The sequence below is a fragment of the Streptomyces sp. NPDC043870 genome (assembly GCF_056435785.1).
In genome coordinates, this window is the sequence record NZ_JBWKDT010000001.1 from 122,230 (window position 1) to 234,052 (window position 111,823).

Consider the following 111,823-nt stretch of genomic DNA (forward strand, 5'->3'; position numbering starts at 1 on the left):
CCACCCACACGAGCTCGTACGCGCCGAGCCTCAGGATGTTGCGGTCGACGACCGGCATCCGGTCGAGCGTCCAGCCGACCGCGTAGGTGGCGATGAGTTCGTCGATACGGTCCGCGTGCTCCGCGTACCCCTCGACCAGCTCCATGGTGTACTCACCGACCGGCGGCTGACGGTCGTCGGACCGCGAGTGCCGGATCCAGTCCGCGAGGACTTCCCGCACGGAGGTACCGCGCTGGTCGGCCTCGAAGAGGATCTGGAAGGCACGCTTGCGGGCCTTGTTGCGGGCAGCCACGGTTAGCTGTTCACCCGGCCGAGGTAGTCGCCGGAACGGGTGTCGACCTTGATCTTCTCACCGGTGGTGATGAAGAGCGGGACCTGGATGGTGTAGCCGGTCTCCAGGGTGGCGGGCTTGGTGCCACCGGTGGAGCGGTCGCCCTGCACGCCCGGCTCGGTCTCCTTGATGACCAGCTCGACGGCGGCCGGGAGCTCGACGTAGAGCACCTCGCCCTCGTGCGTGGCGACGGTCGCGGTGAAGCCCTCGATGAGGAAGTTCGCGGCGTCACCGACGGCGGGGCGGGAGACGTGCAGCTGGTCGTAGGTCTGCATGTCCATGAAGACGAAGTAGTCGCCGTCCATGTACGAGAACTGCATGTCGCGGCGGTCGACGGTGGCCGTCTCGACCTTGACGCCGGCGTTGAACGTCTTGTCGACGATCTTGCCGGACAGCACGTTCTTGAGCTTGGTGCGCACGAAGGCCGGGCCCTTGCCGGGCTTGACGTGCTGGAACTCGACGACGGACCAGAGCTGGTCGTTGTCGAGCTTGAGCACCATGCCGTTCTTGAGGTCGTTCGTGGTGGCCACGGTTGCGGAATCTCCTGGACTGACGCTGGTGGACGACCGAGGAAGGCGAAGGTGCGCGCTGCCGCCGCGCGCTCTAGAGCGCGAGCAGCTCCTTGGTCGTGATGGTGAGTAGCTCGGGTCCGCCGTCCGCCTCCTGGCGCACGACGAGCGTGTCATCGATCCGGACCCCGCCCCGGCCCGGGAGGTGGACCCCCGGTTCGACGGTGACCGGCACACAAGCGTCCAGTTTACCCATGGCGGCAGGTGCCAGCTGCGGGTCCTCGTCGATTTCCAGTCCTACACCGTGCCCGGTCCAGGGCGCCAGGCCCTCCCCGTAGCCCGCGGCGGCGAGTACGTGCCGGGCCGCCCGGTCGACATCGCGGTACTCGGCGCCGGGCATGAGGGCCTCGCGGCCGGCCCGCTGAGCGGCGAAGACCAGGTCGTACAGCTCGATCTGCCAGTCCGCGGGGGTCGTGCCGATGACGAAGGTACGGCCGATCTCGCAGCGGTAGCCGCGGTAGTTGGCGCCCAGGCACACGGAGAGAAAATCGCCCTCTTCGACGCGTCGGTCCGAGGGGCGGTGGCCGCCGCGTCCGGCGTTCGGGCCGGTGGCGACGGACGTCGGGAAGCCGGGTCCGTCGGCGCCGTGGTCGACGAGGCGCCGCTCCAGCTCCAGGGCGAGATGCCGCTCGGTGCGGCCGACGAGGATCGACTCGAGCAGCTCGCCGAGGGCCTGGTCGGTGATCTCCGCGGCGATCCGCAGGCACGCGATCTCGTCCTCGTCCTTCACCATCCGCTGCTGCTCGACGGCTCCACCGAGGTCGGCGAGGAGCAGCCGGGGTGCTACCGAGCCGATGGCACGGTGGCGGGCGACGGTGAGGTGGTGTTCCTCGACGCCGAGGGAGTCCGCCCCGGCGGTCCCGGCGACCTGCGCGGCGGCGACCGCGGGGTCTCCCCCGTGCGTGGGCAGCACGGTCAGCCGCAGCTTCTCGTCCAGCCGCCCGTCGGTGGGGTCACCACTGGGCACGGTCGGGCACAGCAGGACATCGTCGGCGGCGCCGGCGGGGCTCAGCAGCAGCACGGCGCCGGGCGGGGCTCCGCCCGCGAGATAACGGACATTGGCAGGCCGGGACACCAGCGCCGCGGCAGTTCCGGCTGCGGCACACCGGTCGCGCAGCCGGCCTCGGCGGGCAGCGAACACCTCGGACATGCCACGAGCCTAAGAGCGACGGCGCGATCCGGCCGGTTGAGGGCGTCCGACCGGGCCACCGGCGAGGCGGTGACCGGGTGCTCCGCCGCGCGCCTCGGTCTCCCCCCGGGCCCTCGGCCCGGAAGGACCCCGGCGGGCGAATCGGGGGCTACCAGGCAGGCGGGCTCATCAGGGCGCGGGCCAGGACGTCGTCGAGGATGCGCGCCGTCGTTTCGACGTCGCACTGGGAGTTGTCGATGATCGGGAGCCCCGAGCCGTACCAGCCGGCCATACGGCCGTGGATGCTGGCGACCTCTTCGTCCGAGAGCCGGCGGTTTCCGCTGCGCTCCGCGTTGCGCTCCAGGACGATCTCCAGCCCAGGGAGCAGTACGACGGGCAGCAGGCCGGGGCCGACGTGCCGCTTCCAGCCGCCGAGGCCGACGACCGGGCGGTCGGGGAAGACGGCGTCGTCGAGGATGCACGAAATGCCGTTGGCCAGGAAGTTGCGGGCGGCGAAGCCGCAGGTGCGGCGGGCGAGGCGGTACTGGGCCTCGGACTGGTCGTTCCAGCCGGACTGGGGGTCGGCGAAGCCGGAGCATACCCATTCGCGGACGTCGTCCAGGCTGATGTGCGCGGTGGGCACGCGGCGGTGCTTGGCCCAGTGCCGGGCGACGGTCGTCTTGCCCGCGCCCGCCGGGCCGATCAGGAGGACCGCGAGAGTGGCCGGACCGGTGCCGCTGTCGGCAGGGGGCGTGGGGGTCCCCCCGGGCGAGGCTGCGGGGGGCGAGGGTATGGGGACCGGTCCGCCGGGGGGCAGCTGAACGTGGCCCGTGGTGTCACGGGACGGAGGCAACGGGGCGTGCTGCGGGGCGGGGCCGCTCCAGCCGGGAGAGGGCATGCCCTGCGGCGGCGGAGGGCCGGGGTGCTGCGCCTGGTGCTCCCATCCCGCCACCGGGCCGTGTCCCGGCACGGGCCCCGGCCCGGACGCCGTGACCGGTCCGGGAACGGGGCCGGACCCGGGAACCGGGATGGGGCCGGAACCGGGGACGGGGCCGGGAACCGGGATGGGGCCGGAACTGGGGACGGGGCCGGGTCCGGGAACGGGGACGTGTCCCGGAAAGCGCCCCGGCCCGTTGGACGGCAGCGGAGCTCCCACTGCGTGCTGCATCCGGTGCCACTCCGTCTCGTACGACTTCACGCTGGTCGGGCGGCAGTTGACCGGCCCGCACCGAACGGTACCCTCCCCGGCCGCCACTGTGGCAACGACCGGGGCCGGTCCAGAGTGCCCCGTCAGCCGGTGAGTTCGTCGGCCAGCGCGCGCAGGGCCAGCCGGTACGAGCCGATCCCGAAGCCCGCGACCGTGCCGGAGGCGACCGCAGCGACGACCGAAGTGTGGCGGAATTCCTCCCGTGCGTACGGATTCGAGATGTGCACCTCGATGAGCGGGGCGGTCCGCTGGGCGGCCGCGTCGCGCATCCCGTACGAGTAGTGCGTGAACGCGCCGGGGTTCAGAACGACGGGGACGGCACCGTCGGCCGCCTCGTGCAGCCAGCGGATCATCTCCCCCTCGTCGTTCGTCTCGCGTACGTCGACGTCGAAGCCGAGCTCCTTGCCCAGCGACTGGCAGGCGTCGACCAGCCCCGTGTACGACGTGGCGCCGTACACATCGGGCTCGCGCGAGCCGAGCCGGCCGAGGTTCGGCCCGTTGAGGACGAGGACCTTGCGGCTCATGCGGACACCTCGCCGAACGCCGCCAGCAGCACCGCCGGGTCCGGGCCCTCCAGCACCGTCGGCTTGGCCAGGCCGTCGAGCACGATGAAGCGCAGCAGATCACCGCGGGACTTCTTGTCGACCTTCATGGTCTCCAGCAGCTTGGGCCACTGGTCGCCACGGTACGTGAGGGGCAGTCCGACCGACTCCAGGACGGTGCGGTGCCGGTCGGCGGTCGCGTCGTCCAACCGCCCGGCGAGACGCCCGAGTTCGGCGGCGAAGACCATACCGACGGATACGGCGGCGCCGTGCCGCCACTTGTAGCGCTCGTTCTTCTCGATGGCGTGCGCCAGCGTGTGGCCGTAGTTGAGGATCTCGCGCAGGCCCGACTCCTTGAGGTCGCTGGAGACGACCTCGGCCTTGACCCGGATGGAGCGCTCGATCAGCTCGGCCGTGTGCGGCCCGGACGGGGTGCGGGCGCCCTCCGGGTCCGCCTCGATCAGGTCGAGGATCACCGGGTCGGCGATGAAGCCGGCCTTGATGATCTCGGCCAGGCCGCTGACGTAGTCGTGGACGGGCAGCGAGTCCAGCGCGCCGAGGTCGCAGAGCACACCGGCCGGCGGGTGGAAGGCGCCGACGAGGTTCTTGCCCTCGGCGGTGTTGATGCCGGTCTTGCCGCCGACGGCCGCGTCGACCATGGCGAGGACCGTGGTCGGGATCGCGATCCAGCGCACCCCGCGCAGCCACGACGCCGCGACGAAGCCGGCCAGGTCGGTCGTCGCCCCGCCGCCGACGCCGACGATGACGTCGGTACGGGTGAAACCCGTCTGGCCGAGTGCCTTCCAGCAGTACGCCGCGACCTCGACGGTCTTGGCCTCCTCGGCGTTCGGCACCTGGATGGCGACGGCCTCGTACCCCTGGTCGGCGAGGTCCTGGCGGACCGCGTCGCCGGTCTCGGCGAGCGCCTCGGGGTGGATCACGGCGACACGCTTGGCCCTCGGGCCGATCAGCCCGGGGAGTTCGCCCAGCAGCTGCCGGCCGACGAGCACCTCGTAAGGATCGGTGCCCGCGGTGCCGCCGACCTGGACACGGGTCACTGCCTGCTCGGTCATACGGTCTTCTCCTGGCCGGGGGTCCGGGGGTCGTCCCCCGGGAGATGCAGCAATTCGAGTGCGTCGAGGACCGCCTGCGCGACCTCTTCGGGGGTGCGGTCGTCCGTGGCGACGACGACACGCGCGACTTCGGTGTACAGATGCCGACGGGCCTCCATCAGCTCGCGCCACTGGCGGCGCGGGTTGACGGCGAGCAGCGGGCGGGCGGTGTTGAGCCCGACGCGGCGTACGGCCTCCTCGACGTCCATCGACAGATAGACGACGGGCAGACCGGACAGCAGCTCGCGGGTGCCCTCGTCGAGGATGGCACCGCCGCCGAGAGCCAGGACGCCCTCGTGCTCCGCGACGGCCGTCCGCACCGCGGCACGCTCCAGTTCGCGGAAGTGCGGCTCGCCGTCCTCGATGAAGATGTCCGAGATCTCCCGGCCCTGGGCGGCCACGATGTCGGCGTCGGTGTCCCGGTAGCCGGTGCCGAGGCGCTCGGCGACGAGGGCGCCGACGGTGGTCTTGCCGACACCCATCGGCCCGATCAGAACGACCTGCGGCCCGGCGGCCCCACGTTCGTCGCGTTCGTCGCGTTCGTCGCGTTCGTCGCGTTCGTCACTCACCGGATGGCCAGGTGGTCGAGGTACGACTGCACATTGCGGCGGGTCTCGGTGACGCTGTCGCCGCCGAACTTCTCGGCGACCGCGTCGGCCAGGACCAGCGCCACCATGGCCTCCGCGACGATACCGGCGGCCGGCACGGCGCAGACGTCGGAACGCTGGTGGTGGGCGGCGGCCGCCTCGCCGGTGCTGACGTCGATGGTCTTCAGCGCCCGGGGCACGGTCGCGATCGGCTTCATCGCCGCCCGTACGCGCAGCAGCTCGCCCGTCGTGAGACCGCCCTCGGTGCCGCCGGAACGGCCGGAGGTGCGCTTGATGCCATCCTCGGTGGCGACGATCTCGTCGTGCGCCTTGGAGCCGGGGACGCGGGCCAGTTCGAAGCCGTCGCCGACCTCGACGCCCTTGATGGCCTGGATGCCCATGAGGGCGGAGGCGAGGCGGGCGTCGAGGCGCCGGTCCCAGTGGACGTGCGAGCCGAGGCCGACGGGCACGCCGTACGCGAGCACCTCCACCACACCGCCGAGCGTGTCGCCGTCCTTGTGGGCCTGGTCGATCTCGGCGACCATCGCCTTCGACGCGTCCGCGTCGAGGCAGCGGACCGGGTCGGCGTCCAGCTTCTCGACATCGGCGGGCGTCGGGTAGAAGCCGTACGGGGCCTTCGCGGCGGCCAGCTCCACGACATGCGAGACGATCTCGATGCCCGCGGTCTCCTTCAGGTAGGAGCGGGCGACCGCGCCGAGGGCGACGCGCGCGGCGGTCTCCCGGGCGCTGGCGCGCTCCAGGATGGGCCGGGCCTCGTCGAAGCCGTACTTCTGCATACCGGCGAGGTCGGCATGGCCGGGCCGGGGGCGGGTCAGCGGGGCGTTGCGGGCCAGTTCGGCGAGCTCGGCCGGGTCGACCGGGTCGGCCGCCATGACCTTCTCCCACTTCGGCCACTCGGTGTTGCCGACCATCACGGCGACGGGCGAGCCCATGGTGAGGCCGTGGCGTACACCGCCCAGGAAGGTGACCTCGTCACGCTCGAACTTCATCCGCGCACCGCGTCCATAGCCGAGGCGCCGCCGGGCAAGGTGGTCCGCCACCATCTCCGTGGTGATCGGGACACCGGCGGGAAGACCCTCCAGCGTCGCCACCAGTGCGGGGCCGTGCGACTCCCCCGCGGTCAGCCAGCGCAACCTGCTCAACGGTGCTCCTCATGCTCGCGCCTGGAACTGCGACGGCGCGACCGGGTGCGCGGCCCTGGCCCGCCTCCCCTGATCCTCCCACGTCCGGCCCCCGGACCAGGCCGGTGGTCCAGCAGGCGGACGTGTTTGCGACGGGCGATGGCGCGAAATCAGCGTGCGGCGAGCGCTTCCTCGCCCGCCGCGCGCATGGCGGCGAGCGGCGCCGGGGAGCGGCCGGTCATCTGCTCGACCTGGAGTACGGCCTGGTGCACCAGCAGGTCGAGGCCGCCGACGACGGAGCCGTCCTGCTCGGCCCAGGCCGCCGCGAGCGGGGTCGGCCACGGGTCGTAGAGGACGTCGAAGAGGGTGCCGGGGCGGTCGGGAACGTACGGGACGAGGGCGTCCGTCGCTCCGGCGGGGGTGGTCGCGACGACGAGCGGGGCGTCGAAGGCGTGACCCGCCTCCGCCCAGTCGGCCGTGTGCACCTCGACGCCCAGCCGCTCGCCCCAGCCGCGCATCTCCTCGGCCCGGACATGGCTGCGTACGTAGGCGGTGACCGGGCCGGTACAGATCCGGGCGAGTGCGGCGAGCGCGGAGGACGCGGTGGCGCCGGCGCCGAGGACGGCGGCGTACTCCACCTTCTCGACGCCGCGCTCGCGCAGCGCGGCGACCATGCCGGGGATGTCCGTGTTGTCGCCGGTGCGGCGGCCGTCCTCGGTGAAGACGACGGTGTTGACGGCCTCGACGGCGGCCGCGGTGTCGCTGACCTCGTCCAGCAGCGGAATGATCGCCCGCTTGAGCGGCATGGTCAGGGACAGCCCTGCCCAGGAGCTGTCGAGCCCCGCCACGAAGCCCTCGAGATCCGCCTCGCTCACCTCGAAGCGGTCGTACGACCAGTCGTTGAGGCCGAGTGCCGCATAGGCGGCGCGGTGCAGCACCGGCGACAGCGAGTGGGCGATGGGCGACCCGAGGACCGCGGCCCTGCGGGCCTCAGCCGTTACCCGACTGTTCATTGAACTTGTCCTTCAGCCTCTGGAACTCGGCGATCGTCTTGGCGAATTCCGTCTTGTGCTTGCCGTCGGTCGCCACGAAGTACATCCAGCCGTCCTTCGTGGGGCTCAGGGTTGCCTCCAGCGCCAGCAGGCCCGGGTTGCCGATGGGCCCGGGGGTCAGCCCCTTCCGCGTGTACGTGTTGTACGGGTCCTTGTTGCTGTTGATCTCGGCTTCGCCGATCTTGATGTCGCTCCGGCCCTTCAGATAGTTGAAGGTGGAGTCGAACTGGAGCAGCTGGTTCGTCTCGGTGTTGGTCGGCTTCAGGCGGTTGTAGACGACCTCGGACATCTTCCGGTAGTCGTCCTTCGTCTTGCCTTCGGCCTGCACCAGGCTGGCGACGGTGATCAGTTCCCAGGGCCCTGCGAGACCGAGCTGCTTCGCCTTGGTCTCGACGCCGACCTTGGTGTACTCGGCCTTGGCGCGGGCGACCATCTTCTCGAGGATGTCCTCCGGCTTGCTGCCCTTGGCGACCGGATAGGTGGCGGGGAAGAGGAAACCCTCCAGGGGGTCCTTGAGGTCGGGGTGGCCCTGCGCCCAGTCGGGCAGTCCGAGATTCTTCGCCTGGGCCGCGGCCACCTTTTTCGTGGTGCCGGGTTCGAGATCGAGCCGTTTGTCGATCTGTGCGTAGATCTGGGCGTTCCGCTGCCCCTCGGGAATCGACATGGCGTTGCGGCTGCTGGGATCGAGCATCGCCTTGACCGCATTCGCGGCGGACATCTCCTTTTTCAGGATATATACGCCGGGCTGGATGCTCGTACCTTTAGGATTCTCGTTCTGGGCCGAGACGAAGGCATCGACGCTCTTCACGACGCCGGCCTTCTTGAGGACGTTTCCGATCTCGGTGCCGCTCGCACCCAGAGGGATCTCGACCTCGGCGGTGCCGGTGCCCGCGCCCTCGTAGTCCGGCGCGGCGCCGAACTGGCCCTGCCAGAACTGGTATCCGACGTAGCCGGCACCGCCGGCCCCACCGACCAGGACCATCGCGACGAACAGGCACGCGAAACCGTTGCGGCCCTTTTTCTTCTTCTTGGCGGGGCCGCGGCCGTCACGGCCGCCGCGGCGACCGTCCCCTGCCGGGTCGTCGTCCCCACCGTCGTCGTGACCGTCGTCACCCGTGAAGAAGGGATGGTCCTCTTCCTGCTGCGGGTCCGGCTGCCAGTCGGGTTCCGGCTCGGGCGCCCGGTGCGGCTGCGCTGCCGGGGCGGTGCGGCGGCCGGGAGGCTGCGGCGGCGGGTAGGCCTCGGGCGTCCCGTAGTAGTCCGCGCCGCCGTACGGGACTGCTCCCGTGTTCGGGTCGTACGGCATCGCGGGCTGCTGGCCGGTGTCCCAGGCCTGCTGCTGACCGGTGTCCCAGGCCGGCTGCTGGCCGGTGTCCCAGGTCCCGCCGTACTGCTGGGGCTGATGGAGCTGCTGGGGCGGGTACTGCTGCCCGTCGTACCCCTGGGGCGGGTACTGCTGCTGATAGCCCGTCGAGTACTGAGAATCGTTTCCGCTTCCGTAGTACGACTGCGCCTGCGGCTGCTGCGGGTACTGCTGCTGCGGCTGGCCGCCGTAGGACGCAGGACCGGGTTCGGCCTGCTGTCCTCTCCATCCCTGGTCTCCGTACAGCGGATCCTCGGGATGCCACGGTTCGGAGCCGGGGCCCCGGCCATACTCAGTCATCGATCCCCTAGTGCCGCGAGGCAGGCACCGGACGGTCCGCCTCTACGTTGTGCGGCAGCTGTTCGAACGCCGCCGCATCGCGCGGAACGTTACCGTATCGCGATCAGATGACCACTTCGACGCCCTCGCCGGGCGGATTACCTGATACCCGTTCGGACTCAAGAGCGTTCTGAAGGATGATCACAGCGGCCGCCTGATCGATGACAGACCGGCCCTTTTTGGACTTCACGCCCGAGGCCCGCAGGCCCTGACTGGCCGTCACTGTGGTCATCCTCTCGTCCACGAGCCGCACGGGTACGGGGGCGATGCCGCGGGCCAGCTCCTGGGCGAACGCGCGGACCTTGGTCGCCGCCGGGCCCTCACCGCCGCTCAGCGAACGGGGCAGACCGACGACGACCTCGATCGGCTCGTACTCCTCGACGATCTGCCGCAGGCGCCGGTGGGCGGCCGGGATGTCACGACCCGGCACGGTCTCCACCGGCGTGGCGAGGACCCCGTCGGGGTCGCACGAGGCGACCCCGATCCGGGCGTCCCCGACGTCGATCGAGAGACGACGTCCTCTGCGCATGAGGATCAGGCCCCTTCCGAATCGTTCTCCCCCAGAGCTGACGCCTGGGAGGGGCCCCCATCTCCGCCCGCGCAGCGCAGAGGTGCGGCCATCGTCGTCGACCGCGGCTCGGCGGCTGCGCGGACGTCGCTCACGAGACTTCGGCCACGAGACGCTCGACAGCCTCGATGGCGTCGCCGATCGCGTCCGGGTTCTGGCCGCCGCCCTGGGCGACGTCCGGCTTGCCGCCGCCGCCGCCGCCGAGGGTCTTGGCGGCGGTACGGACCAGCTCGCCGGCCTTGAGGCCACGCTCACGGGCGGCCTCGTTGGTGGCGATGACGGTCAGCGGGCGGCCGCTCGCGGTGGTGAACAGGGCCACCACGGCCGGGCGGTCACCGGGGATGCGGCCACGGACATCGAGGACCAGCTTGCGCAGGTCGTCGGCCGAGGTGCCGTCCGGGACCTGGCCGGTGACCAGCGCGGTGCCGCGGACGTCCTTGGCGGACTCGACGAGCCCCGCGGCGGCCTGGAGCACCTTCTCCGCGCGGAACTTCTCGATCTCCTTCTCGGCGTCCTTCAGCTTGCCGAGCATGGCGGCGATCTTCTCCGGCAGCTCCTCGGAACGGCCCTTGACCAGCTCCTGGAGCTGGGCGACGACCGTGTGCTCCTTGGCCAGGAAGTTGTAGGCGTCGACGCCGACGAGGGCCTCGATGCGCCGCACGCCGGAACCGATGGACGACTCGCCGAGCAGCTTCACCAGACCCAGCTGGGCGGTGTTGTGCACGTGCGTGCCGCCGCAGAGCTCCTTGGAGAAGTCGCCGATGGTGACGACGCGGACCCGCTCGCCGTACTTCTCACCGAACTCGGCGATGGCCCCCTGCTTCTTGGCCTCGTCGATGCTCATGACCTCGGCCTGGACGTCGAGCTCGCGGGCGAGGACCTCGTTGATCTTCTGCTCGACGTCGGTCAGGACCGTGCCGGGGACGGCGGCGGGCGAGCCGAAGTCGAAGCGGAAGCGGCCCGGCGAGTTCTCGGAGCCGGCCTGGGCGGCCGTCGGGCCGAGGGCGTCGCGCAGCGCCTGGTGGGTGAGGTGGGTGGCGCTGTGGGCGCGGGCGATGGCGCGGCGGCGCTTGACGTCGATGGCGGCGTAGGCGGAGGCGCCCACGGTCACCTCGCCGACCTGCACCGAGCCCTTGTGCACGGAGACGCCGGGGACGGGCTGCTGTACGTCGCGGATCTCGATGACGGCGCCGGTGTCGAGCTTGATCCGGCCCTGGTCGGCGAGCTGGCCGCCGCCCTCGGCGTAGAAGGGGGTGCGGTCGAGGACGACCTCGACCTCGTCGCCCTCGGAGGCGGCCGGCGACGGGACACCGTCGACGAGCAGACCGACGATGGTCGACTCACCCTCGGTCGAGCCGTAGCCCGTGAACTCCGTCGAGCCGGAGGTGTCGGCGACCTCGCGGTAGGCGGACAGATCGGCGTGGCCGGTCTTCTTGGCCTTGGCGTCGGCCTTGGCGCGCTCCCGCTGCTCCTTCATCAGACGGCGGAAGCCGTCCTCGTCCACGGAAAGGCCCTGCTCGGCGGCCATCTCCAGGGTGAGGTCGATCGGGAAGCCCCAGGTGTCGTGGAGCAGGAAGGCCTTGTCGCCGGAGAGCACCTGGCCACCGGTGGCCTTGGTCTCGGTGACGGCGGTGTCGAGGATGTTGGTGCCGGCCTTGAGCGTCTTGAGGAAGGCGGCCTCCTCGGCGAGGGCGACCGTCTCGATGCGCTTGCGGTCGGTCTCCAGCTCCGGATACTGCTGGCCCATGGTCTTGATGACCACGTCGACGAGGGCGGCGACGACCGGCTCGGTGGCGCCGAGCATGCGCATGTTGCGGATGGCCCGGCGCATGATGCGGCGCAGGACGTAGCCACGGCCCTCGTTGCCGGGGGTGACGCCGTCGCCGATGAGCATCACGGACGTACGGAGGTGGTCGGCGACCACGCGCATCGAGACGTCCGAGCCGTGGTTCTCGCCGTAGCGGACGCCGGTGAGCTCGGTGGCCTTGTCCATGACGACGCGCAGGGTGTCGGTCTCGTACATGTTCTGCACGCCCTGCAGGATCATGGCGAGGCGCTCGAGGCCGAGACCGGTGTCGATGTTCCTGCTGGGCAGGTCGCCGACGATCTCGAAGTCCTCCTTGCCGGAGCCCTCGCCACGCTCGTACTGCATGAAGACCAGGTTCCAGATCTCCACGTAGCGCTCGTCGTTGACGGCGGGGCCGCCCTCGACGCCGAAATCGGGGCCGCGGTCGTAGTTGATCTCCGAGCAGGGGCCGCAGGGTCCGGGGACGCCCATGGACCAGAAGTTGTCCTTCTTGCCGAGGCGCTGGATGCGCTCGGCGGGCACGCCGACGACCTCGCGCCAGATGCGCTCGGCCTCGTCGTCGTCGAGGTAGACCGTGATCCAGAGCTTCTCCGGCTCCAGGCCGTAGCCGCCGTCCGCCACGGAGCTGGTGAGCAGCTCCCAGGCGTACTTGATGGCGCCTTCCTTGAAGTAGTCGCCGAAGGAGAAGTTGCCGCACATCTGGAAGAAGGTGCCGTGGCGGGTGGTCTTGCCGACCTCTTCGATGTCCGGCGTGCGCACGCACTTCTGCACGCTGGTGGCGCGCGGGGCGGGCGGCTTGGTCTCGCCCAGGAAGTACGGCTTGAAGGGGACCATGCCCGCGTTGACCAGCAGCAGAGTCGGGTCGTCCGCGATGAGCGACGCCGAAGGCACGACGGTGTGCCCGCGCTCCTCGAAGAAGCTCAGCCAGCGGCGGCGGATTTCAGCCGACTCCATCAGTGGTCCTCATTCCGGTTGTACGAGCGCTTCTCGTAAAGCATCTCGTAGTGCTTCTTGTCCTGCTTCTGGTTTTCGGGAGCGCCGAGGCTCCGCTGCGCGGGGAGCCCTCGGTCGACGGGTGCCTCGATGCCCAGTGCCTCGCCGAGCTCGGTCTCGCGCTGGACCATTCCGGCCCGGACGTCGAGAGCGAAGTCCCTGAGCCGGTGTCCGGTCTCGATCGCCTTGTTGGCGGCCTGCGCGGCCAGGCTCTCGGGGGTCAGCTGCTTGAGTTTGCGATTGACCTTGGTCGTGGCCCACACACCGGCGGCGGCGCCCGCGGTGAACCAGAACGCACGACGGAACATCGCGGCTCAGCCCTTCTGCTTGCGGCGCCTGGCGGCCGGCACGGTGCGGCCGACGATGACCGTGCGCCGGGACTGCGCGGGCGGCGCATCGGTCTTGTTGCGGCTCATCGCCCGGCGTACGCCGTAGCCGAACGCGGCGACCTTGACGAGCGGGCCGCCGAAGGTCGAGGCGACGGTCGTGGAGAGCGCCGAGGCGTTGGAGGTGACCTCCTGGACGTCGGAGGCGATGGCGTCGACCCGGTCGAGCTGGGTCTGCGCGGAGCGTACGGTCGCCGAGGCGTCGGCCAGCAGCGGCACGGCCTGCTCCGTCACGTCCGCCACCAGCTTGGTGGTCGCCCTGAGCGTCTGCGCCAGCCTCACCAGCACCACGGCGAGGAAGGAGACCAGGATCGCCCAGAACACGGCCACCAGGATCCCGGCAACCTCTCCACCGGTCACGCTGCACCGCTCTCTGCTCGTCGATGGGCACTTCGAAAGTTGTCCTCCGACCCTATCGCGCCGGAGGTCACCCCCCGTACCGGATCGGCGGCCGCGCGAGCCGAAGGGGCGCGGCGGTGTCGAAAGGGAGAACGCGCGGAGGTCCCGAGGAACGAGGGACCGAGCACGATCGACCGGTCGGCGCCGACTTGGGCGCCCCGGAGGTGAAGCCAATACCGCGCACGGGAGTTGCACAGGACGATTGTACGGACTGCTTACATGTGGGTACGCTCCGTGTCCCATGCGACGGAGCAATCTCCCGGCGGAGCTCAACCGGTTCGTGGGACGCGACGACGAACTGTCCGAACTGGAACGCCTGCTGGCGGACTCCCGGCTGGTCACGGTGGCCGGGGCGGGCGGCGTCGGCAAGACCCGGCTCGTTCTCCGCGCGGCGGCCGACCTGGAGAAACGCTACTGCGACGGGGTGCGGATCGCGGAGCTGTCGGCGCTGCGCGACCCGGGGCTGCTGGAGCACACTATCGCCGAGGCGCTCGGTCTCATCGACCACACCAGCCGGTCCCCGCGCACGGTGCTCCTGGACCATCTCGCGGAACGCGAACTCCTCCTCGTCCTCGACGGGTTCGAGCAGCTCCTCGAGGACTGCGCCGCGCTCGTACGTGAGCTGCTGCGCCGCGCGCCCGGGCTGCGGGTGCTCGCCGCGGGCCGCCGGCCCCTGCGGATCGCCGGCGAGACCGTCCTGCCGCTGGCGCCTCTGACCGGGGACGACGCGGTACGGCTGTTCGCGGACCGGGCTGCCGCGGCGACGCCGGACTTCCGGCTGACCGACGGCAACCGTGCGGCGGTGCGGGAGTTGTGCAGGCGCCTCGACGGCATTCCGCTGGCCCTGGAGCTGGCGGCCGGCCGGCTTCCGGTGCTCGCCGTCGACGAGGCGCTGCACCGGCTCGACGACCGCTTCCGGCTGCTGACCGGCGGCGCCAGGGGCGAGCTCGCGCGCCACCGGACCCTGCGGACGGCGATCGGCTGGAGTCATGAACTGTGCACTCCGCAGGAGCGGCTGCTGTGGGCGCGGCTGTCGGTCTTCGCCGGGCATTTCGATCTGGAGGCGGTGGAGTACGTCTGCGGCGGGCCCGAGCTCCTGCCGGAGAACATCCTGGACGTGCTCGCCGAGCTGCTGGCCCAGTCCGTGGTGTGCCGGGAGGAGACCCCCGCGGGGGTGCGGTACCGGATGCTCGACACGCTGCGCGCGTACGGCGCGGAGTGGCTGGACGCGCTGGGCGACACCGCGCGGATGCGGCGGCGCCACCGGGACTGGTACATGGGTCTGGCGACCTGGTGCGAGCTCGACTGGTTCAGCCCGCGCCAGGCGGAGGTCGCGGCGTGCACGGACGCCGCGCTGCCGGACCTGAGGGCGGCGCTCGAGCTGTGCCTGGAGAACCCGGAGGAGGCACATCTGGCGCAGTATCTGGCCGGCACGCTCTGGTTCTACTGGGTCGGCTGCGGGCGGCTCGCCGAGGGACGGCACTGGCTGGAACGGGCGGTGGCGCCGGCGCCCGGCGACGAGGGGCACCACGACACGAGGCTGAAGGCGCTGTGGGTGCTCGGTTATGTGGCGATCCTGCAGGGGGACAGCACGGCCGCGGTGGGCGCACTGCACGAGTGCGGTGAGACCGCCGCCGCGACCGGGAACCGGCCGGCTGCCGCGTACTCCTCGCACCGCATGGGCTGTCTCGCGCTGCTCGACGACGACCTGCCGCGCGCCGAGGAGCTGCTGCGGGCGTCGCTCGCCGCCTATCAGGAGCTGGGCGAGCTGAACAGCAATGTGCTGATGGCGCAGGTCGAGCTGGGCATGACGCTGGTCTTCCAGGGCGAGCCGGCGGCGGCCGTCGAGCTGTGCGAGGAGGTCCGGGAGATCTGCGCGGAGCGCGGCGAGCGCTGGACGCGTGCCTACGCGCTGTATGTGCTCGCATATGCCCGCTGGACGCGTGGTGACCACCCGCAGGCGAGGGAGCTGCTGGGCGAGTGCATCGCCATCGACCACACCTTCCGGGATCTGGTGGGCCTTGTGCTGGCGATCGAGCTGCTGGCGCTGGTGACCGCGAGCGAGGGGGACCCGGCGGAGGCGGCGGTGCTGCAGGGGGCGGCTGCGCCGGTGTGGGACGCGGTCGGGCTGCCGCTGTTCAGCTCGGGCTACTTCAGCGCGCCGCGCGCGTTGTGCGAACAGCAGGCGGGGGAGGTACTGGGGACCGAGAGATACGGCGCCTGCCTGCGGGAGGGGCGGGCGCTGACGCTGGACGAGGCCGTGGAGCGTGCGCTGGCCCGGCGCCGGGAGCCGGCGCCCGGGGCGTCCCGCGAGCGTGCGGTGCGTACGGGCGCCGTCCGCCCCGGGAACGCGAGAGCCCGCCGGCTCCCCCACCGGTAGGGGCGGGGAAGCGGCGGGCTCGGGCGCGTGAGGCCGGTGGTGCTACGACCGCTGGATCAGCGGGCGTAGTACTCGACGACGAGCTGCTCGTCGCAGATCACCGGGATCTCCTTGCGGTTCGGCTCCCGGTCCATGCGGAAGGCGAGCGCCTTGAGGTTGACCTGCAGGTAGCGCGGGGTCTCACCGTCGGGCGCGTAGCCACCCTCGCGGGCGACCTGGAACGGGTGCTTCTCGCGGGAGCGCTCGCGGACCGTGACGACGTCGTCCGGGCGGACACGGAAGGAAGGCTTGTCGACCTTGCCGCCGTTCACCTCGATGTGGCCGTGGACGACCATCTGACGGGCCTGGTAGATCGTCCGGGCGATGCCGGAACGGAGCACCAGGGCGTCGAGACGGCGCTCGAGCTCGATGATCAGGGCCTCGCCGGTCTTGCCCTGAACCTTGCTGGCGCGCTCGTAGGCGCGGACCAGCTGACGCTCGGAGACGTCGTACTGCGCACGAAGGCGCTGCTTCTCGAGCAGACGGACCTTGTAGTCCGAGTTCTGCTTACGGCCACGGCCGTGCTCACCCGGCGGGTACGGGCGGGCCTCAAAGTACTTGACGGCCTTCGGGGTCAGAGCGATGCCGAGCGCACGCGACTTCTTGACCTTGGGTCGCGACTGGTTCACGTGGAACCTACCTCCATGTAAGTTAGGTGAGCCTTACCTTATTCGAGGAGGACGTAATGTCTCGACCGCATGGGATCCCCCTGCCCAGTGCGCATCGCAGTTCAGACGACTCGAAAGAATCGGTCTCTGCTTACGACGACGATGAACAAGGTCAGCCGCGTCCCAGGGAAGGCGCTCGACAGCCCACCATGGCCGAGCGCGTACGAACCCTCGTTGAGTACAACGCCTCAGTATCCCTCACGCTGCCGGGTGCTCGCGACCATGGCCCCGGCTTCTGGGAGCCTGCCGCGCGCACCGTCACGCCCGAGGGTGACGTCGTTCTCCTTGTGCCCTGGGATTCTCCCACCGCCAGGGCCGCCGCGTACGCCCAGGACGACGACCTGACCGCCGTGATGGAGATCACGGACGTCGCCCCCGTCGCGGTGCGCCAGCGGATCCGCGGCCGCGCCTGGCTGGCCGGCTGGCTCACGGCCGTGCGCAACGAGGACCGGGCCCGGTACACGGAGCTGCTCGCCGAGCGGCACCCCGTGGGCGCCGTGCTGGAGACCGGCCAGGACCGGCCCGCCTGGATGCTCGTGCGGCTGGAGGTCGGTGAGATCTCGGTGGACGACCTGTGGGGCGCGGGCTGTGTGGAACCCGAGGATCTCGGGCGTACGGAGCCGGATCCGATCGCGCGGCACGAGGCGGAGCTGCTGCAGCATCTGCACTCCGCGCACAGCGACCAGGTGCGCGGCCTGTCCACCCTGCTCGGCGACCGGACGGACGAGACGTACGCGGCGGTGCGGGACGTGGTGCCGGTGGCCCTCGACCGGTTCGGCCTCCGGGTGCGCTTCACCGGGCCGGAGAACCGTACGTTCGACGCGCGCTTCGACTTCCCCGAGCCGGTGCGGGACGCCGGGGGTCTGCGGCACGCGATGCACACGCTGTTCGCCGCGGCGACGCGGTGAGAAGCGGTGAGGAAGTGAGGAAGCCCGCCGGCAGGGATGCCCGCCGGCGGCGGCCTCACGCGCCGGACGTGCCCTCGCCGCGCAGACGCTCACGGACCTTCTCCACCACGTCCGCGTAGCGCGCCTCCGCCCCGTACCGCGTCGGTTCGTAGTAGCGCTTGCCGTGGACCGCGTCCGGAGCGTACTGCTGCGGGGCAATGGCGCCCGGGACGTCGTGCGGGTACACGTACCCCTGGGCGTGGCCGAGCTTGGCCGCTCCCTTGTAGTGGCCGTCGCGGAGATGGGGCGGGACCGGGCCCGCCAGGCCCTGGCGCACATCCGCCAGGGCGGCCCCTATCGCGGTCGTCGCGGCGTTGGACTTCGGAGCGAGGGCCAAGGCGATCGTGGCGTGGCTGAGTGTGAGAGCCGCCTCGGGGAAGCCGATCATGGCGACGGCCTGAGCGGCGGCGACGGCGGTCGGCAGGGCCGTCGGGTCGGCCAGCCCGATGTCCTCGCTGGCCGAGATCATCAGCCGCCGCGCGATGAAGCGCGGGTCCTCCCCCGCCTCGATCATGCGGGCCAGATAGTGCAGCGCCGCGTCGACGTCGGAGCCGCGGATGGACTTGATGAGGGCGCTCGCCACGTCGTAGTGCTGGTCGCCGTCGCGGTCGTACTTCACCGCCGCGCGGTCGACCGTCTCCTCCACCGTCGTGAGGAAGATGTCCTGCTCGCCCTTGGCGAGGGCGGCACCGGCCGCGGCCTCCAGCGCGGTCAGCGCCCGCCGGGCATCGCCCCCGGCGATGCGCAGCAGATGCGCCTCGGCGTCGTCGGGCAGCGTCACGGCGCCGCCGAGGCCACGCTCCTCGGTCAGCGCCCGCTTCATGAGCCCGCGCAGATCGTCGTCGGTGAGCGGCTCCAGCGTGAGCAGCAGGGAGCGGGACAGCAGCGGGGAGATCACCGAGAAGTACGGATTCTCGGTGGTCGCGGCGATCAGCGTCACCCAGCGGTTCTCGACGGCGGGCAGCAGGGAGTCCTGCTGGGCCTTGCTGAAGCGGTGGATCTCGTCGAGGAAGAGGACGGTCTCCTTGCCGAAGCCGCCGGCGGCGCGGCGGGCCCCGTCGATGACCGCCCGGACCTCCTTGACGCCCGCGGTGATGGCGGAGAGCTCGACGAAGCGCTTGTTCGTCGCCTTCGACACCACGTACGCGAGGGTCGTCTTGCCGGTGCCCGGCGGGCCCCACAGGATCACCGACGAGGCGCCCGCGGGCCCGCCGCTGCCTGCTGCCCCCTGCTCCACGAGTCGACGCATCGGCGACCCCGGCTTCAGCAGATGCTGCTGGCCGACGACCTCGTCGAGGGTGCGCGGACGCATCCGGACGGCCAGGGGACTCGCTGACGGGTCCTTCTCCTGGCGTTCCTCAGCGGCTGCGGTAAAGAGATCGGGCTCCACAGGAACGAAGCCTAAGCGAGGGCACTGACAACGCGGCCGCGGACCGTGCGGCCGGGGCGGCCGCTGCCCGTCAGCTGATCCAGAAGTCCCACCAGCGGGTCAGGATGAGCATCCCGATGACACCGGTGTGCAGCACCGGCAGGACCCAGGTGAACTCGGAGAGGAAGTTCTTCGCCCACGTCGGGGCGGGGAGCAGGCCGGCCCTGATGTTGTGCGAGGTCACGTACCAGAACATGAAGATCGTGGCGACCCAGGCGAGGCAGCACCACAGGCACAGCGCGTTGATGTTGTACAGCGACTGGTACTGGAGCCAGGTGCAGAACGCGACGCCGAAGAGCGTGCCCGCGTTGAACGTCAGCCAGTACCAGCGGCGGAAGCGGGCGCCGGCGAGCAGGCTCATGCCGACGCAGATCACGATCCCGTAGGTGACGAGCCCGAGCATCGGGTTGGGGAACCCGAAGGCGGAGGCCTGGTCGCTCTCCATCACGCTGCCGCACGAGACGATCGGGTTGAGGCTGCAGCCCGGGGTGAAGGTCTTCCCCGCGATCTTGGCCTCGAGGATCTTGAACTTGTCGATCGTGATGACCCAGGCGGCCAGCAGTCCGGCCGCGCCGGTGATCACGAGCAGCCACCCGAACGCGCGGCTGCCGCCGACCGTGCCGCGCACGCCCTCCATTTCCTGGCCGGAGGACACGCCGTCAACCGCTGCAGTCGTCATATCGCCGTTCCATCACTCGGTCACTGCTGGGGCATGGTCATTCTGCCGCACGCCCGCCCGTGTCCACCGTTCGATGGGGATAAGGAAGTCCGGGATCCGGCCGCGGCACGGGCCCGGACCGTCGGGAAACGGTCCGGGCTCCGTGCGTACAGCCCTCCTCAGGAGAGCTTCGCCCGGATCTCCGCGATGACCGCGTCGACGGCGACCGGGGTCTGCTCGCCGGACTCCATGTCCTTGAGCTGGACGACGCCCTCGGCGAGGTCGCGCTCGCCGGCGACGATCGCGTACCGCGCACCGCTCCGGTTCGCGTTCTTCATGGCTCCCTTGAGGCCCTTCCCGCCGTACGAGAAGTCCGCGGCGACGCCTTCCTTGCGCAACTGCGTGACGACCCCGAAGAGGACGCGGCGCGCCTCCTCGCCGAGCGGGACGGCGAACACGCTGGTGCCGGCGGGCAGTTCGAGGTCGATGCCCTCGGCCTCCAGCGCCAGGACCGTACGGTCGACACCGAGGGCCCAGCCGACGGAGGGAAGCGCAGGGCCGCCGATCATCTCGGACAGTCCGTCGTAACGGCCGCCGCCGCCCACCGCGGACTGCGAGCCGAGACCGTCGTGGACGAACTCGAAGGTGGTGCGCGTGTAGTAGTCGAGGCCGCGCACCAGCTTCTCCTCGTCCTCGTACGCCACACCCGCCGCGCCGAGCAGCTCGCGTACCTCCTCGTGGTACGCCTTGCACGCGTCGCACAGGAAGTCGCGCAGCAGCGGCACACCCACGAGCTGCTTCTGGACCGAATCGCGCTTGTCGTCGAGGACCCGCAGCGGGTTGATGTCGACGCGGCGCCGGGTGTCCTCGTCCAGGTCGAGCGCGCGCAGGAAGCCCTGGAGCGCGTCACGGTAGACGGGACGGCACTCCTTGTCGCCCAGCGAGTTCAGCAGGATGCGGAAGTTCGCGAGGCCCAGCGAGCGGTACGCCTGGTCGGCCAGGATGATCAGCTCGGCGTCGAGCGCCGGGTCCTCGGCACCGATCGCCTCGGCACCGACCTGCGAGAAGTGCCTGTAGCGGCCCTTCTGCGGGCGCTCGTAGCGGTAGTACGAGCCCGAGTACCAGAGCTTGACGGGCAGGTTGCCGGCCTTGTGGAGGTTGGCCTCCAGCGCCGCGCGCAGCACGGACGCGGTGCCCTCGGGACGCAGGGCGAGCTCGCTGCCGCCCTTGGTCGTGAGGGTGTACATCTCCTTGGTCACGATGTCGGTGGACTCGCCCACACCGCGTGCGAACAGCTCGACGTTCTCGAAGCCGGGCGTCTCGACGTAGCCGTAACCGGAGTTCTTCAGCGGCGCGGAGATGGCGTCCCGCACCGCCAGGAACTTCGCGGAGTCCGGCGGAATCAGGTCGTACGTGCCCTTGGGGGCCTGAAAAGTGCTCACGGAAACTCTCGTCACATTCCTCGTCGGGGAGCGGCCTGTGCGCTCCCGAGGCCGGCGGCCACGTCCCTCAGATAGGGGTTGGTGGCGCGCTCGCGGCCGATGGTCGTCTGGGGGCCGTGGCCGGACAGCACCACGGTCGAGTCGTCGAGCGGCAGGCACACGCGGGCCAGCGAGTCGAGCATCTCGGCCATGTCACCGCCGGGCAGGTCGGTGCGTCCGATGGAGCCGGCGAAAAGCAGATCGCCCGAGAAGAAGACGGACGGGATGTCCGCGGCCTCGGGCATCTGGAAGGTCACCGACCCCTTGGTATGGCCGGGCGCATGCGCGACCGAGAACTCCAGACCGGCCAGACCCAGCTTCGCGCCGTCCGCCAGTTCGTGGACGTCGTCCGGCTCCCCCACGGTCAGCTCGCCCATGAGCGGCATCCCGATGGAGCGGCCGAGGGCCTTCTCCGGGTCGCTCATCATGTACCGGTCGGCGGGGTGGATCCACGCCGGTACGTCATGGGCTCCGCACACCGGGACGACCGAGGCGACATGATCGATGTGGCCATGGGTGAGCACGACGGCGACGGGCTTGAGCCGATGCTTCTTGAGCGTCTCCTCGACTCCCTGGGCCGCCTGGTGGCCCGGGTCGATGATCACGCACTCCTCGCCTGCGGCCGGGGCGACCAGGTAACAATTGGTCCCCCAGGCCCCGGCGGGGAACCCGGCAATAAGCACGATCGTCCTCGGTGTGTAGTCCGACGGGAATGCTGTCCCGAAGCTGCCTCGACGCTGTCTCGAAGCAGATTCGAAGCTGCCTCGAAGCAGATTCGGAATGCAGCAGATCAGAGCCTACCGGCGCTGCTCATTACACAGCCAACCCGTATACGGTACGGGCACAATCGGCCGGACAGATTTGCGACGACGCACACGACGTACGACGCATACGACGTACAAGGAGAAGACCCGGTGGTCAGCAGCGATCAGCGGCGGCGCCAGCTCGCCAGGGAGAAGTTCGAGCGGCAGCAGCGGCGCCGTGAGGAGGCCCGCAGGCAGGCCAAGCGCCGCAACACGATCATCGCGGCCGCACTCGCCGTGGTCCTGGCGGCGGGTGCCGCGGCGTACGCCTCGGTGGGTCTGTCGGACAACGACTCGGGCAATGACGCGTCGGCGCAGGAGTCCGGCGCGACCCCGACGCCCACGCAGAGCGAGAGCAGCGTTCCCGAGCCCAAGATGGCCATCGACCAGAAGGCCACGTACACGATGTCGCTCAAGACCACCCAGGGCGACATCACGCTGAGCATGGACGCGGCGAAGACCCCGCGCACGGTGAACTCGTTCAAGTACCTCGCGGACAAGGGCTTCTTCGACAACACGAAGTGCCACCGGCTCACCACGCAGGGCATCTTCGTGCTGCAGTGCGGTGACCCGAAGGGCGACGGCACCGGCGGCCCGGGCTACACGATCCCGGACGAGAACCTGACGGGGATGGGCAAGGCGGGCGCGGACGGCACGGTGACGTACAAGGCCGGCACGGTGGCGATGGCGAACACGGGGCAGCCGAACAGTGGCGGCAGCCAGTTCTTCCTCGTCTACAAGGACAGCAAGCTTCCGCCGGGCTACACGCCGTTCGGCACGATCGACGCGGCAGGACTGACTGCGGTCACGACAGTGGCGGCGGCCGGAGTCGAGGGCGGCGCCAAGGACGGAGCCCCCAAGAAGGCCGTCACCATCAAGAAGGCAGCGGTCAGCAAGGGGTGACCCGGCGAATTCGGCAGCGCCGAGTGCGGACAGCCGGGCGGCCGGTCGCCTAGATTGGCGTTGTGCAGCGCGGGCTGATGTCGCGTTGTGGAGGGCGGGCGAGGCCCGTCCAGGAAACTGTGGACGATGCCCGGGGGCGGAGCCCCTCGCAGGCATCATGTGGAGGAGGCGCTGTGAGCAGCGACCCGTGGGGCCGCGTCGACGAGACGGGCACCGTGTACGTGCGGACTTCCGAGGGCGAGCAGGTCGTCGGATCGTGGCAGGCCGGAACTCCCGAGGAGGCACTGGCCTACTTCGAGCGCAAGTACGAGGGCTTGGTTGTCGAGATCGGCCTCCTCGAGAAGCGGGTGAAGACCACCGATCTGTCGGCGAAGGACGCGACGGCCGCGATCGATCACATCCGTCAGCAGGTCGACGAGCATCACGCCGTCGGTGACCTCGACGCGCTGCGCAAGCGGCTCGACGCGCTCGTCGCGACCGTCGACGCGCGCCGTGAGGAGCGCAAGGCGCAGAAGGCGAAGCAGACCGACGAGGCCAGGCACGCCAAGGAGGCGCTGGTCACCGAGGCCGAGGAGCTGGCGCAGAGCGAGCAGTGGCGGGCGGCCGGTGAGCGGCTGCGCGCGCTGGTGGACACCTGGAAGGGCCTGCCCCGGCTCGACCGGAAGTCCGACGACGAGCTGTGGCACCGCTTCTCGCATGCGCGCTCGGCGTTCTCCAAGCGACGCAAGGCGCACTTCGCCTCGCTGGACGCCCAGCGCGAGGTGGCCCGGCAGACGAAGGAGCGGCTGGTCGCCGAGGCCGAGTCGCTGTCCGGATCGACGGACTGGGGCCCCACGGCCGCCCGCTACCGCGAGCTGATGGCGGAGTGGAAGGCCGCGGGCCGTGCCCAGCGCGAGCACGAGGACGATCTGTGGAACCGTTTCCGCGGTGCCCAGGACGTCTTCTTCGCCGCGCGCAGCGGGGTGTTCGCCGAGCGTGACGCCGAGCAGGCCGAGAACCTGAAGCTGAAGGAGGAGCTCGCGGTCGAGGCCGAGAAGCTCCTGCCCGTGACGGATCTGAAGGCCGCGCGCGCCGCCTTCCGCTCCATCAACGAGCGCTGGGAGGCCATCGGTCATGTCCCGCGCGACGCCCGGCCGAAGGTCGAGGGCCGGATGCACACGGTCGAGCGGGCGATCCAGGACGCCGAAGAGGCCGAGTGGCGCCGCACCAACCCGGAGGCGCGGGCTCGCGCTGCGGGTCTGACCGGTCAGCTGCAGGCCGCCGTCGACAAGCTGCGTCAGCAGATCGACACGGCGCGTGCGGCGGGCAACAACGCGAAGGCCGACAAGCTCGCGAAGGAGCTCGAGGGCCGGCAGGCGCTGCTGGACCAGGCGCTGAAGGGCCTGGAGGAGTTCGGCGGCTGATCTGCCGTCACGAAGGCCCCGGTACGGGTTTCCCGTGCCGGGGCCTTCGTATGTCGTGCGGGGGTCCGGGGCTCGCCCCGGCGCTGCGGACGCTACGGACGCCGCGCCGATGTCACCCGGTACACGTCGTACACGCCCTCCACGCCCCTGACCGCCTTCAGGACATGGCCCAGGTGTTTGGGGTCGCCCATCTCGAAGGTGAAGCGGGAGGTGGCGACGCGGTCGCGGGAGGTCTGGACGGCCGCGGAAAGGATGTTGACGTGCTGGTCGGACAGGACGCGGGTGACGTCCGAGAGCAGCCGGGAGCGGTCCAGGGCCTCGACCTGGATGGCGACCAGGAAGACCGACGACTGGGTGGGGGCCCATTCGACGTCGAGGATCCGCTCGGGCTGCTGGGACAGGGAGTCCACGTTGACGCAGTCCGCGCGGTGGACGGAGACTCCGCTGCCACGGGTGACGAAGCCGATGATGGGGTCGCCGGGGACCGGCGTACAACAGCGGGCCAGCTTCACCCAGACGTCCTCGACGCCCTTGACGACGACACCCGGGTCGGCGGCGGCCCGGCGCTTGCGGCCGCGGACCCGGGACGGCGGAGCGGTTTCGGCGATGTCCTCGGTGGCGGCCTCCTCACCGCCGAGGGCCTGGACGAGCTTCTGGACGATGCTCTGGGCGGTGACATGGCCCTCGCCGATCGCCGCGTACAGCGAGGAGATGTCGCTGTAGCGCATCTCGTGGGCCAGCGTCACCAGGGAGTCGCCGGTGAGGATGCGCTGGATCGGCAGGTTCTGCTTGCGCATGGCGCGCGCGATGGCGTCCTTGCCCTGCTCGATCGCCTCGTCGCGGCGCTCCTTGGAGAACCAGGCGCGGATCTTGTTGCGGGCGCGCGGCGACTTGACGAAGCCGAGCCAGTCGCGCGAGGGGCCCGCGCCGGTGGCCTTGGAGGTGAAGACCTCGACCAGATCGCCGTTGTCGAGGGTGGATTCGAGCGGCACGAGGCGTCCGTTGACGCGGGCGCCTATCGTGCGGTGGCCGACCTCGGTGTGCACGGCGTACGCGAAGTCGACGGGGGTGGCGCCCGCGGGAAGCGCGATGACGTCGCCCTTCGGCGTGAAGACGAAGACTTCGTTGCGGGACAGGTCGAAGCGGAGGGACTCCAGGAACTCGCCCGGGTCCTCGGTCTCCTTCTGCCAGTCCAGGAGCTGTCGCAGCCACGCCATGTCGTTGATGGCGTCCTTGTCCTTGCCGGCGCCCTTGGGGACGTCCGTACGCACCTTGGAGGCACCGGCGGAGGGATCCTGCTTGTACTTCCAGTGCGCGGCGATGCCGTACTCGGCCCGGCGGTGCATGTCGAACGTGCGGATCTGGAGTTCGACGGGCTTGCCGTTGGGTCCGATGACCGTCGTGTGCAGCGACTGGTACATGTTGAACTTCGGCATCGCGATGTAGTCCTTGAACCGCCCCGGGACCGGGTTCCACCGGGCGTGGACGGTGCCGAGCGCCGCGTAGCAGTCGCGGACGGTGTCGACGAGGACGCGGATGCCGACCAGGTCGTAGATCTCCGCGAAGTCACGGCCGCGGACGATCATCTTCTGGTAGACGCTGTAGTAGTGCTTCGGCCGGCCGGTGACCGTCGCCTTGATGCGGGCGGCGCGCAGATCGGACTGGACCTCGTCGGTCACTATGGCGAGGTATTCGTCGCGCTTGGGCGCCCGCTCGGCGACGAGCCGCACGATCTCGTCGTACATCTTGGGGTAGAGGATCGCGAAGGCGAGGTCCTCCAGCTCCCATTTGATCGTGTTCATGCCCAGCCGGTGCGCCAGCGGGGCGTAGATCTCCAGCGTCTCGCGGGCCTTCTTCTCCTGCTTCTCCCGCTTGAGGTAGCGCATCGTGCGCATGTTGTGCAGACGGTCGGCGAGCTTGATGACCAGGACGCGCGGGTCCTTGGCCATGGCGACGACCATCTTGCGTACGGTCTCGGCCTGCGCGGCCTCGCCGAACTTGACCTTGTCGAGCTTGGTGACGCCGTCGACGAGGAGGGCGACCTGGTCGCCGAAGTCACGCCGCAGGGTGTCCAGGCCGTACTCGGTGTCCTCGACGGTGTCGTGCAGCAGTCCGGCCATCAGGGTGGCCGGGTCCATGCCCAGCTCGGCGAGGATCGTGGTGACGGCGAGGGGGTGCGTGATGTACGGGTCGCCGCTCTTGCGCTTCTGGCCGCGGTGCCAGCGCTCGGCGACCTGGTAGGCGCGCTCGACCTGGCGGAGTGTCGAGGTCTCGATCTTCGGGTCGTTGCTGCGGACGATCCGCAGCAGGGGCTCCAGCACCGGGTTGTACGGGCTGGAGCGCTGCACGCCGAGCCGGGCGAGGCGGGCGCGGACCCGGTTGGAGGAGCCGCCGGAGCGTGTCGAAGGAGCCGGGGCAGCCGCGGGGGTGGGCTTCGGAGCCGACACAGACGCAGCGGTCGAGCCGTTCGCAGTCCCCCAGCCCTCGGCCGGGGAAACCCCCATCCGGCGCTCGGGCGCCGCGGGCCCGGTCGGCTCCGCGGACTTCTTCTCGGGCGTGACAGGGGCCGCCACAGCCTTGTCGGCCTGCTGGTCGGGCTGCGCGGTCGCGGGCTGGGCCTCGTCTGGCAAGAGCGCTCCTCACGGGATCCGGGTCCCCCGGTCAGGCCCGGAAATCCCATGGTATCGATCCCGGGCGCCGGGCTCGCCCCGGGACGGTGGACTGTCCAGAACGCGGAACGGGCACCCGGTGTTCCCGGGTGCCCGTTCCGTACGCCTCGAAGGCCGGTCAGAGGGTGATCAGAGCCTTGAGCGGGGCTCCGCGCAGAGCCGGCTCCAGGCGGGCGCGACCGCCGAGGAAACCCAGCTCCATGAGGATCGCGACGCCCGCGACCTCGGCGCCTGCCCGCCGGATCAGCTCCAGCGACGCCTCGGCCGTGCCGCCGGTGGCGAGGACGTCGTCGATGACCATGACGCGGTCGTCCGCGTCGAGGTCCTCGGCGTGCACCTCGATCTCGGCGCTGCCGTACTCCAGCTCGTACGCCTGCGACAGCGTCGCTCCGGGGAGCTTGCCCGCCTTGCGTACGGGGACGAAGCCGAGGCCCGCCCGTACCGCCACCGGCGCGGCCAGGATGAAGCCGCGCGCCTCCAGGCCCACGATCTTCGTCGCGCGGTGCGTCACGCACAGCTCGGCGAGGGCCTCGGTGAGCGCGGTGAAGGCCGCCGGGTCCGCGAGGAGGGGGGTGATGTCCTTGAACATCACGCCCGGCTTCGGGTAGTCCGGCACATCGCGGATGCGGCTGAGCAGCAGCTCCTGCGTGGTGGCGGTCATCGGCGCTTCCCCGAGGGGCGGCCCCGGCCGCGGCCGCGCTGGCCGACGACGGCACCGGCCGCCGCGGCCGCACCCGGCCGCGCGTCCTGCGGCGCGTCCGGGCCCGCAGCGTCGGGCTCCTCCGCGGACTCGCCCTTGGCGGCCGCGGCCGCCCGCTTGGCGAGGACCCGCTTCTTCAGGGCCTTCATCTGCGGCTCGCGTTCCTTCAGGTCGGCGACCAGCGGAGTGGCGATGAAGATCGACGAGTACGCACCGGCGGCGAGACCGACGAACAGCGACAGCGAGATGTCGTTGAGCATGCCCGCGCCGAGGAAGCCGCCACCGATGAAGAGCAGACCGGCGACCGGCAGCAGCGCCACGACCGTGGTGTTGATGGAACGCACCAGCGTGCCGTTGATCGAACGGTTGGCGATCTCGCTGTACGTCCAGCGGGTCTGCTTGGTGATGTCCTTCGTGCCTTCCTTGAGGCTGTCGAAGACGACCACCGTGTCGTACAGCGAATAACCGAGGATCGTGAGCAGACCGATCACCGTACCCGGCGTGACCTCGAACCCGACCAGGGCGTAGATACCCACCGTGATCGTGATGTCGTGGATGAGGGCCACGAGAGCCGCGACCGCCATACGCCATTCGAAGGCGATCGCCAGATAGATCACCACGAGGATCATGAAGACGCCGAGGCCGGTCCAGGCCTTGTTGGCGATCTGCTCACCCCAGCTGGGGCCGACCAGCTCCGCGTTGATCTCGTCCGCGGGGAGCTTCATGTCGTCGGCGAGCTGCTTGCGCACCTCGTTGGACTGCTGGGTGTCCAGCTCGCTGACCTGGATACGCAGCGTGTCGTTGCCGAGCTTCTGGACGATCGCCGGGTGGCCGGAGGCCTCCTGTGCGTACTCCTGGGCCTGGGTGACGGACACGCTCGTCTTCGGGGTGGTGAAGACGGCACCGCCCTTGAACTCGATGCCCATGTTGAGACCCCGCACCGCCAGGCCGACGATGGCCGTGATGGTGATCAGGATCGAGATGCCGTACCAGATCTTCCGCTTGCCGATGAAGTCGTAGCCGACCTCACCGCGGTAGAGCCTGGCGCCGATGGTGCCGAGACGCGACATCTCACGCCTCCTTCGGGTCGATGGGGGCGGAGACACGGCGCGTGCGGCGCAGCGGGGGCTTCGCACCGAGCCGCTTCGGGTCCAGTCCGGACCACGGGTGGCCGCTCGAGAAGAACTTCGTCCGGGCGAGGATCGTCATGATCGGCTTGGTGAAGAAGAACACGACGACGACGTCGAGCAGGGTGGTCAGGCCGAGTGTGAACGCGAAGCCCTGGACCTTGCCGACGGTGACGATGAAGAGCACCGCCGCGGCGAGGAACGACACGAAGTCGGAGACCAGGATGGTGCGCCGGGCGCGCGGCCAGGCCCGCTCGACGGCCGGGCGGAGCGTACGGCCCTCGCGGATCTCGTCACGGATGCGCTCGAAGTACACGATGAACGAGTCGGCGGTGATACCGATCGCGACGATCGCACCGCAGACCGCCGGCAGGTTCAGCGCGAAGCCGATGGCCGGGCCGAGCAGGGACATCAGGGTGTACGTGAGGATCGCCGAGACCAGGAGGCTCAGCAGGGCGACGACGGACAGGCCGCGGTAGTACACCAGCAGGTAGATCACGACCAGCGCGAGGCCGATGGCGCCCGCGATGAGGCCCGCCTTGAGCTGCTCACCGCCGAGCGCGGCGGTGACGGTCGTGACGCTCTGCTCCTGGAAGCTCAGCGGGAGGGCGCCGTAGCTCAGGATGTTGCCCAGGTCCTGGGCGGACTGCTGGTCGAAGCTGCCGGAGATCTCGGCGCTCGCGCTGAGCGTCTGGTTGACCTGCGGGGCGGAGACGACCTCGCCGTCGAGCACGATCGCGAACTGGTTCATCGGCGAGGGCTGCTGCGACAGCTTGCTGGTGATCGCCTGGAACTTCTTCGAGCCCGCGCTCGTGAAGTCCATCTGGACGATCCAGATGCCGCGCTGCGGGTCGAGGACGCCCTTGGCGTCGTCGACGTCCTTGCCGTTGACCTCGGCCGGGCCCAGGAGGTACTTCTCCCAGATGCCCGCGCTGTTCTTACCGCAGGCCACGGTCGGGTCCTCGGGCTTGACGCCCTTGCCGGCGTTGGCACGGGCCGTCTTGTCCAGGCAGTTCAGCTCGGTGAACTTCTTCTCCGCCGCGGCCGTGGCGGCGTTGCCGGTGGGCGTTGGCGCCGGCGGCTCGGGGGCCTTCGGCTTGTCCGTGGCGGGGCCGGTCGGGGTGGGGGTGGGGGCCTTCAGCGCGTCGGTGACGGCACGGCCCTGGGTGGTGGGGCTGGTGCTGGGTGCGGTCGCCTTGTCCTTGCCGTCCGTGGCCTTGTCCCCCGGCTTACCGGACGGCGAGGCGCTCGGGCTGGCGGAGGGCTGCGGCGTCGCCGGGCCACCGGCCGCCACATTGAGCACCGGGCGGAAGTACAGCTGGGCGGTGGTGCCCACCTGCTTCTGGGCCTGCTCCGAGTTCGTCCCCTTGGGGATGTTGACGATGATGTTCTCGCGGCCCTGGGTCTGGACCTCGGACTCGGAGACGCCCAGACCGTTCACACGGCGCTCGATGATGCCGACCGCGGTGTTCATGTTGGTCTCGTTGACCGAGCTCTCCTTGCCGGGCTCCGGCACGGCCTTGAGCGTGATCGTCGTACCGCCCGCGAGGTCGATGCCCAGCCGCGGGGTGGTGTGCCCCGACCAGAACATCCCGCCGGTCAGCGCGGCCATGACGACCAGGATCAGAACCAGGGCACGCCCCGGCTTGCCCTGACCTCCCGGCGCCCTTCGGCCCTTCTTCGGTGCTGCCACCTTCTCGTTTCTCCCTGTCCTACCGTCCCGCGCCGGGTGTGCGACGTGACGGCCACGAAGTGTTGTGGGGACCTGCCCCCGCGGAAGAAGTCGGCACGCACCGGGGACCGCGGGCGCCGATGGGCGCGCCGCGGTCCCCGGTCGCGGCTACTTCGCGTCGGTGTCGCCGTCGCTCTTGTCGTCGCCCTTGGCGTCCTTGGCCTCGGGCGCGGCCTCGGCGTCGTCCGCCTCGTCCTTCTTGCCCAGGTCGATCTTGGCATCCGCGGCGTCGTCGGGGGCGGCGTCGGTCAGCGAGGAGGCGTCGTCCGGGACGGCCGGGGTGTCGCTCTTGAGGTCGCTGTCACCGTCGCCGTGCACGATGCGGTTGTACTCCTCGTCGTCGAGGACGGCCCCGATGGCGTTCTTCGCGAACACGAGGTGGACGCCGGGCGCGGCCTCGAGGAGGACCGTGTCGTCGTTGACCTCCTTGACGGTGGCATAGAGGCCGCCGATGGTCCGCACGCCGGCGCCGGGCTGCATCTGGTTCCGCATGTTCACCGCCGCCTGCTGCTTCTTCTTGGCAGAGCGGGTCATCAGGAACATGGCCCCGATGAGCACGATGAAGGGGAGGAGGGTCACGATATCCACGGGACGGAATTCCTTCGCACGACCGCGATGGGGAGCGGCCTGATCTACGGGGGTGGGTACGCCGTCCTGGACGGGCGGCATCGGCGGAGTCTAAGCGAGTCCGCATCGATGGAACAACGCCCAGCATGGCACCCCGGTTCCCGGCCCGGCGACCCTCCGCGCCGTCACGTCCCGAACAGGCCCTGTTGTCCGCTCGCGCCTGCGCCCTGCTGCTGCGGCGGTACGAGGCCGAGATGCGCCCATGCCGCGGGCGTCGCCACCCGGCCTCGCGGGGTGCGGGCCAGCAGCCCCTCCCGTACCAGGAACGGCTCGGCGACCTCCTCGACGGTCTCGCGCTCCTCCCCCACGGCCACGGCGAGGGTCGACAGGCCGACCGGCCCGCCGCCGAACAGCTTGAGCAGGGCCTGCAGCACCGCCCGGTCGAGCCGGTCGAGGCCGCGCCCGTCCACCTCGTACACCCCGAGGGCCGCGGCTGCGATGTCGCGGGTGATCCGGCCGTCCGCCTTGACCTGGGCGTAGTCCCGGACGCGGCGCAGCAGCCGGTTGGCGATACGGGGTGTGCCGCGGGAGCGGCCGGCGATCTCGGCGGCGCCTTCGGCGTCCGTCTCGACGTCGAGGAGCCTGGCGGAGCGGTGGATGACCCGCTCCAGCTCGGCGGGCTCGTAGAACTCCATGTGCGCGGTGAAGCCGAAGCGGTCGCGCAGCGGCGGCGGCAGGAGTCCGGCCCGGGTGGTGGCGCCGACCAGGGTGAACGGAGGGAGCTCCAGCGGGATGGCGGTGGCGCCGGGGCCCTTGCCGACGATGACGTCGACCCGGAAGTCCTCCATCGCCATGTAGAGCATCTCCTCGGCGGGCCGCGACATGCGGTGGATCTCGTCGAGGAAGAGGACCTCGCCCTCCTGGAGGGAGGACAGGATCGCCGCGAGATCACCGGCGTGCTGGATGGCGGGGCCGGAGGTGATACGGATCGGGGCGCCCATCTCCGCCGCGATGATCATGGAGAGGGTGGTCTTGCCGAGTCCGGGCGCGCCGGAGAGCAGGACGTGGTCGGCGGTGGCGCCGCGCGCGAGGGCCGCCTTCAGGACGAGGTCCAGCTGCTCCCGTACCCGCTCCTGGCCGACGAACTCGTCGAGCGACTTGGGGCGCAGCGCCGCCTCGACGGCCTGGTCCTCCCCATCGGCGGCCGCGCCGACAAGCCGTCCGTCGGCGGAGTCGTCGGTCGGCGGTGCGGTGTCGTCCCAGTTCACAGTGGATTGCCTCGCGGGTTCGGCGGGTTCGGCGGGTTTCAGCGGATCGCGGATCGGGGCTGCGGGGTCAGCGGGTGCGGTTGAGGGTCTGGAGAGCGGCCTTCAGAAGCGCGCCCACGTGCGGCGCGCCGCCCGCCGCCTCCGCCTGCGGCGCGACCGCGGTGACCGCCTCGTCGGCCTCGCGCGTCGCGTAGCCGAGGCCGATCAGCGCGGCGTGCAGCTGGTCGCGCCAGGACTGGCTGACCGGGGCGCCGACGGCCGGCGCGGAGCCGAGCGGTTCACCGAGCCGGTCCTTCAGCTCGAGCAGCAGCTTCTGGGCGCCCTTCTTGCCGATACCGGGGACGGCGGTCAGCGCCTTCTCGTCGTCGGTCGCGACCGCGCGCCGCAGCGCGTCCGGGCTGTGCACGGCGAGCATCGCCTGGGCGAGGCGCGGGCCGACACCGCTCGCGGTCTGGAGCAGCTCGAAGACCTGCCGCTCGTCGTCGTCCGCGAATCCGTAGAGCGTGAGGGAGTCCTCTCTCACGACCAACGACGTGGCGAGCCTGGCCTCCTGACCGATCCTCAGCTCCGACAGGGTGTTCGGCGTGCACTGGACGGCCATGCCGACGCCGCCGACCTCGATCACGGCGGTGGTGGGGGCGAGGGCGGCCACCGGGCCGCTCACAAAGGCGATCATGAAGTGCGGCCTTTCGCTGCGTGCAGGGCGACGGCCTGCTGGAGCCGGTTCTGGGCAGGGGCCCGCCAGATGTGACAGATGGCGAGGGCGAGGGCATCGGCCGCGTCGGCGGGTTTCGGCGGGGCGGCGAGCCGCAGCAGCCGCGTCACCATCGCGCCGACCTGCGCCTTGTCGGCGCGGCCACTGCCGGTGACGGCGGCCTTGACCTCGCTCGGGGTGTGCAGGGCGACGGGCAGGCCGCGGCGGGCGGCGCAGAGCATGGCGACTGCGCTGGCCTGGGCCGTACCCATGACCGTACGCACATTGTGCTGGCTGAACACCCGCTCCACCGCGACCAGTTCGGGCCGGTGAGCATCCAGCCATTCCTCTATGCCGCGCTCGATGGCGAGCAGCCGGTGGCCGATGTCCGCATCGGCGGGGGTGCGCACGACACCGACGCCGAGCATCGTCAGCGGGCGGCCCGCGACGCCTTCGACCACGCCGATTCCGCACCGGGTCAGCCCCGGATCCACCCCCAGCACGCGCACGCGCCACCCCTCCCCTCTTTGCGGCTGAACCCCCGCCGCTCTCGCGGAGCCGGCCACTCGCCGTCCTGGCTGCGCAATCCATGGTTGCGGTCGTCAGACTAACCGCTGCCTCTGACAACGCGACGGGCCGACGGGGTGTGTCCCCGTCGGCCCGTCGTACGAAGCCCGTTGAGCAGCCGGTCCGGCGGCCGGATCAGGCGTCGACCTTCTCCATGACGTCGTCCGAGACATCGAAGTTGGCGAAGACGTTCTGCACGTCGTCGCTGTCCTCCAGCGCGTCGATCAGCTTGAAGATCTTGCGCGCACCCTCCTCGTCCAGCTCGACCTGCATGGTCGGGACGAAGTTGGCCTCGGCCGAGTCGTAGTCGATGCCGGCCTCCTGCAGCGCGGTGCGGACCGCGACGAGGTCGGTGGCCTCGCTGATGACCTCGAAGTTCTCGCCGAGGTCGTTGACCTCCTCGGCGCCCGCGTCCAGGACCGCGCCGAGCACGTCGTCCTCGGACAGTTCTGCCTTGGGCAGAACGACAACGCCCTTGCGATTGAAGAGATACGACACCGAGCCGGGGTCGGCCATGGAGCCGCCGTTGCGGGTCATGGCGACACGGACGTCGGAGGCGGCGCGGTTGCGGTTGTCGGTGAGGCACTCGATGAGCACCGCGACACCGTTCGGGCCGTAACCCTCGTACATGATCGTCTCGTAGTCGGCGCCACCGGCCTCGAGGCCGGCGCCACGCTTGACCGCGGAGTCGATGTTCTTGTTCGGAACCGAGCTCTTCTTCGCCTTCTGGATGGCGTCGAAGAGGGTCGGGTTGCCGTCGACGTCGGCGCCGCCCGTACGGGCCGCAACCTCGATGTTCTTGATCAGCTTCGCGAAGAGCTTGCCGCGCTTGGCGTCGATCACGGCCTTCTTGTGCTTCGTCGTGGCCCATTTAGAGTGGCCGGACATCTGCCTGTCTCCTTCGCGTAACCAATCTCTGCTGCGTTCGCCTGTGATCCTACCGGGACCTGGTCAGTGCGCGGCGCGCACCATGTCCACGAACAGGGCGTGCACGCGGTGGTCCCCCGTCAGTTCCGGGTGGAACGAGGTGGCCAGCGCGTTGCCCTGCCGTACGGCGACGATGTGACCGCCGTGCTCGGCGAGCACCTCGGCCGTGGCGCCCACGGACTCGACCCACGGGGCCCGGATGAAGACGCCCTCGACGGGGTCGCCGTCGATGCCCTTGACCGCGACAGCGGCCTCGAACGACTCGTTCTGCCGGCCGAAGGCGTTGCGGCGCACGATCATGTCGATGCCGCCGATCGTCTCCTGGCCCGAGCGCGGGTCGAGGATCTTCTCGGCGAGCATGATCAGGCCGGCGCAGGTACCGTACACCGGCATCCCGGCGCGCACCCGCTCACGCAGCGGCTCCATCATGCCGAAGAGATGGGCCAGCTTGGAGATGGTGGTGGACTCGCCGCCCGGTATGACGAGGCCGTCGACCTCGGCGAGCTCGTCGGGGCGCCGGACCGGCCTGGCCACGGCATCAGCCGCGGCCAGGGCGATCAGGTGCTCCCGTACGTCGCCCTGGAGAGCCAGGACTCCGATCAGGGGGGTGCTCATGGGTGCTTACCAGCCGCGGTTCGCGTAGCGCTCGGCCTCGGGCAGGGTGTCGCAGTTGATGCCGACCATGGCCTCGCCCAGGTTGCGGGAGGCGTCCGCGATGATCTTCGGGTCGTCGTAGAAGGTGGTGGCCTTCACGATGGCGGCGGCGCGCTTGGCCGGGTCGCCGGACTTGAAGATGCCGGAGCCGACGAAGACGCCCTCGGCGCCGAGCTGGCGCATCAGCGCGGCGTCGGCCGGCGTGGCGACACCACCGGCGGAGAACAGCACGACCGGCAGCTTGCCGAGCTGGGCCACCTCGGCGACGAGCTCGTACGGGGCGCGCAGCTCCTTGGCGGCGGCGTACAGCTCGTTGTTGTCGAAGCCGCGCAGCTTGGCGATCTCGTTCTTGATCTGGCGCAGGTGGCGGACGGCCTCGACGACGTTGCCGGTGCCGGCCTCGCCCTTCGAGCGGATCATGGCCGCGCCCTCGGCGATCCGGCGCAGGGCCTCGCCCAGGTTGGTGGCGCCGCACACGAACGGGGTCGTGAACGCCCACTTGTCGGAGTGGTTGACCTCGTCGGCCGGGGTCAGCACCTCGGACTCGTCGATGTAGTCGACACCGAGGGACTGCAGGACCTGGGCCTCGACGAAGTGGCCGATCCGGGACTTGGCCATGACCGGGATGGAGACCGCCTCGATGATCTCCTCGATCATGTTCGGGTCGGACATCCGGGCCACGCCGCCGTCCTTGCGGATGTCGGCCGGGACCCGCTCCAGGGCCATGACGGCGACGGCGCCCGCGTCCTCGGCGATCTTCGCCTGCTCGGCGTTGACCACGTCCATGATCACGCCGCCCTTGAGCTGCTCGGCCATGCCGCGCTTGACGCGCGCGGTGCCGGTCTCGGGGGCCTGCGGGGGGGTGGGAAGCGTGCTCACGGATCGACCTCACTCGGATGTGACGGGTTGGTGCACCGAGAGCAAACCCTCCGCGACCAGTCCACAGCAAGGGCCAATGGGGAGCCCGTGGCTCGTTTTCAGGATCCCGGGCGGTCCGCGAGCGCCGCGGGAGGCTCGTCGTCCATCTCGAACGCGAGGGGGAACGGGGCGTGTCCGGCGAGCCGGAACCACCGCACCTTACGGTGCCGCCGCAGCGCCCTCGCGGCGCGTACGGCGTCGTTGTGGAACCGCCGCGCCATGGGTACGCGCCGCACCGCCGCCGCCAGCTCCCCGGCGGCGTCCTCGCCGCCCGGGGCCTCCCGGACCGCGTCCACCTGTGCCTGCTCCGCGAAGACCGCCCTCAGTGCCTGGCTCAGCTCGCTCTCGGCGACTTCGCGCTGCTCCTCCTCGGCCTGGCGCGCCGCGTGCGCGGCCTCGTACAGGACGATCGACGCGGCCGGATCCAGCACGCCGGACGTCGCGAGCTCCTGCGTGACCGATGCCCTCCGCACCAGCTGGGCGTCCAGCGCGGCGCGGGCGGCGTCGATCCGCGCGTGCAGCCGGTCGAGCCGTCCGGCGGTCCAGCTGAGGTACAGCCCGATGGCGATGAGCCCGACGAGTGTCCAGATCAAGGTTGCGGTCACGGGCGGCAAGGCTACCGGTGCCTTGACCTCCGGGGTCTGTGCCCCCCGGCCCCGTGCGGGGGAGGCTCTGCGGGCCGGGGGCCCGCGCCCGGCTGGCCGCGCCGGCAGGTGCGTTTCCCCCACCCCGCCCCTTCCCGGAACTGGGGGCTTCGCCCCCAGCCCCCTCCGGGGGAAGGGTTCACGGGGGCTGACGCCCCCGACCCCCCCGCGGCAGCTCCGCGCCGCACGAACACCCGGCCCAGGCCACGGCTGGCACACGCGACGGGACCGCCCAGCCCCCTCCGGGGAGCCTCAGTCCCGCGCGAGTCCGAAGCGCGCGCGCAACCCCGGACGTTCGTCCGCCGCGACCGACGCCGCGCCGTCCGTCACCGTCTCGTAGACCGCGAGAATGTCCGCGCCCACCGTCGACCAGTCGAAGCGCCGGACGTGCGCGCTGCCCCGGTCACGGAGTTCCGCGCGGCGCTCCGGGGAGCCCAGCAGCCGGAGCGCCGCCTCGGCCAGCGCGTCCGCGTCCTCGTTGGCGAAGAGTTCGCCCGCCGCGCCCTGGTCCAGGACCTGGGCGAACGCGTCGAGGTCGGACGCGAGGACCGGCGCGCCCGCCGACAGCGCCTCGACGAGGATGATCCCGAAGCTCTCGCCGCCCGTGTTGGGCGCGACGTACACATCGACGCTGCGCAGCAGCCGCGCCTTGTCCTCGTCGCTGACCATCCCGAGGAACTCCACCCGCGAGCGCATCTCCTCGGGGAGGGAGGCGACCGCCTCCTCCTCGTCGCCACGGCCCGCCACCAGCAGCCGCGTCGCCGGCCGCTCGGCGAAGATCTTCGGAAGGGCCTTCATCAGCACCGGCAGACCCTTGCGCGGCTCGTCGATCCGGCCGATGAACCCGAGCGTGTCTCCCTGCCACTCCGCCTTCGGCTCGGCCCTGGCGAAGAAGTCGACGTCCACCCCGTTCGGGATCACGACCGCGTCACCGCCCAGGTGCTCCACGAGCGTCCGGCGCGCGTACTCGCTCACCGCGATCCGCGCGCTGATCTTCTCCAGCGCAGGCTGCAGGATCGGGTACGCCGCGATCATCGCCCGCGAGCGCGGATTCGACGTGTGGAACGTGGCAACGATCGGCCCCTGCGCCGCCCAGCAGGACAGCAGCCCCAGCGACGGCGAGGCCGGCTCATGGATGTGGATCACGTCGAACGTGCCGTCGTGCAGCCAGCGCCGCACCCGCGCCGCGGACAGGAAGCCGAAGTTGAGCCGGGCGACCGAGCCGTTGTACGGCACGGGCACGGCCCGTCCCGCCGAGACGACGTACGGCGGCAGCGGCGTGTCGTCGTCCGCAGGGGCGAGGACGGACACCTCGTGCCCGAGCCGGATCAGATGGTCCGCGAGGTCCCTGATGTGGAACTGGACACCACCGGGCACATCCCACGAGTAGGGGCAGACGATGCCGATCCTCACGTCTGCCGCTCCCCCGGGTGTTCCAGGTCGGCGAGCCACAGCCGCTGCAGCATGTGCCAGTCCTCCGGGTGGTCGGCGATTCCCGTGGCGAAGGCATCTGCCAGCGCCTGTGTCATCACAGACGTCTTTTCGGCCCGCGTACCTGTCTCGGGTACGTCGAGGGGCGCGTGGATGCGGCCCTTCATGACCGAGGTCTCGTCGTACCAGAGGGTCACGGGGAGCAGCGGGGCGCCGGTCTGCAGGGCGAGCAGCGCGGGCCCCGCGGGCATCCGGGCCGTCTCGCCGAAGAACTTCACCTCGACGCCCGAGGCGGACAGGTCGCGGTCGGCGACCAGGCAGACCATGCCCCCGTCACGCAGCCGCCGGGCGAGCGTGCCGAAGGCGGAGCCGCCGGTGTGCGGCAGGACCTCCATGCCCAGCGACTCGCGGTAGGCGACGAACCGGTCGTAGAGGGTCTCCGGCTTGAGCCGCTCGGCGACCGTGGTGAACGGGAAGCCCAGGGCACGGGTGACCCAGATCCCCGCGACGTCCCAGTTGGCGAGGTGCGGAAGGGCGAGGACGACGCCCTTGCCGGCGGCCATCGCGTCGGTCAGATGGTGGACGCCGGTGGGGTCGAAGCTGGTCTTGGCCCGCTCCTGGCTCCAGGCCGGCAGGCGGAAGGACTCCATCCAGTACCGCATGTAGGAGCGCATACCGGCCTTCGACAGCTCGGCGAGCCGCTCCGGTCCCGCGTCGGGGACCACCCGGGCCAGATTGGCCTCGAGACGCAGCACGCCCTTGCCGCGCCGCTTCCACGCGGTGTCGGCGATCTTGCGGCCCAGCGCGGCGGCCACCGGCTCCGGGAGCTTTTTGACCGTCCCCCAGCCCAGTCCGTACAGCGCGTCGGTCAGCCGCTCCTTGGCAGCGCTCATGCCCCACTCCCCTGCGAGGTCCCGTGCGGAGAGGTCCCGGCGTCCGCTTCCGCCGCCTCCCGGCGTACCGTCACCACCCGCTGCCCCAGCGTCACCAGCGAGCCCACCGCCACGATCCACAGCGCGATCGGCAGCAGGATCTCGATGCCGGGTACGCCGAATCCGTGCAGCCCGGCGAGCCCCGCCGCGACCAGCGAGATCACCAGCCGTTCCGCCCGCTCCACCAGCCCGTTCACCGCGACCGGCAGTCCGATCGACTCGCCGCGCGCCTTCGTGTACGAGACGACCTGACCGCTCGCCAGACAGAAGATGGCGACCGCACACAGCACATTGTCGTCGCCCTTGCCCGCGTACCACAGCGCGAATCCGCCGAAGATGGCACTGTCGGCGACCCGGTCCAGGGTCGAGTCGAGGAAGGCGCCCCAGCGGCTGGAGGTCCCGGCCTGGCGCGCCATGTTCCCGTCGACGAGGTCAGAGAAGACGAACAGGGTAATGACGATGGTCCCCCAGAAGAACTCTCCGCGCGGGAAGAAGACCAGTGCGCCCGCCACGACTCCGGCCGTGCCGACGAGCGTGACGGCGTCGGGAGTCACTCCGCGGCGGAGCAGAAACGCGGCGAACGGTGTGAGGACACGCGTGAAAAACGCACGCGCGTACTTGTTCAGCATGGCCTTCCCGAGGGGTCGGTGGGCCGCGCGGCCCCAACGGCCACCGGCTGGCCCATCGTAGCCAGGCACGTTCCACGCCAGCGGCCTGGCCCGGTCGCGTACGACGTATGGACGCACCGTGACGGGAGTGGAAAGCTCGAAAGACAACCGCGGGCATCGCCGGAGCCCCCCGGACTCCGGCCGGGGGTACCCCCCATCGCGGCTCCCCCGGTCCGCGCCCTCACCTCACCGTGCAAGCAGTCGGGAGGAACGAATCATGGGCGACAAGGCGAACGCACAGCCCGGAGCCGCCGGCAGGGCGACGACGGCCGACCGGCCGACATCCGTTCGGAATGTGGTGCTGGTCGGCCACAGTGGATCGGGCAAGACGACGCTGGTCGAGGCTCTCGCGCTGGCCACTGGAGCACTCAACCGGGCGGGCCGGGTCGAGGACGGCGGCACGGTCTCCGACTACGACGAGATCGAGCACCGCCAGCAACGTTCCGTACAGCTCAGCCTCGTACCGGTGGAATGGGGCGGGTACAAGATCAATCTGCTGGACACCCCCGGATACGCCGACTTCGTCGGGGAACTCAGGGCCGGTCTGCGAGCCGCGGACGCGGCCCTTTTCGTTGTGTCGGCCGCCCAGGAGGCCGACGCCGTCGCGAGTTCGACGCGCATGGTGTGGGAGGAGTGCGCCGCGGTCGGGATGCCCCGGGCGATCGTGGTCACCCACCTGGAGACGGCGCGCACCGGCTACGAGGAGCTCACCCGGGTCTGCGGGCAGATCTTCGGCGGCGACGATCCCGACGCCGTACTGCCGCTCTATCTGCCCCTGAACGGTCCCGAGGGGGCGGACGGACACGCCCCGGTCACCGGACTGATCGGGCTCCTGTCGCAGAAGCTGTTCGACTACTCGTCCGGAGAGCGTACGGAGACGCCTCCCGGCCCCGACCAGCTGCCGCTCATCGAGGAGGCACGCAACCGGCTCATCGAGGGGATCATCGCGGAGAGCGAGGACGAGACCCTCATGGACCGCTATCTCGGCGGTGAGGAGATCGACGTCAAGACGCTCATCGACGACCTGGAGAAGGCCGTCGCGCGGGGCGTCTTCCATCCCGTGCTCGCCGCGGCACCCCCCTCCGACGGCGGGAAGCAGGGCCTCGGCACGGTCGAGCTGCTGGAGCTGATCACCGGCGGGTTCCCGACCCCGCTGGAGCGGGAGGCCCCGGTGGTCACCACCCCGGCGGGCAAGGCGGGCCCGAAGATCAGCTGCGATCCGGCAGGGCCGCTGGTCGCCGAGGTGGTCAGGACCGCCTCCGACCCGTATGTCGGACGCCTGTCGCTGGTCCGGGTCTTCTCGGGCACGCTGCGCCCGGACGAGACGGTGCATGTGTCCGGCCACGGCCTCGAGGACCGCGGGCATGAGGACCATGACGTCGACGAGCGCGTCGGCGCGCTGTCCCAGCCGTTCGGCAAGCAGCAGCGCACGGTCGGCCACTGCATCGCGGGCGATCTCGCGTGCGTCGCGAAACTGTCGCGGGCCGAGACCGGGGACACCCTCTCCGCGAAGGACGATCCGCTGCTGATGGAGCCGTGGGCGATGCCGGACCCGCTGCTGCCGCTGGCCATCCAGGCGCACAGCAAGGCGGACGAGGACCGGCTCTCGCAGGGTCTGGCACGGCTGGTCGCCGAGGATCCGACGATGCGGCTCGAACAGAACAAGGACACGCACCAGGTCGTGCTGTGGTGCCTGGGCGAGGCCCATATGGACGTGGCCCTGGAGCGGCTGCGCACCCGCTACGGGGTCCAGGTCGATGTGGTCCCCCACAAGGTGTCGCTGCGGGAGACGTTCGGCGAGCGGTCGGCCGGGCGCGGCCGGCATGTGAAGCAGTCCGGCGGCCACGGGCAGTACGCGATCTGCGAGATCGAGGTCGAACCGCTGCCGCCCGGCTCCGGTGTCGAGTTCGTCGACAAGGTCGTGGGCGGCGCGGTGCCCCGGCAGTTCATCCCGTCCGTGGAGAAGGGGATCCGCGCGCAGGCGGCCCGTGGTGTGGCGGCCGGCTATCCGCTGGTCGACGTCCGGGTGACGTTGCTGGACGGCAAGGCACACTCCGTGGACTCGTCCGACGCCGCGTTCCAGACCGCGGGCGCGCTGGCGCTGCGCGAGGCGGCGGCCGAGGTACGGATCCACCTGCTGGAGCCGGTGGCCGAGGTGCAGGTCATGGTGCCCGACGAGTACGTCGGTCCGGTGATGAGCGATCTGTCGGGGCGGCGCGGCCGTGTGGTCGGCACCGAACAGGCGGGGCCCGGCCGGACACTGGTACGGGCCGAGGTGCCGGAGATCGAGATCGGACGGTACGCGGTGGATCTGCGGTCCATCTCGCACGGCACGGGCCGCTTCGACCGCTCGTACGCGCGGCATGAGGCGATGCCTCCGCAGCTCGCGGACAAGATCCGTGAACAGGCGGAATCCGGCACCTAGGCCCCGTCCGGGCGATCTTCGAGGAACAGGCCGCGGCGTCAGATGCGGTGCATCGCAAGGCGGTGGGGGCACCTCCCAGCGGTAGCTGGGGGAGATCGCCCTCGTACTGGACGTACTTGGGCGACTCCGACAACGCAGCGAGGTGCCGTAGCTGTCGTCGCGGCCCCGACAAGATCGCCCGGACAGGGCCTAGTCGGGAGTGCGGCCCCCGGCACCGCCCGGTGTCGCCCCGGTGCCGCCCGCCGTGTTCCCTTGCGGCGGGCGGCACTTCGGGGCGTGGCCCTCTCCCGGGTGAGCATTTCAGGTGGTGCTGACGGGTGGGCCGGTGCCCGGTTACGCTGGGGTGCCCAGCTCAGAAGGTGTGCGGGGCGCGGTAGTTGGGAACAGGCCGCAGTGCGGACGGTGGCGGCGATGGGGGCGGCAGTGGCGGACCAGGCATTCGATTTCTCTCCCGGGGCGCAGGTCCCGCTGCAGGGCTCGGCCGGCCAGACGGCCGCGACCCACGCCCTCGCGTCCGCCGCGTACCGTGACACCCCGGTCGACGAGATACTCAAGGCCAACAACGAGTGGCACGAGTCGACGGTGAAGAAGGGCAAGTTCTCGCTCTTCGAGCCGAATCTGGGCGAGGCCTTCTCGCGGGCCGTGCAGGTGCGGATGCTGGGCGGGGCCCGTAAGCCGCTCATCCAGTCGTTCGGCACCGAGCCGCAGGCGGTGGTGGAGCACGCGCTCGCGGCGACCAGGATCCGCAAGGAGCGGGATGCACGGCTGACCGCGGTCATGGTGCTGTTCGGGTTGCTGTTCCTGCCCGGACTGCTGCTGTGGATGGGTATCTTCCAGCTGCGGCGGACGATCGCGGGGGCGCAGGACAAGCGCGCGGGCGCGCTCGGCACGGCGCTGCTGGTCGCCGTCGCCGGCCTGGCGGTGATCTTTCTGATCCGGCTGCCGTTCACCGGCCTCTGGGCGTACTACCTGCGCGGGATGATCGTCGCCCCGGTCATCGGCTGGCTGCTGGCGAAGCGGATCTGCGAGTCCACCGCGAAGGACATGCGGGAGCGCTGGGAGAGTCTGCTCACCGGGGGCGCCATCGGAGCCAAGGTTCCCGAGGCCGTCCCCGGCAATCCGAACGAGACGGCCGCCGAGCAGCTGCGCCAGGCCCTGGAGAAGCTCACGGCCGAGCAGCAGTCGAATTCGGTCTTCTACGCCGGCCCCAAGGGAATACTCGGCATGGGCACCCGCTGGGGCAGCTGGCAGCTCGCCGAGGAGCTGGTGGCCAAGGAGCCGGGCAAGGAGTTCCACCAGTTCCGCAGCTGGGACGTCATCAAGGTCATTCACGACCAGCTGACGCTGCTGCAGCGCGGCCCGCTGCATACGGGGGGCTTCCCCAAGCCGTCCGTGAAGCACTGGATCGTGGTGCCGGTCGGGGAGGGCGCGAAGGAGGTCGCCCGGCCCGAGGGCCAGGACGTGGACACGTTCCAGGTGAAGCGCCACGAGATACAGCGGATCTGCGACCACCAGCAGTTCGGCAGCGGGAACCGCCACTATCTGGGCGTGCAGTTCACCCTGTGGGACGGCCAGCTGGTGATCACCATGATGATCACGGTGACGGTGCTGTACGAGACGCTGCGCATCGAGGTGACCGGCCACGCGCTCGGCCCGGTCCACTCCCTGTTCACCACCAAGCCGACGCCCAAGACGGTCGAGGTGGCGAAGACCGTGCGGTTCTGGGAGACCGTCGAGCGGCATCTACCGCTGGTGGAGACGCGCGAGGTGGTGCGGCTCGCGGTCCGGGCGCCCTTCACCTGGTATCCGCCGCTGCTCGACTTCCTCGGCGGGAAGCTGGTGCTCCCCGAGCCGTTCGGGCTGCGGCACGCCTGGGCGGAGCAGCCCTGGCGGCACCGTTTCATGGCGGACGACGCGATGCGCGCGGCGACGCCGGTGCTGCGGGTGACGCACGCGGCCGCGATGAAGGTGCTGGAGGAGAACGGTGTGAACACCGAGCGCTTCAGCAACCGGTCCATGATCGTCAGCGGTCTGGTGCAGGACGCGTCGCCGCGCAAGGCAGACGCCTACGACGCGTAGGGCTGTCCGGTGGATCAGGCCCGGACCCTTGCCCAGGGCCGCAGGAGGTGCGCCGCGGGCTGTGTCGTACGGCGGCGTTACGCCGGCGGCCAGGCGTCCGCGAGCATCTTCCGGGTGTCGGCGAGGAGTTGGGGCAGCACCTTGGTGTGGCCGACGACCGGCATGAAGTTGGTGTCGCCGCCCCAGCGCGGCACGACGTGCTGGTGCAGATGGGCCGCGATGCCGGCCCCGGCGACGGTGCCCTGGTTCATGCCGATGTTGAAGCCGTGCGCCCCGGAGGCCGTCCGCAGCGCCGTCATCGCCCGCTTGGTGAACGCGGCGAGTTCGGCGGTCTCCGGCTCGTCGAGGTCCGTGTAGTCGGCGACGTGCCGGTAGGGCACCACCATCAGATGCCCGCCGTTGTACGGGTACAGGTTGAGCACGGCGTACACGCTGTCGCCGCGTGCTATGACGAGTCCGTCCTCGTCGGACTTGGCGGGGATGGAGCAGAAGGGACAGCCGTCTTCGGCCCCGGGCCCGGTCGGCTTGTTCTCGCCCTGGATGTAGGCCATCCGATGGGGCGTCCACAGGCGCTGGAAGGCGTCCTGGATGCCGACTCCGATCTGCTGCTCCGGCTCACTCGTCATGTGGTGCAGCATATGACTTCGCCCGTCCGGAGCGTGTCGCCGGGGCGGACCTGGTCGGCTCCCGTAGATCCTGGGCCGATGGAGGCCGAAGCAGACACCCCGCTGCAGCGATGGGAGCAGCGCACCGAGCTGCCCCTGTTCTGGTGCTCCCTGCTGTTCCTGGCCGGGTACTCGGTACGGGTGCTGGCCACCGGCGTGGACGTGATCTGGCGGAACCTCGCGCTCGCACTGATGCTGCTGATGTGGCTCGTCTTCGCCGCCGACTACGCGATGCGCCTGCGCCTGAGCGGTCAGCGACTGCACCGGTTCCTTCGGGCGCACTGGCTGGACACCCTGGTCCTCGCCCTGCCGCTGCTGCGCCCCCTGCGCCTGGTCAAGGTGTACACGGCGGTGCAGCGGCGGCGGGACCGCGCTCGGCTGAGCCTGTACGCACGGGTGATCGCGTACGCCGGGGTGACGGCGATCCTGCTGGGCTACTCCGGCGCTCTCACCGTCTACCAGGCGGAGCGCTCGGCGCCGGGGGCGACGATCCGTACCTTCGGGGATTCCCTGTGGTGGGCGAGCGCGACGCTGACCACGGTCGGGTACGGGGACGTGACGCCGGTGACCAGGACGGGGCGGATCATCGCGGTGGGGATGATGATGTGCGGGCTGGCCCTGCTCGGCGCCGTGACCGGTTCGTTCTCGTCCTGGCTGGTGCAGGTCTTCACGCGGGAGGACGAGAAGGGGCCCCCGGAGGAATGACGTCCTCCGGGGGCCCCTTCCTGAAGCCCGCTTCCTGAAGCCCGCTTCCCTGCTCAGATCTCGGCGCGCTCCTCGACAACCTTCGCGATCTTGGCGATGGCCTCGTCGACCGGAATGCCGTTCTCCTGGGAACCGTCGCGGTAACGGAAGGACACCGCGCCGTTCTCCATGTCCTCGTCGCCCGCGATGACCATGAAGGGCACCTTCTGCTTCTGGGCGTTGCGGATCTTCTTCTGCATACGGTCCGAGGAGGCGTCCACCTCGACGCGCAGCCCCTGCTTCCTCGCCTTGGCGGCGAACTCCTGCAGATACGGGACGTGAGCGTCGCCGATCGGGATGCCCAGCGCCTGGACGGGCGCCAGCCACGCCGGGAAGGCACCCGCGTAGTGCTCGAGCAGCACCGCGAAGAAGCGCTCGATGGAGCCGAACAGCGCACGGTGGATCATGACCGGGCGGTGCTTGGTGCCGTCGGGGCCGGTGTACTCCAGGTTGAAGCGCTCCGGCAGGTTGAAGTCGAGCTGGACCGTGGACATCTGCCAGGTACGGCCGATCGCGTCCTTCGCCTGGACGGAGATCTTCGGGCCGTAGAAGGCCGCGCCGCCCGGGTCGGGGGTGAGCGGGAGGCCCTGCTTCTCGGCCACCTGCCGCAGCGCCTCGGTGGCCTCCTCCCAGACCTCGTCGGAGCCGACGAACTTCTCCGGGTCCTTGGTGGACAGCTCCAGGTAGAAGTCGGTCAGACCGTAGTCGCGCAGCAGGTCGAGGACGAAGGTGAGCGTGGTGTCCAGCTCCTCCGCCATCTGCTCCTTGGTGCAGTAGATGTGCGCGTCGTCCTGGGTGAAGCCGCGGGCCCGGGTGAGGCCGTGCACGACGCCCGACTTCTCGTACCGGTACACGGTGCCGAACTCGAAGAGGCGCAGCGGCAGTTCACGGTAGGAACGCCCGCGCGAGTCGAAGATCAGGTTGTGCATCGGGCAGTTCATGGGCTTGAGGTAGTAGTCCACGCCCTCGTCGAGCTGCATGGGCGGGTACATGCCCTCGGCGTACCAGTCCAGGTGGCCCGACTTCTCGAACAGCTTGCCCTTGGTCGCGTGCGGCGAGTACACGAACTCGTAGCCGTGCTCCTCGTGGCGCTTGCGCGAGTAGTCCTCCATGACCCGGCGGATGACGCCGCCCTTGGGGTGGAAGACCGCGAGACCGGAGCCGACCTCGTCCGGGAAGGAGAACAGGTCCAGCTCGTTGCCCAGCTTGCGGTGGTCGCGCTTCTCGGCCTCGGCGAGGAAGTCCAGGTGGGCCTTCAGCTCTTCCTTGGACGGCCAGGCGGTGCCGTAGATGCGCTGCAGCATCGGGTTCTTCTCGCTGCCGCGCCAGTACGCCGCCGCGTTGCGCATGAGCTTGAACGCCGGGATGTTGCGGGTGGTGGGCAGGTGGGGACCGCGGCAGAGGTCCTTCCAGCACAGCTCGCCGGTCTTGGCGTCCAGGTTGTCGTAGATGGTCAGCTCGCCGCCGCCCACCTCGACATTCGCGCCGTCGTCGGTCGACGCGGAGCCCTTGATCCCGATGAGCTCCAGCTTGTACGGCTCGTCGGCGAGCTCCTCGCGGGCGGCCTCGTCGGTGACGACGCGCCGCGAGAAGCGCTGGCCGCGCTTCTGGATCTCCTGCATCTTCTTCTCGATGGCCTTGAGATCCTCGGGGGTGAACGGCTTCGCGACGTCGAAGTCGTAGTAGAAGCCGTCACGGACCGGCGGGCCGATGCCGAGCTTGGCCTCCGGGAACAGCTCCTGCACGGCCTGCGCCATGACATGCGCGGTGGAGTGCCGCAGGATGTTGAGGCCGTCCTCGGACGAGATCTCGACGGGCTCGACGGCCTCGCCGTCCTTCACCTGGTACGCGAGGTCCTTCAGGTCCCCCGCGATCCGCGCGGCGATCACGGTGCGCTCGCCGGCGAAGAGCTCGGCTGCCGTGGTGCCCGTGGTCACCACTCGCTCTTCCCGCTCGGAATCGCGTTGGATGATCACACGGACGTCTGACACCGGTCTCTCCTGTCTGAGGGGGAGCACGCACGGACACATCGCGCATGCATTACGCCATGCTACCGAGCCGTGCAGGCCGCTCGCGAAACGGTTTCCCCGGGGGCGAGCCGCTGCAACGCCCCGTCCCCCGCGCCTCGATCTCCCCTACTCCCCTGCGCACTGCGGGCACAGGGGACCTCCAGCCCGGATCATTCCTGGCTCTTCCGGCGCTCGAGGCCGGGCACACCGGCCCACCCGGCGGCGCCGGCGCGCTGCGAAACCCGCCCGAAGGGCGTCCGGGGCCCGGGGCGGAGCCCCAGGAGCCCCGTCAGTCGTCAGTCGTCGCCGCCGCACGCTTCTTCGAAGAAGTCGAGGTTCTCGTGGAGCGCCTTCATCAGCCGGTCCCGCTCCGCCTCGTCCACCTGCACCGGCACCACACCCGTCGCGTCGGTGAGCCGGCGGAAGCCGCCGCGGCTCTCCAGCCGGCCGATGACCCGGATGGGGAGCCCGACTAGATGGGCGTGTCCGGCGATGCGGTACGACTCCTCGTCGAGGACGGCCCGTACATGCGGTACCTCCGCGCCCGCGAGCACCCGCAGCCGTACGGTCCCCTCGCCGCGCGGGCCGGAGCGCCGCATCCGTACCACCGCGCCGGTGACCCGGACGGGTACGGACGGCTCGTCGCGCAGATACCGGGCGCCGGCCGCGCGCAGCGCGGGCAGATCGCCCGGCGAGAACTCGATGGGCTCCGGTCGCGCCGCGCAGCCTTCGGGCACCCCGGCCGCGGGTGACCAGGCCAGGGCGATCCGCGCCCCCTCGGCGCCGCGCACCAGTGCGACGACCGCCTCCGTCAGCTCGCGGCTGACCCCGGCCTCGACCGCGGTGTCGAAGGCCTCCATCCCGCCGGTCGCGCGCTGGTAGTCGACGGCTTCGCGGGTGGCGTGCAGCGCTTGGTGGAGGCGTACGACGACGGAGCGGCCGGGCTCCACAGGAACGAAGGCGGTGAGCCCGCGGCCGCCGGGCGCCGGCCCGACGAGCACACCCTCCAGTGCCGCCTGCGCCTGCCGGCGGTGGCGCGCCCCGTAGTACCCGGCCCGGCCGCGGGCGGCGAGCGCGCCGGCGAGCAGCAGTTGCCGGGCCGCGGACCTCAGCTGTTCCTGGACGGTCCAGGCCACCGCGCCCGAGGGACCCTGTGGTACGTCGCGCCACCAGCGGATCTCGTCGCTGGGGACGGCGAGGCCGACGAGCACCTCGCGGGCGGAGGGCGCGGCGGAGCGGGCGAGGGCCGTGAGCGCCTCACCCAGCAGGTCCTCGCAGTCGGGGAAGGCCCGGCTCTCCGGAACGAGCAGGCTCGTGCTCCCGGAGGCCGGACCGGGCGGGGTCCATCGGGCGTACCGTCCCGCCGCGCCGCCGCGCCGCCGCCAGCCGTGCCGGTCGAGCAGCGCGCCCAGCACGAGGGGGTCGACATGCGCGGGGTCGGGCCCCTCGCTGCCGTACCAGGGCGCGGGCACGTCGTCCGGCAGTGGGAGCGGCAGCGGATGCGGATGCGGCAGCGGGTGGGAGCCGGAGTGCGGCTGTACGGGTTCGTCGATCGGGCGGTGCATCACGGTCTGCCTCCCACCCCGACCCGGGTCATGATCTCGCAGAGCGCCCGGTCGTCGAAGATGCGCGCGGTCGGGATCCGCACGGTGGTCCTGCGCCGGCCCGTCACCGGGTGGCCGGCCAGGTTGGTCCAGTAGCAGCAGTGCCGCAGATCGAGCCGGTCGTGGCTGGCGCGCAGCCATTCCTCGCGGGTCCTCGGCACGATCATGACGACGAGGATCTTGTGGACCGACACGGGTGTGCGGGCCAGCTTCACCAGGTGTTCGTTGTCGAGCGTGAAGGAGAACGACCGCCCGGGTGGGTGCGGCGGGATCTGGTAGGTGGCCTTCAACTGCACCTTGATGGTCACTTCGTCGTCGACGGTGTGTCCGGGGGCGCTGTGGCTGACGTGCCAGTCGATCCCGTTGTCAGGGAAGGGCTGGGACAGCGAGCAGCCGGCTGCTGCCGCGACGGCGTGCAGATACCCCACCTGCAGGGTCTCCATGCAGGCGGTGGTGGCGAGTGCCCCGCGCAGCGGTACGGTCCGCTCGGGCAGCGCACCCGGTTCGGGCTGCGCGAGCGCCATGGCTCCGTCTGCCTTCCGGGCTGTGCCGATCGATTTCCCCGATGTGCTCGGTTCGCCTCCGGGGCGCTCACGCGTCTGCCGACGGTCGATCGTGCTCGACTGCGCGTTCCTCGCAGTCTCCCTTCCGACGCCCGCGTGCCCCTTCGGCTCACACGACGGGCCGTCAACCTCACGTCCCGTCATCTGTGTTGTCACCCGCTTGCGTACTGCGCAAACAGGCCGGGTATCACCGATTCGGGCAGGGGGATCACGCCATCTGCCACGCATGGGCGAGGAGTTCGGGGATGACGCGATGGTATGAGGGGCCCCTGGCCGCATTTGACACCGAGACAACAGGAGTGGACGTCGAGGAGGACCGCATCGTCTCCGCGGCGCTCGTCGTCCAGGATTCGGCGGGAGGACGTGCGCGCGTTACCGGCTGGCTGGTCAATCCGGGCATACCGGTGCCCGAGGAGGCCACGGCCGTGCACGGTCTCACGGACGAGCATCTGCAGCGCAACGGCCGGTGGCCGGCTCCGGTGATGGAGGAGATAGGCCGGGCGCTGGCCGAGCAGTGCGCGGCGGGCAGGCCTCTCGTGGTGATGAACGCGCCGTTCGATCTGACGCTGCTCGACCGCGAGTTGCGCCGCCATCGGGCCTCGTCGCTCTCGCACTATCTGGAGCATGTGCCGATGTGCGTCCTGGACCCGCGGGTCCTCGACAAGCATCTGGACCGTTACCGCAAGGGCCGGCGCACGCTCACGGATCTGTGCGCGCAGTACGGGGTCGAGCTGGACGGGGCGCATGACGCGGCGGCCGACGCGACCGCCGCGCTGGAGGTCGTACGGGCGGTGGGGCGGCGTTTCGCCGCACGCCTGGAGCGGCTCTCCCCGGCGGAGCTGCACACGCTGCAGGCGGTGTGGCACGCGGCGCAGGCGCGCGGTCTGCAGGCGTGGTTCGCGCGGAACGGTTCGGACGAGTCGGTCGATCCGGCGTGGCCGCTGCGTCCGGAGCTTCCGGCTCAGGCCGCCTAGGCCCTGTCCGGGCGATCTTCGAGGAACAGGCCGCGGCGTCAGATGCGGTGCATCGCAAGGCGGAGGATCGCCCTCGTACTGGACGTACTTGGGCGACTCCGACAACGCAGCGAGGTGCCGCAGCTGTCGTCGCGGCCCCGACAAGATCGCCCGGACAGGGCCTAGGTGTATTGCTCTGTCCGGGCCTGAGCCAGAAGCGGGCAAGCCCGGGCGCCCCGCGGTGGCGGGGCACCCGGGCAGGGCAGTGGTTCAGCCGGTGAATCCGGCGGTGATGGACGTGAACTGCCAGTTGTTCTGGCTGATTCCGGAGCAGTTGCTGGTCACTCCGCCGCCGGGGCAGGGCCGGTCGCGGTTGACCGACCAGAAGGCCAGCCGTGCGATGTGGTGGGAGTTGGCCCAGTCCTTGATCTGGGTCCAGATCGCCGGGCTGGTCAGCTCCTGCTGGTCGCTGAGGCCGTTCATGCCCGAGATGCCGATATGGGCGTAGGCGGTGGTGTCGTCCCAGCCGAAGGTGCTCCTGAGCTTGGCCTTGAGCCCCTCGGTGGCGTTCACGGTGTTGCCGTACATGTCGGCGCCGCCGCCGAAGTCGAACGGCATGATCGTGAAGACGTCGATGTTCGCCTGGAGTGCGTTGGACCGCTCGATGAGCCGGTTCCCCCACCATGTCGGGCCGGTGGTGGAGGTGCCGAAGGTGATGATGGTCTTCAGGCCCGGGTTGTTCTGCTTGACGATCTTCAGGGCGTTGAGGATGCGGTCCTGGACGACCTCGTTCTCGAACTCGTCGGTGTTCTCGATGTCGACGTCGATGGCCTTCAGTCCGTACGCGTTGATCACCTGCTGGTAGGCACCGGCGAGCGCCTCGGGGGTGGAGCAGTTGGGGCCGAGCTTGTTGCCGCTCCAGCCGCCGATGGACGGGACGATGTCGCCGCCCGCGGCGCGGATCGCGTTGATGGTGGACTGGTCGGTGCCGCCGGTGAGCGGCCGGTTGCCGTCCCAGGCGGGGTTGCAGCCGCCGGAGGACAGGATGAAGGCCATGGTGAACCATTTGACGCCGGTGGCGCTCATCACGGATGTGGCGCTCGGCGGATCGCCCCAGCCGAGGTACAGGTAGGGCGCGGCCTGCTTGAAGCCACCGCCGCCACCACCGCCCGGATCGGTGGTCACGCTGACCGCGGACGAGGCCGGTGAGACGTTGCCGGCCGCGTCGCGGGCGCGGACGGTGAAGCTGTACGAGGTGTTCGCCGCGAGGCCGGAGACGGTGGCACTGGTGCCGGTCACCGTGGTCGCGAGGGTGGAGCCTCGGTAGACGTCGTAGCCGGTGACGCCGACGTTGTCGGTGGAGGCGTTCCACGCGAGCGAGACGCTGGAGGACGACTTGCCGGTGGAGCGCAGATTGCCGGGCGTGGTGGGCGCCTGGGTGTCGCCACCGCCTCCGCCGCCGGGTCCGTCGAGGCTGATGTCATCGGCGTTGTAGGTGCCCTGGCCGTACCAGCCGTGGACGTAGATCTCGGCGGTGGTCTGCGAGGCGCCGGTGGTGAAGCCGACGGTGAGCTGGGTGTACGAGGTGGCTGACGGGGTCCAGGTGGACGCGCCGCCGGTGACGCCGAGGTACACGTAGTTGCCGCGCACCCAGCCGGAGAGCGAGTACGCGGTGTTGGGCTGGACCTGGACGGTCTGGGTGCACTTGGCGTTGTCACTGGTGCTCGCCGCTCCGGCGAGTGCTTTCGTGCCGCTGCGCACGGGGCTGCTGACGACCGAGCCGAGTCCGCCGGTGCAGGACCAGCCGGACAGGGATCCGGTCTCGAAACCGGGGTTGCCGATCAGATTCGCGGCTTGGGCGGTGCTGGGCAGGGCGATTGCGGCGGCCGCGGCCAGCAACGCCGCGCTGAGGCCCGCCAGCAGGCGGTGTCGGGAACGCACGTGACCTCCCGGTGAGGGGTGGGGACGGTTCGGCGGACCTGTCGCGGCGCCACGATTGGTCTGGACCTGTGTGGCGGATTGAAGCGAATCGACGTGTCCCCGTCAAGGCCCGGAGCGCGGCGGCAACTCGCGCCGCGCGCAACAGCTCTGACGGCCGGCCAGGAAGAGGCGCAAACCCCTGTCGGTTGGCCTACGCCTTTTCGGGGGCCGGAGCGGCGCCCCGCCGGAAGTCCTGCGACGACACCCCGTCCACCGGCGAAGGACTCCCGTCACGGCAGGGAAAACGCAGAAGGCCGGTCCGTCTGCTGACGGACCGGCCTCTCCCGGTGGGCGATACTGGGTTCGAACCAGTGACCTCTTCGGTGTGAACGAAGCGCTCTCCCACTGAGCTAATCGCCCGGGAACGCACTGAACCATACAGGTACCGGCGGGTTTCCTTCAAACTCCATTCAGAGCCCCGCCAGATACGCCGTGAGTCCGCGCCGCCCGCCGCGCATCATCAGCGCGTGATTGGCCAGGAAGACCGGACGCCCGGGCACCGCGAGGCGCCGCATCAGCGGACGGCGCACCTCCACCTCCTGGTCGTAGCGGGCACTGGTGCCGCCGTCGGCGCGCGCCGCCAGGGTCCAGCGGGCCCAGCCGGCCAGGTCACCGGTCAGCTCCACCTCCAGCACCAGCGAGTCCGGGTCGCGACGTCGCTCCCGGGCGGTGACGACGAGGTCGTAGGGGAGGACGGAGCGGAAGCGGGCGATGCCGCTGCCGTCGTCGAGCGGGGTGACCTCGCGGACCTGCGGCCACCAGCGGGGGTACTCCTCCGCCTGCTCCAGCACCGTGAACACGACGGCGGGCGGGGCGGGCAGCTCCCAGAGACTGCGGAATCGGTAGTGGCACCAGTCCATGCTCCGAGTCTGCGCGCGCACCGAGGTACTCACACACGATCTGAGTAGCCGCACCGATATCGGCGGAGTGTGTGCCGGCCCACACTCCTCGCCATGGACAACGCACTGCCAGCCGCCGAGGAACTCCGGCTCCTCGACCGCGAGCTGGCTCAACTCGACGCCCGGCGGGCCCAGTTGCTCGCCCGCCGGGCCTGGCTGGTGCAGACGCTGCAGGCCCTGCGACCGATGGCCGCGGGTCCCGCGGCCCCTGCGGGTGCGCCCGGTCCCGGCGGTACGGGGTGGCCCTCGGGCCCCCTCCCCGAGACCTCGCCGCCGAGCGCACAGAACGTGCTGCTGACCCTCGGCGGGATCCTGCTCGCCATCGCCGCGATCGCCTTCACCCTGGTCAGCTGGGGTCACATGGGCATCGGTGGCCGTGCGCTGGTACTGGGCGCGGTGACCCTGGCGGCCCTCGGGACACCGGTCCCGGTGTTGCGCAGGGGGCTCACCTCGACCGCGGAGTCGGTCGCGGCGCTCGGGCTCGTCCTCCTGATCCTCGACGCGTACGCCCTGCGCCGCGCGGCCCTCCCGGACAGCGACGCCATGGCGTACGCGGCAGCCGCCTCGGGCGCGCTCGCCGCGCTGTGGGCGGCGTACGGGACGGCACTCGGCGCACTGCGGCTCCCGCTGCCGGCGGCCGTGTTGGCCGCCCAACTCCCCCTGCCGCTCTGGGCACTGGCGACGGGCGGGAGTCTCCGGCCGACCGCGTGGGCGATGCTGGCCACCGCGGCGCTCGACATCGCGATCGCGCTCGCCGCGAAGCCGCCGGCCGTCCGGGCGATCGCCGTCATCGGCGCCGTCGTGACCGGCGGCTGGTCGCTGCTGGCCGGTGCCTGGCTGTCGGTGTCGGCGCACACTCCGTCCCTGGCTCTTGAGCCGGCCCTGCTGCTGCTCGCGGCGGCGTCCCTGGCTCTGTGGGCCGCATGGCATGCGCCGTCGTCCGCGGTGGCGACGGCCACGGTGGCGGGTCTCGCCGTGGTGGCCGCCCTCGGCGGCGTACTCCGTACGACGGTGCCGGGCGACTGGGCGGTGCCCGGGTACCTGCTGTGCGCGGTCGCGCTGCTCGCGCTCGTACGGACACGGGTGCCGCGCGGCGCCCGGGCCGGTCTCGCGATCGCCGCGGGCGTGATCCACGCGGCCTCGGCGGCCTGGGCGCTGCCGCCCGTGGTGCTCACCCTGCTGCGCCCCGCGGCCGGAGCCGACGACGTCTGGTCGGGCGCCCCGGAGCTGAGCCTTCCGCTGCCGGGCGCGGTCACCGCCCCGGTGGTCCTGGCCGCCGTGGCCACGGTCCTGTGGGCGGCGCCCCGCCTGCTCCCGGTCCTCGCCGAGCGCCGCACCACCACGGACTGCCTGGCGCTCGCCGTGGCCTGCTGCGCCGCGGTGGCCGCGCCGACGGCCCTGTCCCTGTCCTTCACGGCGACGGTGACGGCCCAGCTCCTGACGGTGACGGCGGCGCTTGCCGCGACGGTCCGCCCGGCCCTCGCTGCTCTTTCCCCGACGGCTTCCGATGCGGCGCGGACGGCTTCGGAGGGCGCGCCCGCCGGCGTGCCACAGGCCTCCGCAGCCGGCACGCCACAGGCCGAAGCCGACGGGGCGCGCAGCGCTCTCGCCGTCACCGCCCTCGTCTGCGCACTGGCCTCAGGAGTGAGCGCGGCGCTGCTGGGGCTGGCCACCCGGCCCGCGACCTTCGTGACGCTCGGTGTGCTGGTGGCTGTGAGCATCGCGGCCGCGTCGGCTGCGCGTGGCACGGTGCAGGCGGTTCTCGCATGCGCTGCGGTGGTCTACGCGACGGGGCTCGTGGCGGCGGTCGCGGCGGCCGCCGGACTCCCCGCGCACCGGGTCGGGCTCGTGCTGCTCGCCGTACCGGTCGCTGCCGCTCTTCTCGGCGCGCGCCTCGGCCGCCACTCCGTCGCACTACCGGTCGAGCTGACCGGGGCCGTCGCGGGGCTGGTCGCCGTCGGACTGGCGGTGCCGCACGCGCCCACCCTCGCGCTGGTGCTCGGCCTCGCCGGCGTCATCGCGGCGGGCACGGCGGTGCGGGCCGAGCGGCGCCCCGCCGCCGGGTACGCCGCCGCGGTGCTGTTCGTCGCGGCCGCCTGGGTACGGCTCGCGGCCTGGGAAGTGTCGGCGCCCGAGGCGTACGCCCTCCCGGTGACCGTCCCGGCGCTCGCCGCCGGTGTGCTGCGGCGCCGCCGGGACCCGGAGGCCTCGTCGTGGACGGCGTACGGTCCCGGTCTCGCCGCGACCTTGCTGCCGAGCCTCCTCGCGGCCTGGAGCGACGCGCACTGGCTGCGCCCGCTGCTCCTCGGCCTGGCCGCGCTCGCCGTGACCCTGGCCGGTGCCAGGCAGCGGCTGCAGGCCCTGCTGGTCCTGGGCGGACTGACCCTGACGCTCGACGCGCTGCACGAGCTCGCCCCGTACGTCGTCCAGGTCGTCGACGCGCTCCCCCGCTGGCTCCCGCCCGCCCTCGCCGGACTGCTGCTGCTGGCCGTCGGCGCCACCTACGAGCAGCGGCTGCGCGATGCCCGGCGACTGCGGGACGTCATGGGCCGGATGCGCTGACCCGCCCCGCCTGTCGCGTACACGCCGAAGGCCCCGGAGACTCTCGGTCTCCGGGGCCTTCGGTCCGGGTGGTGGGCGATACTGGGTTCGAACCAGTGACCTCTTCGGTGTGAACGAAGCGCTCTCCCACTGAGCTAATCGCCCGGGCGCACCGCAAACATTACCGCATGTCAGCGGTGCTCCTTGACCACCGGGACGCGGCCCTGGGTCACTCGTCGATCTTCCAGGGCATCACGATCCCGAACTTCCAGACGTAGATCCCGACCAGCACCGCGATGATCACCAGACCGATCGTCGTGAGGATGATGTTGCGCCGGCGCACCCGGGGGTCGAGTGCCCGCTGCGCCGCCTCGGTCACTTTCCGTTTCGTCCAGCGCAGTACGAGCTGCGCCCAGACGAATTCGGTGGCCCAGATCGCCATACCACCGAAGATCACCAGCCAGCCGGGGCCGGGCAGCGGCAGCATGATCACACCCGCCACCACCACGGCGAGGCCGACGATGAAAACGCCCACCTGCCAGCTCAGATGAAGCGTCCGGCGCGCCTTCACGAACTCGGGCGCCCGCGAGCCGAGGGGCGGCTCTGCCGGCGCGGTCACATCCCCCGTGGCGGGCACAGCGGCCGCCGGGGCGGCGACCCTTTCCCGCTCGTCACTCTCCGCATTCATGAGCCCCAACGTACCCGACGAAAGCAGGCTCCGGAATGACCGCACGGTCGTACTTGGGACTCCTCCGTACGGGGTACCTGAAGGATCACAAAACAGACAGAGGGGTTTACAACGGCACCGTAGGTGGCATGTCGATTTCGCCGACGTGCGAATCCCCGAGCGCACACTGAGCGAAAGGCCCTGGCGCTTATGAACACCACGGTCAGCTGCGAGCTGCACCTGCGCCTCGTTGTATCGAGCGAGTCCTCACTGCCTGTACCCGCGGGCCTGCGGTATGACACGGCCGATCCCTACGCCGTGCACGCCACCTTCCACACCGGAGCCGAGGAGACGGTCGAATGGGTGTTCGCCCGCGATCTTCTCGCCGAGGGGCTGCACCGGCCCACCGGCACCGGCGACGTCAGAGTCTGGCCGTCCCGCAGTCATGGCCAGGGCGTCGTCTGCATCGCTCTGAGCTCTCCGGAGGGCGAAGCCCTGCTCGAGGCCCCGGCCCGCGCCCTGGAGTCGTTCCTGAAGCGGACCGACGCCGCGGTGCCGCCCGGCACCGAGCACCGACATTTCGATCTCGATACGGAGCTCTCGCACATCCTGGCGGAAAGCTGAACCACGCCGAGAGCTGCTCGACGCCGTCCAACTCGGGGAGACGGCACCGCACGGACAACCACATAAGGCACGCTCCGGCGCCGTCGTCACGGAATCCACCGCGATGACGGCGCCGTCGCGTTTCCGGGCGACCGGCTAGAGTCAGCGCAATTCGGCGGGCGCCCCGCCCGCAGCAGGCCAGGGAGCGAATCGTGCTGATCCCCCACGACACCCGCATCGCCCTCGACACCGTCGTCGATCTGGTGAACACCGCACCCGAGCACGACGCGGGCGACGAACTCAAGGACGTCTCGTCGCTGTACTCGTTCGTACGGAGCCACAGTGTCAGTGACGTGGGTGAGCTGGGTGAACATGACCTGAACGCCGTACGGGAGGTACGCGGCCGGTTCACCGAGGTGTTCTCGGCGCCGGACGCCCGTACCGCGGCCGAGCTGATCAACCAGCTGGTGGCCGCCGCGGGCACCACCCCGCAGCTGACCGACCATGACGGCTACGACTGGCATGTCCACTACTTCGCGCCCGGCGCCTCGGTCGCCGAGCACCTCGCGGCCGACTGCGGTATGGCACTCGCCTTCATCCTCGTGGCGGGCGAGCAGGAGCGGCTGCGCCGGTGCGAGGCACCGGACTGCGGCCGCGCCTTCGTCGATCTGTCCCGCAATCGCTCGCGGCGCTACTGCGACAGCCGCACCTGCGGCAACCGCCTGCACGTCGCCGCCTACCGGGCACGCCGCAAGGAAGCGGCCGGCTGAGGGTCACATCGCTCACAGGAGGCTCACAGCAGGAACAGATCGTGGACCGCGGCCATGAGCAGAAGACAGCCGATCACCCCGAGGAAGATCATCAGGGGCGGCTGGGAGAGCGCGAAGAGGCAACCTCGCGGCTCGTCGGCGGGGGCGGGGGCGGGGGCCTGGCCCCGGGAGGTATCCAGCATCTCGGGGTGATGATGACGCAGCGCGCGTCGCGATGATCGACCAACACGCCTCGATGGTGCGGGAGTTCATCACATTCCGTGGATGTCGACGGAGTACGGCCGCGCGCCGCACGGCGCGCGGTGTACCGATGCCGTCAGATGCCGTGCTTCTTGAGGATCGCCTCGATGTCGCTGAAGTCCTCGCCCTGATCGGCGGCGCTCGGCTTTCCCTTCGGCCGGGCGGCCGGACGTGAGCCAGGGCCGACGGCGGGTGCCGACGCCGAGGGGGCGACCGCGCCAGGGCGGGCGCTGTCCCTGGCGGCCTTGCCGACGCTTCGCCGCTCCACGGCCCGGGAGGTCATGAAGAGCAGCCAGGAGACCCCGAGCACTCCCACGCCCGCCCATGCCGCCGGGCTGAAGGCGGTGGCGGCGGCCCACTCGACGACTCCGGTCAGCACCAGCCCCAGCGGGATCAGCGCATACGCGGCGATACGGGTCGCGGTCAGGAAGCGCTTCCGGTACGCCGCGACCGCGGCGATGCCCAGCCCCGCCGCGGACACCGCGGAACAAATGGTCTCGGCAAGCATCCGGTCCTCCAGGGCGAGCGAAGCGAATGGATACGTCCCTTCCATCCTGCACCGGACGACGGCGCACGAGCCACGGTCCGGCCGCACCTCAGGGAGATCTCCGGGGTGCCTCTCCTCCCCAGGTCCCAGCAGGTCCGGGTTGGGGCGTACGCGGCGGGGCTGGAAGACTGGCCCCATGAGCGACTCCTCCCCCGCCGGCCCCGTTGTCCTGGACGTCTGGTGCGAGCTGCAGTGCCCCGACTGCCGCGCCGCCCTCACCGATCTGCGTTCCCTGCGCGACCGCTACGGCGACCGGCTGGAGCTGCGGCTGCGCCACTTCCCGCTGGAGAAGCACAAGCACTCCTTCGCCGCGGCGCAGGCCGCGGAGGAGGCCACGGTCCAGGGGCAGGGCTGGGCGTACGTGGAGTCCGTGCTCGGGCGGGTCGAGGAGCTGGACCGCGGGGGCGAGCCGTTCCTGCTGGAGGCCGCGCGTGAACTCGGCCTGGACGCGGAGGAGTTCGACACGGCTCTGATCGACGGCCGGCACATCCTGATCGTCGACGCCGACCAGGCGGAGGGCAAGGCCATCGGCGTCACCGGCACCCCGACGTACGTCATCGGCGGCGAGCGCCTCGACGGCGGCAAGAGCCAGGAGGGGCTGCGCGAACGGATCGAGGAGATCGCGGACCGGCTCCTCGCGGAGCAGCCGGGCGCCTGAGGCCTGTCCGGCGGATCAGGCCCAGTAACAAGATCCACCGGACAGGGCCCGGGCCGGGCTGACGGAGGCCCAGGGCCTGCCCGGCGGCTTGCTGGGCAGGCCTAGGTGTATTGCCCTGGAGCGTTGTTCACACGGCTGATCGGTGGCTGGCCGCCGAGTGCGGTGTGGCAGCGGTGGTGGTTGTAGGTGTGCAGGAAGTCTGCCAGGGCTGCGGTGCGTTCGGTGTTGCTGGTGTAGGGCCGCAGGTAGGCCCATTCGTCGAGCAGGGTCCGGTTGAAGCGTTCGACCTTGCCGTTGGTCTGCGGCCGGTAGGCGCGGGTGAGCTTGCCGGCCGCGCCGAGGTCGGCCAGGGCCTGTTGCCAGGCGAAGCTCTTGCGGTACGGCCAGGCGTTGTCGGTCAGTACCCGCTCGATGCGGTCCGGTAGCGGTCGGCCCATCCCTGGGCGGTGGTGGGCGAGACCTGGAAGCGTTCGGCGGCCCGGCGCAGGGGCCAGCCGTCGTCGACGACGCAGCGGGCCAGGCGCAGTCGTCCGGTCTCGGTCAGGGGTGCATTACGGTGAGGCACGAGGGCCTTTCTGGTCGCCGGTGCAGATGTCGCAATCCACACCTGGCCAGAAGGCCCTCACCCATTTCAAGATCCCTCAGCCGAGACCTGCCTCACCCGTCCACAACCTCCCCGGACAGAACACCTAGAGCACCTGTTTGAAGAAGTTGATGTGGGTCGTCCGGTAGCCGAGCGACTCGTAAAGACCGGTCGCCGCGGTGTTGCCCGCGAAGACCTGGAGTGCGAGCAGCGACACCCCGGCCGCCCGCGCGATCCGCTCGGCGTGCACCATCAGCGCCCGCCCGTACCCCCGGCCGCGATACTCCTCGGCCACCTCGACGTCGTACACGTACGCGCCCGTCTCCCCCGGGCGTACCTCGCGCTCGGCCAGCCAGATGTGGCCCACCACCACGCCGCCCGCGACCAGTGCGTGCAGCCACGAGCCCCGCGTGGCGAGGCCCTCGGGGAGCTGTTCGCGGTGGACGGCCTCCGACCTGACCCGGGCCCGGTCCTCGGACATACCACGGGCGATCAGGCTCTGTGCGTATCTCTCGACCGCACCGGTCCGCCACCGAAGGAACTCGGCCTCGCTCAAGGGGCGGCCTTCGACGCCCGCGGGCAGCGCGGGGGGCTCGGGCGGCAGCTCCTTGAGCATGACGCGGCCGCGCTCGCCGTAGCCCAGTGCGGTGGTCAGGCGCAGCGCGGTGGAGGCCGCCACGGGGACCGACGTCTCGATCCGCGTACAGCCCCAGCCGCGCAGCACCTCCTCGGCCGCGAGCGCCGCGACCGTACCTCTTCCGCGCCGCCGGTCGCCCTCGTCGATCCACAGCCATCGCAGGACACCCGTCGAGGGGCCGGCGGCGGGATCCGTGGCCACCTCGACGACGCCGACTGGCCGGCCGTTCACACAGACGTCGTAGGTACGTGAGGTGACGCCGTCCGCGCCGCGCTGAAGCGGCCCGGTCGGCCGCAGGGTCGTGGTCATCAGGGGTGTTCTACCTGTCCCGGGGCCTCCCGTCACCACATCGGGCAGGGCCCGTCTCTAGGGGCGCGGATCCGGGTCGGCCGCGGCGTGCACCTCGAAGATCCGCATGGCTTTGGCGGTCAGCGGGCCGGGCGCGGAGGACAGCTCACGGCCGTCGACGCGGTGCACGGCCTGGACGTCACGGGTGGTGGAGGTCAGGAAGACCTCCTCGGCCCGGTCCAGCACGTCCCACGGCAGGTCGGTCTCCATCGCGCCGGTCCAGTCCACGGTCAGCGCGCGGGTGATCCCGGCGAGGCAGCCGGAGGAGAGGGGCGGGGTGTACAGCTGCCCGTCGAGGACGACGAAGACGTTGGAGCCGGTGCCCTCGCAGAGCTGTCCCACCGTGTTGGCGAAGAGCGCCTCGGACGCGCCCTGCTCGTGGGCCCGGGCGAGGGCGACGACGTTCTCGCCGTACGAGGTGGTCTTCAGCCCGGCCAGCGCACCGCGCTCGTTCCGGGTCCACGGGACGGTGATCACGGCGGTGGTGTCGGGGCGGCGCGTGGCCTCGACGACGGCGACGACGAGGGTGGCGCCGGCGTCACCGCGGTCCGAGCCGAGCGGGGAGAGGCCGCCCGTGTAGGTGATCCGCAGCCGGCCCAGCGCCATGGGGTTGGCTTCCAGTACGGCCTCGCAGGCGCGGCGTACCTCGTCGTGGTCCGGGTCGGGCAGGCCGAGACCGCGGGCGGAACGGGTGAGCCGGTCGAGGTGCCGGGTGAGGGCGAAGGGGCGCCCCTCGGTCGCCTTCACCGTCTCGAAGACGCCGTCGCCCACGGTCAGGCCGTGGTCGAACACGGACACCATGGCGGTGTCGGAGTCCTTCAGTCCGCCATTGACCCAGATCCTCATCACGCGGTCCTTCCACTCTGCGCGTACGTTCCCGACGCTACCGCGAGCAGTCGGGACGCCTTGAGCTCGGTCTCGTCCCACTCGCGTTCCGGGTCGGAGCCCCAGGTGATGCCGGCGCCGGTGCCGAAGCGCAGTACGCCCGCGGCGCGGTCGATCCAGAAGGTGCGTATGCCAACGGCCAGCTCACCGGTGCCGCGGTCGGCGTCCACCCAGCCGATACCGCCGCAGTACGGGCCGCGCGGCGCCGTCTCCAGTGCCGCGATGATCCGCAGGGCGCTCGACTTGGGGGCGCCGGTGACCGAGCCGGGCGGGAACGTGGCGTCGAGCAGCTCGCGCCAGCCCGCGCCGGAGGTGAGCTCGCCGTGGACGGTGGAGACGAGGTGGACCAGGCCCGGGTGGGCTTCGACGGCGCAGAGGGCCGGGACGGTCACCGAGCCGGTGGCGCAGACCCGGCCCAGGTCGTTGCGGACCAGGTCCACGATCATTACGTTCTCGGCGTGGTCCTTCTCGAGCAGATCGGCGGCGGTGCGGCCGGTGCCCTTGATCGGCCCGGACTCGACGGCGCGGCCTCGGCGGCGCAGATAGAGCTCGGGCGAGGCGGTGGCGATCTCCACACCGTGCGCGGGCAGCCGAATCGTTCCTGCGTACGGGGCGGGATTACCGCGCGCCAGCAGCGCGGTGAGCGCGTCGACATCGGCGGAACCGGGGTCGGGCAGCGGCGCGGACAGGACGCGGCAGAGATTCGCCTGGTAGACCTCGCCTGCCGCGATGTGCTCGCGGATGCGGCGTACACCCGCGGTGTACTCGGCCCGGTCCAGCGAGGACGTCCAGTCCCCGGCGGCGGGGCCGCGCCAGCGTCCGGGCTCCGGAGCGGGCACGGGCTCGTGGCGTACGTCACCGAAGCGGGCACAGGTGAGCCGGCCCTCGAAGTCCGCCGCGACGGCCCAGAAGCCGGAGGAGTCGAGGGCCTCGGGGTCACTGGTGACGTCCCTGAGGTCGGTGGCGACGAGGCCGCCGAAGCGGGCCAGAGGAGCGAGGTCATGCACGGCTGTGAGTCTATGGTGGGCCCCGGCCTGCCGCTCCGGCGTGCACCTGCTCGTGAACCCGCCGTGAACACAGCTCAGCACGCTGCGGAAACGCGTTTTTGTGCTGGCCCGGGAATCCGCTAGAGTTCAACACGTCGCCGGGACGCGCAAGCGGAACGGAAACGACAGGCGGACGTGGCTCAGTTGGTAGAGCATCACCTTGCCAAGGTGAGGGTCGCGAGTTCGAATCTCGTCGTCCGCTCGAAGTGGGGGATCTTCCCGAGAACCCCTGCAGCTCCTGGTGGAGTGGCCGAGAGGCGAGGCAACGGCCTGCAAAGCCGTCTACACGGGTTCAAATCCCGTCTCCACCTCCATGGACGATTAGCTCAGCGGGAGAGCGCTTCCCTGACACGGAAGAGGTCACTGGTTCAATCCCAGTATCGTCCACTGGACCTGCGAAGGTCCCTCGCGCGATTAGCTCAGCGGGAGAGCGCTTCCCTGACACGGAAGAGGTCACTGGTTCAATCCCAGTATCGCGCACGCAGTGCCCACGGATCCGGGCTGACCGGGTCGTGGTCCCGAGGACGATTAGCTCAGCGGGAGAGCGCTTCCCTGACACGGAAGAGGTCACTGGTTCAATCCCAGTATCGTCCACAGTCCGGAGCCCCCGGCCGCATCGCGCGGCAGGGGGCTCCGTCGTGTCTCCGGTCAGGAGGAGAAGAGCATCCGGCCGAAGCTGCGCTGCCGGTGGTGGCCGCCGTGGTGGCCGTGGTGCGGCGCTCCCCAGGCCGGGGCGGCGGGCGCGGGCGCGGCCGGGTAGGCCTGCGGGGCAGGCGGTGCGGGCGGGGCCTGCTGCACCCACTGGGACTCGAGACGGGTCAGCGACTCCAGCTCGCCGTAGTCGAGGAATATCCCCCGGCAGCCGCTGCACTGTTCGATCTGGACGCCGTTGCGGTTGTACGTGTGCATGGGCGCATGGCACTTGGGACACTGCATGTCGGCTCAGCTCCTCGCCGTTCGGTTGGTGGGTTACCCCGGTCAAACCCTACGACGGGATGATGCCCTCCAACTCGGGTGGGAGGGACGCAATTCGGGCACAGGCGTCGGTCATCATCCGCTCCACGTCGTCGAGATCACGCCGCGCCGCCGCGCTCTTGGCCAGGGCGAGGGCGGCGGTCTGGACGGTCAGGGCGCGGGCGGGCACGTCGAGTTGGGGCCAGGGATCGACGCCGTCGGGTCCGGCCGCGGGGCCGCCGGCCGCCCGGTACGCGGTGAGGAATCGGGTCCAGACGTCCGGGGGCAGCAGCCCGGCCGCGTACCAGGCGGCGGGGCGGGCGAGGTCCCAGGCGGGATCGCCGAGGCCGAGGTCGTCGACGTCGATGAGCAGCCAGGGGCCGTCGTGGGCGGGATGGCGGACGAGCTGGCCGAGATGAAGATCACCGTGGCAGAGGCGGACGTGTCGGGGTGCGGGAGCCTCGTCACGGGCCCAGGCGGGCAGGCCGTGCCAGGCGTCGAGCACGGACCGGGCGGCGGGGTGCCCGGCCGCCGCCGTGCGCATCCGTGCCACCGCCGCGGCCGCCTTGGCGGGGCCGCGCATGGCCGGGAGCGGCCCGGGAAGCCCGTCGAGGGGCACGTTGTGGAGCTGCGCGAGCAGGTTTCCGGCCTCCTCCCACGGGGCGCCCTCCGGGTCCGCGGGGTCCACGGGGCTGCCGTACGGCCAGGTGGTGACGGGGCGCCCTGCGAGGTCGCCCGCGGGGGACGCGACCGGGGGCAGCAGGATTCCGCTCAGCAGGGGGTGCGCGGCGACGGCGATCCGTACGCGGTGCCCGTCCGGATCGGTCCCGGGCGCATGCGCCTTGGCGACGATCCGGCCATGCCGTACGACCACCCCGTCGGCCCGGTCGGCCAGTACGTCCGCGTCCCGCCCGCAGGCCCGGCATCCCTCGCCGCGGCCGGGGACATGCGCGGCCGCCCGTGCGGCCTCCGAAAGCGCACGCGCCAGCGTGCCGTCGCCCTGTTCCACGGGGCGAGGGTACGGGAACCCCTTGGTACAGCTGGTACGGCCCGGGAACGTGCCCGCGGGGGGCCAGGGGCTGTTTGTGCCACCCGGCGGGGCCGGGGCCGCAGGGCCCCGGAGAAGGAACCGGACGAGAAACCGGAGAAGAAGCCGGAGAAGAAATGGCGCTGGCCGGCCAGCTCCCCAGCTGGCCGGCCGAACGCAGTCGTCCGCCGCACCCCCGTCCCCACGGGGTTATGGTCCGGATGTCCCCGGCCCGGGCCGCTCTCCCGGGCCCGGGGCGCCGCTCAGCGCCCCAGCATCAGGCCCACGGACGACGCCTGTGTGACCACTGCTTCCCAGCCGCCGAAGGCGACGACGAGCAGGGTCGCGAGAGGGAGCACCATGGCCGTCGCCACCAGCGGGTGGCGCCGGCCCGAGGAACGGCCGCCGAACGCGGCGTATGCCTTGCGCCCCTGCGTGCGGATCGTGGTCCGCGTTGCCGTGTCCGCCATGGGTCCTCTCCTGTCGTGGTCGGCAGCGGCGGGTGTGTGACCTCGGGGGACGAGTGCTTCACCCGCCGCTTGACCTCAACACTAGGGACGCGGCGGGGCTGGAGCGTCATGCCCGCGTACCGATTCCCGGGCCTCCCCGAGGATGAGCCGCGCGCGGGCCATGTACTCCCCTGGGTGGAGACGTCGTCCTAGACCTGGGGGTCTTCCCCGAGGGGACGCCCCGCAGGCCTCTCCGTGGAGGCGCCGCCTTCCGAGTCGTCCTCCCTGGGCACCGGCTGCTCGACCAGGGCCAGCACCCGGGTCGCCATGAAGCGCGCCGTCCGTACGACTGTGCCGGTGCGGGTGACTTCGCTCACTTCCACCACCCCGCGGCGCACGGCGGTCTCCACCCGGCGTCCCGCCCGGCTTGCCACCACTTCGTACGTCCGCGTCGTGTCTCCCGCGTCCACCACTATCTCCACGCGGTCACCCTTCATCGTCAATCCCCCTTCTGCGACGGACCATTGGGAAATCGCACGGGCCGGAAGCCCTGTACGGGCAGCTCCCTGACCACCCTTCAAGTTTCCCACCCGGCACTGACAATCGATCGGCCCGCGAGGGCGCGGCCTATGAGCACACCGGGGCACGGGTCCGTAAGCTGTGCCACGTCAAGCGGACGACCGTGACAGCTCGGGGGTGGGGTCTCCCCACCGTAGGTAGGGGACGAACATGGCGATGATGCGGCTCCGGCGCGAGGACCCGCGTGTTGTCGGTTCGTTCAGGCTTCACCGGCGGCTCGGCGCCGGCGGCATGGGGGTCGTGTACCTCGGTTCGGACCGGCGCGGACAGCGGGTGGCGCTCAAGGTGATCCGGCCGGATCTGGCGGAGGATCAGGAGTTCCGGTCGCGGTTCGCGCGCGAGGTGTCGGCCGCGCGGCGGATCCGGGGCGGCTGCACGGCACGGCTGGTCGCCGCCGATCTGGAGGCGGAGCGCCCCTGGTTCGCCACGCAGTACGTGCCGGGGCCATCGCTGCACGACAAGGTCGCCGCGGACGGCTCGCTCCCCGCGGCGGAGACGGCGGCGATCGGCGCGGCGCTCTCCGAGGGGCTCGTCGCCGTGCACGAGGCCGGGGTGGTGCACCGTGACCTGAAGCCCTCGAACATCCTGCTCTCCCCCAAGGGCCCCCGGATCATCGACTTCGGTATCGCCTGGGCGACCGGCGCGAGCACACTCACCCACGTCGGCACGGCGGTCGGATCCCCCGGCTTCCTCGCCCCCGAGCAAGTGCGCGGAGCGGTGGTCACGCCCGCGACCGACGTGTTCTCGCTGGGTGCCACGCTCGCCTACGCCGCGACCGGCGACTCCCCCTTCGGGCACGGCAGTTCCGAGGTCATGCTCTACCGGGTGGTGCACGAGGAACCGCAGCTGTACGGCGTACCGGACGCGCTGGCTCCGCTGCTGCGGGCCTGCCTCGCGAAGGATCCGGACGACCGGCCCAGCACCCTGCAGCTTTCGATGCGGCTGAAGGAGATCGCGGCGCGAGAGGCGCAGGGGCTGTCCGAGGCCCGGCCACCCGCGCAGCGCGACCGGACCGAGCAGGACGTGCATTCGGACCGTCAGACCGCACGGTACACGGAGCGGAACACCCAGGGGCGTGCGGCGGGGAACACGGGGGGCGGTGGGGCTCCCGCGCCCCGCGAGCGGGTGTCCCGGCCTTCGGCGCCGCGTACCGGCGACCCCCGCACGGGCGGCTCGCGTACGGGCGGCTCGCGTACGGGCGACCCTCGCACGGGCGACCCTCGCACGGGCGACCCTCGCACGGGCGGCTCGCGTACCGGCGGCTCGCGGCCGTCACCGTCGCGGGGTGGCGCGGGTACGGGTGGCCGTCCCGCTTCCCGGCCCGGGGTGCGTACGACATCCACCGGGCGCAGGCCGGCCAATCCACGACTGCTGCGTCAGCGCATCTTCGTGTTCGTGGTCGTGACACTGGTGGTGGCGCTGAGCATCACCGTCGCGCAGGGGCTGCGGGGCTAGGTCGTGTCCGGGGCCGGCCCCCGGGAGTTCCGGGGCCGGCGCCCGGGAATCAGCTCTGCGGGCGGCCCGTCGCCACCGCGTAGAACGCCACCGCGGCGGCCGCGCCCACGTTCAGCGAGTCCACCCCATGGGCCATCGGGATGCGTACCCACTCGTCCGCGGCGACGAGGGCCTGGGTCGACAGACCGTCGCCCTCCGCGCCGAGCATCAGCGCGACCCGGTCGAGCCGGTGCGGGGCCGCCTCGTCGATGGCCGACGCCTTCTCGTCCGGAGTGAGCGCGAGGAGCTTGAAGCCCGCCTCCCGTACGGCTTCGAGGCCCTTGGGCCAGGATTCGAGGCGCGCGTACGGCACCGAGAAGACGGCGCCCATCGACACCTTCACCGAACGGCGGTAGAGCGGGTCCGCGCAGTCGGGCGAGAGCAGCACGGCGTCCATGCCGAGCGCGGCGGCGCTGCGGAAGATGGCACCGATGTTGGTGTGGTCGTTGACCGACTCCATCACGACCACGCGGCGCGCGGCATGGAGCAGTTCCTCGGCCGTCGGCAGGGGCTTGCGCTGCATCGAGGCGAGGGCGCCGCGATGCACGTGGTATCCGGTGACACGTTCGGCGAGGTCCGGGCTCACGGCGTACACCGGAGCCGGGACTTCGTCGATGACGTCACGCATGACGTCGACCCACTTGGCCGAGAGCAGCATCGACCGCATCTCGTAACCGGCGTGCCTGGCGCGGCGGATGACCTTCTCGCCCTCGGCGATGAAGAGGCCCTCGGCGGGCTCGCGCTTGCGCCGCAGTTCGACGTCGGTCAGGCCCGTGTAGTCGCGCAGACGCGGGTCGTCGGGGTCATCGACGGTGATGAGATCAGCCACAGGGTGATACTGCCTTGTCCGGGGTGAGGTGCCAACGGCTGGGGCGGAGATTGGTTACCGCTGGTTACTGGTGAGCCGGCTGCTTCCGTGGGCCCTCGGTGACGACGTCGCCGATGACGATCACGGCGGGGGGCCGTACGTCCTCGGCCCTGACGGTTTCCGCGACCGTCGCGAGCGTCGCGTCGACGCGGCGCTGAGCGGCCGTCGTGCCCTCCTGGACCAGGGCCAGCGGGGTGTCCGGCGCCTTGCCGTGGGCGATGAGCGCCTGGGCGATCGCGCCGATCTTGTCGACGCCCATGAGGATGACGAGCGTGCCGCGCAGCTTGGCGAGCGACTGCCAGTCGACGAGGGACCGCGGGTCGTCCGGCGCGACGTGCCCGCTGACGACCGTGAACTCGTGGGCCACGCCGCGGTGGGTGACCGGGATGCCGACGGCGCCGGGTACCGAGATGGAGCTGGAGATGCCCGGGACGACCGTGCAGGCGATGCCCGCTGCGGCGAGCGCCTGGGCCTCCTCCATGCCGCGGCCGAAGACGAACGGGTCGCCGCCCTTGAGGCGGACGACCGACTTGCCCGCCTTCGCGTGCTCGATCAGCGCGTTGTTGATGGCCTCCTGGGCCATGAACCGGCCGTACGGGATCTTCGCCGCGTCGATCACCTCGACGTGCGGGGGGAGTTCGTCGAGCAGGTCGCGCGGGCCGAGGCGGTCGGCGATGACGACATCGGCCTCGGCGAGGAGGCGCCGGCCGCGGACGGTGATGAGGTCCGGGTCGCCGGGGCCGCCACCGACCAGCGCCACGAACGGGGCGCGGGCGCGGTGCTGGGGGGCGGTGAGTGAGCCGTCACGCAGTCCCTCGACGATCGCGTCCCGTACGGCGGCGGAGCGACGGGGGTCGCGCCCGGTGAGCACCGCGACCGTCACGCCCTCGCTGCGGCCGGTGGCCGGGGTCCAGGCGGTGGCCGCCTCGGCGTCGTCGGAGCGCACGCACCAGGTCTTGGTGCGCTCCGCCTCGGCGGAGGCCGCCTCGTTGGCGACGCGGTCGCTGCTGGCGACGAGCGCGTACCAGGCGTCGGCGATGTCCCCGTCCTCGTAGCGGCGCCTGGTCCAGGTGATCTCGCCGGCCTCCGCCATTGCCTCGACGGAGGGCGTCGCGGACGGCGAGACCAGGGTGACGTCGGCACCGGCCGCGACGAGCGCGGGGAGGCGGCGCTGGGCGACCTGGCCACCGCCGATGACGACGACGCGGCGGCCCGAGAGGCGGAGGCCTACGGGGTAGGCGGGGTGCTCGTGCGCAGGGCTTTCGGGGTGCTCAGCGTGCTCGGCCATGGCGGTGCGGCTCCTCGGGGCGGCGGTGCGGGGCCGCTGCGACGGTGAAGCGGCTGGTGGGGACGGGGATGAGGGGTCCTCGCGACCACGATACGGGGTGGGGGTCACGGGGTTGAGCGGGCGTCGCGGATGCGCGGTGCTGCCCGGTGCGGTCCGGTGCGGTCCAGGCGGCCGGTGTGGTCCGTCCTCGAACGCCGGACAGGCTCGATGTGCGCCGGTGGGTGGCGGGGCGGGGCCCCTCCGGGCTCGACTCCTCGGGGCGGCATCCGGCCCCGGACCCATGTGTTCCGGCACGATGCCACCCCTGCAGGGCCGACCCTGCACGGCCCGCCCCGGGTTGTCCACCGACTGCCGGCCGGTGGGTGGTTTGTGCCCACCCGTTCCGCCCCAGCGGAACGACTGCTCACAAACCACGTGAACGCTCCCCACTGGGGGCGCGCCCCGCGGTACCGGGCGCCCCCGGTACCGCGTCGGTGCCGCGCTATTTCTCCGTCACACCCGCGGAGTCGAACGTCGCGACCTCGTGCATTGCGCGGGCGGCGCTCTGGACCAGCGGGAGTGCCAGCAGCGCGCCCGTGCCCTCGCCGAGGCGGAGGTCGAGATCGACCAGCGGGCGCAGGCCCAGCTTGTTGAGGGCCGCGACATGGCCCGGCTCGGCGCTGCGGTGGCCGGCGATGCAGGCCGCGAGTGCCTCCGGGGCCACAGCCCGGGCCACCAGGGCCGCGGCGCCCGCCGAGACACCGTCCAGAACGACCGGCGTACGCAGCGACGCGCCGCCCAGGATGAAGCCGACCAGCGCCGCGTGCTCCAGGCCGCCGACCGCCGCGAGGACGCCGATCGGGTCGGCCGGGTCGGGCTGGTGGAGTTCGAGAGCGCGCCGCACGACGTCGACCTTGCGGGCGTGCATCTCGTCGTTGATGCCGGTTCCGCGTCCGGTGACCTCCACCGGGTCGACGCCCGTGTAGACGGAGATCAGCGCGGCGGACGCCGTGGTGTTGGCGATGCCCATCTCGCCGGTGAGCAGCGCCTTGTTGCCCGCGGCGACGAGGTCGCGGGCCGTCTCGATACCGACCTCGACCGCCGCGAGGACATCGTCCCGGGTCAGCGCGGGGCCGGTCGTGAAGTCCGCCGTACCGGGGCGGACCTTGCGCGGCAGAAGACCGGGCGTGGCCGGCAGGTCGGACGCCACGCCGACGTCGATGACGCAGACCTCGGCGCCGACCTGGTTGGCGAAGGCGTTGCAGACCGCTCCCCCGCCGAGGAAGTTGGCGACCATCTGGCCGGTCACCTCCTGGGGCCACGCGGTGACGCCCTGGGCGTGCACCCCGTGGTCACCGGCGAAGATCGCGACCGCCGCGGGCTCCGGGATCGGTGGCGGGCACATCCGGGAGAGCCCGGCGAGCTGCGCGGAGATGATCTCCAGCATGCCGAGCGCCCCGGCCGGCTTGGTCATCCGCTTCTGCCGCTCCCACGCCTCGCCGAGCGCCTTCGCGTCCAGCGGACGGATGTTGGAGACGGTCTCCTGGAGAAGGTCGTGGGGCTCCTCGCCGGGCAGGGCCCGGCGTCCGTACGTCTCCTCGTGGACGACCCAGGACAGCGGACGGCGCTTGGACCAGCCCGCCTGCATCAGCTCGGGTTCCTCCGGGAACTCGTCGACGTATCCGACGCAGAGATACGCGACGACTTCGAGGTGCTCGGGCAGCCCGAGGGCGCGGACCATCTCGCGCTCGTCGAAGAAGCTGACCCAGCCGACACCGAGGCCCTCGGCGCGGGCGGCGAGCCAGAGGTTCTCCACGGCGAGGGCGGAGGAGTACGGCGCCATCTGCGGCTGGGTGTGCCGGCCGAGGGTGTGCCGACCGCCGCGGGTGGGGTCGGCGGTGACCACGATGTTCACCGGGGTGTCGAGGATGGCCTCGATCTTCAGTTCCTTGAACTGCTTCGCCCGGCCCTTGGGGAGGGACTTGGCGTAGGCCTCGCGCTGTCGCTGGGCGAGTTCGTGCATCGTCCGGCGGGTTTCGGCGGAGCGGATGACGACGAAGTCCCAGGGCTGGGAGTGGCCCACGCTGGGCGCGGTGTGCGCGGCTTCGAGGACCCGGAGGAGGACCTCGTGCGGGATCGGGTCGCTGCGGAAGCCGTTGCGGATGTCGCGACGCTCGCGCATGACGCGGAGGACGGCCTCGCGCTCGGCGTCGGCATAGCCGGGAGCGGGGGCGCCGCCGGCCTCGGTCGTCGGCTCCTCCACGGTGGCGGGACCCGCCTCCGGCTCGGGCACGGCTTCCTCCTGCGCGGCTTCAAGCACGGCTTCCTCGGACGCGGCTTCCTCGGACGAGGCTTCGGCTACGACTTCCCCGGCGGGAGCAGCCTGTGGTTCGGCGATGTCGCCGAGGAGCTCGGGCTCGCCGGTGGGCTGCTCGGGTTCACCCGCGGGCGCCTCGGCCACCGGCTCGGCGGCCTCGGTCGCTCCGGGCTCCGGCTCGTCACCACTGCCACCCTCACGGGGCACGGGTACGGCCACGGCGGCCTCCGGCCCGGGTGCCGGTGCCGGTGCGGCCGCCTCGGCCACCGGCTCGGCGACGGGCTCCGCGGGCTCCACCGAGTCGGCGGGCTCGGCGGGCTCCGCCACCTCCACCGGCGACGGCGCCTCCACGGCCTCCGGCTCCGGCGCGACAGCCACCTGCTCGGGAGCAGCAGCCACCGGCTCGGGAGCCTCGACGTGCTCCTCCTCGGCCAGGACCGTCCCGGCAGGCGGAGTGGGAGCAAGATGCGGGGTGGTCGGCAAGGAGCCCTCAACCGGCACGAACTGGCCGACGGGAGCGCGCTCGGAGGCCACCGCCTGAGCCACCGCCGGAGCCATGGCCTGAGCCATCGCAGGAGCCATCACGGGCGCCTCGACGGCGGCCTCGGCGGGAGCGGCGACAGCAGTGTCCGCCGCGACTCTCACCGCCTCCGGGACGACCGTTTCTGCTGGCGCGGCGACAGCCACCTGGGGCTGGGAGGGCTGCGGGGACCACGGGGCGCCGCCCTGCGGCGGAATCTCGCCCAGCTGCGGCCCGGGCAGCACGGCCGGCTCCTCGCGGGGTACGTCGAGGTACTCGGGCCCCATGGTCGCCGGGCCGGGGACGCCGGCCTGGACAGGTGCCGCCGGCATCTGGCCGGCGCCGTGGCCCCGCCGGCCGGCGGGGCCGCGGTCGGACAGCGAGCGGACGACGCCGCCGGTCGCGTCGGGTACGGGCGGACCCATGTGGAGGGGGCGGCGTGCCGGGGGCGGCGTCGGCGTGGAAACGGGCGGCGGCATCCGTACGCCGCCGAGGTCGACGGAACCGGAGTCACGGCCACCGGCCTCGTGCGCCCCGGTCTCGTGCACGAACTGCTCGGGAACGGCCTGCTGGGGCGCGGCCTGCTCAGGTACGGCCTGCTCGGGCACGGCCTGCTCAGGTACGGCCTGAGCGAGGATCGCCTGCTCGGGGGCCCCCTGCTCGTACCCGGGCTGCTCGTACACCGGCTGCTCCGGCGTGTGTACGGCTGCGACGGCCTCCGCAGGCGCCACCGGGTCGGGTGCGGGCAGGACGGGCGCGACGGGCGCCGGTGCCGCCAGGACGTCCGGCGCCTGTGGCACCTGCGGCGTCACCGGCATCTGCTGCACGGGGGCCGGAGCCGCACCAGGCGCCTGCATGTGTGCCACGCCCGGAACCGGGGCGTGGCCCGGCACCATGGCCGGCGGCGGCACCGACTGCGGGTCGCTCCACGCGCCCTGCGCGCTCGGCATCAGCAGCAGGTCGTCGTCTTCGCCGACGGATTCGGAGCCGCTCTCGGAGGGGTCGAGGAAGGTGTACGCGCCCGGAGCGGGGATGCCCGGCTGCTCCACCATGCCTGCGTTCTCCGGCAGCCCCTCGCCCGGGACCTGGCCGGTGTCAGTCATGCGTACCCCTCGCCCATCGGTTGTGCTCCTTCAGACCTTCGCCCGGGGCGCCCGATCGCGGCACGCACCCGGTGCCCGTCACTACAAGAACGAGCGTGTGCGCCGCGCGGCACGAAAGCCCACAGACACCAAGCATTCTCGTGGCCGTTCGTGTCCATGGCAGCAGGATCCGCCACGGTTTGCTGTGGACTGCGCCACGTTGCGCGTCCCCCGGTCGCGCCGTACCACAGCGGGACCCAAAACAGTCCCCTTTTCCGGACATTGACGAACAGATCGACGAACGCCCGGCTGCGGTGCAACGATCGGCCAGCCTACCTCGCCATGGCATGGCGCCAGGGTCAGGGGCTGCGATCCAGCCGCTGCCCCGAGAGCAGGAAGACGACCGAGCGCTCGCGCTCCGACCATGCTCCGGGGTCCATCTCCACGGACTGGAGCAGGGCGCATTCGACGGCGTATCCGCCGTCCGCCAGGGCGGCGCCGATCGCCTCGGCCTCGTCGCGGGTGGAGGCGTGGGTGACGATGCGCTCGGGCCTGCGGTCGGCGCAGGCGGTGACGACGGGAACGCCGCCGCCGCCGATCCGTACGACATCGGGTTCCGGGAGCCGTTCCAGCACGTGCGGCGCGCGGCCGCGGACGGTCTGCAGCTGGACTCCGTGACGGCGGGCGGCCGCGTCGGTGCGGAGGCAGGCGGCGGGGTCGTCGTCGACCGCGATGACCGCGGCGCCGAAGCGGGCGGCGTCGGCCGCGAGCTCCCCGCTGCCGCAACCGATGTCCCAGACGAGGTCGCCGAGGCGCGGGCCGAGGCGGGCGAGCTGGGCGGCGCGCAGCTGCACCGATTCACCTTCGCCGGACGGGTGCTGACCCTGCTCGGCGGGGTGCGCCCAGCCGCGTACCTGGGTGGGACGGCCGGGCTCGCGGCCCGCCGCCCAGCCTCCCCCATGACCTTCGGCGTGCGGGTGCCCCCACCCCTGGGCCGAGGCGGCGCCGCCGATGACGATCACGACATTGGGGTCGCGCCAGGCGTGGTCGGCGACCTTGTCGGAGGTGAGCACGGTGACCTGCTCGCGCTCGGTGCCGAGCTCCTCGCAGATCACGAAGGTGCGGTGGACGCCGTCGAGGAGCAGGGCGAGCTCGGCGGGGCCCGCGCCGGGCGAGGTGAGGACGGCGACCTTGGGGTGGGCCCGGCAGACGTTGACGGCGCGGCGGAGCGTACGGCTGTGGGCGACGACGATCTGGGCGTCGTCCCAGGGCATCCCGGCGCGGGCGAAGGCGGTGGCGACGGAGGAGACCGCGGGGACGACCTCGACTTCCAGTCCGTGCTGCGGTGCGCGCAGCGTGCGGACGACGCCGAAGAAGCCGGGGTCGCCGTCGGCGAGGACGACGGGGCTGCCGCGGTGTCCCGCGATCCTGCGGGCGGCGAGGTCGACGCTGCCGAGCCGGATGCGTTCGGCGTTCGCGGGCACCTCGGGAAGCGCCAGGTGGTGCGCCGCCCCGGCGACGAGAGTGGCAGCGGACAGGGCGGACCTGGCGGCTGCGGTCAGGGGCGAACCGTCCCAGCCGATCACCGTGACCCGGTCGGCCATCGTCGTCTCTCTCCTGGGGTCGTCGCAGGTCGGGGCACTGCCGACAGGGGTGAGCCAGCAGGCAGGGTGAGCGTACCTGGTGTGGGTTCCAGCGGGTGAAGGTGTCAGTTCCAGTCGGTGAACGTGCCGAATCCGCCGGCGTCGGCCATCTGGTCGGCGACGCCTTCGAGGTCCTCGGGGAGCAGGCTCCACACGATGAAGTCGGTGCGCAGGTCGGCCCAGCCCCCGTCCTCGGTGCGGGTGCGGGCTATACAGGCTCCGCGCAGGACGCCCTCGCTGATGCAGCCGATCTTCTGGGCCACCTGCTGGGACGCGGTGTTGTCGGCGGCGGTGCGCAGCTCCAGGCGCTCGAACCGCTGGTCGCGGAAGAGCCACTGGGCTGTGGCGAGCGCCGCCTCGGACGCATAGCCCTCGCCGCGGGCCCAGGGGGCGATGATGTACGAGATCTCGGTGGAACGCACCCGCCAGTCGGTGTTGCTGAGCTGGATCACACCGACCAGGCGCTGAGTGAGGAACTCGGTGACGGCGAGGTCGATTCCGCGGCCCTCGGCACGCTCGGTGGGCGCGTGTTCGCCGATCCAGGTGCCGGCCGCCGCCTCGGTGAAGGGCTGGGGCACGGCCGTCCAGGCGGCGACCAGTTCGTCGTTCATCATCTCGGCCAGGGCCGGGGCGTCAGCGGGTTCGAGCGCGCGCAGCACCAACCGCTCCGTGCTGATGGAGATGTCCGGAAAGGTGGTAGTCATGCGCAGCTCCATGCCGAAGACCGTCGTAAGGGCCGTAAAGGCACAGCATGCAGCATCGGGTGGTGGATGTGCATGGCCGGGTCGGTACGCCGCCGGAGACGCCGGAGGCCCCGCGTACCCGGTGGGTTCGCGGGGCCTTCGTTTCACAAGAGCCTTGCGGCAGCCGTTACTTGGCGGCGGGACCGAAGGCCGGGACGACCGAGCCGGCGTAGGTGTCCTCGATGTACTTCTTCACTTCGGGGGAGTTGAGGAGCTTCGCGAGCTTCACCACCCGCGGGTCCTTCTCGTTGCCCTCCTTGACGGCGAGGAGGTTGGCGTAGGGGTTGCCCTCCGCCTTCTCCAGGACGAGGGCGTCCTTGGCGGGCTTGAGGTCGGCCTCGATGGCGTAGTTGCCGTTGATGACGGCGGCGTCGACATCGTTCAGGGCGCGGGGCACGGTGGCGGCCTCCAGCTCCTTGAACTCCAGGCCCTTCTTGTCGGTGATGTCGGAGAGCTTGGCGTCGGTGCCGACACCCGCCTTGAGGGTGATGAGGCCGTTCTCGGCGAGCAGTTGGAGCGAGCGGCCCTCGTTGGTGGTGTCATTGGGGACGGCGATCGTCTGGCCGGCCTTGATGTCCTTGAGGGACTCGACCTTCTTGGAGTAGAGGCCGAGCGGCTCGAGGTGGACGTCCACGACCGGGACGATGGCGGTCTTGTTCTTCTTGTTGAAGTCGTCCAGGTACGGCTTGTGCTGGAAGAAGTTGGCGTCGACCTGGCCGTCCTGGGTGGCGGTGTTCGGCAGGACGTAGTCCGTGAACTCCTTGACCTCCAGGTCGAGACCGGCCTTGCCGGCCAGGTTCTTCTTGACGAAGTCGAGGATGTCGGCGTGCGGCGTCGGGGACGCGGCGACGACGAGCGGCTTGGACTCGGCGGCCTTGTCGCCGGAGTCCGCCTCGGCGCCCGGGTCGGAGGCGGTGCCGCAGGCGGTGAGGCCGAGGGTGAGGGCGGTGGTGGCGGCGAAGGCCGCGGTGAGCTTGAGGTTCTTACGCGAGTTACGCACGAAAAGTGCCTCTTTCTGGTGTTGCGGTGGTGACGCCCGGACAAGGAGTGCGGGCCAGTGGTGGTGCGGGTGGAGCGGGGGGCTCAGGCGGTGCGGCCGCGGCGGGCCAGCAAGCGCACGATTCCGTCGCCGATCAGCTGTACGGCGGAGACGATGGCGATCAGGATGACGACGGTGATGAGCATGAACTGGGTCTCGAACCGCTGGAAGCCGTAGGTGACGGCCTTGGATCCGAGGCCCTCGCCGCCGACCGCGCCGGCCATCGCCGAGTAGCCGACGAGGACGATCACGGTGGTGGTGACGGCGGCGATGATCGAGGGCAGGGCCTGCGGGAGCAGCACCTTGCGGATGATCGTCGGGATGGAGCCGCCCATGGACTGGACGGCCTCGACCAGTCCGTGGTCGACCTCGCGGATCGCCGTCTCGACGAGCCGCGCGAAGAACGGGACGGCGCCGACGGCGAGCGGCACGATCATGGCCGTGGGGCCGATGAAGGTGCCCACCACCAGGGTGGTGAAGGGGATCAGCGCGATCAGCAGGATGATGAACGGCAGCGAGCGGCCGATGTTCACGATCACGCCGACGGCCTTGTTCACCGGGGTGTTCTGCAGCAGTCCGCCCTTGTCGGTGAGGACCAGGAGAATGCCGAGGGGAAGTCCGCCGGCGACAGTGACGAGCGTGGACCACAGGACCATGTAGAGGGTGTCGATGGTGCCCTGGCTCAGCAGGGGCTGCATCTCCGACCACGTCACTTGACGGTCTCCTTCACCAGTTCCGCGCGCGGCGCGGGGATGTTCTCGGGCTCGTCGTCGACGATCTCGACCTGCAGGCCCCGTTCGCGCAGGAATCCGACGGGCACGACGTTGTCCTCGTAGCGGCCGGGCAGTTCGATGCGCATCCGGCCGATCTGCTTGCCGCCGACGGTGTCCATCGCGGCGCCGAGGATCGAGATGTCGACGTTGTACGTGCGCGACAGCTGGGAGATCACCGGCTGGGTGGCGGCCTCGCCGTGGAAGGTGACGTCGACGACCGTACGGTCCGGGCCCGAGGCGTCCCCGGAGACCGGGAACAGCTCCTGGGCGAGTTCGGAGCCGGGCGTGGCGAGAAGCTCGCCGACCGTTCCGGACTCGGTGATCCGGCCCTGCTTCATCAGGGCGGCCGAGTCGCAGACGGTCTTGACGACGTCCATCTCGTGGGTGATGAGGAGGACGGTCAGTCCGAGCTGCCGGTTGAGGTCCCGCAGCAGCTGGAGGATGGAGCGGGTGGTCTCGGGGTCGAGCGCGCTGGTGGCCTCGTCGGAGAGGAGCACCTTCGGGTTCCCGGCCAGCGCCCGCGCGATGCCGACGCGCTGCTTCTGGCCGCCGGAGAGCTGCCCGGGATAGGCCTTGGCCTTGTCGGCGAGGCCGACGAGGTCGAGGAGTTCGAGGGCGCGGCGGGAGCGCTCGGCGCCGGAGACACCGAGGATCTCCAGGGGGAGTTCGATGTTGTCCTTCACACTGCGCGAGGAGAGCAGGTTGAAGTGCTGGAAGACCATGCCGATGCGGCTGCGCGCCTGGCGCAGTTCCTTGCCGGCGCGCCTGCCGCGTCCGGCGAGGGCGGTGAGGTCGGTGCCGTCGACGGTCACGGTGCCGGCGGTGGGGCGCTCCAGCAGGTTGACGCAGCGGATGAGGGAGGACTTTCCGGCGCCGCTGCGGCCGATGACGCCGAAGACCTCGCCCTCACGGACGTGCAGGTCGACGCCGTCCAGAGCGGTGACGTCGCGGCCTCGCGACTGGTAGACCTTGGTGAGGCCCGTAGTGGTGATCACAGGGGTTTCCGTCACTGTTGAGTGCGCGGCACGGGGTCCGCCGGGCACGGGTGTGTCGTCTTGGGACAGTTGGCGCGCAGCACGGATGACTGGGTGGGAGTGTGTGCGCGGGGCGGCTCGGTCCGCATGGCTTCAGTGGCGGACACGGCTCGGCTGTCGGGGTCTCGCTTCGGGGCGCGAGGCTCAGGCAGGGGCCCTCAGAAGTCGCACATTCGACACATACAACGAGCACCGGGCGTCGTGATCGCCTCGGTCGCAAGGGTGCGGCTGCTCGTCGTGGTCATGCGGGCAAGTAAAGCAGACAGGCGTGCGAGCGGATCTACGGCGTCCGCATAGCGGACTGCTCCGTTCCGGAGTGCGGACGGCTCAGCTCGCCGCGGTGATCTCCACGCCGCGGGCCGTGGCCTGTGCGGACACAGCGGAGAGATCCCGGACGACGATGTCCGCGACGAGCTGGGAGGGGGCGTGCGTTGTGGCCAAGGCCACGGTTGTCATCCCGGCGGCGCGGCCCGCCGTGAGGCCCGCGGGTGCGTCCTCGAACACCACACAGCGGGCCGGGTCGACGCCGAGCCGCCTCGCGGCGAGCAGGAACGGCTCAGGGTCGGGCTTGCCGCGCGTGATGTCGTCGGCGGCTATCAGCGTCTTGGGCCGTATGCCCACCTCCTCCAGCCGGGCCTCGCCGAGCCGCCGGGTCGCGGAGGTGACGACCGCCCACCGCTCGGCGGGCAGGGACGCGAGCAGCGCTGCGGTGCCCGGCAGCAGGAAGACGCCGCCGGCGACGTCGTCCACCTCCAGCTGCTCGATACGGGCCACGGCCTGAGGCACCACGTCCGCGGGCAGCAGATCCGCGGCGATCTCGGCGGCGGGCCGGCCGTGCAGCTCGACGCGGGCGAAGTCCTCCGCCGTGATTCCGTACTCCTCTGCCCATCGGGTCCAGCAGCGGTCCACCGACTCCATGGAGGAGACGAGCGTTCCGTCGTTGTCGAACAGCAGGGCTTCGGCGTGGATCTTCAAGGTTCCGGGCATGGTCCCCGACCCTATGCGGGCACCCCGGGGTCGAGCGCATCAGGTCTTTTGGCCCGTAATACGCTCTCTCCCATGCTTGACGCCCTGACGGTCGCGGTGTCCGTGGCCGCGCTCGCCCTCGCCGCCTGGTGCGGTTTCGCCACGTACCGGGACCAGCCCACGAAGGACTGGCACTTCATCGGCATGGCCGTGGTGACGGTGCTCGCGCTCGCCCAGCTGGTTGTCGGGGTGGTGCAGCTGGCGCGCGGCGAGAAGCCCGACCAGGGGACGGCGCTCTTCCTCGCATATCTGATCGGCGCGTTCGCGGCGGTGCCCGCGGCCGGGTTCCTCTCGCTGACCGAGCGGACCCGCTGGGGTTCGGCGACGGTCGCGGCCGGGGCGGTCGTGCTCGCGGTGCTGGAAGTCCGGCTGTTCGACATCTGGGGAGGCTGAGATGACCGGGACCACCGCGGAAGAGACGCCCGGGACCCGGCTGGTCAACGGGCCGGGCGTGCTGCTGGTCTGGCTGTACGGCGTGATGTCGGTCGGCGCCGTGTCGCGCTCGGTGTACCAGATCGCCACCGAGTACGACCGGGCGCCGCTCGCCTACACGCTGTCCGCCATCGCCGCCGTGGTGTACGCGTTCATCACGTACACGCTGTTCCGCGGCGGGGAGACGGCCCGCAGGGCGGCGCTGGTGTGCTGCGCCGCCGAGCTGGTGGGCGTACTGGTCGTGGGCACCTGGACGCTGTCGGACCCGTCCGCCTTCCCGGACGCCACGGTGTGGTCCGACTACGGGATGGGCTATCTGTTCATTCCGGTACTGCTGCCGGTCACCGGAATGCTCTGGCTGCGCAAGGCCCGGCGCTGAGCCGGGCCCTGCCCGACAGGATCGTCCGGCGCCCGGCTACGCGCTGGTGGCGTAGTCCGGCGCACTCCGCGCCGGAGGTACCGCCGCCGCTTCGGCGTCCTTCTCCAGGGTGACGATGGTCAGCTTCGGACCGATCTCCTCGGTGGAGACGGGTGCGTAGCCGTGGCTGCGGTACATCCGCAGATTGCGCTCGCTGCGGTGGCCGGTGAAGAGCTGGAAGCGCTTGGCGGCGGACTCGCCCGCGAAGTGCGCCTCGATGGCGTCGAGCAGCCGTCCGCCGAGGCCGTGGCGCTGCATCCGGGGGTGGACGATGAGCTTGGCGATCGTGGCGGTGCCTGCGGCGTCGACCTCGCCGCGTACGGACGCGATCACCTCGTCCCCGAGCCGGGCCACCAGCGCGTGGCCCCTGCCGAGCTCGGCCTTCAGTTCGTCGAGGGTCTGGGTGAGCGGTTCGATGCCGTAGTCGCCGTAGAGCTCGGCCTCGCTCTGGTAGCACAGGTACTGCAGCTTGAGGATGTGCTCGGCGTCCTGCGCCGCTGCCACTGAGATGGTCACGCTCATGCCCATGTGTGCATGCCTCCCGCTCGCCCGCCGCCCGGTTGTGTGCAGACCGGTCGGCGCCTGGGCGCGTCCGGTCTACCGCTCCTTTCCCCGCAGTTCAGGAGCTGCAACCTCTGTCGCGAGCATTCTGCGCAAACATCCCAGGCAGCGGGAACGCATCGGCCCCAGACTTCCTTGTGAGATTCCCAACTCTCCTGCGATTTCGCGGTAGGTGGGGTCAGCTGGGGACAGCATCGCAGTCAGCAGCCTTGGGCAGTGACCCGGTGTACGGGCCACGGCGGCCCGCAGTACGCGGCGCCGTTCGGCCATCAGGGCGGCCCGCTCCGGGCAGGCCGTGGGCCCGGCGGCAGGCTCGTCGCGGTACGGCCGCTCCCGCAGGACCCGCCGCCGGGCGCGGCGTGCCGCGTCGCGAACGGCTCCCTGCACCCAGCTCACCGCGTCGCCGGGCGGGCCCTCGGCGTCGATCCGTTCCAGGAGCCGTACCCAGACGTCCTGTTCCAGGTCCCCGGAGTCCAGGGCCTCGCCATGTGCCTCGGCGCTCGCCTCGGCCGCGACGAGCGGCCGCAGTACGCGCACCAGCGCGCCCGCGGCGGGCGCGCCGGCGCGGTCGTCCGCGGCCCCGGTTCGCGGGGCCGGGACCTCAGCGGGAACGGGGACGTGAACGGGCCGGGAGGCGATGTCTTCGCGGAGCGTCATGCCCCGCGGGACGACGCCGCCGCGCGTTGCGGTTTCGGCGGCGCCCCGCTGTCACCCGACCGTATGACGGCCGTTCAGTCGTTGACGAAGTCGGCCCTGGCCAGCAGGCCCGTGTCCGGATTGTCAGTGAAGATCCCGTCGATGCCCTGCTCGAAGTAGACCTTGAACGCCCCGAAGACGTCCCCGTACGCGTTTGGGTCGGTGCCGCGCCGGAAGTCGGCGGGGAGGAAGGAGTTCTCGTTCCGCATCGTGTAGGGGTGCAGGACCAGCCCCTCGGCGTGCGCGTCGCGGACGAGGGTGGTCGGCGTCCCGAGCTTGCCGCTCGCGTCCTTGGGGATGATCAGGTCGAGGGTGGGGCCGATGCCCTGCGCGTACGAGGCGATCCACGCGAGGCCCTCGGGCTTGACCAGGTCCGCGACCGTGCGCGGGTCGCCCGCCTGGACGAAGTCCCAGGGGCGGGAGTTCGCTCCGGAAAGCAGGACGACGCGCGGCGAGTCCACGAGCTTCGCCAGCCGCTGGATGCTGCTCGGCTCGAACGACTGGAGGAAGACCGGCGAGTTCGCACGGTGCCGGCCGTACCGGCGCAGCAGCTTCGCCAGCCGCTCCTCCAGTCCGAGGCCGAGGCCCCGGAAGTACGAAGGGTGCTTGGTCTCGACGTGCAGCCATACGGGGTGTCCGCGGCGGTGGCCCTCCTTCTCGGCCCAGCGCAGCACCTCCTCGAAGGTGGGTATCTCCCAGCGGCCGTCGTAGAGGGTGTTCTCCTGGCGGCTGGCGGGGATCCGCTCCTTGGCCCGCAGGGTCTTCAGCTCGGCGAGGGTGAAGTCCTCGGTGAACCAGCCGGTGAGGCTGGTGCCGTCGACGGACTTCGTGGTCCTGCGGGACGCGAATTCGGGGCGGGAGGCGACATCCGTCGTGCCCGTGATGTCGTTCTCGTGACGGCAGACCAGATGCCCGTCCTTCGTGGGCACCAGGTCCTGCTCGATGACGTGCGCGCCCATGTCCAGGGCCAGCTGGTAGGAGCCGAGGGTGTGCTCGGGCCGGTAGCCGCTCGCGCCGCGGTGCGCGATGACGGTGGGAATGGGCAGCGCGCGGTACCCGGAGCCATGGCCGTGCCCCTGGCCCTGACTGCCGTGGGGTTCCTGCGCGTTCGCCGCCGGGGCGCCGCCGATCCCCAGCGCGGCCGATCCGAGCACCGCCGCGCCCAGAACGGTCCGCCGCCCGGGGGTTCTGTCCGCACCCTGTGTCATGAACGCTCCTCCATCGGGATGTGATGTCCCGCACCTGTCGACGGGGCCCGTGCGGCGCACGATGCTAGGTGCCGGGACGTTACGCACGGGAGACCCTGGGCAAACGCGTCCCAAACTCAGGTCAACACTGTGTATCTGCTCGGTGAACCCAATGTGCGGAGGGGCGCGACCCACGAGTATCGTCCTCACCTGCACAGATTTCGTCGGACGTTCCCGACCGCCCTGACACCGGAGGACCCGTTGTCCCGCTTGTCGCTCATCAAGGCAGTGCTCGGACCGTTCCTGCGCCTGATGTTCCGCCCTCGTGTGGAAGGCGCCGAGAACATCCCCGGGGACGGCCCGGTCATCCTCGCCGGCAACCACCTGACCTTCATCGACTCGATGGTGCTTCCGCTGGTCTGCGACCGTCCGGTGTACTTCATCGGCAAGGACGAGTACGTCACGGGCAAGGGCCTCAAGGGCCGGCTGATGGCCTGGTTCTTCACCGGCGTCGGCATGATCCCCGTCGACCGGGACGGCGCGAACGGCGGTGTGGCGGCGCTGATGACCGGCCGCAGGGTGCTGGAGGAGGGCAGGGTCTTCGGCATCTACCCGGAGGGCACCCGCTCCCCCGACGGCCGCCTCTACCGGGGCCGTACGGGTATCGCCCGGCTGACCCTGATGACCGGCGCGCCCGTCGTCCCGTTCGCGATGATCGGCACGGACAAGCTCCAGCCGGGCGGCGCGGGCCTGCCGCGCCCCGGCCGGGTGACGGTCCGCTTCGGCGAGCCGATGGAGTTCTCGCGGTACGAGGGCATGGACCGCGACCGCTATGTGCTGCGGGCGGTGACGGACTCGGTGATGACCGAGGTGATGCGGCTGTCCGGCCAGGAGTACGTCGACATGTACGCGACGAAGGCGAAGGCGGCGTAGCGCTCCGCCGGCAGGTACCCCTGGACGGAGTCCGGGGGAAGGTGGGCCCCGGCCGGGTGTGACCGGTCGGGGCCCACGCATTGGGTGCCCGGGGTGTCCGGGGTGCCCGGCCGTCGTACCGGCCCCCGGCACCTTGGGTGGACCGTGGGTGGCACCCACCCGTTCCGCCCCAGCGGGGCGTACGCCCCCGAACGGTTACGGGTGCTCGACGCTGTCGGCGAGCTTCTGGCCGCGGAGCAGGAACCACGCGACCGCCGCGGTGGCGAGCAGCACCGCCGCACCCACGCCCGAAGCGAGCCTGAGCCCGTCGACGAACGCCTCCTGGGCGGCGCCGACCAGGGCCGCGCCCTGCTGCGCCGGGAGCGCGGTGGCTGCCTCGACGGCTCCGCCGAGCGACTCATGGGCGGCGGAGGCCACGTCCGCCGGCACCCCGGCCGGGGTCACGAAGTCCCGGTAGACCCCGGTCACGATGGAGCCGAGCAGGGCGATACCGAGCGCGGCGCCGAGTTCGTAGGCGGTCTCGGACACCGCGGAGGCCGCGCCTGCCTGCTCCTTGGGAACGCTGGAGAGGATCACGTCGGCGGTGACGGTGAACGAGAATCCCGCGCCGATACCGACGACGAGCAGCGCCGCACCCAGCAGCGGATAGCCGGTGGACCGGCCGATGAGGGTCAGCACGGCGAGCGCGACTCCCACGGCGGCGAGACCGGCGGCCACCACCGACCGTACGGAGAACCGCCGGGCGACCGTGCCCGCGACCAGACCCGTGGCCACCGCACCGATCGCGGCGGGCAGTTCCGCGAGACCGGCCTCGAACGGCTCCCTGCCCTGCACCAGTTGCAGGAACTGGGAGAGGAAGAAGACCAGTCCGGACAGGCCGAGAATGGTCAGCAGGTCCGCCAGGACGGCGCCGGAGAAGCCCCGGTGCCGGAACAGCCGCATGTCGAGCAGCGGCGCGGGCAGGGTCAGCTGCCTGCGGACGAATCCGTACAGCCCGGCCGCACCGATGAGCGCGGCGGCGCCTGCCTCCCAGCCGGGGCCGTGGGTCGCGACCTCCTTGACGGCGTATACGACACCGACCATGCCGACGAGGGACAGCGCGACACTGATCAGGTCCCACGGGCCCGCGACCGGGTTCTTGGACTCGGGCAGCAGCTTGATGCCGACGAGCACGAGGACGGCCATCACGGGCAGGTTGATGAGGAAGACCGAGCCCCACCAGAAGTGCTCCAGCAGGAAGCCGCCCACGACGGGGCCGACGGCCGCGCCCGCCGAGGCCATGGCGCCCCAGATGCCGATGGCGAGGCTGCGCTCCTTGGGGTCGTGGAAGATGTTGCGGATCAGGGCCAGCGTGGAGGGCATCAGCGTGGCACCGGCGACACCGAGCAGCGCCCGGGCGAGGATCATCATCTCGGGCGTGGTGGCGTACGCGTTGAGCACAGACACCGCACCGAAGGCGACGGCACCGCTCAGCAGCAGCTTCTTCCGGCCGATCCGGTCACCCAGGCTGCCCATGGAGACGAGCAGACCTGCGATGACGAAGGAGTAGACGTCACCGATCCACAGGAGCTGGGTCCCTGACGGCTTGAGGTCCTCGCTGAGGAAGGGCGTCGCCAGGCCGAGTACGGTGGCGTCCACGGCCACCAGCAGAACGGCCAGCGCCAGCACCGCGAGCGCGAGCCAGCGCCCGGGGCGGTACAGGGTTTCGTCCGTCCCGCTCGTGCGCTGGACCGTGCTGGTGGTCATTTCTCCACACTCCGTCGTGCTCCGCCGAGCAACAGCTCGGCGATCATGTACTGGAAGTCGTTCTTGGCGACCCGGCCGTCCATGACGGCCCAGGCGCAGGTGCCGATGAGCCCGTACAGGGCCTCGGTGAGCCATGCGGGCGAGAGGTCGATCCGGAACTCGCCCTGCTCCTGACCGCGTCGGAAGAGGGCCGAGACACGGGCGTCGAGCCTGGCCCAGCCTTCGTTGATCTGGTCGCCCTCGAACAGCTGGTTCTCGGTGACGAGGAAGGCGAGCAGCTCCGCGCCGGGCTCCATCTCGGCGATCAGCCGGCGCAGCCCGTCGCTCGCGCCGCCCTCGTCGAGGCGCGCCCGGTCGAGCGCGGCCTCGAACTCCTGGATGCCGAGCGCTTCGAGGGCCCTCACCAGGGCGTCCCGGCCCGCGAAGTGCCGGTGCAGCGTGGCGCGCCCGATGCCCGCGGCGCGAGCGACCTCGTCCATGGTCGCGGTCGATTTGCGGGCGAGGAGGGCGGCGGCGGTGCGGAGCACCTGATCACGATCCATGGCCATGAGACGAGCATACACCGAATGAGACGCGTGTGTCTCATTCGATAAATCAACGCCTCATAGAGAGGCTGGAGGAGATGCTGTGCACATGAAGCCGCTGCTGCTGATCGACATCGACGGTCCGCTGAATCCCTACGGCGGGAAGCCGGAGCGCCGCCCGGAGGGCTACACGACGCACCGGATGCGGCCGAGCGGCTGGACGCACGACAAGCCGCTGCGGGTCTGGCTGAACCCCGGGCACGGCGAGGAGCTGCTGGCGCTCGCGCAGCGGTACGAGCTGGTGTGGGCGACGACCTGGAAGGGCGAGGCGAACGAGTGGATCGGCCCGCATCTGGGACTGCCCCGACTGCCGTTCATCGACTGGCCCGTGATGCACGGGGCCTCGCCGCGCGGGACGTTCTGGAAGACGCAGTACGTGCTGGACTACGCGGCCGGGCGGCCGTTCGCGTGGATCGACGACGAGATCACGCACCTGGACCGGGAATGGGTGGGGCAGCACCACCTCGCCGACGCGCTGCTGCTGCACGTCGACCACCGGATCGGACTGACCCGGCCGGACTTCGACGCGCTCGCGGAGTGGGCCGAGGCGCTGTGACGGCCCAAACGGGACCGCCCCGGCCGGACAGGTGTCCGGCCGGGGCGGTCAGTGAGGTACGGGCGCGGGTCAGGCCAGGGTCGCGAGCGCCTGGTTGAGGGTCGCCGACGGGCGCATGACCGCCGACGCCTTCGCCGGGTCCGGCTGGTAGTAGCCGCCGATGTCGGCCGGCGAGCCCTGCACCGCGAGCAGCTCGCCGACGATCGTCTGCTCCTGCTCGGTCAGCGTCTTGGCCAGGGCCGAGAACGCGCCCGCCAGCTCGGCGTCGTCGGTCTGCTTCGCCAGCTCCTGGGCCCAGTACAGCGCCAGGTAGAAGTGGCTGCCGCGGTTGTCGATGCCACCGACGCGACGGGTGGGCGACTTGTCCTCGTTCAGGAAGGTCGCCGTCGCCCGGTCCAGGGTGTCGGCGAGGACCTGGGCGCGGGCGTTGCCGGTGGTCTGCGCGAGGTGCTCGAAGCTCGCCGCGAGCGCGAAGAACTCGCCCAGGCTGTCCCAGCGCAGGTAGTTCTCCTTGACCAGCTGCTGGACGTGCTTCGGCGCGGAGCCGCCGGCGCCCGTTTCGAACAGGCCGCCGCCCGCCATCAGCGGGACGACCGACAGCATCTTGGCGCTGGTGCCCAGCTCCAGGATCGGGAACAGGTCGGTCAGGTAGTCGCGCAGCACGTTGCCGGTGACGGAGATGGTGTTCTCACCGCGGCGGATGCGCTCCACGGAAAGCTTGGTCGCCTCGACCGGGGAGAGGATCTTGATGTCCAGGCCCTCGGTGTCGTGCTCCGGCAGGTACTGCCTGACCTTCTCGATCAGCTGGGCGTCGTGGGCGCGGTTCTCGTCCAGCCAGAACACGGCCGGGTCGCCGGTCGCGCGGGCGCGGGTGACGGCGAGCTTGACCCAGTCGCGGATCGGCGCGTCCTTGGTCTGGCACATGCGGAAGATGTCCTCGGCGCCGACCACCTGCTCCAGAACCACGTCACCGGCCTCGTCGACGACCCGCACGGTGCCCGTGGCGGGGATCTCGAAGGTCTTGTCGTGGCTGCCGTACTCCTCGGCCTTCTGCGCCATCAGACCGACGTTGGGCACCGAGCCCATCGTCGCCGGGTCGAAGGCGCCGTTCGCCCGGCAGTCGTCGATGACGACCTGGTAGACACCGGCGTAGCTGCTGTCCGGGAGGACCGCGAGGGTGTCGGCCTCCTGGCCGTCGGGGCCCCACATGTGTCCGGAGGTGCGGATCATCGCCGGCATGGAGGCGTCGACGATGACGTCGCTCGGGACGTGCAGGTTGGTGATGCCGCGGTCGGAGTCGACCATCGCGAGCTCGGGGCCCTCGGCCAGCTCGGCGTCGAAGGACGCCTTGATCTCGGCGCCCTCGGGCAGCGACTCCAGGCCCTTGAAGATGCCGCCGAGGCCGTCGTTCGGGGTCAGGCCGGCCGCGGCGAGCGTCTCGCCGTACTTCGCGAAGGTCTTCGGGAAGAAGGCGCGCACCACGTGGCCGAAGACGATCGGGTCGGAGACCTTCATCATCGTGGCCTTCAGGTGCACCGAGAACAGCACGCCCTCGGCCTTGGCGCGGGCCACCTGCGCAGTGAGGAACTCGCGCAGCGGCGCCACGCGCATGACGGACGCGTCCACGACCTCGCCCGCCCGTACCGGCACGGACTCGCGCAGGACGGTGGTGGAGCCGTCGTCGCCCTTCAGCTCGATACGCAGGGAGCCGTCCTTGGTGATGACCGCGGACTTCTCGGTGGAGCGGAAGTCGTCGACGCCCATCGTGGCGACGTTCGTCTTCGAGTCGGCGGCCCAGGCGCCCATGCGGTGCGGGTGGGTCTTGGCGTAGTTCTTGACCGACGCGGGGGCGCGGCGGTCGGAGTTGCCCTCGCGCAGGACCGGGTTGACGGCGCTGCCCTTGACCTTGTCGTAACGGGCGCGGATGTCGCGCTCCTCGTCGGTCTTCGGGTCGTCCGGGTAGTCCGGCAGTGCGTAGCCCTGCTCCTGCAGCTCGGCGATCACGGCCTTCAGCTGCGGGATCGACGCCGAGATGTTCGGCAGCTTGATGATGTTCGCACCGGGGGTCTTGGCGAGCTCGCCGAGCTCGGCGAGGGCGTCGCCGATCCGCTGGCCCTCCTCCAGACGCTCCGGGAACTGGGCGATGATGCGCCCTGCCAGGGAGATGTCGCGGGTCTCCACAGCGACCCCGGCGGTCGAGGCGTACGCCTGGACGACAGGCAGGAACGAATACGTCGCCAGGGCCGGAGCCTCGTCAGTGTGCGTATAGATGATGGTCGAGTCAGTCACCGGGTGCTCCGCTCCACGTCTGCAACATTGCTCGACATCAAGATATCTCGTGCCGACGGCCCGCTCGACAGGACCCTGCCCCCGATGTGGCGGCACGGCGGAAACACGATGCCGCCGCCCCGTCTCCGCGAAACGGGGCGGCGGCATCGCACCGAGCTCCGGAGGACCGCCGTCAGAGCTTGGCGGTGGCCCAGGCGTGCTGCGCGGCCAGGTCGGCCTTCACCTCGGCGAGCTGGACGGCGACCGCCGACGGGGCCGTACCGCCGCGCCCGTTACGGGAGGCGAGCGCGCCCGGGACGTTCAGGACCGTACGGACGGCGGGCGTCAGATGCGGCGAGATCTTGGCGAACTGCTCGTCGGTGAGCTGGTCCAGCTCGATCCCGTGGGCCTCGCACTCCTTGACGCACTCCCCCGCGACCTCGTGCGCCACGCGGAACGGCACGCCCTGCTTGACCAGCCATTCGGCGATGTCCGTGGCGAGCGAGAACCCGGCCGGGGCCAGCTCCTCCATCCGCCCGCGGTTGACGGTCAGCGTCGCCATCATCCCGGTGAAGGCCGGGAGCAGGACCTCCAGCTGGTCGCAGGAGTCGAAGACCGGCTCCTTGTCCTCCTGGAGGTCGCGGTTGTACGCGAGCGGCAGCGCCTTCAGCGTGGCGAGCAGGCCGGTGAGGTTGCCGATGAGGCGGCCCGACTTGCCGCGCGCCAGCTCGGCGATGTCCGGGTTCTTCTTCTGCGGCATGATCGACGAGCCGGTCGAGAAGGCGTCGTGCAGGGTCACGAAGGAGAACTCCTTCGTGTTCCAGATGATGACCTCCTCGGCGATCCGGGAGAGGTTCACGCCGATCATCGCGGTGATGAAGGCGAACTCGGCGACGAAGTCGCGGGATGCCGTGCCGTCGATGGAGTTGGCGGCGGAGCCGTGCTCGAAGCCGAGGTCCTTCGCCACCGCCTCCGGGTCGAGGCCGAGGGACGATCCGGCGAGGGCGCCGGAGCCGTACGGGGAGACGGCGGTCCGGTCGTCCCACTGCCGCAGTCGCTCGGCGTCCCGGGACAGGGACTGGACGTGGGCCAGGACGTGGTGGGCGAAGAGGACCGGCTGGGCGTGCTGGAGGTGCGTACGACCGGGCATGGCGACGTCCGGGTGGGCCTCGGCGAGGCCGACCAGCGCGTCCTGGAGCTCGGCGACGAGACCGCCGATGATCCGGGCGTGGTCGCGCAGATACATCCGGAAGAGCGTGGCGACCTGGTCGTTGCGGGACCGGCCGGCGCGCAGTTTGCCGCCGAGGTCCGGGCCGAGGCGCTCCAGCAGGCCACGCTCAAGGGCCGTGTGGACGTCCTCGTCGGCGATGGTGCCCACGAAGCTGCCGTCGGCGACGTCCGCTTCGAGCTGGTCCAGCCCCGCGATCATCCGCTCCAGCTCGTCCGCCGTCAGCAGGCCCGCCTTGTGGAGCACGCGCGCATGGGCGCGGGAGCCGGCGATGTCGTACGGCGCGAGGCGCCAGTCGAAGTGGACCGAGGCGGACAGCTTGGCCAGGGCCTCGGCGGGACCCGCGGCGAACCGGCCGCCCCAGAGCCGTACGTCACCGTTGTTGCTGCTCACTTCTCAAGCTCCTCAAAGACTGTGGATGTGCCACCGCCTCCCCGGCGCGGAGGAACGGGGAGGCGGTTGGTTCAACGGTCGGGGGTTACGCGAGGTCGCCGTCAGGCTCCGCCTGCAAGATCACGCCGCGCGGCGATCTTCGACGACAGGCCGAAGATGTCGATGAAGCCCTGGGCCTTCGACTGGTCGAAGGTGTCGCCCGAGTCGTACGTCGCCAGGTTGAAGTCGTACAGCGACTGGTCCGACCTCCGGCCGGTGACGACGGCGCGGCCGCCGTGGAGGGTCATCCGGATGTCGCCCGTGACGTGCTGGTTCGCCTCGTTGATGAAGCCGTCGAGGGCGCGCTTGAGCGGCGAGAACCACAGACCGTCGTAGACGAGCTCGCCCCAGCGCTGCTCGACCTGCCGCTTGTAGCGGGCCAGCTCGCGCTCGACCGTGACGTTCTCCAGCTCCTGGTGAGCGGTGATCAGCGCGATCGCGCCCGGCGCCTCGTACACCTCACGGGACTTGATACCGACGAGCCGGTCCTCGACCATGTCGATCCGGCCGATGCCCTGGGCGCCGGCCCGCTCGTTGAGCTGCTGGATGGCCTGCAGGACGGAGACGGGCTTGCCGTCGATGGCGACGGGGACCCCCTCCTTGAAGGTGATGATCACCTCGTCGGCCTCGCGGGCGAGGGCCGGGTTCTGGGTGTACTCGTAGATGTCCTCGATCGGCGCGTTCCAGATGTCCTCCAGGAAGCCGGTCTCGACGGCCCGCCCGAAGACGTTCTGGTCGATGGAGTACGGCGACTTCTTGGTGGTCGCGATCGGGAGCTGCTTCTCCTCGCAGAAGGCGATCGCCTTGTCCCGGGTCATCGCGTAGTCACGGACCGGGGCGATGCACTTCAGGTCGGGGCCGAGGGCCTGGATGCCGGCCTCGAAGCGGACCTGGTCGTTGCCCTTGCCGGTGCAGCCGTGCGCGACGATGCCGGCGTTGTGCTTCTTGGCGGCGGCGACGAGGTGCTTGACGATGGTCGGCCGGGAGAGGGCGGAGACCAGCGGGTACCGGTCCATGTAGAGGGCGTTGGCCTTGATCGCCGGGAGGCAGTACTCCTCGGCGAACTCGTCCTTGGCGTCCGCGACCTCGGCCTCGACGGCACCGCAGGCGAGCGCGCGCTTGCGGATGACGTCCAGGTCCTCGCCGCCCTGGCCGACGTCCACGGCAACGGCGATGACCTCGGCGCCCGTCTCCTCGGCGATCCAGCCGATGGCGACGGAGGTGTCCAGACCGCCCGAGTAGGCGAGTACGACGCGCTCGGTCACGGGTTTCTCCTTACGGTGCATTCGGTGATGGGTATAACTATGCAGAGCTCCGTATGTTTTGTCAACGCGGGCGCATATCCAGTGGCCGCCGCGGACCCCGGCTCCGTACGCTCCCGCCATGCAGACCAGGGGGTACGTCGCCATAGAACGGATCGAGCAGGGGGTGGAGCTCCCTGAGGCGCTCGGATCGACGGACCCGGACGTCTGGCTGGAGCTCGACGCGGAGGCCCGCGTCGTACGGCTGAACACGCCGGAGACCCGGTCCCGGAACCACGCCCGCGTGCCCGCCCTCGCCCTGTGCCACCGCGACGGGCGGGTCCGGGAGGCAGCGCTGGAGCAGGTGGCCGGGAATGCCGGGCTGCTGCCGCTGCTCGTGATCCGGACGACGGACTGGGCGGGGCCGGTCAGAACGCGGGCCCGGGCCCTGCTGCCGGGGCTGCTGGCCGCGGCGGACCCGGGGGAGCTGGTGCCGCTGACCGCGCTCGTGCTGCGGCTGGCGCGCCGGGAGCGTGGCGGCTTCGCGCGGGAGACCCTGGCCGCCGTGCTGCGGTCCGCTCCGCCCGCCGCCCTCGAACCCCTCCTCGCCGCGCCGGACCGTGGCACTCGCCGGTTCGCGTACGGCCTGGCCGTGGAGCGCGGGCTCCTCCCCGCGGCCCGCCTGGCCGGCGCCGCCGCGACCGACGACGACACCGTGGTGCAGAACCTGTGCGCCGAGGCCGCCCTCGCGCTCGACGCCACCGGCGACGAGGTGGCCGTCCCGCTGCTGCGGTCACGGCACCCCGCGGCACGGGCCGCCGGAGTCACGGCCCTGCGCCGGGCCGGCCGCCACGGCGAGGCCCGTCCGTACCTCACCGACCGCTCGGCGCTCGTACGGGCCTGCGCCCGCTATGTGCTGCGGCAGGGCGGAGTCGAAGCGCTCCCCCTCTACCGCGCCCTGTGCGCCGACCCGGCCGACCCCGGCATCCCGGGCTGGGCGCCGCTCGGGCTCGCCGAGTGCGGCGAGCGGGCGGACGCCGCTCTGCTGTGGCCGCTGACCACCCATCTCATGCCGTCGGTCCGGGCCCGGGCGGTCAGCGGGCTGCGCCTGCTCGAGAGGGCCGACGCGGAGCGGCTGCGCCCGCTGCTCGACGACCCCACGCCCGCCGTCGCCCGGGAGGTCGCGACCGCGCTGCTCCCGTCGGCCGCGTCGCTGCCGGAGGAATGGCTCCTGCGGCGGCTCGCCGCCCGCCGGCCCACGCACACCCGGCGCGCGGCCTTCCGGCTGCTGCGGGCCCGCGGCGGGGTCGCGGAGCTCCGGGCCGCCGTGACCTTGCTGGACGACGCCGACCCCGCGCTGAGGAGCCTGGCGGGATCCGCGATCCAGCAGTGGGAGCCGCCGTTCGGAGGGCACCACGACCCCGCGGAACTGGCCGCGTTGCTGGACCGCTGCACGCATCTGTTCAGCGAGTACGTGATGGTGCGCCTGCGGTGGAGGGCGGGACTGCCCGGGAGACCCCGGACGGCCGGGGAAGCGGGTGCGTCCGCGGAACCCGGGACGGTCGCGGAACGCCCGCTGAACAGCGCGGTACGACCCCGCCGTTCGCTCATCCGAGCCATAATCCGGGCATGGGACAGACGTACGAACGCATAGAAGGCCGTATCCGGACATTCATCGAAGAGCAGCCCGTTTTCTTCACCGCCACCGCCCCGCTCGCGGGCGACGGTCACGTCAACCTCTCCCCCAAGGGCCGCAAGGGCACCCTCGCCGTCGTCGACGAACTGACCCTGGCCTACCTCGACTTCGGCGGCAGCGGCGCCGAGACCATCGCCCATGTGCGCGAGAACGGCCGCATCACCCTGATGTGGTGCGCGTTCACCGGGCCGCCGAAGGTGCTGCGGGTGCACGGAGAGGGCGAGGCAGTGTTCCGGGACGATCCGCGGTGGGGCGAGTTCATCCCGTACTTCAAGGAAGTCGACGGTGCCTCGGCACGCGCCGTCATCGTCGTGCACGCCCGGCGGATCAGTGACGCGTGCGGATTCGCCGTACCGTTCATGGACTACCGCGAGGAGCGGACGCAGCACGCGGAGCACTTCGGGCGGAAGACGGACGAGGAGTTCGCGGCGTACTGCGAGAAGAAGCCGCATGTCGGAGTGAGCCTCGACGGGCTGCCCGCGCTCCCGCTCCCGCTGCCCGCCCGTACCGACTGACCCCCTGTCGGCAGGCCCTGCGGACGCCGGACACGCGCAGCCGACACAAGAGGCCCGGCGTTGAACTCCTCGGTCCTCGTCTCCGTATCCACCAGAGCGATACGGATGAGCCGAGGAGCAGCCGTGACGATGATTCAGAGCGGTCGGGCCGCAAGGCGCCAGACCATGCGCGCGATCAGGCCGCGCCGCAATCCGGCGGCGGTACTGCTGGCCGCGGCCTGGGCAGGAGCGGCCGCCGTGCTGTGGCTGTGGTGGGAGAACACGGCGGTCGTCCGTATGGACACCGCCGAGTGGCTGGTCGGGGCGGGCCGGATCACGGGCCTGCTCGGCGGCTACATGATCGCGCTCGTGGTGCTGCAGATGGCGCGTGTCCCGGCGCTGGAACGACGTGTGGGTTCCGACCGGTCGGCCCGCTGGCACGCGATGAGCGGCCGGTACGCGATCGGTCTCGTCGTCGCCCATGTCGTGCTGACCGTCTGGGGTTACTCCGTACAGGGCCGTACCGGCCTCGTCGAGCAGACCGTGACCGTCGTCGTCGACTTCCCCGAAATGATCAAGGCGGCGGTCGGCACCGTCCTCCTGCTGGTGGTCGGCTTCGTGTCGGCCGGCGCGGTGCGCCGCCGTATGCGCTACGAGACCTGGTACTACCTGCATCTGCTGACCTATGCCGCCGTGTACCTGACCTTCTGGCACCAGCTCGCCACCGGCGCCGAGTTCGTGGCCAGTGCGACCGCTCGTACGGTCTGGTACGTGCTGTACGCGGCGGTCGGCGCCCTGCTCCTCTGGTACCGCGCCCTGGCGCCGGTGCGGCTCAACCTCTGGCACCGGATGCGGGTGGAATCCGTCGTGAACGAGGCTCCCGGCGTGGTCTCCGTGCTGATCACCGGGCGCCGGCTGCACCGGCTCGGCGCCGAAGCGGGTCACTTCTTCCGCTGGCGGTTCCTCACCAGGGGCCTGCGCTGGAGCTCCAATCCGTACTCCCTCTCCGCTCCGCCCCGCCCGGATCTGCTGCGCATCACCGTCAAGGCCGTCGGCGAGCACAGCACGGCACTCGCCCGGCTGGAACCGGGGACGCGGGTCTGGGCCGAGGGACCGTACGGAGCGATGACCGCGGGCCGGCGGAGCCGGAACAAGGTGCTCCTGATCGCCGGCGGGGCCGGCATCACCCCGCTGCGGGCCCTGTTCGAGACGCTGCCGGGCGGCCCCGGTGACCTGTCCCTGCTCTACCGGGCCGGCACGAGGGAGGACCTGGCGCTGTGGAGTGAGCTGGAGGAGATCGCCGAGGCGCGGGAGGCGAAGCTGATGTACGCCGTGAACGGGCCGGACGGAGCACGCCCCCGCATCACCACCGAGCGGCTCAAGGAGGTGCTGCCGGACATCGATCAGCACGACGTCTATCTGTGCGGACCGCCCGGTCTCGCCGAGGAGTCATACCACGCGCTGCGCGCGGCGGGCGTGCCGTCCCGTCGTATCCACCATGAGTCGTTCGAGATGTGAGGCCGTCCGTGAAGAGGAAACACCCCCTGCGCCGGATCCTTCTCGCCGTCGCCGGCACCACGTCGGCCGTCGTGCTGCTCCTGGCCGTCAAACAGCCGGGCACGCCGACGGCCGGTGCGGCGGCGCAGGCCGGCGGCGCCGTACCGCCCGCGGCGTCGGCACCCGCCGGAACCGGCCCCGGCGTCGAACCCGCGGGCGGACAGACCGTCCTCGGGGACGAAGCCCCGACCCAGTACGGTCCGGTGCAGGTGCGGCTCACGCTCAGCGGCGGCAGGATCACCGCGGCCGAGGCCGTCAAGGCACCGTCGTCCGATGCCAAGAGCCGGCAGATCGCCGCCACCGCCGTACCGAAGCTCAACAAGGCGGCCGTCGCCGCACAGAGCGCTCGGATCGACACCGTCTCCGGAGCCTCGTACACGAGCCAGGGCTACGTCACCTCCCTGCAGAGCGCCCTCGACAAGGCCGGCCTGTGACGACGGACCGGGCACGACTGCGCCATGTCGAGCATGCGATGGGCACGGTGTTCTCGTTCGACGTGCGGATGGCCGCCGACTGCGACGGCGCGCGCATGCGCGCCGGACTCGTCGCGGCTGTGGCCGCCCTGCACCGCGCGGACGAGCTCTTCTCGACCTACCGCCGGGACAGCGAGGTCAGCAGGCTCGCCAGGGGGGAACTCGCCCTGGTGGACTGTGCGCGCGACGTGACCGAGGTGCTCGGGCTCTGCGAGACGGAGGAGCAGCTGAGCGGCGGCTGGTTCACCGCCGGGTACGGGGGCGGGAGCGGACTCGACCCCACCGGCCTGGTCAAGGGCTGGGCGGTGGAACGCGCGGCGCGCATGCTCGCCTCGTCCGGTGCCGCCGCGGTCTGCCTCAACGGCGGCGGCGACGTCCAGTTGCACGGCGGCCCGTGGCGGGTCGGCCTCTCGGACCCGCTGTCCCCCGGCGGGCTGGTCGCGGTGGTCGAGACCGACGAAAGCCTCGCCGTCGCCACATCGGGGCCGGCCGAACGCGGCTGCCACATCGTCGATCCGCACACGGGCGCCCCGCCGGCCGGCGGTCTCGCCTCGCTCACCGTCGTGACACCGGGCCTGACCCAGGCGGACGCCCGGGCGACGGCCGCCTACGCCATGGGCGAGCGGGCCCGCGACTGGCTGGAGGGGCTTTCGGACACGGAGGGCTTCGCCGTCGCCGCGGACGGCAGCACCTGGCAGACCAGTGGCTTCGCCCGCCATCTGGTGAAGCAGGACCAGGACGCACCAGCCGCCTGACCCCGGGACCGCACGAGCGAGCGCCGCGGCGGCGACCCGGGTCCCTCAGCGGCGCACACAGCCGAGGAGCAGCAGAGCGACGAGCAACGACGAGCAACGCGGCCGCCGGCCGGCGCTCGCGCTGTACGAATGCGGCGCGGACGGCGTCCTGCGTGCGTTCTCGGTCGAGGTGCACACCGTCACGGCGTCCGGGATCGCCCGGGTCGTCTCCCCCAGGACCCGTCGCTCTTGCCTGCCTTCGGGCTGTCGCTCGACGACCAGGCACCGGCGGTGCGCCGAGGCCTGTCAGCGGTCGTTCTGGGCCAGCCGCAGCAGATGGTCCGCGAGTGCCTGGCCGCCCGCCGGGTCGCGGGAGATGAGCAGCAGGGTGTCGTCTCCCGCGATCGTGCCGAGAATCGCGTGGAGTTCGGCCTGGTCGATGGCCGAGGCGAGGAACTGGGCCGCGCCCGGCGGCGTACGCAGCACCACCAGGTTGGCCGAGGCCTCCGCGGAGATGAGCAGCTCACCGGAGAGGCGGCGCATCCGCTCCTCTTTCGCCGACTCGCCCAGCGGGGCCTGCGGGGTGCGGAATCCGCCCTCGCTCGGCACCGCGTAGATGAGCTCGCCCCCGGTGTTGCGGATCTTCACGGCGCCGAGCTCGTCGAGGTCGCGGGAGAGCGTCGCCTGGGTGACGCTCAGCCCGTCGTCGGCGAGCAGCTTGGCCAGCTGGCTCTGCGAGCGCACCGGCTGCCGGTTGAGGATGTCCACAATCCGGCGGTGGCGGGCCGTGCGGGTCTGCGGCACGGACGGCCCGCCGTGCTCGATCTCCTGCGCATCGGTCATCGTCGTCTCATTCTCCGGATCGTCCGTCCCCGTATGTCTCGTCGAGGATGCCGGGCAGCGCCTGGAGGAAAGCGTCCACCTCCGCGTCGCCGATGATCAGCGGCGGCATGATCCTTACGACATCGGGGGCGGGCGCGTTGACCAGGAGGCCGGCAACCTGAGCCGCCTGCTGCACCTGGGGTGCGAGGGGCTCGGTGAGCACGATACCCAGCAGCAGGCCCGCACCGCGGACATGGGAGATCAGCGGGTGCTTCTGCTTCCCGCCGGGGTTCTCGATTCCGTCCCGGAGCTTCTCGCCGGTCCGCTTGACGTCGTCGAGCGTGCCGTCGAGGGTCCCCAGCACGGCGAGTCCCGCGGCGCAGGCGACCGGGTTGCCGCCGAACGTCGTGCCGTGCTGGCCGGGCCGCAGCAGATCGGCGGCCGGTCCGAACGCCATCGTCGCGCCCAGCGGCAGCCCGCCGCCGAGGCCCTTGGCGAGGGTGACGATGTCCGGGTCGACGCCCTGGTGGGCCTGGTACTCGAACCAGTGGCCGGTGCGGCCGATGCCGGTCTGGACCTCGTCGAGGACGAGGAGCGTGCCGGTGGCGCGGGTGATCTCGCGGGCCGCCCGGAGGTAGCCGGGCGGCGGTACGACCACGCCGTTCTCGCCCTGGACCGGCTCGATGATCACGAGGGCGGTCTCCTCGGTGACCGCGGCCCGCAGCGCCTCGGCGTCACCGTACGGGACGTGCGTGACGTCGCCGGGCAGCGGCAGGAAGGGCCGCTGCTTGGCGGGCTGGCCGGTGAGCGCGAGGGAGCCCATGGTCCGGCCGTGGAAGCCGCCCTGGGTGGAGACCATGTGCGGACGGCCCGTCAGCCGGCCGATCTTGAAGGCGGCCTCGTTGGCCTCGGCTCCGGAGTTGCAGAAGAAGACGCGGCCAGGGCGGCCGGCGAGCCGGAGCAGCCGTTCGGCGAGCGCGACCGGCGGCTCGGCGATGAAGAGGTTCGAGACATGGCCGAGCGTGGCGATCTGCCGTGAGACGGCCTCGACGACGGCGGGGTGGGCGTGGCCCAGCGCGTTGACGGCGATCCCGCCGACGAAGTCGAGGTACCCGTTGCCGTCGGCGTCCCAGACCTTCGCGCCCTCGCCGCGGACCAGGGACAGCTTCGGCGTGCCGTAGTTGTCCATCATGGAGCCCTGCCAGCGCTGCGTGAGCTCCTGGTTGCCGCCGTGGTCGCTCATGCCGTTCCCCCTTCGGTGCCGTCGGGCACGACCATCGTGCCGATGCCCTCGTCGGTGTAGATCTCCAGCAGGATGGAGTGCTGCACCCGGCCGTCGATGACCCGGGCGGTGTTGACGCCGTTGCGCACGGCGTGCAGGCAGCCCTGCATCTTGGGGACCATTCCGCTGGAGAGCTCGGGCAGCAGCTTCTCCAGTTCGCTCGCGGTGAGGCGGCTGATCACCTCGTCGCTGTGGGGCCAGTCCTCGTACAGACCCTCGACGTCCGTGAGGACCATCAGGGTCTCGGCGCCGAGCGCGGCGGCCAGCGCGGCCGCGGCGGTGTCGGCGTTGACGTTGTAGACATGCCCGTCGTCGGCGCTGCGCGCGATGGAGGAGATGACGGGGATCCGGCCGTCGTTCAGCAGTGCCTCGATCGCTCCGGTGTCGATCTCGGTGATCTCGCCGACGCGGCCGATGTCGATGAGCTCGCCGTCGATGGTCGGGCGGTGCTTGGTGGCGGTGATGGTGTGCGCGTCCTCGCCGGTGAGGCCGACGGCGAGCGGGCCGTGCTGGTTGAGCAGCCCGACCAGCTCGCGCTGGACCTGTCCGGCGAGCACCATCCGTACGACGTCCATGGCCTCCGGGGTCGTGACACGCAGCCCGGCCTTGAACTCGCTGACCAGGCCGTGCTTGTCGAGCTGGGCGCTGATCTGCGGGCCGCCGCCGTGCACGACGACCGGCTTGATGCCGGCCTGCCGCAGGAAGACGACGTCCTGGGCGAAGGCGGCCTTCAGCTCCTGGTCGACCATCGCGTTGCCGCCGAACTTGATGACAACCGTCTTGCCGTAGTGGCGGGTGAGCCACGGCAGTGCCTCGATCAAGGTCTGCGCCTTGGGGAGTGCGGTGTGCTTACGAGTGCTCATCGGCTCCGGGATCCTCAGGAGGAGTAGGCGCTGTTCTCGTGGACGTAGTCGGCGGTGAGGTCGTTGGCCCAGATGACGGCGGACTCGGACCCGGCGGCGAGGTCGGCGGTGATCCTGACCTCGCGGTAGCGCATGTCGACGAGGTCGCGATCCTCGCCGACGGAGCCGTTCTTGCAGACCCAGACGTCGTTGATGGCGACGTTCAGCCTGTCGGGCTCGAAGACCGCCTTCGTCGTACCGATCGCGGACAGGACCCGGCCCCAGTTGGGGTCCTCGCCGTGGATGGCGCACTTGAGGAGGTTGTTACGGGCGATCGAGCGACCCACCTCGACGGCGTCGTCCTCGCTCGCGGCGTTGATCACCTCGATCCGGATGTCCTTGCTGGCACCCTCGGCATCGCCGATGAGCTGACGGGCGAGGTCGTCGCAGACGGCCCGTACGGCCTCGGCGAACTCGCCGTACTCCGGGGTGACCTGGGCGGCGCCGGAGGCGAGCAGCAGCACGGTGTCGTTGGTGGACATGCAGCCGTCGGAGTCGACCCGGTCGAAGGTGAGGCGGGTCGCGTCGCGCAGCGCCCTGTCGAGGGTCGCGCTGTCCAGGTCGGCGTCGGTGGTGAGCAGGACGAGCATGGTGGCGAGGCCGGGGGCGAGCATGCCCGCGCCCTTGGCCATACCGCCGACGGCCCAGCCGTCGCCCTGGTGGACCGCGGTCTTGTGGACGGTGTCCGTGGTCTTGATGGCGATGGCGGCCTTCTCACCGCCGTGCGCGCTGAGCTCGGCGGCCGCCTTCTCGATGCCGGGCAGCAGCTTGTCCATGGGCAGCAGTACGCCGATGAGTCCGGTGGACGCGACGGCGATCTCCCCGGCGCTGTGGCCCTGAAGGACCTCGGCGGCCTTCTCGGCGGTGGCGTGGGTGTCCTGGAATCCCTTGGGGCCGGTGCAGGCGTTGGCGCCGCCGGAGTTGAGGACGACGGCGGAGACCTCGCCGCTCTTGAGGACCTGCTCGGACCAGAGGACGGGTGCGGCCTTGACGCGGTTGGATGTGAAGACTCCGGCGGCAGAGTGGCGCGGCCCGTTGTTGACGACGAGCGCCAGGTCCGGGTTGCCGTTCTCTTTGATTCCGGCGGCGATGCCCGCGGCCGTGAATCCCTTGGCTGCCGTCACCGTCATGGCGCGACTCCGATCGTGGAAAGTCCTGTGGTCTGGTCGAGACCCAGGGCGATGTTCATGCTCTGGACCGCGCCACCTGCCGTGCCCTTGGTGAGGTTGTCGATGGCGCTGATCGCGATGATGCGGCCGGCGGCCTCGTCGTGGGCGACCTGGACCTGAACGGCGTTGGAACCGTAGACGGACGCCGTGGCGGGCCACTGTCCCCCGGGGAGGAGGTGGACGAACGGCTCGTCGGCGTAGGCCTTCTGGTAGGCGGCCCGTACGGCGTCGGCCGTCGTGCCCGGCCTGGCCTTGACGCTGCAGGTGGCGAGGATGCCCCGGGACATGGGCGCGAGGGTGGGCGTGAAGGACACGGAGACGGGCTCGCCCGCGACCGCGCTGAGGTTCTGGATCATCTCGGGGGTGTGCCGGTGGCCGCCGCCGACGCCGTACGGCGACATCGACCCCATGACCTCGCTGCCGAGCAGATGCGGCTTGAGCGCCTTGCCCGCGCCGGACGTGCCGGTGGCGGCGGTGATCACGGCATCGGGCTCGGCGAGGTGGGCCGCGTACGCCGGGAAGAGCGCGAGCGAGACCGCGGTCGGGAAGCAGCCGGGTACCGCGATGCGCTTGGACCCCTCCAGCGCGGCGCGGGCACCCGGCAGTTCGGGAAGGCCGTACGGCCAGGTCCCGGCGTGCGCCGTACCGTAGAACTTCTCCCAGTCGGCGGCGTCGTCGAGCCGGAAGTCGGCGCCCATGTCGATGACGAGGACATCGTCACCGAGCTGCTCGGCGACCGCGGCGGACTGGCCGTGCGGCAGGGCGAGGAACACGACGTCATGCCCGTCGAGCACGTCCGCGGTGGTGGCCTCGAGCACCCGGTCCGCCAGCGGCAGCAGATGAGGCTGGAGCGCTCCGAGCCGCTGCCCGGCGTTGGTGTTCGCGGTCAGGGCGCCGATCTCGACGCCGGGGTGCGCCAGGAGCAGACGGAGGAGCTCTCCGCCCGCGTATCCACTCGCTCCGGCAACTGCTGCACGTACTGCCATCGGGCCCTCCTCGTTGATGGCATGACTATACGCTGTAGCGCAGTTTTATGCAATGAGGCTCCCGGCCCCACCGGGCCTGGCCCCGGCCACGTCAGGTGAGTGCGCGACGGGCGCGCTCCAGGAAGTCGCGCTCGGCCGCGTTGCCGGCATGCGCGATGGCAGCCTCGTACGCGCGCGCCGCCTCCGCGTCGCGGCCCAGGCGGCGCAGCAGATCGGCCCGGACGGCATGGAAGACGTAGTACGTGTCGAGCCCGAGGCCGTCCACGAGGGTGAGTGCCGCCTCGGGCCCTTCGACCTCGGCCACCGCGACCGCGCGGTTGAGCGCGACCACCGGGGTCGGGGCGATCGCGTGGAGCTGGTCGTAGAGCCGCAGGATCTGCCGCCAGTCGGTGGCGGCGGCGGTCGGCGCGTCGCTGTGGACGGCGTTGACGGCCGCCTGGATCTGGTAGGGCCCTGGCCGGTTGCGGCGCAGGCATTGCCGGACGAGGGCCTGGCCTTCGGCGATCAGGCCGCGGTCCCATCGGCCACGGTCCTGATCGGCGAGCAGCACGAGTCCGCCGTCCGGCGTGGTGCGGGCGGCGCGGCGTGAGTCGATGAGCAGCATGAGGGCGAGCAGCCCCGCGGCCTCCGGCTCGTCGGGCATGAGTTCGTACAGGAGCCGCCCGAGGCGGATGGCTTCCGCGCAGAGGTCCTCGCGGACGAGCTCTTCGCCCGAGCCGGCCGCGTAGCCCTCGTTGAAGATGAGGTAGACGACGGCGAGTACCGCCCGGAGGCGGTCCGGGAGGTCGGCATCGGCGGGCACCCGGTACGGGATCCCCGCGTCGCGGATCTTGCCCTTGGCCCGGACCAGCCGCTGGGCCATGGCCGGCTCGGCCACGAGGAAGGCGCGGGCGATCTCCGCGGTGCTGAGCCCACCGATGAGCCGGAGGGTCAGCGCGACCTGGGCGGCGGGGGCGAGGGCAGGGTGGCAGCAGGTGAAGACCAGGCGCAGCCGGTCGTCGCGCACGGGTCCCTCCTCGGCCGGTTCTTCGGGGGCGTGCAGCAGGGCGGCCCGGGCGTGCCGGTCCGTGCGGGACGCCTCACGGCGGAGGCGGTCGACCGCCCGGTTGCGGGCGGTGGTGATGATCCAGCCCGCCGGGCTCGGCGGCAGCCCGCTGGAGGGCCAGCGCTCGACCGCCGTGGTGAAGGCGTCCTGGACCGCCTCCTCGGCGACGTCGATGTCGCCGAAGACGCGGACCAGGACGGCGACAGCGCGCCCGTACTCCTCGCGGAACACGCGCTCCACGTCCGCCGCCGACACCTCCGGCATCCCGACGTCACCCGCAGCTTCCGTGCTCCAGCGGCCTGACCTCGATCGACAGGGGGGCGAGCACGCGGGCGTACCTGCGGCCCCATTCGAGCGCGGCGTCGAGATCGGCCGCCCGGATCACCGTGAACCCGCCGATGTGCTCCTTGCCCTCGACGTACGGACCGTCGGTCATGAGCACCTCGTCGTCCTTCACGCGCAGCACGGTGGCCGTGCCCGGCGGGTGGAGACCCCCCGCGAACACCCAGGCGCCGGCCTCCCTCATCTCGGCGTTCAGGCCTTCGAGGTCCCGCATGACCGGTTCGAGGAACTCGGGCGGCGGCGGGTCCCCGTCGGGCTGGTAGATGCTGAGCAGGTACTGCTTCATGGCGCTTCTCCTTGCCGTGACCGCCGGCTCCGCTTCGTTCCGGCTTCTCACCCTCTATACGAACGGGCCCGGCCCGGATCGACACCCGGAACAGGACGGATTCCCGCTGATTCCGCGCGATGACTGCGTTTCCCGCGCTGACCGCGGTGGCCGCTTGGCCGTGTCGACCGCGCGTTGACGTGCAGCCAGACGGCTGCCTATATTTCATGCAGCCGATGAGCTGCATGTTCGGGGGATGGCACGAGATGGACGACGTGTTCAAGGCGCTGGCCGACGCGAGCCGGCGCCGGCTGCTCGACAGCCTGAACGCCCGGAACGGACAGAGCCTGCGGGAGCTGTGCGCCGGCCTGGACATGGCCCGGCAGTCCGTGAGCAAGCACCTGGCGGTGCTGGAGGCGGCGAATCTGGTGACGACCGTACGCAGTGGCCGGGAGAAGCTGCACTACCTCAACGCCGTGCCGATCAACGCCATCGCCGAGCGCTGGATCAGCCAGTACGACCGCGAGCGCGTGCACGCCCTCGCCGACCTGAAGGCCGCATTGGAGCGAGAACCCATGAGCGACAACCCCGCATTCGTCTACACCACCTACATCAAGACCACGCCCGAGCGGCTCTGGCAGGCGCTGACCGACCCGGCCTTCACCCGCCGCTACTGGGGGGTGACGTTCACATCCGAGTGGCAGGCGGGTTCGCGGATGACCTGGGAGCAGTTCGGCGCGACGATGGCCGATCCCGAGCAGGTCGTGCTCGAATCCGAGCCCTTCCGGCGCCTGTCCTACACCTGGCACACCTTCACCCCGGAGTTCGCCAGGTCCTGCGGCCTGAGCGAGGAAGTCATGGCCAAGGTGACCGAGGAGCCCCGGTCGAAGGTGACGTTCGAGATCGAGCCGGTCGGGGAGATGGTCAAGCTGACGGTCGTGCACGACGGCTTCGAGCCCGGGAGCACGCTGCTGGAGGCCGTCAGCGGCGGCTGGCCCGCGATCCTGTCCAGCCTCAAGACACTGCTGGAGACGGGCGAGACCCTGCCGGAGCCGGCATAGGGCCCTGTCCGGTGGATCTTGCCGGGCCGGACGTACCGGGCCGGATCTCGCCGGGCCGGACGTGCCGGGCCGGATCTTGCCGGGCTCGCGGCGCCCTGCGGCTCCTCGGTGCGGCGTGGACGGGCCGGGCGAGCACGCTCAGGCGCCGGTCTCCAGGCGCAGGTTCCAGCGGCCCGCCCTGCCGGTCAGGACGACGGTGGACAGCGGCCTGACGTCCACGTTCCAGTACGTGGCGGGCGGCGCCTTCAGTGCGTACACGAGCGCGGCCCGTACGACCGCGGGTTCGGCGACGGCGAGGACGGAACTCCCGTCATCGACGGGACGAGTGTCCAGCCAGCCCCCTATCCGGGTGATGAACCCCAGCAGCGGCTCACCGCCGTGCGGCGCGGAGCGCGGGTCGGCGAGCCAGGCGTCGACCGCGGCCGGCTCCCTCGCCGCCACCTCGGCGAGCGTGAAGCCACGCCACCGGCCCATGTCGCAGTCGCTCAGCGCGGGCTGCGCCAGCGGGGCGTAGCCGAGCGCGTCGGCGGTGGCGCGGCTGCGGGCGGTCGGCGAGCAGTAGCGCAGCTCGGCCGCGCCCAGAGGTACGAGCGCGTGCGCGGCGAGCTGCACGTCATGCCAGCCGGCCAGGTCCAGCGGCCGGTCGTCGTCGAAGCGCTCGGCCAGCCGGGAGGAGCAGCGCGCGGCGGCGACCAGGGTGACCCGAACACTCATGGCGGGATCGTGATGCCGGACGCGCCCCAGGTCAAGAGTGGTTACTGACCGTTAATGACGTTCACTGAAGGCCGAAGGCCATCCACTTCCCCGGATCGCTGAGCGGTGCGAATCCGGCCCTCTCGTAAACCCCGTGGGCGTCGGCGGTGGCCAGCAGGATCCGCCGCAGCCCGAGCGGGGCGAGATGGTCCCTGACGGCCTCGACGAGTGTGGTGCCGAGCCCCTTGCCGCGCCTTCGCCGAGCGGCTGACCGGGGTCCGGATCACCCCGGAGCTGCTCGCCGCGGCGGAGTTCCGCTGTGGAAGCGTCCCGCCGCCCGGCCGCCGACGAGCCCGGCGAGATCCGCCGGACAGGCCCTGGCATCACCCCAGGACCTCGTCGCAGGCGGTACGCAGCCTCCGCACCCCCTCCGCGATCTCCGCCGCGCCCGCGACGCCCGCAAAGCTCATCCGGACGTGTCCCGCCGGGGGCTCGGCGCTGAAGTACGGGCGGCCGGGGGCCACGGCGACGCCCGCGCGGAGGGCGGCGGAGACGAGGGCGGATTCGTCGGTGCCGTCGGGGAGGCGGAGCCACAGGTGATAGCCGCCGGAGGGGATGTGCGGGAGGACGAGTTCGGGGAGGTGCAGGCGGAGCCCGGCGGTCATGGTGTCGCGTCGCGCCTTCAACTCGGCGGCGACGGCACGGAGATGGCGGCTCCAGGCAGGGGAGCCGACGAGTTCGAGAGCTGCTTCCTGGAGGGGACGGGGGACGAAGAAGTTGTCGACGACATGGATGGCGCGGAGGCGTTCGAGGACGGGGCCGCGGGCGACGAGGGCGCCGACGCGCAGGCTCGGCGAAGTGGCCTTCGTGAGCGAGCAGACGTGGACGACGACACCGTCGGGGTCGTCTGCGGCGAGCGGGGAGGGGAGGGCGCCCGCATCGTCGTGGGCGAGGCGGCGGGCGAAGTCGTCCTCGATGACGAACGCACCGGCGGCGCGGGCGATCCGCAGCACCTCGGTGCGGCGTCCGGGGGCGAGCACGGCGCCGGTCGGGTTCTGGTAGAGCGGCTGGGAGACGAAGACCCGGGCACCGGTGGCCCGGAAAGCGGCGTCGAGGAGCTCGGGGCGCACGCCCTGAGGGTCGACCGGCACCGGCACGGGGCGCAGTCCTGCGGCGCGCGCGATGGCCAGCATGCCCGGGTAGGTGGGCGATTCGACGAGCACGGGGACCCCGGGCGGGGCGAGGGCGCGCAGTGCGGTGGTGAGAGCGGGCTGGCCGCCCGCGGTCACCAGCACCTCGGCGGCAGTGACACCGGGGCCGATGCCGCGTGCGAACCATTCGCGCAGCTCGGGCAGCCCGTCGGCCGGTGGCCGGCCCCAGGCCCCTGGCCTGCGGCCGGCCCGCGCGAGCGCGGCGGCCATCGCCTGCTCGGGCTGGAGGGCGGAGTGCAGATAGCCGCCGTTGAACTCGATGACGCCCGACCGCGGGGCGGCGAGCGTCACCAGCACCCCGGACGCGTCGACGGCGCGCGGCACCAGCTCGGTGGCGGCGTCCGCGCTGAGCGCGACCTCCTGCCAGGAGGTGTCGCCGGGCACCGCGGTGTCCGTACGCGGCTGCGCACGGAAGGCGCCGGCACCCGGCCGGGTGACGACCAGACCCTCGGCGGCGAGCTGCGCGAGGGCGCGGGAGACGGTGACCGGGGAGACGCGATAGCGCTCGACGATGGCCCGGCTCGACGGCAGCTTCTCGCCGACCGAGTAGCGGTTCAGCTCCTGTTTGAGCGATTTCGCCAGTTCGCCCACACTGCTACGCTCTTGCATGAGAGCACAGGATAGCGCTACTACCAACCGGACGATAGCGGTCGGCGATGCGGCCCAGCCCGGCGCGCCGGCGGCCACCGAGCCGGCCCCCGTCGCCGATCCGGCACTCGTCGCCGATCGGGTACTCGTCGCCGGCCCGGCACTTCCCGCCCGCCCGGCACTTCCCGCCCGCCCGGCAGCAGGCGACGGCCGGAGCACGGCGGACGGCCCGGATACCGTCGGCGGCCGGGCCGTTGCCGGGGCGCGCGGCCGGGCGGCACTCCGCGGCGGCACGCTGCTCGCGTCGCTCGGGGTCGTCTCCTTCTCCCTCACCTTCCCGTCCACCGTGTGGGGCCTGGAGTCCTTCGGGCCGTGGTCACTCGTGGCGGTGCGCAGCGTCCTCGCGGCGGTCGTCGCCGGGGTGTTCCTCCTGGCCCTGCGCGTCCCGGTCCCCGAGCGGCGCCACTGGGGTTCGCTCGCGGTCGTCGCAGGCGGCGTGGTCGTGGGGTTTCCGCTGCTGACGACCCTCGCGTTGCAGACCTCCACCACGTCGCACGCCGCCGTGGTGGTCGGGCTGCTGCCGCTGACGACCGCCGCCTTCGCGGCCGTACGGACGGGCCGGCGGCCCTCCCGGACGTTCTGGGCCGCCGCGCTCACCGGTGCCGCGGTCGTTATCGCGTTCACGCTGCGGGAGAGCGGCGGCGCACTGTCGACCGGAGATCTCTGTCTCTTCGGCGCGCTGCTGGTCTGCGCCGCGGGCTACACCGAGGGCGGCCGGCTGGCCCGGGTGATGCCGGGCTGGCAGGTGATCGGCTGGGCCCTGATCCTGTGCCTGCCGCTCGCCCTGGTGGGCGCGGCCGTCGCTCTGATGGCCGAACCGGTCCGGCTGACCGCGCACGGCGTCATCGGCCTGCTCTGGGTGGCCGCGGGATCGACCTTCTTCGGGCTCTACGTCTGGTACCGGGGCATGGCCTCGATCGGCATCGCCAAGGCCAGCCAGCTCCAGCTCGCCCAGCCCCTGCTCACCCTCGTCTGGTCGGTGCTGCTGCTCTCCGAGCAGCTCTCCCCGGCCGCTCCGCTCGCCGCCGTCGCCGTGCTCGTGTGCATCGCCGTCACCCAGCGCGCGAACGCCTGAAGGTGACACGGGTCACACCCCGGGACGTAGACTCAGGAATACCGACCACCCCCCTCAAGGAGGTCACGCCCGATGGAAGCGAGTGTGGGAGACAAGCTGCTCGTGCACGGCCGGGTCGTCGGCCAGCACGACCGGCTCGCCGAAGTCGTTGAGGTTCTGGGCGACAAGGGCACTCCGCCCTACCGCGTCCGCTTCGAGGACGACGGTCACGAGTGCCTGATGTCACCGGGTCCCGACACCGTCGTGCGCCACCGCGACCACAACTGACCAGCAGCTCAGCGCCGTGCCCGGACCCGGGTCGGATAGTGATCGGCCACGACCCTGGCCATTGCCCCGATCCGGTCCGTGACGACCTCCTTCGCCGAGAAGAAGCAGTGGCCGCGCACCTGGGCGTAGTCGCAGGCGAGTGTGAGGTGGCGTGACAGCTCGGCCGGGTCCTGCCAGGCCGCGGGCTGCGCCGGATCGCCCGCCTTGTACAGGGCCTCGCCGATGTACAGGTCGACGCCGGTGCCCCGCGCGACCTTGTTCCACCAGGGCACGAGTTTCGCGTAGTCGGCCACGGCCAGGCCGATGTTCCAGTACAGCTGTGGCAGGACGTAGTCGATCCACCCCTTGCGCACCCACTTCCGGGTGTCGGCGTACAGATCGTCGTACGTCTGGACACCCGCCCTCGTGTTGGAGCCGAGTGGGTCGGTGGCCACGTTGCGCCAGACCCCGAACGGGCTGATGCCGAAGCGGACCCGGTCGTTGATCTCCTTGATCCGGTCGGCGGTCTCGGTCACCAGCAGGTCGATGTTGTTGCGCCGCCACGAGGCCCTGTCGGGGAAGTCCCCGCCGTACTCCTCGTACGCCTCGTCGTCGTCGAAGACCTGCCCGGCCACCGGGTACGGGTAGAAATAGTCGTCCCAGTGCACGGCGTCGATCTCGTACTTCTCGACCGCGTCGAGCATGGCGTCCTGCACGAAGGACCTGACCTCCGGGAGCCCCGGGTTGTAGTAGAGCTTTCCCCCGTACGGAAGCACCCATCCGGGGTGCCGGCGCGCGGGGTGGTTCTTGGCGAGGCGCGTCGGATCCGCGTGGTTGGCGACCCGGTACGGGTTGAACCACGCGTGCAGCTCCAGGCCTCGCTCATGGGCCTCCGCCACGGCTGTGCCGAGCGGGTCCCACCCGGGATCCCGCCCCTGGACGCCGGTCAGATACTGCGACCACGGCTCGTACGGCGAGGGCCACAGGGCATCCGCGGTCGGACGCACCTGGAACACCACGGTATTCAGCCGGCAGGCCACCGCCTTGTCGAGGTAGGCCAGCAGCTCCGCGCGCTGCCGGCTCGCGCTCAGGCCGGGCCGGGAGGGCCAGTCGCGGTTGGCGACCGTGGCCAGCCACATCCCGCGGAACTCCTGTGCGCAGCTGCGCCGGCCGCGCGCCGCCGGGGCCGGCGCCGCCTCCGCCCGCCCGGTCACGGTCAGCGCGGCGAGTGCGCCGGCGGCCGTGACGAGTCCTCTTCTGGTGATCTGCCTCATACGCCGAGTCATCTGCCGACCCCTTCGCACCGCAGTACGCCGCGTCCTTCTCGCTGTCCCCGCACAGCATGCCCGCCCCGGCCCCTCCTCCACACGCACCGGCGGAGTAACGTCGTGGGGTCGAGGCGGGCGCCGGAACCATACGGGGGACCTGCCGCACTGAAGATCAGCGAAAGGCACGATGTGACCGACACTGTGGCCGACGTATCCCGCGTCGGAGTAGTGGGCTGTGGCCAGATGGGCGCCGGTATCGCGGAGGTCTGCGCCCGCAGCGGACTCGAGGTCAAGGTCGCCGAGACCACCGGCGAGGCCCTGGAGATCGGCCGTACGCGTCTGCACAACTCCCTCTCCAAGGCGGCCGAGCGCGGCAAGATCACCGAGGAGGAGCGCGACGCGGCGCTGGCCCGTCTCAGCTTCACCACCGACCTCGGGGAGTTCGCCGACCGCGATCTCGTCATCGAGGCGGTCGTCGAGAACGAGCAGGTCAAGACCGAGATCTTCCAGGTCCTCGACCAGGTCGTGACCCGGCCGGACGCCATCCTCGCCTCCAACACCTCCTCCATCCCGCTGGTGAAACTGGCCGTCGCGACCTCCCGTCCGGACCAGGTCATCGGCATCCACTTCTTCAACCCGGCGCCCGTGCAGAAGCTCGTCGAGCTGATCCCGGCGCTGACCACGTCCGAGGAGACCATCAAGCGCTCCGAGGCCGTGGTCGAGCAGGCTCTGGGCAAGCACGCCATCCGCGCCCAGGACCGCTCGGGCTTCGTGGTGAACGCGCTGCTCATCCCGTACCTGCTCTCGGCGATCCGGATGTTCGAGTCGGGCATCGCGAGCCGCGAGGACATCGACAACGGCATGGAGCTGGGCTGTGCCCACCCGATGGGTCCGCTGAAGCTGTCGGACCTGATCGGCCTGGACACGGTCGCCTCGGTCGCCGACTCGATGTACGCCGAGTTCAAGGAGCCGCTGTACGCCGCTCCTCCGCTGCTGCAGCGGATGGTGGACGCGGGTCGGCTGGGCCGGAAGACCGGATCCGGCTTCTACTCGTACTCCTGAATCACACAGGTGCTTGGCACGGGTGTTTCACACGGGGTGTGAGGAGCGTGTCCGCATATGCCGTGCGCACACGCTCCCTTGCTCCGACCAGGGAGAGTTGACTCGGGAACGCTCGACCGAGGGACCACAGACAACTTTCCGAAGAGGAGCGATCCGTGACCACCGACCCCGATCACTTAGCCGCCGTCGAGGAGTTCGCCGAGCTGCGCCGCTCTCTCGACGTCGGCCTCGCCCGTATCGACGGGCATCTCGCCCTGCTCGCCCAGCGCCATGACCGGATCGACCGGGATCTGACCGATCTCGCCGCGCGCGTCGTGGTGCTCGAGCACACCAAATGGCCCCTGCCCGCGGTCGCCGCGCTCACCGCGCTGGGCGCACTGGCAGTGGCGGTCTGGCAGGCGGTCGGCCACTGAGGGGGTCCTGTGGACCAGGCCGGCCGGCTCAGCCCAGCCGCAGATGGTGCAGCATCAGCAGCCCGGCCGCCATGTTGGCGGCCGGGACCTCGCCGCGGGCG

General features: G+C 71.2%; 106 protein-coding genes, 7 tRNA genes and 2 pseudogenes (2 of these 115 running past the window's edge). 32 read left to right on the forward strand and 83 right to left on the reverse strand.

Going from position 1 to position 111,823, the window contains the following annotated elements:
* The 14 genes from nusB to AC0699_RS00590 all read right to left on the reverse strand — a co-directional run.
* Nucleotides 1-292, reverse strand: partial view of a transcription antitermination factor NusB gene (gene nusB, locus AC0699_RS00525; protein ID WP_469767932.1) — the 5' portion only. 140 nt of this gene lie to the left of the window's left edge; 292 of the gene's 432 nt are visible here — the first part of the coding sequence; the start codon lies at nt 290-292; its stop codon lies beyond the left edge, outside the window.
* 2 nt (nt 293-294) lie between these two features.
* Nucleotides 295-861 carry an elongation factor P gene (gene efp, locus AC0699_RS00530; RefSeq protein WP_453663528.1) on the reverse strand — a complete coding sequence of 189 codons (567 nt, stop codon included), beginning with the start codon at nt 859-861 and terminating at the stop codon, nt 295-297.
* A gap of 73 nt (nt 862-934) precedes the next feature.
* Entirely contained in the window at nt 935-2,050 is a 1,116-nt protein-coding gene (locus tag AC0699_RS00535; RefSeq protein WP_478653891.1) for a M24 family metallopeptidase, read from the reverse strand.
* A gap of 148 nt (nt 2,051-2,198) precedes the next feature.
* Complete coding sequence (locus AC0699_RS00540) at nt 2,199-3,197, reverse strand: Pro-rich N-terminal domain-containing protein (RefSeq protein ID WP_478653894.1); 999 nt, start codon at nt 3,195-3,197, stop codon at nt 2,199-2,201.
* Between the two features lie 122 nt (nt 3,198-3,319).
* The gene (gene aroQ / locus AC0699_RS00545; RefSeq protein WP_478653896.1) at nt 3,320-3,760 is read right to left on the reverse strand and encodes a type II 3-dehydroquinate dehydratase; all 441 of its coding nucleotides are present in this window, start codon (nt 3,758-3,760) and stop codon (nt 3,320-3,322) included.
* Complete coding sequence (gene aroB / locus AC0699_RS00550) at nt 3,757-4,851, reverse strand: 3-dehydroquinate synthase (protein WP_478653898.1); 1,095 nt, start codon at nt 4,849-4,851, stop codon at nt 3,757-3,759. The genes aroQ and aroB overlap by 4 nt, the downstream gene beginning before the upstream one ends.
* Nucleotides 4,848-5,372: a shikimate kinase gene (locus AC0699_RS00555; protein WP_478654589.1), complete on the reverse strand. Its 525-nt coding sequence runs from the start codon at nt 5,370-5,372 to the stop codon at nt 4,848-4,850. The genes aroB and AC0699_RS00555 overlap by 4 nt, the downstream gene beginning before the upstream one ends.
* 83 nt (nt 5,373-5,455) lie before the next feature.
* Nucleotides 5,456-6,640 (reverse strand): chorismate synthase, encoded by a 1,185-nt coding sequence (gene aroC, locus AC0699_RS00560; protein ID WP_478653900.1) that lies wholly within the window; start codon nt 6,638-6,640, stop codon nt 5,456-5,458.
* Between the two features lie 149 nt (nt 6,641-6,789).
* A complete protein-coding gene (locus AC0699_RS00565; protein WP_478653902.1) occupies nt 6,790-7,632 on the reverse strand; it encodes a shikimate dehydrogenase in 843 nt (280 codons plus the stop codon).
* Nucleotides 7,610-9,334, reverse strand: coding sequence for an endolytic transglycosylase MltG (mltG, locus tag AC0699_RS00570; protein WP_478653905.1), 1,725 nt, complete (start codon nt 9,332-9,334; stop codon nt 7,610-7,612). Before mltG ends, AC0699_RS00565 begins: the two co-directional genes overlap by 23 nt.
* A gap of 103 nt (nt 9,335-9,437) precedes the next feature.
* Complete coding sequence (gene ruvX / locus AC0699_RS00575) at nt 9,438-9,902, reverse strand: Holliday junction resolvase RuvX (protein WP_478653907.1); 465 nt, start codon at nt 9,900-9,902, stop codon at nt 9,438-9,440.
* Between the two features lie 130 nt (nt 9,903-10,032).
* The gene (gene alaS, locus AC0699_RS00580) at nt 10,033-12,702 is read right to left on the reverse strand and encodes an alanine--tRNA ligase (protein ID WP_478653910.1); all 2,670 of its coding nucleotides are present in this window, start codon (nt 12,700-12,702) and stop codon (nt 10,033-10,035) included.
* Nucleotides 12,702-13,049 (reverse strand): DUF6167 family protein, encoded by a 348-nt coding sequence (locus AC0699_RS00585; protein WP_478653913.1) that lies wholly within the window; start codon nt 13,047-13,049, stop codon nt 12,702-12,704. The genes alaS and AC0699_RS00585 overlap by 1 nt, the downstream gene beginning before the upstream one ends.
* Nucleotides 13,050-13,055: 6 nt before the next feature.
* Nucleotides 13,056-13,487: a DUF948 domain-containing protein gene (locus AC0699_RS00590; RefSeq protein WP_453663546.1), complete on the reverse strand. Its 432-nt coding sequence runs from the start codon at nt 13,485-13,487 to the stop codon at nt 13,056-13,058.
* A gap of 280 nt (nt 13,488-13,767) precedes the next feature.
* Between AC0699_RS00590 and AC0699_RS00595 the strand changes: the two genes are divergently transcribed.
* Complete coding sequence (locus tag AC0699_RS00595) at nt 13,768-15,906, forward strand: ATP-binding protein (RefSeq protein ID WP_478653915.1); 2,139 nt, start codon at nt 13,768-13,770, stop codon at nt 15,904-15,906.
* 56 nt (nt 15,907-15,962) lie between these two features.
* Here AC0699_RS00595 and rpsD read toward each other — a convergent pair whose 3' ends face one another.
* On the reverse strand, nt 15,963-16,574 hold the full coding sequence (rpsD, locus tag AC0699_RS00600) for a 30S ribosomal protein S4 (RefSeq protein WP_453666812.1): 612 nt from the start codon (nt 16,572-16,574) through the stop codon (nt 15,963-15,965).
* A gap of 188 nt (nt 16,575-16,762) precedes the next feature.
* Between rpsD and AC0699_RS00605 the strand changes: the two genes are divergently transcribed.
* A complete protein-coding gene (locus AC0699_RS00605) occupies nt 16,763-17,521 on the forward strand; it encodes a DUF2470 domain-containing protein (protein ID WP_478653919.1) in 759 nt (252 codons plus the stop codon).
* A 55-nt stretch (nt 17,522-17,576) separates the two neighbouring features.
* On the opposite strand, the gene AC0699_RS00610 is transcribed toward AC0699_RS00605, so the two are convergent.
* The 4 genes from AC0699_RS00610 to AC0699_RS00625 all read right to left on the reverse strand — a co-directional run bounded on the left by AC0699_RS00610 (nt 17,577) and on the right by AC0699_RS00625 (nt 21,811).
* Nucleotides 17,577-18,950, reverse strand: a complete 1,374-nt coding sequence (locus AC0699_RS00610; RefSeq protein ID WP_478653922.1) for a replication-associated recombination protein A — start codon at nt 18,948-18,950, stop codon at nt 17,577-17,579.
* 70 nt (nt 18,951-19,020) lie between these two features.
* On the reverse strand, nt 19,021-19,668 hold the full coding sequence (locus AC0699_RS00615; protein ID WP_478653924.1) for a vitamin K epoxide reductase family protein: 648 nt from the start codon (nt 19,666-19,668) through the stop codon (nt 19,021-19,023).
* Nucleotides 19,669-19,826: 158 nt separating this feature from the next.
* Nucleotides 19,827-21,089 (reverse strand): histidine--tRNA ligase, encoded by a 1,263-nt coding sequence (gene hisS / locus AC0699_RS00620; RefSeq protein ID WP_478653927.1) that lies wholly within the window; start codon nt 21,087-21,089, stop codon nt 19,827-19,829.
* Between the two features lie 11 nt (nt 21,090-21,100).
* On the reverse strand, nt 21,101-21,811 hold the full coding sequence (locus tag AC0699_RS00625) for an MBL fold metallo-hydrolase (RefSeq protein WP_478653930.1): 711 nt from the start codon (nt 21,809-21,811) through the stop codon (nt 21,101-21,103).
* 231 nt (nt 21,812-22,042) lie between these two features.
* Here AC0699_RS00625 and AC0699_RS00630 point away from each other — a divergent pair, with 231 nt between their 5' ends.
* Together AC0699_RS00630 and AC0699_RS00635 are read left to right on the forward strand one after the other, a co-directional pair.
* Complete coding sequence (locus tag AC0699_RS00630; RefSeq protein WP_478653932.1) at nt 22,043-22,834, forward strand: peptidylprolyl isomerase; 792 nt, start codon at nt 22,043-22,045, stop codon at nt 22,832-22,834.
* Nucleotides 22,835-23,007: 173 nt separating this feature from the next.
* Nucleotides 23,008-24,237 (forward strand): DUF349 domain-containing protein, encoded by a 1,230-nt coding sequence (locus AC0699_RS00635; RefSeq protein WP_478653934.1) that lies wholly within the window; start codon nt 23,008-23,010, stop codon nt 24,235-24,237.
* Nucleotides 24,238-24,329: 92 nt separating this feature from the next.
* Here AC0699_RS00635 and AC0699_RS00640 read toward each other — a convergent pair whose 3' ends face one another.
* The 15 genes from AC0699_RS00640 to pgsA all read right to left on the reverse strand — a co-directional run bounded on the left by AC0699_RS00640 (nt 24,330) and on the right by pgsA (nt 39,696).
* Nucleotides 24,330-26,867 carry a RelA/SpoT family protein gene (locus AC0699_RS00640; protein ID WP_478653937.1) on the reverse strand — a complete coding sequence of 846 codons (2,538 nt, stop codon included), beginning with the start codon at nt 26,865-26,867 and terminating at the stop codon, nt 24,330-24,332.
* A 157-nt stretch (nt 26,868-27,024) separates the two neighbouring features.
* A complete protein-coding gene (locus AC0699_RS00645) occupies nt 27,025-27,567 on the reverse strand; it encodes an adenine phosphoribosyltransferase (RefSeq protein WP_478653940.1) in 543 nt (180 codons plus the stop codon).
* On the reverse strand, nt 27,564-28,676 hold the full coding sequence (gene secF / locus AC0699_RS00650; RefSeq protein WP_478653942.1) for a protein translocase subunit SecF: 1,113 nt from the start codon (nt 28,674-28,676) through the stop codon (nt 27,564-27,566). The genes AC0699_RS00645 and secF overlap by 4 nt, the downstream gene beginning before the upstream one ends.
* A 1-nt stretch (nt 28,677) precedes the next feature.
* Nucleotides 28,678-30,426 carry a protein translocase subunit SecD gene (gene secD / locus AC0699_RS00655; RefSeq protein WP_478653945.1) on the reverse strand — a complete coding sequence of 583 codons (1,749 nt, stop codon included), beginning with the start codon at nt 30,424-30,426 and terminating at the stop codon, nt 28,678-28,680.
* Between the two features lie 147 nt (nt 30,427-30,573).
* Nucleotides 30,574-31,053, reverse strand: a complete 480-nt coding sequence (gene yajC, locus AC0699_RS00660; RefSeq protein ID WP_478653947.1) for a preprotein translocase subunit YajC — start codon at nt 31,051-31,053, stop codon at nt 30,574-30,576.
* A gap of 164 nt (nt 31,054-31,217) precedes the next feature.
* Entirely contained in the window at nt 31,218-32,300 is a 1,083-nt protein-coding gene (gene ruvB, locus AC0699_RS00665) for a Holliday junction branch migration DNA helicase RuvB (RefSeq protein WP_478653950.1), read from the reverse strand.
* Between the two features lie 67 nt (nt 32,301-32,367).
* Entirely contained in the window at nt 32,368-32,976 is a 609-nt protein-coding gene (ruvA, locus tag AC0699_RS00670) for a Holliday junction branch migration protein RuvA (RefSeq protein WP_478653953.1), read from the reverse strand.
* On the reverse strand, nt 32,973-33,503 hold the full coding sequence (ruvC, locus tag AC0699_RS00675; protein WP_478653956.1) for a crossover junction endodeoxyribonuclease RuvC: 531 nt from the start codon (nt 33,501-33,503) through the stop codon (nt 32,973-32,975). Before ruvC ends, ruvA begins: the two co-directional genes overlap by 4 nt.
* 193 nt (nt 33,504-33,696) lie before the next feature.
* Nucleotides 33,697-34,449, reverse strand: a complete 753-nt coding sequence (locus AC0699_RS00680; protein WP_469767907.1) for a YebC/PmpR family DNA-binding transcriptional regulator — start codon at nt 34,447-34,449, stop codon at nt 33,697-33,699.
* 63 nt (nt 34,450-34,512) lie between these two features.
* Nucleotides 34,513-35,103: a pyridoxal 5'-phosphate synthase glutaminase subunit PdxT gene (pdxT, locus tag AC0699_RS00685; protein WP_478653959.1), complete on the reverse strand. Its 591-nt coding sequence runs from the start codon at nt 35,101-35,103 to the stop codon at nt 34,513-34,515.
* A gap of 6 nt (nt 35,104-35,109) precedes the next feature.
* Entirely contained in the window at nt 35,110-36,021 is a 912-nt protein-coding gene (pdxS, locus tag AC0699_RS00690) for a pyridoxal 5'-phosphate synthase lyase subunit PdxS (protein WP_453668760.1), read from the reverse strand.
* A gap of 98 nt (nt 36,022-36,119) precedes the next feature.
* Nucleotides 36,120-36,665 carry a LemA family protein gene (locus AC0699_RS00695; protein ID WP_478653962.1) on the reverse strand — a complete coding sequence of 182 codons (546 nt, stop codon included), beginning with the start codon at nt 36,663-36,665 and terminating at the stop codon, nt 36,120-36,122.
* A 291-nt stretch (nt 36,666-36,956) separates the two neighbouring features.
* Nucleotides 36,957-38,117: a glycosyltransferase family 4 protein gene (locus AC0699_RS00700; protein WP_478653964.1), complete on the reverse strand. Its 1,161-nt coding sequence runs from the start codon at nt 38,115-38,117 to the stop codon at nt 36,957-36,959.
* Complete coding sequence (locus AC0699_RS00705) at nt 38,114-39,028, reverse strand: phosphatidylinositol mannoside acyltransferase (protein WP_478653966.1); 915 nt, start codon at nt 39,026-39,028, stop codon at nt 38,114-38,116. The genes AC0699_RS00700 and AC0699_RS00705 overlap by 4 nt, the downstream gene beginning before the upstream one ends.
* Nucleotides 39,025-39,696, reverse strand: coding sequence for a phosphatidylinositol phosphate synthase (pgsA, locus tag AC0699_RS00710; RefSeq protein ID WP_478653968.1), 672 nt, complete (start codon nt 39,694-39,696; stop codon nt 39,025-39,027). Before pgsA ends, AC0699_RS00705 begins: the two co-directional genes overlap by 4 nt.
* A 256-nt stretch (nt 39,697-39,952) precedes the next feature.
* On the opposite strand from pgsA, the gene AC0699_RS00715 reads away from it, so the two are divergent.
* Both AC0699_RS00715 and AC0699_RS00720 read left to right on the forward strand, forming a co-directional pair.
* The gene (locus tag AC0699_RS00715) at nt 39,953-42,160 is read left to right on the forward strand and encodes an elongation factor G-like protein EF-G2 (RefSeq protein WP_478653970.1); all 2,208 of its coding nucleotides are present in this window, start codon (nt 39,953-39,955) and stop codon (nt 42,158-42,160) included.
* 423 nt (nt 42,161-42,583) lie between these two features.
* Nucleotides 42,584-44,239: a hypothetical protein gene (locus AC0699_RS00720; RefSeq protein ID WP_478654591.1), complete on the forward strand. Its 1,656-nt coding sequence runs from the start codon at nt 42,584-42,586 to the stop codon at nt 44,237-44,239.
* A gap of 77 nt (nt 44,240-44,316) precedes the next feature.
* On the opposite strand, the gene AC0699_RS00725 is transcribed toward AC0699_RS00720, so the two are convergent.
* On the reverse strand, nt 44,317-44,877 hold the full coding sequence (locus AC0699_RS00725) for an HIT family protein (protein WP_453668752.1): 561 nt from the start codon (nt 44,875-44,877) through the stop codon (nt 44,317-44,319).
* A 66-nt stretch (nt 44,878-44,943) separates the two neighbouring features.
* Here AC0699_RS00725 and AC0699_RS00730 point away from each other — a divergent pair, with 66 nt between their 5' ends.
* Nucleotides 44,944-45,609, forward strand: coding sequence for a potassium channel family protein (locus AC0699_RS00730; protein WP_478653972.1), 666 nt, complete (start codon nt 44,944-44,946; stop codon nt 45,607-45,609).
* Nucleotides 45,610-45,662: 53 nt separating this feature from the next.
* On the opposite strand, the gene thrS is transcribed toward AC0699_RS00730, so the two are convergent.
* The 3 genes from thrS to AC0699_RS00745 all read right to left on the reverse strand — a co-directional run bounded on the left by thrS (nt 45,663) and on the right by AC0699_RS00745 (nt 49,785).
* Nucleotides 45,663-47,639: a threonine--tRNA ligase gene (gene thrS / locus AC0699_RS00735; protein ID WP_478653974.1), complete on the reverse strand. Its 1,977-nt coding sequence runs from the start codon at nt 47,637-47,639 to the stop codon at nt 45,663-45,665.
* 314 nt (nt 47,640-47,953) lie between these two features.
* The gene (locus AC0699_RS00740) at nt 47,954-49,222 is read right to left on the reverse strand and encodes a hypothetical protein (protein ID WP_478654594.1); all 1,269 of its coding nucleotides are present in this window, start codon (nt 49,220-49,222) and stop codon (nt 47,954-47,956) included.
* Nucleotides 49,222-49,785: a DUF4365 domain-containing protein gene (locus AC0699_RS00745; protein WP_478653977.1), complete on the reverse strand. Its 564-nt coding sequence runs from the start codon at nt 49,783-49,785 to the stop codon at nt 49,222-49,224. Before AC0699_RS00745 ends, AC0699_RS00740 begins: the two co-directional genes overlap by 1 nt.
* Nucleotides 49,786-50,069: 284 nt before the next feature.
* On the opposite strand from AC0699_RS00745, the gene AC0699_RS00750 reads away from it, so the two are divergent.
* The gene (locus AC0699_RS00750) at nt 50,070-50,798 is read left to right on the forward strand and encodes an exonuclease domain-containing protein (RefSeq protein WP_478653979.1); all 729 of its coding nucleotides are present in this window, start codon (nt 50,070-50,072) and stop codon (nt 50,796-50,798) included.
* Nucleotides 50,799-51,047: 249 nt separating this feature from the next.
* On the opposite strand, the gene AC0699_RS00755 is transcribed toward AC0699_RS00750, so the two are convergent.
* The 3 genes from AC0699_RS00755 to AC0699_RS00765 all read right to left on the reverse strand — a co-directional run bounded on the left by AC0699_RS00755 (nt 51,048) and on the right by AC0699_RS00765 (nt 53,617).
* The gene (locus AC0699_RS00755) at nt 51,048-52,718 is read right to left on the reverse strand and encodes a carbohydrate binding domain-containing protein (RefSeq protein ID WP_478653981.1); all 1,671 of its coding nucleotides are present in this window, start codon (nt 52,716-52,718) and stop codon (nt 51,048-51,050) included.
* A gap of 327 nt (nt 52,719-53,045) precedes the next feature.
* Nucleotides 53,046-53,117, reverse strand: a tRNA-Val gene (locus AC0699_RS00760).
* 50 nt (nt 53,118-53,167) lie between these two features.
* On the reverse strand, nt 53,168-53,617 hold the full coding sequence (locus tag AC0699_RS00765; RefSeq protein ID WP_478653984.1) for an SRPBCC family protein: 450 nt from the start codon (nt 53,615-53,617) through the stop codon (nt 53,168-53,170).
* A gap of 93 nt (nt 53,618-53,710) precedes the next feature.
* Between AC0699_RS00765 and AC0699_RS00770 the strand changes: the two genes are divergently transcribed.
* Nucleotides 53,711-56,218, forward strand: coding sequence for an SCO7613 C-terminal domain-containing membrane protein (locus AC0699_RS00770; RefSeq protein WP_478653987.1), 2,508 nt, complete (start codon nt 53,711-53,713; stop codon nt 56,216-56,218).
* 69 nt (nt 56,219-56,287) lie between these two features.
* Here the strand turns inward: AC0699_RS00770 and AC0699_RS00775 are convergent.
* Together AC0699_RS00775 and AC0699_RS00780 are read right to left on the reverse strand one after the other, a co-directional pair.
* Nucleotides 56,288-56,362: transfer RNA gene (locus tag AC0699_RS00775), tRNA-Val, on the reverse strand.
* Nucleotides 56,363-56,426: 64 nt separating this feature from the next.
* Nucleotides 56,427-56,885 (reverse strand): TIGR02611 family protein, encoded by a 459-nt coding sequence (locus AC0699_RS00780; RefSeq protein ID WP_478653989.1) that lies wholly within the window; start codon nt 56,883-56,885, stop codon nt 56,427-56,429.
* Between the two features lie 189 nt (nt 56,886-57,074).
* Between AC0699_RS00780 and AC0699_RS00785 the strand changes: the two genes are divergently transcribed.
* Complete coding sequence (locus AC0699_RS00785; RefSeq protein ID WP_003959770.1) at nt 57,075-57,488, forward strand: SsgA family sporulation/cell division regulator; 414 nt, start codon at nt 57,075-57,077, stop codon at nt 57,486-57,488.
* A gap of 191 nt (nt 57,489-57,679) precedes the next feature.
* Complete coding sequence (locus AC0699_RS00790; RefSeq protein ID WP_478653991.1) at nt 57,680-58,237, forward strand: CGNR zinc finger domain-containing protein; 558 nt, start codon at nt 57,680-57,682, stop codon at nt 58,235-58,237.
* 23 nt (nt 58,238-58,260) lie between these two features.
* Here the strand turns inward: AC0699_RS00790 and AC0699_RS00795 are convergent, their stop codons facing one another.
* Nucleotides 58,261-58,419, reverse strand: coding sequence for a hypothetical protein (locus tag AC0699_RS00795; protein ID WP_478653993.1), 159 nt, complete (start codon nt 58,417-58,419; stop codon nt 58,261-58,263).
* Nucleotides 58,420-58,553: 134 nt separating this feature from the next.
* A complete protein-coding gene (locus AC0699_RS00800; RefSeq protein ID WP_478654597.1) occupies nt 58,554-59,030 on the reverse strand; it encodes a hypothetical protein in 477 nt (158 codons plus the stop codon).
* Between the two features lie 130 nt (nt 59,031-59,160).
* Between AC0699_RS00800 and AC0699_RS00805 the strand changes: the two genes are divergently transcribed.
* Nucleotides 59,161-59,682: a DsbA family protein gene (locus tag AC0699_RS00805; protein ID WP_478653996.1), complete on the forward strand. Its 522-nt coding sequence runs from the start codon at nt 59,161-59,163 to the stop codon at nt 59,680-59,682.
* A gap of 101 nt (nt 59,683-59,783) precedes the next feature.
* Here AC0699_RS00805 and AC0699_RS00810 read toward each other — a convergent pair.
* The 5 genes and pseudogenes from AC0699_RS00810 to AC0699_RS00830 form a co-directional block, all read right to left on the reverse strand.
* Nucleotides 59,784-60,095: pseudogene (locus AC0699_RS00810) on the reverse strand (integrase core domain-containing protein); the annotation flags it as partial.
* On the reverse strand, nt 60,080-60,289 hold the full coding sequence (locus tag AC0699_RS00815) for a helix-turn-helix domain-containing protein (RefSeq protein WP_478653998.1): 210 nt from the start codon (nt 60,287-60,289) through the stop codon (nt 60,080-60,082). The pseudogene AC0699_RS00810 and the gene AC0699_RS00815, both read right to left, overlap by 16 nt.
* An 82-nt stretch (nt 60,290-60,371) precedes the next feature.
* Complete coding sequence (locus AC0699_RS00820) at nt 60,372-61,211, reverse strand: GNAT family N-acetyltransferase (RefSeq protein ID WP_478654000.1); 840 nt, start codon at nt 61,209-61,211, stop codon at nt 60,372-60,374.
* Between the two features lie 57 nt (nt 61,212-61,268).
* On the reverse strand, nt 61,269-62,096 hold the full coding sequence (locus tag AC0699_RS00825; RefSeq protein ID WP_478654002.1) for an aminotransferase class IV: 828 nt from the start codon (nt 62,094-62,096) through the stop codon (nt 61,269-61,271).
* Complete coding sequence (locus AC0699_RS00830) at nt 62,096-63,142, reverse strand: chorismate-binding protein (RefSeq protein ID WP_478654005.1); 1,047 nt, start codon at nt 63,140-63,142, stop codon at nt 62,096-62,098. The genes AC0699_RS00825 and AC0699_RS00830 overlap by 1 nt, the downstream gene beginning before the upstream one ends.
* Before the next feature lie 168 nt (nt 63,143-63,310).
* Between AC0699_RS00830 and AC0699_RS00835 the strand changes: the two genes are divergently transcribed.
* The 5 genes from AC0699_RS00835 to AC0699_RS00855 all read left to right on the forward strand — a co-directional run bounded on the left by AC0699_RS00835 (nt 63,311) and on the right by AC0699_RS00855 (nt 63,775).
* A tRNA-Gly gene (locus AC0699_RS00835) sits at nt 63,311-63,383 on the forward strand.
* A 38-nt stretch (nt 63,384-63,421) separates the two neighbouring features.
* Nucleotides 63,422-63,495: transfer RNA gene (locus AC0699_RS00840), tRNA-Cys, on the forward strand.
* A gap of 1 nt (nt 63,496) precedes the next feature.
* A tRNA-Val gene (locus AC0699_RS00845) sits at nt 63,497-63,568 on the forward strand.
* 21 nt (nt 63,569-63,589) lie between these two features.
* A tRNA-Val gene (locus tag AC0699_RS00850) sits at nt 63,590-63,661 on the forward strand.
* Between the two features lie 42 nt (nt 63,662-63,703).
* Nucleotides 63,704-63,775 (forward strand) — tRNA-Val (locus AC0699_RS00855).
* Between the two features lie 54 nt (nt 63,776-63,829).
* On the opposite strand, the gene AC0699_RS00860 is transcribed toward AC0699_RS00855, so the two are convergent.
* From AC0699_RS00860 to AC0699_RS00875, 4 genes are all read right to left on the reverse strand, one after another.
* Nucleotides 63,830-64,117 (reverse strand): TFIIB-type zinc ribbon-containing protein, encoded by a 288-nt coding sequence (locus tag AC0699_RS00860; RefSeq protein ID WP_478654007.1) that lies wholly within the window; start codon nt 64,115-64,117, stop codon nt 63,830-63,832.
* A 49-nt stretch (nt 64,118-64,166) separates the two neighbouring features.
* The gene (locus AC0699_RS00865; protein WP_478654009.1) at nt 64,167-65,144 is read right to left on the reverse strand and encodes a phosphotransferase family protein; all 978 of its coding nucleotides are present in this window, start codon (nt 65,142-65,144) and stop codon (nt 64,167-64,169) included.
* 281 nt (nt 65,145-65,425) lie between these two features.
* Nucleotides 65,426-65,632 carry a hypothetical protein gene (locus AC0699_RS00870; protein ID WP_453662403.1) on the reverse strand — a complete coding sequence of 69 codons (207 nt, stop codon included), beginning with the start codon at nt 65,630-65,632 and terminating at the stop codon, nt 65,426-65,428.
* A gap of 188 nt (nt 65,633-65,820) precedes the next feature.
* Complete coding sequence (locus AC0699_RS00875; RefSeq protein WP_478654012.1) at nt 65,821-66,108, reverse strand: hypothetical protein; 288 nt, start codon at nt 66,106-66,108, stop codon at nt 65,821-65,823.
* A gap of 232 nt (nt 66,109-66,340) precedes the next feature.
* Between AC0699_RS00875 and AC0699_RS00880 the strand changes: the two genes are divergently transcribed.
* Nucleotides 66,341-67,645, forward strand: a complete 1,305-nt coding sequence (locus AC0699_RS00880; RefSeq protein ID WP_478654015.1) for a serine/threonine-protein kinase — start codon at nt 66,341-66,343, stop codon at nt 67,643-67,645.
* A 49-nt stretch (nt 67,646-67,694) separates the two neighbouring features.
* Here the strand turns inward: AC0699_RS00880 and AC0699_RS00885 are convergent, their stop codons facing one another.
* The 9 genes from AC0699_RS00885 to AC0699_RS00925 all read right to left on the reverse strand — a co-directional run bounded on the left by AC0699_RS00885 (nt 67,695) and on the right by AC0699_RS00925 (nt 79,945).
* The gene (locus tag AC0699_RS00885) at nt 67,695-68,513 is read right to left on the reverse strand and encodes a TrmH family RNA methyltransferase (protein ID WP_478654018.1); all 819 of its coding nucleotides are present in this window, start codon (nt 68,511-68,513) and stop codon (nt 67,695-67,697) included.
* Nucleotides 68,514-68,577: 64 nt separating this feature from the next.
* Nucleotides 68,578-69,840, reverse strand: coding sequence for a uroporphyrinogen-III C-methyltransferase (gene cobA, locus AC0699_RS00890; RefSeq protein WP_478654021.1), 1,263 nt, complete (start codon nt 69,838-69,840; stop codon nt 68,578-68,580).
* Nucleotides 69,841-70,321: 481 nt separating this feature from the next.
* Nucleotides 70,322-73,759 carry a nicotinate-nucleotide--dimethylbenzimidazole phosphoribosyltransferase gene (cobT, locus tag AC0699_RS00895; RefSeq protein WP_478654023.1) on the reverse strand — a complete coding sequence of 1,146 codons (3,438 nt, stop codon included), beginning with the start codon at nt 73,757-73,759 and terminating at the stop codon, nt 70,322-70,324.
* 338 nt (nt 73,760-74,097) lie between these two features.
* Nucleotides 74,098-75,342, reverse strand: coding sequence for a precorrin-6y C5,15-methyltransferase (decarboxylating) subunit CbiE (cbiE, locus tag AC0699_RS00900; protein WP_478654025.1), 1,245 nt, complete (start codon nt 75,340-75,342; stop codon nt 74,098-74,100).
* Between the two features lie 104 nt (nt 75,343-75,446).
* Complete coding sequence (locus AC0699_RS00905; RefSeq protein ID WP_478654028.1) at nt 75,447-76,085, reverse strand: GNAT family N-acetyltransferase; 639 nt, start codon at nt 76,083-76,085, stop codon at nt 75,447-75,449.
* Nucleotides 76,086-76,251: 166 nt separating this feature from the next.
* A complete protein-coding gene (locus AC0699_RS00910) occupies nt 76,252-77,124 on the reverse strand; it encodes a MetQ/NlpA family ABC transporter substrate-binding protein (protein ID WP_478654031.1) in 873 nt (290 codons plus the stop codon).
* An 83-nt stretch (nt 77,125-77,207) separates the two neighbouring features.
* The gene (locus AC0699_RS00915) at nt 77,208-77,876 is read right to left on the reverse strand and encodes a methionine ABC transporter permease (RefSeq protein WP_478654033.1); all 669 of its coding nucleotides are present in this window, start codon (nt 77,874-77,876) and stop codon (nt 77,208-77,210) included.
* Nucleotides 77,873-78,931 carry a methionine ABC transporter ATP-binding protein gene (locus AC0699_RS00920; protein ID WP_478654036.1) on the reverse strand — a complete coding sequence of 353 codons (1,059 nt, stop codon included), beginning with the start codon at nt 78,929-78,931 and terminating at the stop codon, nt 77,873-77,875. The genes AC0699_RS00915 and AC0699_RS00920 overlap by 4 nt, the downstream gene beginning before the upstream one ends.
* 366 nt (nt 78,932-79,297) lie before the next feature.
* Complete coding sequence (locus tag AC0699_RS00925; protein ID WP_478654599.1) at nt 79,298-79,945, reverse strand: HAD family hydrolase; 648 nt, start codon at nt 79,943-79,945, stop codon at nt 79,298-79,300.
* An 84-nt stretch (nt 79,946-80,029) separates the two neighbouring features.
* Between AC0699_RS00925 and AC0699_RS00930 the strand changes: the two genes are divergently transcribed.
* Nucleotides 80,030-80,389 carry a hypothetical protein gene (locus AC0699_RS00930; protein WP_478654038.1) on the forward strand — a complete coding sequence of 120 codons (360 nt, stop codon included), beginning with the start codon at nt 80,030-80,032 and terminating at the stop codon, nt 80,387-80,389.
* Between the two features lies 1 nt (nt 80,390).
* Nucleotides 80,391-80,807 (forward strand): hypothetical protein, encoded by a 417-nt coding sequence (locus AC0699_RS00935; protein WP_478654041.1) that lies wholly within the window; start codon nt 80,391-80,393, stop codon nt 80,805-80,807.
* A gap of 36 nt (nt 80,808-80,843) precedes the next feature.
* On the opposite strand, the gene AC0699_RS00940 is transcribed toward AC0699_RS00935, so the two are convergent.
* From AC0699_RS00940 to AC0699_RS00950, 3 genes are all read right to left on the reverse strand, one after another.
* Nucleotides 80,844-81,374: a GNAT family N-acetyltransferase gene (locus AC0699_RS00940; protein ID WP_478654043.1), complete on the reverse strand. Its 531-nt coding sequence runs from the start codon at nt 81,372-81,374 to the stop codon at nt 80,844-80,846.
* Nucleotides 81,375-81,443: 69 nt separating this feature from the next.
* Nucleotides 81,444-82,064 carry a sigma-70 RNA polymerase sigma factor region 4 domain-containing protein gene (locus tag AC0699_RS00945; protein WP_478654045.1) on the reverse strand — a complete coding sequence of 207 codons (621 nt, stop codon included), beginning with the start codon at nt 82,062-82,064 and terminating at the stop codon, nt 81,444-81,446.
* A gap of 74 nt (nt 82,065-82,138) precedes the next feature.
* Nucleotides 82,139-83,311 (reverse strand): glycerophosphodiester phosphodiesterase, encoded by a 1,173-nt coding sequence (locus AC0699_RS00950; protein WP_478654047.1) that lies wholly within the window; start codon nt 83,309-83,311, stop codon nt 82,139-82,141.
* 249 nt (nt 83,312-83,560) lie between these two features.
* Between AC0699_RS00950 and AC0699_RS00955 the strand changes: the two genes are divergently transcribed.
* Nucleotides 83,561-84,223: a lysophospholipid acyltransferase family protein gene (locus tag AC0699_RS00955; protein ID WP_478654049.1), complete on the forward strand. Its 663-nt coding sequence runs from the start codon at nt 83,561-83,563 to the stop codon at nt 84,221-84,223.
* 195 nt (nt 84,224-84,418) lie between these two features.
* Here the strand turns inward: AC0699_RS00955 and AC0699_RS00960 are convergent, their stop codons facing one another.
* Both AC0699_RS00960 and AC0699_RS00965 read right to left on the reverse strand, forming a co-directional pair.
* The gene (locus tag AC0699_RS00960; protein ID WP_478654051.1) at nt 84,419-85,969 is read right to left on the reverse strand and encodes an MFS transporter; all 1,551 of its coding nucleotides are present in this window, start codon (nt 85,967-85,969) and stop codon (nt 84,419-84,421) included.
* Nucleotides 85,966-86,517: a TetR/AcrR family transcriptional regulator gene (locus tag AC0699_RS00965; RefSeq protein WP_478654053.1), complete on the reverse strand. Its 552-nt coding sequence runs from the start codon at nt 86,515-86,517 to the stop codon at nt 85,966-85,968. The genes AC0699_RS00960 and AC0699_RS00965 overlap by 4 nt, the downstream gene beginning before the upstream one ends.
* An 85-nt stretch (nt 86,518-86,602) precedes the next feature.
* Here AC0699_RS00965 and AC0699_RS00970 point away from each other — a divergent pair, with 85 nt between their 5' ends.
* Nucleotides 86,603-87,109, forward strand: coding sequence for an HAD domain-containing protein (locus tag AC0699_RS00970; RefSeq protein WP_478654055.1), 507 nt, complete (start codon nt 86,603-86,605; stop codon nt 87,107-87,109).
* Between the two features lie 69 nt (nt 87,110-87,178).
* Here the strand turns inward: AC0699_RS00970 and AC0699_RS00975 are convergent, their stop codons facing one another.
* The 3 genes from AC0699_RS00975 to AC0699_RS00985 form a co-directional block, all read right to left on the reverse strand.
* A complete protein-coding gene (locus AC0699_RS00975) occupies nt 87,179-89,398 on the reverse strand; it encodes an NADP-dependent isocitrate dehydrogenase (RefSeq protein ID WP_478654057.1) in 2,220 nt (739 codons plus the stop codon).
* Between the two features lie 172 nt (nt 89,399-89,570).
* The gene (gene argH / locus AC0699_RS00980) at nt 89,571-90,998 is read right to left on the reverse strand and encodes an argininosuccinate lyase (protein WP_478654060.1); all 1,428 of its coding nucleotides are present in this window, start codon (nt 90,996-90,998) and stop codon (nt 89,571-89,573) included.
* A gap of 101 nt (nt 90,999-91,099) precedes the next feature.
* Nucleotides 91,100-92,302 carry an argininosuccinate synthase gene (locus tag AC0699_RS00985; protein ID WP_478654062.1) on the reverse strand — a complete coding sequence of 401 codons (1,203 nt, stop codon included), beginning with the start codon at nt 92,300-92,302 and terminating at the stop codon, nt 91,100-91,102.
* A gap of 118 nt (nt 92,303-92,420) precedes the next feature.
* Between AC0699_RS00985 and AC0699_RS00990 the strand changes: the two genes are divergently transcribed.
* The 5 genes from AC0699_RS00990 (at nt 92,421) to AC0699_RS01010 (ending at nt 97,253) form a co-directional block, all read left to right on the forward strand.
* Entirely contained in the window at nt 92,421-93,932 is a 1,512-nt protein-coding gene (locus AC0699_RS00990; RefSeq protein ID WP_478654064.1) for a hypothetical protein, read from the forward strand.
* Entirely contained in the window at nt 93,908-94,489 is a 582-nt protein-coding gene (locus tag AC0699_RS00995; protein WP_478654066.1) for a pyridoxamine 5'-phosphate oxidase family protein, read from the forward strand. Before AC0699_RS00990 ends, AC0699_RS00995 begins: the two co-directional genes overlap by 25 nt.
* A gap of 129 nt (nt 94,490-94,618) precedes the next feature.
* Nucleotides 94,619-95,986, forward strand: coding sequence for a ferredoxin reductase family protein (locus AC0699_RS01000; protein WP_478654601.1), 1,368 nt, complete (start codon nt 94,619-94,621; stop codon nt 95,984-95,986).
* An 8-nt stretch (nt 95,987-95,994) separates the two neighbouring features.
* On the forward strand, nt 95,995-96,459 hold the full coding sequence (locus AC0699_RS01005) for an FMN-binding protein (RefSeq protein WP_478654068.1): 465 nt from the start codon (nt 95,995-95,997) through the stop codon (nt 96,457-96,459).
* A 38-nt stretch (nt 96,460-96,497) separates the two neighbouring features.
* Nucleotides 96,498-97,253, forward strand: a complete 756-nt coding sequence (locus AC0699_RS01010; protein ID WP_478654603.1) for an FAD:protein FMN transferase — start codon at nt 96,498-96,500, stop codon at nt 97,251-97,253.
* A 285-nt stretch (nt 97,254-97,538) separates the two neighbouring features.
* On the opposite strand, the gene AC0699_RS01015 is transcribed toward AC0699_RS01010, so the two are convergent.
* The 7 genes from AC0699_RS01015 to AC0699_RS01045 all read right to left on the reverse strand — a co-directional run bounded on the left by AC0699_RS01015 (nt 97,539) and on the right by AC0699_RS01045 (nt 104,066).
* Entirely contained in the window at nt 97,539-98,075 is a 537-nt protein-coding gene (locus AC0699_RS01015; RefSeq protein WP_453666043.1) for an arginine repressor, read from the reverse strand.
* A gap of 7 nt (nt 98,076-98,082) precedes the next feature.
* Entirely contained in the window at nt 98,083-99,297 is a 1,215-nt protein-coding gene (locus tag AC0699_RS01020) for an acetylornithine transaminase (protein ID WP_478654071.1), read from the reverse strand.
* On the reverse strand, nt 99,294-100,199 hold the full coding sequence (gene argB / locus AC0699_RS01025) for an acetylglutamate kinase (protein ID WP_478654073.1): 906 nt from the start codon (nt 100,197-100,199) through the stop codon (nt 99,294-99,296). Before argB ends, AC0699_RS01020 begins: the two co-directional genes overlap by 4 nt.
* 14 nt (nt 100,200-100,213) lie before the next feature.
* Nucleotides 100,214-101,368 carry a bifunctional glutamate N-acetyltransferase/amino-acid acetyltransferase ArgJ gene (gene argJ, locus AC0699_RS01030; protein WP_478654075.1) on the reverse strand — a complete coding sequence of 385 codons (1,155 nt, stop codon included), beginning with the start codon at nt 101,366-101,368 and terminating at the stop codon, nt 100,214-100,216.
* Nucleotides 101,365-102,393, reverse strand: a complete 1,029-nt coding sequence (argC, locus tag AC0699_RS01035; protein WP_478654077.1) for an N-acetyl-gamma-glutamyl-phosphate reductase — start codon at nt 102,391-102,393, stop codon at nt 101,365-101,367. The genes argJ and argC overlap by 4 nt, the downstream gene beginning before the upstream one ends.
* Nucleotides 102,394-102,484: 91 nt before the next feature.
* The gene (locus AC0699_RS01040) at nt 102,485-103,702 is read right to left on the reverse strand and encodes an RNA polymerase sigma factor (protein WP_478654080.1); all 1,218 of its coding nucleotides are present in this window, start codon (nt 103,700-103,702) and stop codon (nt 102,485-102,487) included.
* Between the two features lie 7 nt (nt 103,703-103,709).
* Nucleotides 103,710-104,066 (reverse strand): YciI family protein, encoded by a 357-nt coding sequence (locus AC0699_RS01045; RefSeq protein ID WP_478654082.1) that lies wholly within the window; start codon nt 104,064-104,066, stop codon nt 103,710-103,712.
* 245 nt (nt 104,067-104,311) lie between these two features.
* On the opposite strand from AC0699_RS01045, the gene AC0699_RS01050 reads away from it, so the two are divergent.
* Complete coding sequence (locus AC0699_RS01050; protein WP_478654606.1) at nt 104,312-105,106, forward strand: ArsR/SmtB family transcription factor; 795 nt, start codon at nt 104,312-104,314, stop codon at nt 105,104-105,106.
* Nucleotides 105,107-105,244: 138 nt separating this feature from the next.
* Here AC0699_RS01050 and AC0699_RS01055 read toward each other — a convergent pair whose 3' ends face one another.
* From AC0699_RS01055 to AC0699_RS01065, 3 genes and pseudogenes are all read right to left on the reverse strand, one after another.
* Nucleotides 105,245-105,820, reverse strand: coding sequence for a histidine phosphatase family protein (locus AC0699_RS01055; RefSeq protein ID WP_478654084.1), 576 nt, complete (start codon nt 105,818-105,820; stop codon nt 105,245-105,247).
* A 61-nt stretch (nt 105,821-105,881) separates the two neighbouring features.
* Nucleotides 105,882-106,061: pseudogene (locus AC0699_RS01060) on the reverse strand (GNAT family N-acetyltransferase); the annotation flags it as partial.
* 121 nt (nt 106,062-106,182) lie between these two features.
* Entirely contained in the window at nt 106,183-107,619 is a 1,437-nt protein-coding gene (locus AC0699_RS01065) for an aminotransferase-like domain-containing protein (protein ID WP_478654087.1), read from the reverse strand.
* Here AC0699_RS01065 and AC0699_RS01070 point away from each other — a divergent pair.
* Both AC0699_RS01070 and AC0699_RS01075 read left to right on the forward strand, forming a co-directional pair.
* Complete coding sequence (locus AC0699_RS01070; RefSeq protein WP_478654090.1) at nt 107,618-108,733, forward strand: DMT family transporter; 1,116 nt, start codon at nt 107,618-107,620, stop codon at nt 108,731-108,733. The two genes, AC0699_RS01065 and AC0699_RS01070, sit on opposite strands and share 2 nt — an antisense overlap.
* 72 nt (nt 108,734-108,805) lie before the next feature.
* On the forward strand, nt 108,806-109,000 hold the full coding sequence (locus AC0699_RS01075) for a DUF1918 domain-containing protein (protein ID WP_453664747.1): 195 nt from the start codon (nt 108,806-108,808) through the stop codon (nt 108,998-109,000).
* Between the two features lie 8 nt (nt 109,001-109,008).
* Here the strand turns inward: AC0699_RS01075 and AC0699_RS01080 are convergent, their stop codons facing one another.
* Complete coding sequence (locus AC0699_RS01080) at nt 109,009-110,253, reverse strand: glycoside hydrolase family 10-like protein (protein WP_478654608.1); 1,245 nt, start codon at nt 110,251-110,253, stop codon at nt 109,009-109,011.
* A 195-nt stretch (nt 110,254-110,448) separates the two neighbouring features.
* Here AC0699_RS01080 and AC0699_RS01085 point away from each other — a divergent pair, with 195 nt between their 5' ends.
* Together AC0699_RS01085 and AC0699_RS01090 are read left to right on the forward strand one after the other, a co-directional pair.
* The gene (locus AC0699_RS01085; RefSeq protein WP_453664762.1) at nt 110,449-111,309 is read left to right on the forward strand and encodes a 3-hydroxybutyryl-CoA dehydrogenase; all 861 of its coding nucleotides are present in this window, start codon (nt 110,449-110,451) and stop codon (nt 111,307-111,309) included.
* 155 nt (nt 111,310-111,464) lie between these two features.
* Entirely contained in the window at nt 111,465-111,722 is a 258-nt protein-coding gene (locus tag AC0699_RS01090; RefSeq protein ID WP_453664743.1) for a hypothetical protein, read from the forward strand.
* Nucleotides 111,723-111,750: 28 nt separating this feature from the next.
* Here AC0699_RS01090 and AC0699_RS01095 read toward each other — a convergent pair whose 3' ends face one another.
* Nucleotides 111,751-111,823, reverse strand: the 3' portion of a protein-coding gene (locus AC0699_RS01095) for an NUDIX hydrolase (RefSeq protein ID WP_478654093.1). 458 nt of this gene lie beyond the right edge of the window; only the last 73 of its 531 coding nucleotides appear in the window; its start codon lies beyond the right edge, outside the window; its stop codon occupies nt 111,751-111,753.

Excerpts from the sequence above, each read along its gene's own strand:
- AC0699_RS00535 (WP_478653891.1), bottom strand. The coding sequence starts at position 2,050 with ATGTCCGAGGTGTTCGCTGCCCGCCGAGGCCGGCTGCGCGACCGGTGT.
- AC0699_RS00540 (WP_478653894.1), bottom strand. The coding sequence starts at position 3,197 with ATGCAGCACGCAGTGGGAGCTCCGCTGCCGTCCAACGGGCCGGGGCGC.
- aroQ (WP_478653896.1), bottom strand. The coding sequence starts at position 3,760 with ATGAGCCGCAAGGTCCTCGTCCTCAACGGGCCGAACCTCGGCCGGCTC.
- aroB (WP_478653898.1), bottom strand. The coding sequence starts at position 4,851 with ATGACCGAGCAGGCAGTGACCCGTGTCCAGGTCGGCGGCACCGCGGGC.
- AC0699_RS00555 (WP_478654589.1), bottom strand. The coding sequence starts at position 5,372 with ATGGGTGTCGGCAAGACCACCGTCGGCGCCCTCGTCGCCGAGCGCCTC.
- AC0699_RS00565 (WP_478653902.1), bottom strand. The coding sequence starts at position 7,632 with ATGAACAGTCGGGTAACGGCTGAGGCCCGCAGGGCCGCGGTCCTCGGG.
- mltG (WP_478653905.1), bottom strand. The coding sequence starts at position 9,334 with ATGACTGAGTATGGCCGGGGCCCCGGCTCCGAACCGTGGCATCCCGAG.
- ruvX (WP_478653907.1), bottom strand. The coding sequence starts at position 9,902 with ATGCGCAGAGGACGTCGTCTCTCGATCGACGTCGGGGACGCCCGGATC.
- alaS (WP_478653910.1), bottom strand. The coding sequence starts at position 12,702 with ATGGAGTCGGCTGAAATCCGCCGCCGCTGGCTGAGCTTCTTCGAGGAG.
- AC0699_RS00585 (WP_478653913.1), bottom strand. The coding sequence starts at position 13,049 with ATGTTCCGTCGTGCGTTCTGGTTCACCGCGGGCGCCGCCGCCGGTGTG.
- AC0699_RS00595 (WP_478653915.1), top strand. The coding sequence starts at position 13,768 with ATGCGACGGAGCAATCTCCCGGCGGAGCTCAACCGGTTCGTGGGACGC.
- AC0699_RS00605 (WP_478653919.1), top strand. The coding sequence starts at position 16,763 with ATGGCCGAGCGCGTACGAACCCTCGTTGAGTACAACGCCTCAGTATCC.
- AC0699_RS00615 (WP_478653924.1), bottom strand. The coding sequence starts at position 19,668 with ATGACGACTGCAGCGGTTGACGGCGTGTCCTCCGGCCAGGAAATGGAG.
- AC0699_RS00645 (WP_478653940.1), bottom strand. The coding sequence starts at position 27,567 with ATGACCGCCACCACGCAGGAGCTGCTGCTCAGCCGCATCCGCGATGTG.
- secF (WP_478653942.1), bottom strand. The coding sequence starts at position 28,676 with ATGTCGCGTCTCGGCACCATCGGCGCCAGGCTCTACCGCGGTGAGGTC.
- ruvA (WP_478653953.1), bottom strand. The coding sequence starts at position 32,976 with ATGATCGCCTTTGTGAGCGGCCCGGTGGCCGCCCTCGCCCCCACCACC.
- AC0699_RS00680 (WP_469767907.1), bottom strand. The coding sequence starts at position 34,449 with ATGTCCGGCCACTCTAAATGGGCCACGACGAAGCACAAGAAGGCCGTG.
- pdxT (WP_478653959.1), bottom strand. The coding sequence starts at position 35,103 with ATGAGCACCCCCCTGATCGGAGTCCTGGCTCTCCAGGGCGACGTACGG.
- AC0699_RS00705 (WP_478653966.1), bottom strand. The coding sequence starts at position 39,028 with ATGAGCGCTGCCAAGGAGCGGCTGACCGACGCGCTGTACGGACTGGGC.
- pgsA (WP_478653968.1), bottom strand. The coding sequence starts at position 39,696 with ATGCTGAACAAGTACGCGCGTGCGTTTTTCACGCGTGTCCTCACACCG.
- AC0699_RS00715 (WP_478653970.1), top strand. The coding sequence starts at position 39,953 with ATGGGCGACAAGGCGAACGCACAGCCCGGAGCCGCCGGCAGGGCGACG.
- AC0699_RS00725 (WP_453668752.1), bottom strand. The coding sequence starts at position 44,877 with ATGCTGCACCACATGACGAGTGAGCCGGAGCAGCAGATCGGAGTCGGC.
- AC0699_RS00730 (WP_478653972.1), top strand. The coding sequence starts at position 44,944 with ATGGAGGCCGAAGCAGACACCCCGCTGCAGCGATGGGAGCAGCGCACC.
- AC0699_RS00740 (WP_478654594.1), bottom strand. The coding sequence starts at position 49,222 with ATGCACCGCCCGATCGACGAACCCGTACAGCCGCACTCCGGCTCCCAC.
- AC0699_RS00745 (WP_478653977.1), bottom strand. The coding sequence starts at position 49,785 with ATGGCGCTCGCGCAGCCCGAACCGGGTGCGCTGCCCGAGCGGACCGTA.
- AC0699_RS00750 (WP_478653979.1), top strand. The coding sequence starts at position 50,070 with ATGACGCGATGGTATGAGGGGCCCCTGGCCGCATTTGACACCGAGACA.
- AC0699_RS00765 (WP_478653984.1), bottom strand. The coding sequence starts at position 53,617 with ATGGACTGGTGCCACTACCGATTCCGCAGTCTCTGGGAGCTGCCCGCC.
- AC0699_RS00770 (WP_478653987.1), top strand. The coding sequence starts at position 53,711 with ATGGACAACGCACTGCCAGCCGCCGAGGAACTCCGGCTCCTCGACCGC.
- AC0699_RS00780 (WP_478653989.1), bottom strand. The coding sequence starts at position 56,885 with ATGAATGCGGAGAGTGACGAGCGGGAAAGGGTCGCCGCCCCGGCGGCC.
- AC0699_RS00785 (WP_003959770.1), top strand. The coding sequence starts at position 57,075 with ATGAACACCACGGTCAGCTGCGAGCTGCACCTGCGCCTCGTTGTATCG.
- AC0699_RS00795 (WP_478653993.1), bottom strand. The coding sequence starts at position 58,419 with ATGCTGGATACCTCCCGGGGCCAGGCCCCCGCCCCCGCCCCCGCCGAC.
- AC0699_RS00800 (WP_478654597.1), bottom strand. The coding sequence starts at position 59,030 with ATGGAAGGGACGTATCCATTCGCTTCGCTCGCCCTGGAGGACCGGATG.
- AC0699_RS00805 (WP_478653996.1), top strand. The coding sequence starts at position 59,161 with ATGAGCGACTCCTCCCCCGCCGGCCCCGTTGTCCTGGACGTCTGGTGC.
- AC0699_RS00820 (WP_478654000.1), bottom strand. The coding sequence starts at position 61,211 with ATGACCACGACCCTGCGGCCGACCGGGCCGCTTCAGCGCGGCGCGGAC.
- AC0699_RS00825 (WP_478654002.1), bottom strand. The coding sequence starts at position 62,096 with ATGAGGATCTGGGTCAATGGCGGACTGAAGGACTCCGACACCGCCATG.
- AC0699_RS00860 (WP_478654007.1), bottom strand. The coding sequence starts at position 64,117 with ATGCAGTGTCCCAAGTGCCATGCGCCCATGCACACGTACAACCGCAAC.
- AC0699_RS00870 (WP_453662403.1), bottom strand. The coding sequence starts at position 65,632 with ATGGCGGACACGGCAACGCGGACCACGATCCGCACGCAGGGGCGCAAG.
- AC0699_RS00875 (WP_478654012.1), bottom strand. The coding sequence starts at position 66,108 with ATGAAGGGTGACCGCGTGGAGATAGTGGTGGACGCGGGAGACACGACG.
- AC0699_RS00880 (WP_478654015.1), top strand. The coding sequence starts at position 66,341 with ATGGCGATGATGCGGCTCCGGCGCGAGGACCCGCGTGTTGTCGGTTCG.
- cobA (WP_478654021.1), bottom strand. The coding sequence starts at position 69,840 with ATGGCCGAGCACGCTGAGCACCCCGAAAGCCCTGCGCACGAGCACCCC.
- cobT (WP_478654023.1), bottom strand. The coding sequence starts at position 73,759 with ATGACTGACACCGGCCAGGTCCCGGGCGAGGGGCTGCCGGAGAACGCA.
- cbiE (WP_478654025.1), bottom strand. The coding sequence starts at position 75,342 with ATGGCCGACCGGGTCACGGTGATCGGCTGGGACGGTTCGCCCCTGACC.
- AC0699_RS00905 (WP_478654028.1), bottom strand. The coding sequence starts at position 76,085 with ATGACTACCACCTTTCCGGACATCTCCATCAGCACGGAGCGGTTGGTG.
- AC0699_RS00930 (WP_478654038.1), top strand. The coding sequence starts at position 80,030 with ATGCTTGACGCCCTGACGGTCGCGGTGTCCGTGGCCGCGCTCGCCCTC.
- AC0699_RS00935 (WP_478654041.1), top strand. The coding sequence starts at position 80,391 with ATGACCGGGACCACCGCGGAAGAGACGCCCGGGACCCGGCTGGTCAAC.
- AC0699_RS00940 (WP_478654043.1), bottom strand. The coding sequence starts at position 81,374 with ATGGGCATGAGCGTGACCATCTCAGTGGCAGCGGCGCAGGACGCCGAG.
- AC0699_RS00945 (WP_478654045.1), bottom strand. The coding sequence starts at position 82,064 with ATGACGCTCCGCGAAGACATCGCCTCCCGGCCCGTTCACGTCCCCGTT.
- AC0699_RS00950 (WP_478654047.1), bottom strand. The coding sequence starts at position 83,311 with ATGACACAGGGTGCGGACAGAACCCCCGGGCGGCGGACCGTTCTGGGC.
- AC0699_RS00960 (WP_478654051.1), bottom strand. The coding sequence starts at position 85,969 with ATGACCACCAGCACGGTCCAGCGCACGAGCGGGACGGACGAAACCCTG.
- AC0699_RS00965 (WP_478654053.1), bottom strand. The coding sequence starts at position 86,517 with ATGGCCATGGATCGTGATCAGGTGCTCCGCACCGCCGCCGCCCTCCTC.
- AC0699_RS00970 (WP_478654055.1), top strand. The coding sequence starts at position 86,603 with ATGAAGCCGCTGCTGCTGATCGACATCGACGGTCCGCTGAATCCCTAC.
- AC0699_RS00990 (WP_478654064.1), top strand. The coding sequence starts at position 92,421 with ATGCAGACCAGGGGGTACGTCGCCATAGAACGGATCGAGCAGGGGGTG.
- AC0699_RS00995 (WP_478654066.1), top strand. The coding sequence starts at position 93,908 with ATGGGACAGACGTACGAACGCATAGAAGGCCGTATCCGGACATTCATC.
- AC0699_RS01000 (WP_478654601.1), top strand. The coding sequence starts at position 94,619 with ATGATTCAGAGCGGTCGGGCCGCAAGGCGCCAGACCATGCGCGCGATC.
- AC0699_RS01010 (WP_478654603.1), top strand. The coding sequence starts at position 96,498 with ATGGGCACGGTGTTCTCGTTCGACGTGCGGATGGCCGCCGACTGCGAC.
- AC0699_RS01015 (WP_453666043.1), bottom strand. The coding sequence starts at position 98,075 with ATGACCGATGCGCAGGAGATCGAGCACGGCGGGCCGTCCGTGCCGCAG.
- AC0699_RS01020 (WP_478654071.1), bottom strand. The coding sequence starts at position 99,297 with ATGAGCGACCACGGCGGCAACCAGGAGCTCACGCAGCGCTGGCAGGGC.
- argB (WP_478654073.1), bottom strand. The coding sequence starts at position 100,199 with ATGAGCACTCGTAAGCACACCGCACTCCCCAAGGCGCAGACCTTGATC.
- argJ (WP_478654075.1), bottom strand. The coding sequence starts at position 101,368 with ATGACGGTGACGGCAGCCAAGGGATTCACGGCCGCGGGCATCGCCGCC.
- argC (WP_478654077.1), bottom strand. The coding sequence starts at position 102,393 with ATGGCAGTACGTGCAGCAGTTGCCGGAGCGAGTGGATACGCGGGCGGA.
- AC0699_RS01040 (WP_478654080.1), bottom strand. The coding sequence starts at position 103,702 with ATGCCGGAGGTGTCGGCGGCGGACGTGGAGCGCGTGTTCCGCGAGGAG.
- AC0699_RS01045 (WP_478654082.1), bottom strand. The coding sequence starts at position 104,066 with ATGAAGCAGTACCTGCTCAGCATCTACCAGCCCGACGGGGACCCGCCG.
- AC0699_RS01050 (WP_478654606.1), top strand. The coding sequence starts at position 104,312 with ATGGACGACGTGTTCAAGGCGCTGGCCGACGCGAGCCGGCGCCGGCTG.
- AC0699_RS01055 (WP_478654084.1), bottom strand. The coding sequence starts at position 105,820 with ATGAGTGTTCGGGTCACCCTGGTCGCCGCCGCGCGCTGCTCCTCCCGG.
- AC0699_RS01070 (WP_478654090.1), top strand. The coding sequence starts at position 107,618 with ATGAGAGCACAGGATAGCGCTACTACCAACCGGACGATAGCGGTCGGC.
- AC0699_RS01065 (WP_478654087.1), bottom strand. The coding sequence starts at position 107,619 with ATGCAAGAGCGTAGCAGTGTGGGCGAACTGGCGAAATCGCTCAAACAG.
- AC0699_RS01075 (WP_453664747.1), top strand. The coding sequence starts at position 108,806 with ATGGAAGCGAGTGTGGGAGACAAGCTGCTCGTGCACGGCCGGGTCGTC.
- AC0699_RS01080 (WP_478654608.1), bottom strand. The coding sequence starts at position 110,253 with ATGAGGCAGATCACCAGAAGAGGACTCGTCACGGCCGCCGGCGCACTC.